74 protein-coding genes, 1 tRNA gene, 2 pseudogenes and 1 riboswitch (2 of these 78 cut by a window edge) are annotated in these 115,343 nt (G+C 60.7%); of the genes and pseudogenes, 44 read left to right on the forward strand and 33 right to left on the reverse strand.

Translation table 11 applies throughout. From position 1 onward, the window contains the following. Nucleotides 1-237, reverse strand: the 5' portion of a protein-coding gene (locus IPJ76_15210; protein ID QQR85938.1) for a DMT family protein. It extends 132 nt beyond the left edge of the window; 237 of the gene's 369 nt are visible here — the first part of the coding sequence; the start codon lies at nucleotides 235-237; its stop codon lies off the left edge, out of view. A gap of 98 nt (nucleotides 238-335) precedes the next feature. On the opposite strand from IPJ76_15210, the gene IPJ76_15215 reads away from it, so the two are divergent. Next, nucleotides 336-683 carry a hypothetical protein gene (locus tag IPJ76_15215; protein QQR85939.1) on the forward strand — a complete coding sequence of 116 codons (348 nt, stop codon included), beginning with the start codon at nucleotides 336-338 and terminating at the stop codon, nucleotides 681-683. Here the strand turns inward: IPJ76_15215 and IPJ76_15220 are convergent. Further along, nucleotides 680-1,270: a transferase hexapeptide repeat family protein gene (locus tag IPJ76_15220; GenBank protein QQR85940.1), complete on the reverse strand. Its 591-nt coding sequence runs from the start codon at nucleotides 1,268-1,270 to the stop codon at nucleotides 680-682. The genes IPJ76_15215 and IPJ76_15220 overlap by 4 nt on opposite strands. 165 nt (nucleotides 1,271-1,435) lie before the next feature. On the opposite strand from IPJ76_15220, the gene IPJ76_15225 reads away from it, so the two are divergent. From IPJ76_15225 to lon, 4 genes are all read left to right on the forward strand, one after another. Further along, nucleotides 1,436-2,083, forward strand: a complete 648-nt coding sequence (locus IPJ76_15225; GenBank protein ID QQR85941.1) for a DUF47 domain-containing protein — start codon at nucleotides 1,436-1,438, stop codon at nucleotides 2,081-2,083. Nucleotides 2,084-2,087: 4 nt separating this feature from the next. Beyond that, nucleotides 2,088-3,491, forward strand: coding sequence for an inorganic phosphate transporter (locus IPJ76_15230; GenBank protein ID QQR85942.1), 1,404 nt, complete (start codon nucleotides 2,088-2,090; stop codon nucleotides 3,489-3,491). A gap of 104 nt (nucleotides 3,492-3,595) precedes the next feature. Next, on the forward strand, nucleotides 3,596-4,798 hold the full coding sequence (locus tag IPJ76_15235; protein ID QQR85943.1) for a glucose-1-phosphate thymidylyltransferase: 1,203 nt from the start codon (nucleotides 3,596-3,598) through the stop codon (nucleotides 4,796-4,798). A 156-nt stretch (nucleotides 4,799-4,954) separates the two neighbouring features. Next, entirely contained in the window at nucleotides 4,955-7,393 is a 2,439-nt protein-coding gene (gene lon, locus IPJ76_15240; GenBank protein QQR88478.1) for an endopeptidase La, read from the forward strand. Nucleotides 7,394-7,453: 60 nt separating this feature from the next. On the opposite strand, the gene IPJ76_15245 is transcribed toward lon, so the two are convergent. From IPJ76_15245 to IPJ76_15255, 3 genes are all read right to left on the reverse strand, one after another. Beyond that, nucleotides 7,454-8,875 (reverse strand): T9SS type A sorting domain-containing protein, encoded by a 1,422-nt coding sequence (locus IPJ76_15245; protein ID QQR85944.1) that lies wholly within the window; start codon nucleotides 8,873-8,875, stop codon nucleotides 7,454-7,456. Nucleotides 8,876-9,767: 892 nt separating this feature from the next. Further along, nucleotides 9,768-10,979 (reverse strand): porin, encoded by a 1,212-nt coding sequence (locus IPJ76_15250; GenBank protein QQR85945.1) that lies wholly within the window; start codon nucleotides 10,977-10,979, stop codon nucleotides 9,768-9,770. 107 nt (nucleotides 10,980-11,086) lie between these two features. Continuing rightward, nucleotides 11,087-11,653: a hypothetical protein gene (locus IPJ76_15255; GenBank protein ID QQR85946.1), complete on the reverse strand. Its 567-nt coding sequence runs from the start codon at nucleotides 11,651-11,653 to the stop codon at nucleotides 11,087-11,089. Nucleotides 11,654-11,757: 104 nt separating this feature from the next. Here IPJ76_15255 and porQ point away from each other — a divergent pair, with 104 nt between their 5' ends. Beyond that, entirely contained in the window at nucleotides 11,758-12,831 is a 1,074-nt protein-coding gene (porQ, locus tag IPJ76_15260) for a type IX secretion system protein PorQ (GenBank protein QQR85947.1), read from the forward strand. 34 nt (nucleotides 12,832-12,865) lie between these two features. After that, nucleotides 12,866-13,567: a (d)CMP kinase gene (locus IPJ76_15265; protein QQR85948.1), complete on the forward strand. Its 702-nt coding sequence runs from the start codon at nucleotides 12,866-12,868 to the stop codon at nucleotides 13,565-13,567. Between the two features lie 27 nt (nucleotides 13,568-13,594). Here the strand turns inward: IPJ76_15265 and IPJ76_15270 are convergent, their stop codons facing one another. From IPJ76_15270 to IPJ76_15280, 3 genes are read right to left on the reverse strand one after another with little or no spacing between them, the layout of a single operon-like run. Next, on the reverse strand, nucleotides 13,595-13,954 hold the full coding sequence (locus tag IPJ76_15270) for a protein tyrosine phosphatase (GenBank protein ID QQR85949.1): 360 nt from the start codon (nucleotides 13,952-13,954) through the stop codon (nucleotides 13,595-13,597). After that, nucleotides 13,947-14,261 (reverse strand): hypothetical protein, encoded by a 315-nt coding sequence (locus IPJ76_15275; GenBank protein ID QQR85950.1) that lies wholly within the window; start codon nucleotides 14,259-14,261, stop codon nucleotides 13,947-13,949. Before IPJ76_15275 ends, IPJ76_15270 begins: the two co-directional genes overlap by 8 nt. A 9-nt stretch (nucleotides 14,262-14,270) precedes the next feature. Further along, entirely contained in the window at nucleotides 14,271-15,497 is a 1,227-nt protein-coding gene (locus tag IPJ76_15280; protein ID QQR85951.1) for a 4-hydroxy-3-methylbut-2-enyl diphosphate reductase, read from the reverse strand. Between the two features lie 357 nt (nucleotides 15,498-15,854). On the opposite strand from IPJ76_15280, the gene rpsA reads away from it, so the two are divergent. Continuing rightward, the gene (gene rpsA / locus IPJ76_15285) at nucleotides 15,855-17,759 is read left to right on the forward strand and encodes a 30S ribosomal protein S1 (GenBank protein QQR88479.1); all 1,905 of its coding nucleotides are present in this window, start codon (nucleotides 15,855-15,857) and stop codon (nucleotides 17,757-17,759) included. Between the two features lie 64 nt (nucleotides 17,760-17,823). Here rpsA and IPJ76_15290 read toward each other — a convergent pair whose 3' ends face one another. The 3 genes from IPJ76_15290 to IPJ76_15300 form a co-directional block, all read right to left on the reverse strand. Then, nucleotides 17,824-19,596, reverse strand: coding sequence for a M1 family metallopeptidase (locus tag IPJ76_15290; GenBank protein ID QQR85952.1), 1,773 nt, complete (start codon nucleotides 19,594-19,596; stop codon nucleotides 17,824-17,826). A 54-nt stretch (nucleotides 19,597-19,650) separates the two neighbouring features. Continuing rightward, nucleotides 19,651-20,058 (reverse strand): hypothetical protein, encoded by a 408-nt coding sequence (locus IPJ76_15295; protein ID QQR85953.1) that lies wholly within the window; start codon nucleotides 20,056-20,058, stop codon nucleotides 19,651-19,653. A 179-nt stretch (nucleotides 20,059-20,237) separates the two neighbouring features. Next, complete coding sequence (locus IPJ76_15300) at nucleotides 20,238-22,511, reverse strand: beta-N-acetylhexosaminidase (GenBank protein ID QQR85954.1); 2,274 nt, start codon at nucleotides 22,509-22,511, stop codon at nucleotides 20,238-20,240. Between the two features lie 114 nt (nucleotides 22,512-22,625). On the opposite strand from IPJ76_15300, the gene IPJ76_15305 reads away from it, so the two are divergent. From IPJ76_15305 to IPJ76_15315, 3 genes are all read left to right on the forward strand, one after another. Then, nucleotides 22,626-23,192, forward strand: a complete 567-nt coding sequence (locus IPJ76_15305; protein QQR85955.1) for a 30S ribosomal protein S16 — start codon at nucleotides 22,626-22,628, stop codon at nucleotides 23,190-23,192. 249 nt (nucleotides 23,193-23,441) lie between these two features. Then, nucleotides 23,442-23,975: a 16S rRNA processing protein RimM gene (rimM, locus tag IPJ76_15310; protein QQR85956.1), complete on the forward strand. Its 534-nt coding sequence runs from the start codon at nucleotides 23,442-23,444 to the stop codon at nucleotides 23,973-23,975. Nucleotides 23,976-23,979: 4 nt separating this feature from the next. After that, nucleotides 23,980-24,684, forward strand: coding sequence for a methyltransferase (locus IPJ76_15315; GenBank protein ID QQR85957.1), 705 nt, complete (start codon nucleotides 23,980-23,982; stop codon nucleotides 24,682-24,684). Between the two features lie 107 nt (nucleotides 24,685-24,791). Here the strand turns inward: IPJ76_15315 and IPJ76_15320 are convergent, their stop codons facing one another. Together IPJ76_15320 and IPJ76_15325 are read right to left on the reverse strand one after the other, a co-directional pair. After that, a complete protein-coding gene (locus IPJ76_15320; protein QQR85958.1) occupies nucleotides 24,792-25,826 on the reverse strand; it encodes a hypothetical protein in 1,035 nt (344 codons plus the stop codon). Next, complete coding sequence (locus tag IPJ76_15325) at nucleotides 25,823-27,094, reverse strand: hypothetical protein (protein ID QQR85959.1); 1,272 nt, start codon at nucleotides 27,092-27,094, stop codon at nucleotides 25,823-25,825. Before IPJ76_15325 ends, IPJ76_15320 begins: the two co-directional genes overlap by 4 nt. A 688-nt stretch (nucleotides 27,095-27,782) precedes the next feature. Here IPJ76_15325 and IPJ76_15330 point away from each other — a divergent pair. Beyond that, entirely contained in the window at nucleotides 27,783-28,436 is a 654-nt protein-coding gene (locus IPJ76_15330; protein ID QQR85960.1) for a hypothetical protein, read from the forward strand. Nucleotides 28,437-29,099: 663 nt separating this feature from the next. Here IPJ76_15330 and IPJ76_15335 read toward each other — a convergent pair. Next, entirely contained in the window at nucleotides 29,100-30,428 is a 1,329-nt protein-coding gene (locus IPJ76_15335) for a saccharopine dehydrogenase NADP-binding domain-containing protein (GenBank protein ID QQR85961.1), read from the reverse strand. Nucleotides 30,429-30,545: 117 nt separating this feature from the next. Between IPJ76_15335 and IPJ76_15340 the strand changes: the two genes are divergently transcribed. The 7 genes from IPJ76_15340 to IPJ76_15370 all read left to right on the forward strand — a co-directional run bounded on the left by IPJ76_15340 (nucleotide 30,546) and on the right by IPJ76_15370 (nucleotide 40,995). Further along, on the forward strand, nucleotides 30,546-31,790 hold the full coding sequence (locus IPJ76_15340) for an MFS transporter (GenBank protein ID QQR85962.1): 1,245 nt from the start codon (nucleotides 30,546-30,548) through the stop codon (nucleotides 31,788-31,790). 128 nt (nucleotides 31,791-31,918) lie between these two features. Then, nucleotides 31,919-32,935: a DUF4476 domain-containing protein gene (locus tag IPJ76_15345; protein QQR85963.1), complete on the forward strand. Its 1,017-nt coding sequence runs from the start codon at nucleotides 31,919-31,921 to the stop codon at nucleotides 32,933-32,935. Between the two features lie 11 nt (nucleotides 32,936-32,946). After that, nucleotides 32,947-34,332, forward strand: a complete 1,386-nt coding sequence (locus tag IPJ76_15350) for a hypothetical protein (protein ID QQR85964.1) — start codon at nucleotides 32,947-32,949, stop codon at nucleotides 34,330-34,332. Continuing rightward, complete coding sequence (locus IPJ76_15355) at nucleotides 34,332-35,714, forward strand: LPP20 family lipoprotein (protein QQR85965.1); 1,383 nt, start codon at nucleotides 34,332-34,334, stop codon at nucleotides 35,712-35,714. The genes IPJ76_15350 and IPJ76_15355 overlap by 1 nt, the downstream gene beginning before the upstream one ends. A gap of 75 nt (nucleotides 35,715-35,789) precedes the next feature. Further along, a complete protein-coding gene (locus tag IPJ76_15360; GenBank protein ID QQR85966.1) occupies nucleotides 35,790-36,389 on the forward strand; it encodes a hypothetical protein in 600 nt (199 codons plus the stop codon). Between the two features lie 115 nt (nucleotides 36,390-36,504). Then, nucleotides 36,505-39,207 carry an aminotransferase class I/II-fold pyridoxal phosphate-dependent enzyme gene (locus IPJ76_15365; GenBank protein QQR85967.1) on the forward strand — a complete coding sequence of 901 codons (2,703 nt, stop codon included), beginning with the start codon at nucleotides 36,505-36,507 and terminating at the stop codon, nucleotides 39,205-39,207. A 69-nt stretch (nucleotides 39,208-39,276) separates the two neighbouring features. Further along, on the forward strand, nucleotides 39,277-40,995 hold the full coding sequence (locus IPJ76_15370) for a biotin carboxylase (protein QQR85968.1): 1,719 nt from the start codon (nucleotides 39,277-39,279) through the stop codon (nucleotides 40,993-40,995). A gap of 74 nt (nucleotides 40,996-41,069) precedes the next feature. On the opposite strand, the gene IPJ76_15375 is transcribed toward IPJ76_15370, so the two are convergent. After that, complete coding sequence (locus tag IPJ76_15375; GenBank protein QQR85969.1) at nucleotides 41,070-41,510, reverse strand: hypothetical protein; 441 nt, start codon at nucleotides 41,508-41,510, stop codon at nucleotides 41,070-41,072. 103 nt (nucleotides 41,511-41,613) lie between these two features. On the opposite strand from IPJ76_15375, the gene IPJ76_15380 reads away from it, so the two are divergent. From IPJ76_15380 to IPJ76_15390, 3 genes are all read left to right on the forward strand, one after another. Continuing rightward, nucleotides 41,614-42,600 carry a hypothetical protein gene (locus tag IPJ76_15380; GenBank protein QQR85970.1) on the forward strand — a complete coding sequence of 329 codons (987 nt, stop codon included), beginning with the start codon at nucleotides 41,614-41,616 and terminating at the stop codon, nucleotides 42,598-42,600. A 79-nt stretch (nucleotides 42,601-42,679) separates the two neighbouring features. Continuing rightward, nucleotides 42,680-44,122: an aldehyde dehydrogenase family protein gene (locus IPJ76_15385; GenBank protein ID QQR85971.1), complete on the forward strand. Its 1,443-nt coding sequence runs from the start codon at nucleotides 42,680-42,682 to the stop codon at nucleotides 44,120-44,122. Nucleotides 44,123-44,208: 86 nt separating this feature from the next. Next, nucleotides 44,209-44,856 (forward strand): outer membrane beta-barrel protein, encoded by a 648-nt coding sequence (locus IPJ76_15390; GenBank protein ID QQR85972.1) that lies wholly within the window; start codon nucleotides 44,209-44,211, stop codon nucleotides 44,854-44,856. 5 nt (nucleotides 44,857-44,861) lie between these two features. On the opposite strand, the gene IPJ76_15395 is transcribed toward IPJ76_15390, so the two are convergent. Continuing rightward, on the reverse strand, nucleotides 44,862-45,713 hold the full coding sequence (locus IPJ76_15395; GenBank protein QQR85973.1) for a GNAT family N-acetyltransferase: 852 nt from the start codon (nucleotides 45,711-45,713) through the stop codon (nucleotides 44,862-44,864). A gap of 60 nt (nucleotides 45,714-45,773) precedes the next feature. Then, a riboswitch (cobalamin riboswitch) is annotated at nucleotides 45,774-45,967 on the forward strand. A gap of 104 nt (nucleotides 45,968-46,071) precedes the next feature. On the opposite strand from IPJ76_15395, the gene IPJ76_15400 reads away from it, so the two are divergent. Beyond that, on the forward strand, nucleotides 46,072-47,343 hold the full coding sequence (locus IPJ76_15400; GenBank protein QQR85974.1) for a hypothetical protein: 1,272 nt from the start codon (nucleotides 46,072-46,074) through the stop codon (nucleotides 47,341-47,343). Nucleotides 47,344-47,394: 51 nt separating this feature from the next. After that, nucleotides 47,395-47,466, forward strand: a tRNA-Thr gene (locus tag IPJ76_15405). Nucleotides 47,467-47,501: 35 nt separating this feature from the next. Here the strand turns inward: IPJ76_15405 and IPJ76_15410 are convergent. After that, nucleotides 47,502-48,656, reverse strand: a complete 1,155-nt coding sequence (locus IPJ76_15410; GenBank protein ID QQR85975.1) for an FAD-binding oxidoreductase — start codon at nucleotides 48,654-48,656, stop codon at nucleotides 47,502-47,504. Nucleotides 48,657-48,722: 66 nt separating this feature from the next. Here IPJ76_15410 and IPJ76_15415 point away from each other — a divergent pair, with 66 nt between their 5' ends. Together IPJ76_15415 and IPJ76_15420 are read left to right on the forward strand one after the other, a co-directional pair. Beyond that, nucleotides 48,723-52,619 carry a hypothetical protein gene (locus IPJ76_15415; protein ID QQR85976.1) on the forward strand — a complete coding sequence of 1,299 codons (3,897 nt, stop codon included), beginning with the start codon at nucleotides 48,723-48,725 and terminating at the stop codon, nucleotides 52,617-52,619. Between the two features lie 101 nt (nucleotides 52,620-52,720). After that, a complete protein-coding gene (locus tag IPJ76_15420) occupies nucleotides 52,721-53,155 on the forward strand; it encodes a hypothetical protein (GenBank protein QQR85977.1) in 435 nt (144 codons plus the stop codon). A gap of 85 nt (nucleotides 53,156-53,240) precedes the next feature. On the opposite strand, the gene IPJ76_15425 is transcribed toward IPJ76_15420, so the two are convergent. Next, on the reverse strand, nucleotides 53,241-54,752 hold the full coding sequence (locus IPJ76_15425; protein QQR85978.1) for a DUF5106 domain-containing protein: 1,512 nt from the start codon (nucleotides 54,750-54,752) through the stop codon (nucleotides 53,241-53,243). A 151-nt stretch (nucleotides 54,753-54,903) separates the two neighbouring features. Between IPJ76_15425 and IPJ76_15430 the strand changes: the two genes are divergently transcribed. Beyond that, nucleotides 54,904-55,281, forward strand: a complete 378-nt coding sequence (locus IPJ76_15430) for a hypothetical protein (protein ID QQR85979.1) — start codon at nucleotides 54,904-54,906, stop codon at nucleotides 55,279-55,281. A 51-nt stretch (nucleotides 55,282-55,332) separates the two neighbouring features. On the opposite strand, the gene IPJ76_15435 is transcribed toward IPJ76_15430, so the two are convergent. Then, nucleotides 55,333-56,931, reverse strand: a complete 1,599-nt coding sequence (locus IPJ76_15435) for a peptide chain release factor 3 (protein ID QQR85980.1) — start codon at nucleotides 56,929-56,931, stop codon at nucleotides 55,333-55,335. A 138-nt stretch (nucleotides 56,932-57,069) separates the two neighbouring features. Between IPJ76_15435 and IPJ76_15440 the strand changes: the two genes are divergently transcribed. Next, nucleotides 57,070-58,713 carry a PQQ-dependent sugar dehydrogenase gene (locus IPJ76_15440; GenBank protein ID QQR85981.1) on the forward strand — a complete coding sequence of 548 codons (1,644 nt, stop codon included), beginning with the start codon at nucleotides 57,070-57,072 and terminating at the stop codon, nucleotides 58,711-58,713. A gap of 65 nt (nucleotides 58,714-58,778) precedes the next feature. On the opposite strand, the gene IPJ76_15445 is transcribed toward IPJ76_15440, so the two are convergent. From IPJ76_15445 to IPJ76_15455, 3 genes are all read right to left on the reverse strand, one after another. Further along, the gene (locus IPJ76_15445; GenBank protein ID QQR85982.1) at nucleotides 58,779-68,534 is read right to left on the reverse strand and encodes a T9SS type A sorting domain-containing protein; all 9,756 of its coding nucleotides are present in this window, start codon (nucleotides 68,532-68,534) and stop codon (nucleotides 58,779-58,781) included. Between the two features lie 254 nt (nucleotides 68,535-68,788). After that, nucleotides 68,789-69,634 (reverse strand): AraC family transcriptional regulator, encoded by an 846-nt coding sequence (locus IPJ76_15450; GenBank protein QQR85983.1) that lies wholly within the window; start codon nucleotides 69,632-69,634, stop codon nucleotides 68,789-68,791. A 116-nt stretch (nucleotides 69,635-69,750) separates the two neighbouring features. After that, nucleotides 69,751-72,828: a lamin tail domain-containing protein gene (locus tag IPJ76_15455; protein ID QQR85984.1), complete on the reverse strand. Its 3,078-nt coding sequence runs from the start codon at nucleotides 72,826-72,828 to the stop codon at nucleotides 69,751-69,753. 138 nt (nucleotides 72,829-72,966) lie between these two features. Between IPJ76_15455 and IPJ76_15460 the strand changes: the two genes are divergently transcribed. Both IPJ76_15460 and IPJ76_15465 read left to right on the forward strand, forming a co-directional pair. Then, nucleotides 72,967-74,973 carry a hypothetical protein gene (locus IPJ76_15460; GenBank protein ID QQR85985.1) on the forward strand — a complete coding sequence of 669 codons (2,007 nt, stop codon included), beginning with the start codon at nucleotides 72,967-72,969 and terminating at the stop codon, nucleotides 74,971-74,973. A 793-nt stretch (nucleotides 74,974-75,766) separates the two neighbouring features. After that, nucleotides 75,767-76,231, forward strand: coding sequence for a heme-binding domain-containing protein (locus IPJ76_15465; protein ID QQR85986.1), 465 nt, complete (start codon nucleotides 75,767-75,769; stop codon nucleotides 76,229-76,231). An 11-nt stretch (nucleotides 76,232-76,242) separates the two neighbouring features. Here IPJ76_15465 and IPJ76_15470 read toward each other — a convergent pair whose 3' ends face one another. Then, the gene (locus IPJ76_15470; protein ID QQR85987.1) at nucleotides 76,243-76,527 is read right to left on the reverse strand and encodes a YggU family protein; all 285 of its coding nucleotides are present in this window, start codon (nucleotides 76,525-76,527) and stop codon (nucleotides 76,243-76,245) included. A gap of 66 nt (nucleotides 76,528-76,593) precedes the next feature. On the opposite strand from IPJ76_15470, the gene IPJ76_15475 reads away from it, so the two are divergent. Beyond that, nucleotides 76,594-77,286, forward strand: coding sequence for a hypothetical protein (locus tag IPJ76_15475; GenBank protein QQR85988.1), 693 nt, complete (start codon nucleotides 76,594-76,596; stop codon nucleotides 77,284-77,286). On the opposite strand, the gene IPJ76_15480 is transcribed toward IPJ76_15475, so the two are convergent. Beyond that, complete coding sequence (locus IPJ76_15480) at nucleotides 77,274-79,676, reverse strand: heavy metal translocating P-type ATPase (GenBank protein ID QQR85989.1); 2,403 nt, start codon at nucleotides 79,674-79,676, stop codon at nucleotides 77,274-77,276. The genes IPJ76_15475 and IPJ76_15480 overlap by 13 nt on opposite strands. Before the next feature lie 115 nt (nucleotides 79,677-79,791). Between IPJ76_15480 and IPJ76_15485 the strand changes: the two genes are divergently transcribed. Beyond that, the gene (locus IPJ76_15485) at nucleotides 79,792-80,994 is read left to right on the forward strand and encodes a YHYH protein (protein ID QQR85990.1); all 1,203 of its coding nucleotides are present in this window, start codon (nucleotides 79,792-79,794) and stop codon (nucleotides 80,992-80,994) included. A 21-nt stretch (nucleotides 80,995-81,015) separates the two neighbouring features. Here IPJ76_15485 and IPJ76_15490 read toward each other — a convergent pair whose 3' ends face one another. The 7 genes and pseudogenes from IPJ76_15490 to IPJ76_15520 form a co-directional block, all read right to left on the reverse strand. Next, nucleotides 81,016-81,420, reverse strand: a complete 405-nt coding sequence (locus tag IPJ76_15490; GenBank protein ID QQR85991.1) for a thiol-disulfide oxidoreductase DCC family protein — start codon at nucleotides 81,418-81,420, stop codon at nucleotides 81,016-81,018. 12 nt (nucleotides 81,421-81,432) lie between these two features. Beyond that, a complete protein-coding gene (locus IPJ76_15495) occupies nucleotides 81,433-83,211 on the reverse strand; it encodes a hypothetical protein (GenBank protein QQR85992.1) in 1,779 nt (592 codons plus the stop codon). 44 nt (nucleotides 83,212-83,255) lie between these two features. Continuing rightward, nucleotides 83,256-84,410 carry a glycosyltransferase family 4 protein gene (locus IPJ76_15500; protein ID QQR85993.1) on the reverse strand — a complete coding sequence of 385 codons (1,155 nt, stop codon included), beginning with the start codon at nucleotides 84,408-84,410 and terminating at the stop codon, nucleotides 83,256-83,258. 34 nt (nucleotides 84,411-84,444) lie between these two features. After that, nucleotides 84,445-85,494: an agmatinase family protein gene (locus IPJ76_15505; GenBank protein ID QQR85994.1), complete on the reverse strand. Its 1,050-nt coding sequence runs from the start codon at nucleotides 85,492-85,494 to the stop codon at nucleotides 84,445-84,447. A 186-nt stretch (nucleotides 85,495-85,680) separates the two neighbouring features. Then, nucleotides 85,681-87,932: pseudogene (locus IPJ76_15510) on the reverse strand (cation:proton antiporter). A 142-nt stretch (nucleotides 87,933-88,074) separates the two neighbouring features. Beyond that, nucleotides 88,075-89,916: a PspC domain-containing protein gene (locus IPJ76_15515; GenBank protein ID QQR85995.1), complete on the reverse strand. Its 1,842-nt coding sequence runs from the start codon at nucleotides 89,914-89,916 to the stop codon at nucleotides 88,075-88,077. 10 nt (nucleotides 89,917-89,926) lie between these two features. After that, nucleotides 89,927-90,262, reverse strand: a complete 336-nt coding sequence (locus IPJ76_15520; GenBank protein QQR85996.1) for a PadR family transcriptional regulator — start codon at nucleotides 90,260-90,262, stop codon at nucleotides 89,927-89,929. Nucleotides 90,263-90,424: 162 nt separating this feature from the next. Here IPJ76_15520 and IPJ76_15525 point away from each other — a divergent pair, with 162 nt between their 5' ends. The 5 genes and pseudogenes from IPJ76_15525 (at nucleotide 90,425) to IPJ76_15545 (ending at nucleotide 95,971) form a co-directional block, all read left to right on the forward strand. Further along, nucleotides 90,425-92,179 (forward strand): glycosyltransferase family 39 protein, encoded by a 1,755-nt coding sequence (locus tag IPJ76_15525; protein ID QQR85997.1) that lies wholly within the window; start codon nucleotides 90,425-90,427, stop codon nucleotides 92,177-92,179. Between the two features lie 54 nt (nucleotides 92,180-92,233). Then, nucleotides 92,234-93,928, forward strand: coding sequence for an energy-dependent translational throttle protein EttA (ettA, locus tag IPJ76_15530; GenBank protein ID QQR85998.1), 1,695 nt, complete (start codon nucleotides 92,234-92,236; stop codon nucleotides 93,926-93,928). Between the two features lie 19 nt (nucleotides 93,929-93,947). Beyond that, entirely contained in the window at nucleotides 93,948-95,111 is a 1,164-nt protein-coding gene (locus tag IPJ76_15535) for an AAA family ATPase (GenBank protein QQR85999.1), read from the forward strand. A 5-nt stretch (nucleotides 95,112-95,116) separates the two neighbouring features. After that, nucleotides 95,117-95,710: a hypothetical protein gene (locus IPJ76_15540; GenBank protein ID QQR86000.1), complete on the forward strand. Its 594-nt coding sequence runs from the start codon at nucleotides 95,117-95,119 to the stop codon at nucleotides 95,708-95,710. A gap of 9 nt (nucleotides 95,711-95,719) precedes the next feature. Continuing rightward, nucleotides 95,720-95,971, forward strand: a pseudogene (locus IPJ76_15545) (energy-dependent translational throttle protein EttA). Nucleotides 95,972-95,974: 3 nt separating this feature from the next. Here the strand turns inward: IPJ76_15545 and IPJ76_15550 are convergent. Next, a complete protein-coding gene (locus tag IPJ76_15550) occupies nucleotides 95,975-96,418 on the reverse strand; it encodes a KTSC domain-containing protein (GenBank protein ID QQR86001.1) in 444 nt (147 codons plus the stop codon). A 128-nt stretch (nucleotides 96,419-96,546) separates the two neighbouring features. Here IPJ76_15550 and IPJ76_15555 point away from each other — a divergent pair, with 128 nt between their 5' ends. The 6 genes from IPJ76_15555 (at nucleotide 96,547) to IPJ76_15580 (ending at nucleotide 113,703) form a co-directional block, all read left to right on the forward strand. Next, a complete protein-coding gene (locus IPJ76_15555) occupies nucleotides 96,547-99,645 on the forward strand; it encodes a histidine kinase (protein QQR86002.1) in 3,099 nt (1,032 codons plus the stop codon). Beyond that, nucleotides 99,635-100,390: a response regulator transcription factor gene (locus tag IPJ76_15560; protein ID QQR86003.1), complete on the forward strand. Its 756-nt coding sequence runs from the start codon at nucleotides 99,635-99,637 to the stop codon at nucleotides 100,388-100,390. The genes IPJ76_15555 and IPJ76_15560 overlap by 11 nt, the downstream gene beginning before the upstream one ends. 94 nt (nucleotides 100,391-100,484) lie before the next feature. After that, nucleotides 100,485-102,626 (forward strand): hypothetical protein, encoded by a 2,142-nt coding sequence (locus IPJ76_15565; GenBank protein ID QQR86004.1) that lies wholly within the window; start codon nucleotides 100,485-100,487, stop codon nucleotides 102,624-102,626. 124 nt (nucleotides 102,627-102,750) lie between these two features. Then, nucleotides 102,751-104,496, forward strand: coding sequence for a hypothetical protein (locus tag IPJ76_15570; GenBank protein ID QQR86005.1), 1,746 nt, complete (start codon nucleotides 102,751-102,753; stop codon nucleotides 104,494-104,496). After that, nucleotides 104,493-111,578 (forward strand): hypothetical protein, encoded by a 7,086-nt coding sequence (locus tag IPJ76_15575; protein ID QQR86006.1) that lies wholly within the window; start codon nucleotides 104,493-104,495, stop codon nucleotides 111,576-111,578. Before IPJ76_15570 ends, IPJ76_15575 begins: the two co-directional genes overlap by 4 nt. Beyond that, the gene (locus IPJ76_15580) at nucleotides 111,535-113,703 is read left to right on the forward strand and encodes a hypothetical protein (protein QQR86007.1); all 2,169 of its coding nucleotides are present in this window, start codon (nucleotides 111,535-111,537) and stop codon (nucleotides 113,701-113,703) included. The genes IPJ76_15575 and IPJ76_15580 overlap by 44 nt, the downstream gene beginning before the upstream one ends. 191 nt (nucleotides 113,704-113,894) lie before the next feature. Here IPJ76_15580 and IPJ76_15585 read toward each other — a convergent pair whose 3' ends face one another. Next, nucleotides 113,895-114,377 carry an acyl-CoA thioesterase gene (locus tag IPJ76_15585; GenBank protein ID QQR86008.1) on the reverse strand — a complete coding sequence of 161 codons (483 nt, stop codon included), beginning with the start codon at nucleotides 114,375-114,377 and terminating at the stop codon, nucleotides 113,895-113,897. Between the two features lie 54 nt (nucleotides 114,378-114,431). Between IPJ76_15585 and IPJ76_15590 the strand changes: the two genes are divergently transcribed. Beyond that, nucleotides 114,432-115,343, forward strand: partial view of a histidine--tRNA ligase gene (locus IPJ76_15590; protein ID QQR86009.1) — the 5' portion only. It continues 495 nt past the right edge of the window; only the first 912 of its 1,407 coding nucleotides appear in the window; it begins with the start codon at nucleotides 114,432-114,434; the stop codon falls past the right edge of the window.

The following is a 115,343-nucleotide window of genomic DNA, read 5'->3' on the forward strand; positions in this document are numbered from 1 at the left end:
CACCACCTTCAACTGGACCAGCGTGAACGGGCCGCCATGTTCGGCGTGACCGAGCCGGTTGGCGGGCACTTGCAGGCAGTACTCGAAGAACGCCAAACCCCAACTGATGAGGATGATGCTGAACAAACCCAGTTGTTTGGCCCAATGCCACTCCCGGAACTTGAGATGACCGTACCAGGCGAGTGTCATGAACACGTTGCTGGCCACGAGCAGTAGAATGGTGAGGAGACCGCGCATGGGATGACGCGCGAATGTGGGTTTCGTATCCGCGCTCTGATCGTCCGTTGCCTGTGTTCCATGCACTGTTGACTGTGGAAGGCCGCTACTTTCCCGCCATGTTCGAGCATCGCAGCAAGCCGCTCTTGAGCCGGAAACGTTTCATCCAGCGGCAGGTGAAGTACGCGTTGTTCGCCGTGGGCTTCATCGGCGTCTCGTTGGGGATCGGTGTATGGGGCTACATGTTTTTCGGGGGCTTCGATGCAGTGGATGCCCTATTGAACGCCAGCATGATCCTGGCGGGCATGGGCCCCATGGGCGAGCTGCCGGACGATGCGGCCAAGCTCTTCGCATCCTTCTATGCGCTCTATAGCGGAATTGCGTTGCTGACCACGGTAGGTGTAGTGCTGGCACCCCTTGTGCACCGGCTGTTGCACTCCCTGCACGTGGAGCAGGACGAGGACTAGCGGGTCTCCTTCCAGGTCTTGTATGTCGCTGACAGGTCTGGCTGGTCGGAGGGAACCTCGCGCAAGGGCTCAACCGCCTTGAGCGTGGCGTGCAATTGTGCAGGCAGTTGTTGGTAGAGCTTGGTGCCCTCCGTTTTCCAAGCGAGCATTTCATTGCTCACGTCCTTGACGGCCTTCGCCGGGTTGCCCACGATCACTTTACGGGGCTCCCAAACGCTGTCGGCCTGCAGGAATGCCAGTGCACCCACGATGCACTCATCGCCCAGCACCACGTTGTCCATGAGCACCGCGTTCATGCCCACGAGGCAGTTGCGGCCAACTGTGGCACCGTGAACGATCGCGCCGTGGCCGATATGGGCGCCTTCCATGAGCGTCACCGTTACGCCCGGGAACATGTGCACAGTGCAGTTCTCCTGAACGTTGCATCCGTTCTCCACTACGATGGCTCCCCAGTCGCCGCGTAAGGCTGCACCGGGGCCGATGTACACATGCGCACCGATCGTCACATGGCCTGTAACGGCAGCTTGAGGGTGCACGAAAGCGGTGGGATGGACCACGGGAACAATACCATTGAACGAGTAGATCATGACGCTTGCGTGAAGGGCAAGGTTAGTCCGCAACGCGGCCAGAGGGAAGCCCGTGCGCACGATAAGGGATCGGGAACCCAATGTTAAGTCATTGTTACCAACCTATGGCGGGCCAAGCAGGATAAGGGCTCCGGATAGCTTCGCGGCCACAAAAAATCCGTCCCCATGATCGGCTCGTTCTTCAAGATGTTCAAACCGAAGGACCGCATCTTCTTCTACCACTTCGAGGCGAGCGCGGCGAACGTGCTGAAGATGAGCGAGGACCTTATGGCCATCATGAACACCGGCCCTGGTGCCCAGCGGGATGCCATCCTGGAGCGCTTGCAGCAGGCGGAGCATGCCAACGATGATCTGACGCACACCATTTTCACCGATCTGGCACGCAACTTCATCACACCCATCGATCGGGAGGACATCCACACGCTGGCCTCGGCCCTGGACGATATTGCCGACTACATCCTTGCCAGCGGCAAGAACCTTGAACTGTATGACGTCGGGGAGGTGGACGACACCATCGTTGAGCTGGCCCGCTTGGTGAACGAAGGTTCGCGCATTGTGCAAATGGCGGTTCGCGAACTGCGCAACATGCACAAGATCGACACCATGGCCAGTGAGTTCGTGGTGAAGATCAACAGCATGGAGAACGAGGCGGACAAGGTGTTCGACCGCGGCATACAACGCCTGTTCAAGGAGGAGAAGGACCCCATCCGCCTGATGAAGTACCGCCTCATGTACCGCGATCTGGAGCTGGCCACGGACAAATGCGAGGATGTGGCCAACGTCATCGAGTCCATCATGCTGAAGTACGCCTGATCCGATGACCCTGCTCATCGTCATCATCATCCTGGCGTTGGTGTTCGATTACATCAACGGCTTCCACGATGCGGCCAATTCCATCGCTACCGTGGTGAGCACCAAGGTGCTGTCGCCGTTCCAAGCGGTGCTTTGGGCGGCAGCGTTCAACTTCATCGCCTTCTTCATCTTCAAGGACCATGCGGTGGCGAACACCATCAGCAAGACGGTGATGAAGGACTTCATCACGCTGCCCGTGATCCTGAGCGGCCTGGTGGCGGCCATCACCTGGAACCTCCTCACATGGTGGTACGGCATCCCGAGCAGCAGCAGCCATACGCTCATCGGCGGGTTCGCCGGTGCTGCCATCGCGCATGCGTTCGTCACCGTCGGTTCCTTCGAACTGGGCGATGTGGTGGAGAAAACGAAGATCTCGCAAACCCTTCTGTTCATCTTCTTGGCGCCCTTGGTGGGCATGGTCATCAGCATGTTCATCACACTGGTCACCATCATGCGCAACACTTGGGCGCGCATCGGGGTCATCATCCTGGTCTCCGTGGCCACGTTCGTGCTCTTCAACAATCTGGAGCAGAGAAAGCTGAAGGAGAACGTGACCAAGCATTGGAAGTTGGAGGACAAGAAGAAGGCCGCGAGCGAAGACCCCACCAAACAAGCCGAGGTGGACGCGGTGCTGGCCAAGGTGGAGGCGAGCAAGCCTTATCTGGCGCGGTTCGACGAGCTCGGTGCTGCGGGCGTGGCTGAACTTGTGGTCGCGAACGTGGACCCCAAGGCCGATGCGGCGAAACTGACGAAGGACATCGGCAAAGCCGACAACAGCATCATCCAGTGGAGCCTGATGGGCTGCTCGTTGATCTTCATCCTTGCCTATCTCTACGTGGAGAAGGTGAAGAGCCCCACGGCGCACAGCATGGCCAACATGTTCAAGAAGCTGCAGTTGCTCAGCAGCGCGGCGTTCAGCATCGGCCATGGTGGCAACGATGCGCAGAAGGTGATGGGCATCATCTGTGCCGCCATGATAGCGGGCGGTCAGCTTGATGACATCAAGAACATGCCCAATTGGATCCCGTTGGCATGTTACACCGCGATCGGTCTCGGCACGCTGAGCGGTGGCTGGAAGATCGTGAAGACCATGGGCACCCGTATCACCAAGGTGACCCCGCTGGAAGGCGTGTGCGCGGAGACCTCTGGTGCCATGACCTTGTACTTGACCGAACAGATGGGCATTCCCGTCAGTACCACGCACACCATCACAGGCAGCATCATCGGCGTAGGGGCCACCAAGCGGTTGAGCGCCGTGCGCTGGGGTGTAACGTTCCAGTTGCTGTGGGCGTGGATCCTCACCATACCCGTGAGCGCGTTGCTGGCAGGACTGGTCTATTGGATCTGCCGGATGGTGGGCCTGGCGTAAGCCGGAAACGAGGGAGCGGGAAGAATGTGGGGGCCAAGGGCACCGAACGGCGCTCCCATTTCCACATTTGCGGTGCCCGGCGTTCCCCGGCCCAGATCACGCTCATGTCCATCCTGCTTTCCGACGCTGGCCTGCACCGCCATCTCCTGCCGCTCACCCACACTCGACCGTTAGGCGCATTGCGCCCAGGTATCCTCACCACCGCCGATGCCTGGTGGCGCATGACCGAATTGCCCGTCGGTTTCCGCACGGAGCACTACCTCAGCGCCAAGTACACCGATGTGCACGGTGATGTGGTGCGTGAGGTTCACGGCGGATTGTTGCCGACCCCGGATGTGGTGGGTGCCTTGCTGGACCTGGAACCGGGCCAGGCACTCGTACATGCCGGGAAGCTGCTGGCGATCTGCGAAGCGGGGAGGGGCCGCAGCAGTGCCTTGGACTGGACGACCATCCCTGCGTTCCCCAAGCCCGTTGAATTCGCCGGTGAGGCGATCGTCATTGAACGCCCGTGGCACATCTTCCAGCATTGTGGCCGAGCGATCCTCAACGACTTCGTATTGCTCACCGACGGAAGACGGAGCGGACGCCTCAGTGCGCAGAACACCGTGATCGGCGACGCATCGTTGATCTTCCTGGAGGAAGGCGCGCAATGTGAAGCGGCCATCCTGAACACAACGGCAGGCCCCATCTACATCGGCAAGGGCGCTGAGATCATGGAAGGCTGCATGGTGCGCGGGCCGTTCGCCCTGGGCGATGGTGCGCAGTTGAAGATGGGGGCCAAGGTCTACGGCCCTTCCTCCTTCGGCCCGGAATGCCGTGTGGGCGGTGAGGTGAACAACAGCGTGTTGCTCGGATACAGCAACAAGGGCCACGATGGCTTCCTGGGCAACAGCGTCCTGGGCGAGTGGTGCAACCTGGGCGCCGACACCAACAACAGCAACCTGAAGAACACCTATGGCGAGGTGGCCGCGTGGAGCTACGCTGACGAAGCCAACGTGATGACGGGCCTGCAGTTCTGCGGCCTCATCATGGGCGATCACAGCAAGAGCGGCATCAATACCATGTTCAACACCGGCACCGTCGTGGGTGTGTGCGCGAACGTGTTCGGGGGTGGTTTTCCGCCCAAGCACATCCCCAGCTTTGCTTGGGGCGGATCGGAGGGAATGATCGAACACTCCGTTGCCAAGGCGTTGGATACCGCCGGGCGTGTGATGGCCCGACGGCACAAAGAACTCAGCATGCAGGAAGCCGCCATCCTCGGGCATGTGCACAAGGAGACGGAGCGCTACCGGAAGCGGTCGGCTTGACCTGTCGATAACTCAACGGCGCATTTCCTTGCTGGGCTGCCGATCTTTCCGGCGTATTCCCGGCGGCATGAACGTTGGAACCACCTGCGCTCCGCGCGGTTTTTCCGGCTTTCGGCCGTTCGCGCTGCCAACCTGACACCACCCATGCAAGACCGCATGCCACAAGAGCCCCGCCTGTTCGCAGGCGACGACATAGAGAGCGAGACCGAACTCATTCCCCTCATTACCGCCGAGGATGAGGAGCAGATGAACGCAGAGTCCACTCCGCCTGAACTGCCCATACTCCCTTTGCGCAACACCGTGCTCTTTCCCGGCGTGGTTATTCCCATTACGGTAGGTCGCGATCGCAGCATCCGTCTCATCCAGGACGTTTACCGCGGAACGAAGACCTTGGGCGTGGTCAGCCAGAAGGACCCGCAGATCGAAGACCCTCGTCCCGAGGACCTCAACAAAGTAGGCACCATCGCGACCATCATCCGCATGTTGCGCATGCCCGATGGCAGCACCACTGCGATCATCCAAGGCAAGAAGCGCTTCGAGATCCTTGAGATGGCCAAGACCGAGCCCTTCTTCACGGCAAAGGTGAAGGAGTTCACGGAGCTTCGGCCAGAGAAGAACGACAAGGAGTTCGGCGCCTTGGTCAGTTCGCTAAAGGACCTGGCGATCAACATCATCAAGGCCAGTCCGAACATTCCCACGGAGGCCGGGTTCGCGCTGAAGAACATCGATAGCCCCAGCTTCCTGGTGAACTTCATCAGCAGCAACATGAACGCCGAGGTGGCCGAGAAGCAGCGCATGCTGGAGGTGGCCGATCTGCGCGAACGTGCCAAAATGCTCTTGGCCCACCTGACCAAGGAGCTGCAGTTGCTGGAGATGAAGAACGAGATCCAGAGCAAGGTGCGCACCGAGGTGGACAAGCAGCAACGCGAGTACTTCCTGCACCAGCAGATGAAGACCATCCAGGACGAACTGGGCGGCAACCCCATCGAGCAGGAGATCGAGGAGATGCGCGCGAGGGCCGCGAAGAAGAGATGGGAGAGGAAAGTAGGGGAGACTTTCGACAAGGAACTGACCAAGTTGCAGCGGATGAACCCGGCCGGCGCGGAGTTCAGTGTTCAGTACAACTACGTGCAGTTGCTGTTGGAGCTGCCGTGGGGCGAATACTCACAGGACCACTTCGACCTCAAGAACGCGCAGAAGATCCTTGATCGCGATCACTTCGGCCTGGACAAGGTGAAGGAGCGCATCATCGAGCATCTCGCCGTGCTGAAGCTCAAGGGCGACATGAAGGCACCCATCATCTGCCTATATGGCCCTCCAGGGGTTGGTAAGACGAGCCTTGGCAAGAGCATGGCCGAAGCGCTCGGGCGGAAGTACGTGCGCATGAGCCTCGGTGGTCTGCACGACGAAGCCGAGATCCGTGGCCACCGCAAGACCTACATCGGGGCCATGCCGGGCCGTCTCATCCAAAGTTTGAAGAAGGCCGGCACCAGTAATCCGCTCTTCGTACTGGACGAGATCGACAAGGTGGGCCGCGACCACCACGGCGATCCTGCCAGCGCACTGCTCGAAGTGCTCGACCCGGAACAGAACAATCACTTCCACGACAACTTCGTGGAGATCGACTACGACCTGAGCCGCGTGATGTTCGTGGCCACCGCCAACAGCCTCAGCACCATCCACCCGGCCCTGCGCGACCGCATGGAGATCATCGAGGTGAACGGCTACACACAGGAGGAGAAGATCGAGATCGCCAAGCGGCACCTCATCCCGAAGCAGCTCAAGGAAACGGCCGTGAAGGCGAAGCAGATCAAGTTCGGCGCTGGTCTGTTGGAAGCCATCATCGAGGAATACACCGACGAAAGCGGGGTACGTACGCTGGACAAGCGCATAGCCAAGCTCGTGCGCTACCGCGCCAAGCAGATCGCCCTGCGCGAGAAGCACGACGTCACCATCCAGAAGGATGAACTGGTGAAAGTCTTCGGCCCCAGCCACGCTCGCGACAAGTATCAAGGCAACGACGTGGCCGGGGTGGTCACCGGCCTGGCTTGGACGCCCACCGGTGGCGACATCCTCTTCCTGGAAACCAGCATCACCAAGGGCGAAGGCAAGCTCACCCTCACCGGTAGCCTAGGTGATGTGATGAAGGAAAGCGCCATGCTCGCGCTGGAATACCTGAAGGCGCACAGCAGCATCGTCGGTTTGGATGCCGAGGTCTTCAAACGCTGGAACGTCCACTTGCACGTTCCTGAGGGCGCCACACCGAAGGACGGTCCGTCAGCGGGCATCGCCATGCTCACGAGCATTGCCAGTGCGTTCACGCAACAGAAGGTGCGCAAGTTCGTGGCCATGACGGGCGAGATCACTCTGCGTGGGAAGGTGCTACCCGTAGGCGGCATCAAGGAGAAGATCCTTGCGGCAAAACGTGCGGGCATCAAGGAGATCATCCTCAGCGCCGACAACCGCAAGGACATTGAGGACATCGACACGCGCTACACCAAGGGCATGCGCTTCACTTACGTCACCGAGATGATCGAAGTGGTTAAGCACGCGTTGCTCAAAGAGAAGGTGGAGCACGCGTTGCAGGTGGCTTGAACGTGTGCCCCCTAACCAGAAAGCCCCGGACTGCCGGGGCTTTCTGGTTTCAATGAAGACCTACTGGCGCACTAGGCGCTCACTCCAGAGCCGCAGCCCATCGCTGTACGCGGAAAGCACGTACATGCCAGAGGTGAGTGTACTGATATCCAATGTGCCGCGCTGGTCTGCGAAGCCACCTTTCATCAGGACTTCCCGTCCGGCTGCGTCATGGATCCGCCACGCATCAGGTCGCGCGGGCCCGTCTACGGAAACCGTTATGACGCCTGTGGTTGGGTTGGGGTAGGTGTTGAACAGCGTAGCCGCAGCCCCCTCAGAGATCGCAACGTCCGGAGGCAGCGCAGGCCACCAAAGTGATGGCATCATTTGAACGCCGTAGCCCGGGAATGGAGGGACGCCCACGTAAACCGCATCCTTCGCAAATCCACAACTACTTCCGGCCAAATTCGGCTGGGCGATCACAGATGCGAACGCACTATCGGGGTTCGTCGACGGCAAGCGTGAATGGGAGAGTATGGTGCCCGCCGGCGAGAGTTGCATATGCGAGCCGTACGATATCGTCCCACCTGTATCCACGGCGATCGTATCGACTGAAAGGGCAATAGTAGCACTATCATAGGGTGCCAATTCCAACTGCACAAGCGCCGGGTCCCCGAACCAGGGATTGTTCAGTTGAACGTACAAGAGTTCACCGTTAGGGGAAAATTCAAACGACTGGATTTCTTGCGTGAAGAGCACATCCACTGGATCGTCCAAGGTGCCCGAAGAACGGTTGCATCTGAACAGTCGAATCGACGTTTCGCTGGACCTGAATGTCACGAACGTTGCATTGCGGTCGGTCTTGCCCCATGACCAATTCGGCATCCATGGGTAGGCCGTTTGGGAATAGTGCGCCGTGTATGGGAAAGGAGTAGACCCCGCAACGATACGGAACCCGAGGATCTCGCTTGTTCCAGGCAAGGAGGCAAGCAGCCATGTCGTATCCGCCGAAAATCCTGAGAAGGCAGTGACCCCTTGCACATTGGTTGCCATGAGAACTCCTTTATTGGCGGTAACGTCCCCGAACCCTGAACTCAGGGACATGTCCACTTCCGTGTACCGCAGTTCCCCTCCATTGCTTGTGGCAGTGAGCGTCACTAGTAAGTGAACGTGCGCAGAGACCGTGACGATGAGCGATTGGATGGCTGTGCCGAGCGGAGCGATGTTGTGCCCATTCGGCATAGTATCTCCCAGGCTATTGATGACATGCTGGCCATCGCATCGGAGAAGTAGATCGCCGTTCAGGGGATCGGACAAAGCGGAGTGTTGATAGGAACCTCCCAGAAATCCGGACGGCAGAGCTTGAGGGGTCCCTCCGGAAAAATTGAGCTGGTAAGCGACGTCAAGGTACCAATTGTCCCAGCGGTGATCAGGCCATTGCTGGCTTTGGACCAGGGGCGCCAAGAGGACCGTTTGGGCCAAGGCCAGGAATGTTCGTCTCATGGCCGATCAGCAAGGTGTTGGACCTACCTTGATCCCGAAACCAGCGCCACAGGCCATGTTCGGAAGTGGACCTGCACCATAGCACACACCACAGGCCGTACCGGAATAGGAACCTGGGCAAGCGAATGTGATGCCAGCACAAAGCACTACCGAGTTGATGCTTACGGCTGCCGCAGGAAGTGTGTAGGTGCCGTTGCCCGGCGGAACAGAGTATGGGACTGATGAGAAACCTCCTCCAGTGCTATACCAGACCACAACATTGAGCGTCGCACCGGATGTGTTCCCGTACCCGAAGATCGGCGGCGGCATGTCGGGCGCAGATGTGAAGGAGGAGGACAACACGGATGATAACAGTGCGATCGCGGCTATTGCGCACGCGAAAATGGACCGACTTGCATTTCCGAAGTTGTGCTTTCGGGCCTTCCTCAGCGTAGCGGACGCTTGGTCGTTTGGTCGTTTGGTCGTTTGGTCGTTTCCATGATGAGGTGGTTTTGGGCGCCGGTGAATTCCGGCCTCGTGAAGATGGCACGATTTCGAGGCAGAGTGCTGCCCGAGTTCATCGTTTGCGGTGGAAGTCGAGCGGAGGCGTGAAGCGCGCTTAGTGGCACGCCTTTGAAGGCCGCGAGCACCGACGACCGTGTTCATCCTCAGCGCCGACAACCGCAAGCGCTTGCGTCCCGGTCTTTCGGGAGACATCGAGGACATCGACGCACGTTACACCAAGGGCATGCGCTTTTACGTACGTCACCGAGATGATCGAAGTGGTGAAGCACGCACTGCTGAAGGAGAAAGTGGAGCACGCGCTGCAGGTGGCGTGAGGACAGGGGGACATGCGTTCATGGGGCCATGTGTCCATGTGACCATGGGTCCATATGGAAGATCCCGGAACTGATCAGAAGTTGAGCTGCGCCTGTAACCGCAGGAACTGTCCCTTTTGCTTGTTGTCCTGCTTGGCGAAGTCTTCGTACCGGCGATCGCCGATGTAGTACTCGCAGACGAGTTCGAAGTTTTTGATCGGCTGCCATTCAATGCCGAATTCGATGTCGTTCACGAAGTAGCTGCGGGCGTCGAGTTCATGCTTCTTGCCGCCCTCGTAAACCTGGTAACGCACGAAGGGGAATATGATCTGCTTGCCGATCTGCACCCGGTACGTGGCCGTCGCGAAACCGCCGCTCAGATCACGTGTCTCGATGCTATCTGAAACTGTGTTGAACTCCGGCCCACGGCCCACATTGTATTCGGCCAGTAGGCCGAACGGTTTGGGTGCGAGGTTCAGGCTCCCCACGAAACGGGTGTCCTCGTACACGAAGCCATCGCTGCCCTTCACGTTGGCGCTGCGCTGGTCGCTGCCCACCAAGTAGTTGCCGGTATAACCCGCTGCGGCCACCTCCAGGATCTGGCTCTTGATGGCGAACGGCCACGTGAGGCGTGCCACGAAGTGCGGCTCCTCATCGGCTTCGCTGCGGTTGGCGGTTTGCCCATTGTAGGCCCCGACGGCGAAGACGCCGTAGTCGCCGCTGCCCTTCAAGCCATCGGCTACCAGCATCCGGTAGCGCTCACGGATCCTCTTTGGCGCCCACATGAAGAAGACGCCAAGATCGCGCTCGTTGCTGTGCGCGCTGTTGGTGGCATCCGCACGGTCGAGCGGTAGGCGGTTCTGGCTGCTCTGCAGGTTCTCGAAGCCGAAGGGGACCTTGCTTTGGCCCAGGCGGAACCTGAATTCGTTGTCGGCATCCATACCGAGATCCATGTACCAATCGCGCAGTTGGGTAATGTTATTGGTGGTGCCTGCGGCGCTGGCGAAGTCCGGCTGCAGGTAGATGAAGACCTGCTTGTGAACGTACCCTTGGAATATGATGCGGGCCCGCCGGATGAAGAAGCCACCGCCTTCACCAATGCTCTTGTCGCACTGTTCGCACTTGAACTTCTCGTTCGTTTCAAGCAAGCGGTTGTACCGGATCTGGCCGTAGCCGCGGATGCCGAAGCTCTCGTACCAAGGCTTCTTGGTCGGCGTTCTTGCCTTGGTGGTGTCCGACTGCCCCAAGGACAGCAGTGGGACCAGGAATACCAGAAGTGCGCAGCGGCGGGTAGCGCTCAGTTTCATGTGCCGTCGTGTTAAGGCGGCGCAAGAGTATCCTTAGCTCAACGTTAGCCTAATGTTCAGAAAATGAAGGCTGTGTTAGATCCATGTTACCCGATGGCCGTGGATCTTCATCGGCACGGTGCCAGCAATGCACTAGTGCAAAGCCGCTTGGATCTACCCATGTCAGCCACCCAGCGCTCAACGTTCGATGTGACAACGGGCGGTGGCGCTTGTTGGAAGTCCCGGACTTGCCAAGCCTGCACATCGGTAAGCCCGGTGAAGGCCTCACCATAGGCAGCGATGCCTGCGCGCGCGCTGTCCTCAGGGCAAATGGCGATCATCAGTGCATACAGTTGCTGGCTGTAGGTCAGTGCCTCGGATGCCAAGCCGCCTTCCTCAAAAGGCCCTTGCGCTTTTTCCTCGCTCACCGCAGGACCGGTCAAGGCTTCATCCAGTGCGAAAAGGCGTTCACTGGCACGCTCATACAGCACGTTCACGCTGTCGGACAGTAAGCGGCCTTCCGCGCAAGCCATTTGTTGGAGGTAGGCGTACTTCTGCTCCAGCATGTCCTTCGAAGCCGTAAGCGAATCCTCCAGGGAATTGTTCACGCGCTGGAACTCTTCAATGGGGCCATTGCAAGCGGAGAGGAAGAGGCCGCACACGAGCAAAGGGACGAGCAGGTCGGGTTTCCTCATATCGCTGCCAAAGTACCGGCCGAGGGTCTCCGCCCCGGGCAATACCGCGCCGATATCTTCGTTGCCCAGCAGCCAACCCTAGGCATGCACCCCGCAAGACCCTGATGCGAATCCTCATCTCAGCCACTTTCTCCTTGGCCGCGCTCACTGGCATCGCCCAGTTGGGCGGCCAGTCATCGTTCGCCGTGTTGGACATTCCGAGCAGCGCCCGTGTGGCAGCGCTGGGCGGCAACAACATCGCTGTGCAGGATGCCGATGTGAACCTCGGGTTCTATAACCCCGCGCTGCTGAACAAGGAGATGGAGCGGCAATTCGCGCTCAGCTACCTGCGCTGGTTCAACAAGGCCGACATCAACATCGGCTACTTCGGTTATGCCCACCACTTCGATAGCTTGAAGACCACCGTGAGCGGCAACTTCCAGTTCGTGGACTACGGCAAGTTCCGCCGCACGGACGATACCGGTACCGACCTGGGCGAGTTCACCGCTGGTGAGTACGCCGTACAGATCGGCGCGGCGCGGCCCATCGACAGCCTGTTCACCGTAGGCGTGAACGCGAAGGTGCTCTTCAGCCAATTGGAAGAATACACCAGCACAGCAGTAGCCATGGATGTCGGCGGCGTTTACCACAAGCCCGGTGGTCTGCTCACCATTGCGGCCATGCTGCGCAACATCGGCTACCAGACCAGCACCTTCACTGACGAACGCGAGGACATGCCGTTCCAAGTGCAGTTGGGGACCACCTACAAGTTCCGCCATGCACCGTTCCGTCTGGGCCTCATGCTCGAGAACCTCCAGAAGTGGGACCTCACGTACGACGACCCCAATGCCCGCGTGAACATCGACCCGACAACGGGCGAGGTCATCGAGGAGAAGGTGACCTTCATGGACAAGGCCTTGTTGCATGTGGTCGGCAACGTGGAGGTGATGCTCGGCAAGAACTTCCACCTGCGCTTCGGCTACAATTATCGCCGTAGGCAGGAACTGAAGGTGGAGGACAAGCCGGGCATCGCGGGCATCAGCTTCGGGGCGGGCATCCGCGTGGCGAAGATCCACGTGAGCTACGGCTACGCGCAGTACAACCTGGCGGGCGCCAGCAATAGCTTCACGGTAGCCGTTCGCCTCAACGATTTCCGTCGCCAGCCGGTTGCCATGCCCACGGTGGTGCCTGCGGGCTGATCCCGGAATACCTTGGCCGCGCTACCCCCAGCGCGTGCGCCGCATCACTATCGCCATCGACGGCTTTTCCTCCTGCGGGAAGAGTACCCTGGCCAAGCAGTTGGCGCACCACCTGCATTACACCTACATCGACAGCGGGGCCATGTACCGCGCAGTGGCGCTGTACGTCATCGAGAACGGGCTGGTGACCGAAGGTCAGCTGAATTCAACGGCTCTTTTGCGGGTGCTGAAACACATCCACATCGGCTTCAAGCACGATGATGGCACGCAGCGCAGCGAGACCTGGTTGGACGGCCGCAACGTGGAGCACCGCATCCGTGAAATGGACGTGAGCCACCATGTGACATTGGTGAGCCCCGTGCCCGAGGTGCGCGCCAAGCTGGTGCAGTTGCAGCAGCACATGGGGCAGGGCGGGGGCGTGGTGATGGACGGACGCGACATCGGCTCCGTGGTCTTCCCGCAGGCCGAGGTGAAGTTCTTCATGACCGCCAGCCCGGAGGTGAGGGCCCAGCGGCGCTACTTGGAACTGAAGGGACGCGGTGCCACCGTAACGCTGGAGGACGTGCTGGAGAACATCGCCCGTCGCGATCTGGACGATACCACCCGCGCCGCCGATCCGCTCATCCAGGCCCCGGACGCCATCGTCATCGACAACAGCGACCTCACCTCCGAAGAGCAGTTCGACATTGCACTAGGCCGTGTAGTGAAGGTGATCGGTGTGGTGACGGAAGCGTAGCAAGCTTCAAGTGTCAAGGCTCAAGTGTCAAGCTCCAAGAAGCCCGCGCCGGAGAACATCCTCGAACTTGTCCTTCAGGATGGCGACCAACTCCGGTTGCATGAAGTCATAGATGTCCTCGATGCAGAGGCAGACGATCGGTTTCTTCTCATACCATTCAGGGAAGCGATCGCGGATGGTGTTCCGGTGGCGCTTCTCCATGACAACAACGGCATCGGCCCACTCGAGATGCCATTCTTCGAGGACCACCGTGGCAGTGCGGTCCGTACCGGCGGAGTCCACATCGAAGCGCGGGTCGTTCTCGTAGATCTTGTGCGCGGTCGCCGACCGCAACCGGTTCACGGTGCAGACGAAGAGGATTCTCCTTTTTTCGGGACGCTCACTCATCGCCCGCGCGGAGGTGGCCACAAGCTGCACAGACCTTAGCGGCTGGTGTGCGGTAAGGCTTCCCGCATGAGCTGCAAAGCGGTCCATGCATCGAAAGCGCGTGATGCATTATCGCATTGGGCTCTGTTTCTGCGAAGCCGGTCAGGGCGTTGTAGTAGTCCAGCAGTGGTTTGGCACGCGCTTCACGGGAAAAGTCCGGGCCGGTCGGTTTGAACATGAGCCCATATAATCTTTTTGCTTCCGCGAATTCGGTGTCATCCAGCATGGGTACGACCATCTTGCAACGCCAACAGTAGAGTTCCTTCATGTTGAATGGTCAGGCGGTGCAAAAACCTGAAATGGTCTCCAAAGGGTCGCGCACCCCCTCCACAAACCCCACCCCCTTCAGCATCACCCGGTCCAACAACGTATCCGGGCAGCTAGCGCCGCTGGTGAGGATGATCGTCAGCGGTCGTTTGGCAGGTAGCCAATTCGCGGTGCGTTCCAGTTTCTGCTCGGGATAGTTGAAGTGTTCGATCTCGTCGGCGCTCAGGATCTCCTTCTCGCCGTTGATGAAGTACGTCGGGAACTTGTGCTCCAACAGTTCCACCAAGTGACTGGTGTTGCTGCTGTTGTAGCCGCCCACCACCAAGGCCAGGTCGGCCTCTTGCTTCAGCAGTTCGTTGGTGGCGTCCTGGTTGTCGTTGGTGGCGTAGCAGAGGGTATCGCGCGTGTCGGCGAAGTGGTTCTTCAGGTCGGCTTCACCGTGTTTCTTCGCCATCACTTGTTTCAGGTGGTCGGCGATCGCCTGCGTTTCCGTGGCGAGCATGGTGGTCTGGTTCACCACGCCGATGCGCGCGAGGTCTTTCGCCGGGTCGAAACCGGGCGTGCACTTCTTCCCGAAACGCTCCGCGAAGTGCGTTGCTGGCAGTTCACCGAGGATGATGCGACCCAGTTCTTCGGCCTCGGCCATGTCCTTCACGATCACCGCTGGCGCCCCGGCGGCCGTATGGCTGAAGGTGGCGCGCGTCTCCTCGTGGCTGGCCTTGCCGTGGATCACCACGGAATAGTCCTGGGTGCCGAGCTGGGCACTGCGTTTCCACACCTTCTCCACGAAGGGGCAGGTGGTGTTGTGCTTCAATGGGTCGATGCCGATGGCGCGCAGCCGGGCCTCCGTTTCCAACGTGGTGCCGAACGCCGGAATGATGACGATGTCCTCCGCCGTCAGTTCGTTCCAGTCCATCAGCATCTGACCGTGGGTGTCTTGGATGAAGCGCAGGCCGTGGCTTTCGAGATCGGCGTTCACCTCCGGGTTGTGGATCATCTGGCTCAGCAGGAAGATCCGTTTGCCTGGGTTTTCTTCAAGCGCCTTGTAGCTGATCTCGATGGCGTTCTCCACCCCGTAACAGAACCCGAAATGCCTTGCGAACACAAACCGCACAGGGCCCAGGTCGAGGACGGTAGGGCTGAGGTCTTTCTTCTTGGGGTCTTGGGCCTTGCGCCACGCCTTCAACCGGCCGATGAGGTTGCTGCGGTAGTGGGTGGGGATGGTGAAGGAGCGCATCGGTGGGCGAAAGTAGAGAGCCATAGTACCATACCACTTGTGCCCATGTGTTCATGTGGCCATGGGTCCATGGGGTGCAAGCCGCTCTGGCTGTCCACTTCCGCTTGTTGTGCCGTGCAATTCAGTGCGCATCCGTGTTCGGGCTTCTTCGACCCCGGAAGTCGAGCCTCCATGGGCACATGCACACATGGCCACATGAACACATGCTTCCCCCCGGCTACATTCGCGCTCCCTTTTCGGGAAGGTCCGTGCAGTGGCACCCCGGGCCCAACATCCAAAACCCTCTCTGGCGTGCCGCCCTGGCCAGGGATACAAGTGAAGTGAGCCCCTATGGCTACTGAACAGAAAGAGGCGACGATGGCGCCGCGCAGCAGCGCATCCATCAACGACGGCAAGATCTCCTTTGCCGAACCACCCGCGGATTTCGATTGGAACAGCCTCGGCGACGATAACGTCGGTGGCGTTGCGCGCGAGACCCTGGAGAAGAGCTACGAGGAAAGCCTCAGCAGCATCGCCGAGAAGAGCGTGCTGGAAGGCACCGTGGTGGCCGTGGGCAAGAAGGAAGTGGTGATCAACATCGGCTACAAGAGCGAAGGTGTTGTACCCGTGAGCGAGTTCCGCTACAAGCCCGACCTCGCCATTGGTGACAAGGTTGAGGTGTACATCGAGAAGCAGGAGGACAAGGGCGGCCAGATGGTCATCAGCCACAAGACGGCGCGTGTGCACCGTGCCTGGGGCCGCGTGAACGATGCCCTGATGAAGGACGAGATCATCACCGGTTTCGTGAAGTGCCGCACCAAGGGTGGTCTCATCGTGGACGTGTTCGGTCTCGAAGCGTTCCTGCCCGGCAGCCAGATCGACGTGAAGCCGATCCGCGACTACGACCAGTTCGTGGGCAAGAACATGGAGTTCAAGGTGGTGAAGATCAACCAGGAGTTCAAGAACGTGGTGGTCTCGCACAAGGCGCTCATCGAAGCCGAACTGGAAGCCCAGAAGAAGCAGATCATCGGTGGCCTGGAGAAGGGCCAGGTGCTCGAGGGCACCGTCAAGAACATCACCACCTACGGTGTGTTCGTGGACCTCGGTGGCGTGGACGGACTGGTGCACATCACGGACCTCAGCTGGGGCCGCGTGAACCATCCGGAGGAGATCGTGAAGCTCGACGACAAGATCAATGTCGTTATCCTGGAGTTCGACGACGAGCGCAAGCGTATCGCCCTCGGCATGAAGCAACTGCAGCCCCACCCGTGGGATGCGCTGAGCGCCGAGATGAACGTGGGCGACAAGGTGAAGGGCAAGGTGATGGTGATCACCGACTACGGCGCGTTCGTGGAAGTGAAGCCGGGCGTGGAAGGCCTGCTGCACGTGAGCGAGATGAGCTGGAGCCAGCACCTGCGCAGCCCGAAGGACTTCCTGAAGGAACAGCAGGAGATCGATTGCGTGATCCTGAACATCGACCGCGACGCGCGCAAGATGAGCCTGGGCATGAAGCAGCTCACGGCCGACCCTTGGTCGGACATCGAGTTCAAGTACCCTGTGGGCAGCCGCCACCAGGCCAAGGCCCGCAGCCTCACCCACTTCGGCATCTTCGCCGAGCTGGAGGATGGCGTGGACGGCCTCATCCACATCAGCGACCTCAGCTGGACCAAGCGCATCAAGCACCCGAGCGAGTTCTGCGCCGTGGGCGACACCATCGAAGTGCAGGTGCTGGAAGTGGACAAGGAGAACCGCCGCTTGAGCCTCGGCCACAAGCAGGTGGAGGAGAACCCCTGGGAGGTGTTCGCCAACGTCTTCACACCGCTCAGCACGCATGAAGGCACCATCATCGGCCGCGCTGGCCAGAACTACGTGGTGGCACTGCCCTACGGCGTTGAAGGCATGGTTAGCGCCAAGAACCTGCGCAAAGAGGACGGCAGCAAGGCCGCCTTGGAGGACAAGCTGCCCTTCGTGGTGCTCGAGTTCAACGCAGAGGCACGCCGCATCGTGCTCAGCCACACACGCACCTTCGAGGTCGGCGACGACAGCGAAGTGGCAGCCGCAACCAGCGCACCGCGCCGCGGCCGCAAGGCCGGTGCCGATGGCGATACCGGTGGCGGACAGAGCCCGAGCGTGAAGAGCGTTAACGACAAAGTGGAGAAGAGCACCCTCGGTGATCTCAGCGTCCTCAGCGCCCTGAAGAGCAAGATGGAAGCCGGCGAGTCGGCTGCCAAGGACAAGAAGAGCAAGAAGAAGGAAGAAGAGGAAGGCGCCAGCGAAGAGTAAGCGCTGCTCTCAAGGAACAAGGCTGCGGCCCTTCCGGAAGGAGGGGCCGCGGTCGTTCTGGAGCTCAGAAGTACGGAGTTGGGCGGTTGTTCACTTTCACCTTGCCCGATGGTATCGAACTGCCCGCAGCCTTGTCCGCCTTCCTCGCGGTCGCGTACCAGTTCGCATCCACCTCAACTTTCGCTTTCTTGCCCTTGGTGGTGTACAGCTTGATCCACTCCGTACTCACCGTTCCGTAGCCGCGTTCGCCGTTGATGATCAATCCAACGGGCATGGTGAAGCCCTCAACACAGTTCGTCCAGCGGACCCAGAGTTCCTTCTTCTTCACGCCGTACTCCAGCACCGGCACTTGCGTGGTACGCAGGTACTGATCGAAGATGCTCTTGTTGAGCAATGCGCGCGTGTCCTCGTTGTAGTTGATGATGAAGTCCTCCACCGCAGCGCTGGTGGCCGGCACGAAGCGGAAGCGCTGGTGCATGGCGCGCATCATCGCTTTGAACACGCTGTCGCCGGTGACCTGGCGCACCATGTGCACCAGCGCGGCACCCTTGTAGTACATGTCACCGCTGCCTTCCTGGTTCACGCCGTACGGTCCAATGATGGGCCTGTCGTTGGCGATGTTCTTCCGCACCCCGGCGGCGTAGGCGTTCGCGGCGTCCTTGCCCAGCAGGCACTCCGTGAAGACCACTTCGCTGTACATGGTGAAGCCCTCGTGCACCCACATGTCGGCGATGTCGGCCGTGGTGATGTTGTTGCCGAACCACTCGTGGCCGCTCTCGTGGATGATGATGTAGTCCCACTTCAGCCCGTGGCCGGTGCCGCTCAGGTCCCTGCCGAGGTAGCCATTCAGGTATTGGTTTCCGTAGGCCACCGCGCTCTGGTGCTCCATGCCGAGGTGAGGCGATTCCACCAGTTTGTAGCCGTCCTGGTAGAACGGGTAAGGGCCGAACCAGTCCTCGAAACAGGTCAGCATGGGCTTCACTTGTTTGAACTGTTCGCGGGCTTTCCTTTCATTGTAGGCCAGCACCCAGTAGTCGCAGTCGAGCTTGCCGTTCAACCCGTCGTACGTCTCATCGAAGTGCGCATACTTGCCGATGTACGGCACGAGGTTGTAGAGGTTGATCGGGCTCGTTACCACCCAATGCCAAGTGCTGGTGCCGTTGTTGTGCTTGGATGTGCTTTGTAGGCGCCCATTGCCCACTGCTTGCAAACCGTCGGGCACGGTGATGTGCAGCATGGCTCCTGCATCGGGCTCGTCGCTTTGGTGGTCTTTGCACGGGTACCACACGCTGGCGCCCAGACCCTGGCACGCCACGCTCATCCACGGGTTCCCTTCTGCGTCCGTTTTCCAGATCCAGCCGCCGTCCCAAGGCGGGTTTTTCGCGGCACGCGGGGTTCCGTGGTAGTAGATGGTGATGGATGACAGATCGCCGCTCTTCATGGTGTCAGGAAGATCCACCCAGACCACATTGCCCTCGCGTGCCACGTTGGCGATGCGCTTCTCGCTGATCAGGAACGCGCCGTCGCGGAAGACATCCACACTCGTGGTGATGCTGTCCACTACCAAGGGTTGTTGCAGGTCGATCTGCATGCGGTTCCCCGTGGCCAGGGCCGCGAACGATATGATGGTGGTACCGCGGATGGATTTGCTCTTGAAGTCGGGTGCAACGCTCACATCGTAGTGCGTAGCGTTCCACCATGCACGGCCAGGGCCGATGCTCCCGCGAAGCGTATCGGCCTTCGTGAACACCGTGCTGCCATCGCCGAGTTGGGCGTTGGCGCTTAGGAAGGCGGCTATCGCCGCCGCGGTAGCAGCGTACCTGATGGTGGAAGTCATGCTGGAAATGTAGGCGCCTGCCTAAAGGGTGCGCTCGAGGCCACTACGAACGGTTCAAGGCTTGGCGGGCGCTGCTGGGATCGGGGCCACAGGCTTGGGTTCCACGGCCGAAGGCATCGGTTGCGGGATCTCTTGCACCATTGTTCCATCAGCATTGCGCACCTGCACACCGAGCTTGCGTTGCGCGTATTTGTGCACCAGCACGCGCTGGTTGTTCATGGCCTCGGCCGAATCCGTGAAGAGCAGGAGGTCGTGGTCGGCCACATGCTTGAAGCTGCCGTACTCCTTCATCACGCGTTCCATGATCTGTTCGGTGGTGAAGCGCTCGCTCGTCACGAACACGTCGGTCATCTGCACCGTGGGGCCGTTGCGCCAGTTGCCGATCGCATAGGCGTAGATGGGCTTCTGGGCGAGCGCGGCCGTCGCCATCAGCAGCAGGAGGGAGGCGAGGAGGGTTCTCATGGTAAAGCGGCTACGCAAATGTCATGCTTGGATCAGTTATTCAACCCGATTCCTTCCTACTGGATCGCTTCGTCGCAGAGCTTCCTCGCGATGACGTACGTGCGATCGGCCCTGGTGGCGGGTCGCACCCACGTCATCGCGAGCGCCTTCATAGGCGCGAAGCGATCCAGTCAACTTGTCTACCGCACTTCGATCTCGTCCAGGAACAACCACGCCGGATTTCCTGCCCCGGCCATGCCCGCCGGTATGCGCACCGTGTTCTTCACCTCGAAGCGCACGGCCGCCGCCCCGACTTCCTTCAGGTCGATACCGAGGTGCACGTTGCCTTGGGCGTCCTTTTCAGGTTTCACCGTGCCTTGCACCGCGAACGTCTTTCCGTCCAAGCTCGTGCTGATGACGACCTGCTCGGGCAGATGGATCCACGATGAGTGCTCCTCCAAGGCGCCGATGCCCACATGTGTGAGCATCTTGCCCAAGGACAAGTGGACCGTAATGGTGACGTCGCTGCGCCAGCCGAGCCACTCGTAGTTCACGCGGCGTTCACCCGCATGGATGCCGTCCACCAAGGTCAACGGGCCGCCATCGTCGTAGCGCTCGTTCGGCAACGGATTGCAGGTGATCGCCTGTGCAGTTGCCCAGTTGAAGTCGAAGCGCTTGCGCGCAATTGGGCCAGTGCTGCCGTTGTTCATGGTGAAGCCCTGCACTTCGCAATCCGCATCGATGGTGAGCGGCTGGCTGTAGCGCCCCAAGCGGCCTTGCTCCGAGTACGGAGGTCGTGTTATGGTGTACATAAGGTCGAGGCCGAGGGGGGAGGAGAGGCCCACTGTCAAACGTCCTGGTTCATTGCCGCGGACGATGGTCGTTTCCACTTGGTAAATGCTCTTGCTCGCGTTCACGCCCATGGCCTCCAAACGCGGGAACTCTTGCAACAAGCGGGCTATGAAATCCTTCTCGTTGCGTTTCTCCTTCGGGCTCCACAACACTTCCGCCAAAGCCAGCATGCGCGGCACGGCCATGTACTCCACATGCTCCGGTGTGTTGATGTACTCCGTCCAAACGTTGCCTTGGGCGCCGAGGATGTACTGTCCTTCTTCCGCCGTCAGTTCGCTTGGAATGGGCTCGAAGCTGTACACCTTCTGCACGGTCGTGTGACCGCCGATGGCCAGCGGCTCTTGGGCCGGGTCGCCTTGGTAATGGTCGAAGTAGCAGTGCGAGCCAGGGGTCATCACCACATTGTGTTTCTGCTTGGCTGCTGCAATGCCGCCTTCGGTGCCGCGCCAGCTCATCACGGCTGCGTTCGGCGCCAGACCGCCTTCCAGGATCTCGTCCCAGCCGATGATCTTACGGCCGCTCGCGTTCACGAACTTCTCCATGCGCTGGATGAAATGGCTCTGCAGCTCGTGTTCGTCTTTCAGCCCGTTCGCCTTCATGCGCTCCTGGCATTTCGTGCAGGTCTTCCAGCGTTCCTTGGGGCATTCATCGCCGCCGATGTGGATGTACTGGCCCGGGAACAGCGTCATCACTTCCGTGAGCACGTTCTCCAGCATCGCGAAAACGCTGTCGTTGCCGGCGCAGAACACATCGTCGAACACGCCCCAGCCCCGTTCCACGTCGAATGGTCCACCCGTACAGCTCAACTCAGGGTATGCCGCCAACGCCGCCATGGCATGCCCCGGCATCTCTATTTCCGGTACCACGGTGATGTGCCGCTTCGCTGCGTAGGCCACAATATCCTTCACTTCCTCTTGCGTGTAGAAGCCGCCGTAGTGCAGTGTGTCGTACTGCCGGTCGCGGTAGTGGCCCACCATGCTGCCGTTGCGCCAAGCGCCTACTTCGGTGAGCCTCGGGTAGCGCTTGATCTCGATGCGCCAGCCTTGGTCATCGGTCAGGTGCCAGTGGAAGGTGTTCATCTTGTAGCGGGCGAGCAGGTCGATGTACTTCTTGATGAAGTCGGCCGGCATGAAATGCCTGCACACGTCGAGGTGCATGCCCCGCCACCCAAAGCGCGGTTGGTCGCTGATCATGGCACACGGCACGGCCGGGCTGGCGGTGCCGGGTGGGGGCAGGAGTTGCAAGAACGTTTGTATGCCGCGGAACACGCCGGCTTCATCCGTTCCGTAAAGGCCGGCGCCCTCGGGCACGATGGTCAGTTCGTAGCCCTCCGGCTTCAAGCCCTTGTTCGGGGCGAGGCCAAGGGCGACCACCTTGCCCATGCCCCGGTGCACCTGCTCGATATCCGCATCAATGCCCACAGATCGCAGTCCCGCTTGCAGGAACTCAGCCTCGTCCCGGAGCTCCAGCTTGTAGATGGCGATGGTGGTGCCGGTGAGATCGAAACGCCCTTGGGTCCATTCCAGTCGTTCGGGCTGGGGGATAAGGGGGGGATCGACCTGGCCGAGCGCCATGCTCGAGCAGGCGAGGCCAAGGATGCAGGAAAGCGTGTGGTGCTTCATGGGCGCGACTTCCGGGCGGGGTAAAGATGGCCAAGCAAGCTTGGGGCCGCCTGTTTGTCCGATCCGGCTACATTCGCAGCCCATTTCGGTAAAACAACCAACAACAACCGCGACATGCCAACTCGCATCCGCCTTCAGAGAAAAGGCAAAAAAGGCCAGCCTTACTACCACATCGTAGTGGCTGATCAGCGCGCTCCGCGCGACGGTAAGTACATCGAACGGATCGGTGCTTACGACCCCAACCAGAACCCTGCGTTCATCGAGATCAACAGCGAGAAAGCGCTGGATTGGATGCAGAAGGGTGCCCAGCCCACAGACACCTGCCGGGCCATCCTCAGCTACCGTGGCCTGGTGTACAAGAACCACCTGATGAACGGTGTGAAGAAGGGTGCTTTCGATGCCACCGAGGCCGAGCGCCGCTTCGATAGCTGGATGAACGAGAAGACCGCCAAGATCGAGGGCAAGAAGAGCAAGCTGAGCCAGATGGCCCAAGCGGAGATGAACACCCGCGTGGCCGACGAGACCAAGAAGGCCAAGGCCATGGCAGAGAAGCTCAGCGCGAAGCTGGCTGAAGCCACGGCTGCCGCTGAGGCTGCTGCCGCTCCCGCTGTCGAAGCGGCTGCTGAAGCTGCAACCGACGCTCCTGCCGACGCTGCTCCTGAGGCTCCGGCCGCTGAGTAAGCGATCAATGCAACCGCTCGAAGCCCTGTCCACGGACGGGGCTTCGTCTTTTCTGCCGGTCCGCGTTTGCAACGCGGACCAACGGGGATTGCGTCTGTAAGGCACGTAGGGTACCTCATCACTTTGGATGAGGGAGGGCACTTGTGCACGGGCCACTACATTCACCGCACCTGCCGGTCTGCGTTTGCAACGCGGACCTATGGGAAGTGCGTCTGTGACGCGCACGAAGACAACGCCACCGCCACTCCAATGATGGACCTCGACAGCCTGCACCACTTGGGCCGCTTGGGCAAACCATGGGGCCACCAAGGTGAGCTCACCGTGCACTTGGAATCGGTGGAGCCGGAGGATATCCAGCACGCCGGTGCCCTGTTCGTGGACATCGAGGGGCAGAAGGTGCCGTTCTTCTTCAGCAAGCTGCACGACAAAGGCCGCGAGCTGCTCATCAAGTTCGATGATATCGAGGACCCGCAAGCCGCCGCGTTGCTCGTGGGCCGCGACATCTATGCGCCACCCGGCCACCTGGCCGATGGCAGCGATGAGAGCTGGGATCCCGAGGAGTTCATCGGGTGCATCGTCATGGACGATGTGCACGGCGAACTGGGCGAGGTGACCGGATTGGAAGGTTCGGATGGCAACCCGGTCCTGGTGGTGCTCAAGGGCGAGCACGAGATCCTCATCCCGGTGAACGACGACATCATCGTGGGGCTTGATCCCGAGGAGAACATCATCCAGGTGCGGACCCCGCCGGGATTGGTGGAGTTGTACCGGGGCGAGAGCTAGGGGTATGGAGCCTTTCCGCTTCAAGCAGTTCAGTGTACTTCACCATCGTAGCACCATCAAGGTGGGTACGGATGCTGTGCTGTTGGGTGCGTGGGCGGATGTGACGAGCGCTACACGCATTTTGGACATTGGGACCGGTTGCGGAGTATTGACCCTCATTGCAGCCCAACGAAGCCCGACCGGGCAAGTGCACGGCGTTGAGATCGATGATGCCTCGGCGGAAGAGGCGGCGGAGAACGCGGCTGCCAGCCCATGGTCAAACCGCATCCGCATCCATCGCATGGATGTGCGGAAGCTGAGGACCTCTGAACGCTTCGATCATATCATCAGCAACCCGCCGTTCTACGCGGGCGAAGAACCGAGCCCTGATGCGCGCAAGAGCGTGGCCAAGCACGGCGCTGGTCTGAAGCTGGGCGAACTGATCCGTTCCATCGCCGACCTTTTGGCCGATGATGGAAGAGCCTCGCTCATCGTTCCGATGAACCGGAGCGAGGAACTGATCGACCTGGCAGCAGCAGCTCGGCTTGCGTTGCGACGACGCACGGTTGTCCGGTACGTGGCGCAACGACCTGCCAAACGCGCGTTGCTCGAGTTCCGGAGAGACGCGGGACCTGTCGAGGAGCATGAACTCCTTGTGGAGCACACCGGCACCAAGGACTTCACGCCGCAGTACCGGGCGATGGTAAGCGACCTGCTGCTGAACTTCTAGTGGGCTCATCCCGCTTCCCGCTCATCGAACAAGATGCCGTGAGCAGACCATATCGTGTTGCGGGACTCCGCGACGATAGAGGTTGGTTCCGAGAACATGCCTGTAGATCAAGGCCTCGCCGAACCAGTCTCGTACACGAACCTTCCGCTAACTCCACGTAACTGTGCGATCCAATTCTGATATACCTCAAAAGGCACCTCGCGGTAATCTGCTCTTATCAGGATCTCTAAGGTAGCCTCCAATTGAGACCTGATGGTCGTATTGTAGCCTTGGTCGTTGATGCTCAAGTCCAGCGCACGAGATAGAGCATCGACCTTCAGCAGCAGTGCATGCACGCTTATTGGATGTGCACTCAGAGCCGCATTGCAGCATCTGAGCGTAAAGTCGATCTGAGGAGAGGATGTGCGACGTTGATAGCCCTGCGCCAGGTCAGTGAGACAAAGCGCCAAGGTCTGCCGAAGACCCAGTGTATCCATGTACAACCCACTACGAACGGCGTCCGTGCTCACATAGCCGGTGGCCATGATCCAGGCGTCATCGGGGAACTGTCCGCTGGTCAACTCGATGTTGTACCAGCCATGCACACGGCTGTACTGTTTCACGTAAATGTGGTTTGGCACAACGGCGAGGTAAGCCTGCGTGCCAAGCCGCTTGCAGATCATGGCGTAGAGGAGCGGAAGGCTATGGCACTGCCCGCTACCGGTGGCCAACAGCTTGGTGACGAACGTGCTTTCCCAATGTTGTGCGCCGAAAAAATCGACCGTGTCGTAGGTGAACGGAAGGCCGATCGGGACACCTGGTGCGAGGAACGTCGTGTCGGTGAGCACATGGAACGTAGCGCGGTTCAGAGCGAAGGGAATGGAATCACTTTCGGTGTACTCGGACGAAGGATTGGCGAACGACCAAGCACGCGCCAAGGCCGCCAAGTCATCGATAGCACTGACGAACATGGAGCTGTCCAGTGCACCATCGAGATACGCGTTCTCCACGGTAAACACTGCGCGCTCAAGTTCTGCGGCCTCCTGCCCGGAGAGCATTCCGATCAGGACATCGAAAGCGCGGGCGTAAGCAGAGTCAGGTTGTGCTTGAACGAACCCGCCCGTGCAGAGCAGTATGATCAACTGCAGGAGTGCGCCTTTCATCGCTGGATGTTCCCGGGCGCAATGGGCTGCCCCAAGCCTTCCACTGCGCGGCGCTCCCTTTCCCGCTCCAGTGAACGCAGCCATTCAGCATAGGCTTCCGGAGGCATTTCGGAGTAACCCAGAAGACGTACCATTTCATCAGCCTTCTCGAAAGCATCAATCGGGCGGGCTATTTCAGGATCAGCATCCCACTTCTCTTTCGGCGGGTTGCCAGCGTTGCAGAGCGCCAAGCGCGCTTGCCTGATCCTCAGGTTGCGTAACTGAAGCCACGCATGGATATCAGTGGGGAACGCACGCAAAGTCGTGGTCAGACAGCGCTCGGCGAAATCCTCGTTCACCCCGAAGTGTTGCTCGTAACTCTGCAACAACTCGGTCAACAGGTGGGCTACAGCACGCCGTGTCCCGACCGTGTCCAAATAACTGTGGTTCTTCACCGCAATGCTGCTCACATATCCCGTACGCATGAGCCATTGGTCACTGGTGATCGCGCCAACTGTAGTCTCGAAGTTCTCGAACTGCGCTGAGCCGGTCGGATACTTCACGTAGCTGTGATTTGGGCTGAAGGCCCAGAACGCTTCGATGCCCAAGCGCTCAGCAAGAAGAAGGTAGAACAAGGGCATGGAGCGGCATTGGCCTTCACCGGTCAAGAGCAGTTTGCTGACGAGGAGCTTTGTGGGGTCTGCTTCGCCCCAGAAGTCGTCAAGGTCGTAGCGAAATCGGGGGTAGGCCTTGCCTGTGATCGGGTCACGCAATGAATCTGAGAACAACGCCTGGATACCTTGGTGAAGGTGGAGAGGATCTTCCACGTCGCCGCCCTGACGTCGAACGTTCGCTTTCACGGACACAGTCCATCGCTCCAGCATTCCATTGAACTGCTCTTGCGTGACGACGCCTCTGACCACAGGCGCCTCCATCGCGAAAACAGCTTCACGCAAGCTCATTGGCTCCGTGCCGCCGAGCATACGCTCTAAGCGATCGGCAGAACCCAGAAAATCACTCTGTAGGGTTGAGTCGCTGCTGCCCGGAACCGCGAATCCCAGCTTCTCCCGACAGCTGCTCCACAGCACTTTCACCACCGGCCTCGGTTCTGTTGCATTCAGCAACTCCGTATAGAGGGAATTCTTCAGCTCACGTATCCGCAGGTGCTGTTGGAATTCCAGTGCGGTTTTCTGCCTGATCTCCTCCTGGGTTGGCGGAGGGTGCAAACCATGGCGATCGGCAGCATTGCTCTCAACTTGGTTGATCACATCTTGGGCCGTGGCACCCATCGGATAGTTGGGGCGTGCGACTCCTTGACCTGGCCATGTAGATGGCGAAATCGGCGCAGAAGGTGAGTGCTGGATGTACGGGCTGGTGCCCGGATTTTGGGCTCGGGTGCAGCAGCCAAGAGCCGCAGGCACGAGGAACACCAATGCTCGGACGCAGCCCACGGGATGAAGGTAGGTTTCTGACGGAGCACTTCAACTGAAGTCCCCTGACCTGCCAGGGTCGGTTGATATCTCGATGAGGAGGGACAGGGTCAGAAACATACTTTCGGGCTGTTCACGCTTTTAGCTGCTACACCATGATTGCAATCAGAATGTTGGTGGTGTTGATGTCATCGCTCGTGGCCATGGCTTCTGATGCCCAGAGTGTGGGGGCCGCAACTCACGAGCGACGGGTTGTTACGCTCACGAACGGACTGTACCCCGAGTTTTTCGGGAACGATACACTTAGGAAAGTAGGTCGGGTGTGGTTCAACTCGGTTAGCGGGAAGATTGCGTCGATTGAAGGAGCGGAGGTGGGTAGCCCGCTTCTGCGGAAAGGCAATGACGATGAGGTTGGTAACACAGCGGGCACCATTTCTGACTTTCGTGCGAACATGCGGGGACTGGGCAGGGAAGATGGCTCAGTCTAGACCCGTTGGCGTACAAGTTTTCTTCAATTTCCCCATACGCGGCGCTCGGCAATAACCCGTTGATCATCGTTGATAGAGATGGCAAGGAGATTAGGCTTGTCGAGGCGGTGAAGTTTGACGAGCACGGTAACTTGGTTTACAAATGGGGTCAAGTCTCTCAGAAAATGGAACAAGTCCTGGCGGATATCATGAAGACTCCTGAGGGCGTTGCGTATTTGAGCAAATTCGCGAAGGCAGGACAGATCATTGGTGGTCATCTGTTCGAGCAGAATGGGGAGTTTCATGACCAACAGTTTGTTTTTGTAGACGTATCATTACGTGAGCGTGACTTGGGTGACAGAAGCAACGTTCCATATTTTGTCGAGGGTTTCTACGATAGCCGCGTATCCGAGGGAAGGGTTCAAGCCTTCGTTCAGGTCATGACCTTTATGCATGGCGACAAGTATGATGCAGGTGAAACCACGGCACACGAGGCTTTCTTGCATGGCTATCAAGCCGAGAACGAAATGAGAGCCTTTAAGCGGGGAGGTAAGGCCGCTTTTGATGCAGAGAGGGCCAAGGATCCTGAGGGCCATAAGGATCACAAAGCGTTGGCCAGCAAAGACGCCAAGCATCCGGGTTACAGGCTCTATAACGCTATTCGGAATGCCTTGAAGAAGGTTGACAAGAACTACGAACCTGCCTTCGAAAAGGGAGGTGAAAAGAAGCAGTGATGGGCCGAACCCGACTGTCCTTTGTTTCGTGCTGGCTATTCATGATGTTCTCGTGCATCGGGGGACCGGAGATTTCAAGTCGTTCCGGTCAGTATACGCTTCGCCTTGTTTCGACAAGCGACACGACCGATCACCAAGCTTCCCTTCTGGTTGATACAGCCGATGTGGGCAGTATCACCATCACAGTAACTGGAGCCCTTGCCAGGAACGGTCGCAGGCAGCGCACCATTCTGTACCGCCAACGGGATGCCCTCTTCGAGCGTAAGTACTTTGCAGACGATACATCACCCATGTCAGACTCGCTTGACCTTTTGGTCTTAGCCATGCATGACACAGCGTATACATATCTCTTCGATGGGCAACGCTATATGCCATTGGTTCCGTTCGGCTCGGAGGACTATCGTTTGACCATTGCTCCCGTTGGCAATCTTCGTTGGCAGTCGAAGCGATGCAATGTTCACGACACAACTTACTGTACATCGTTGGTCTTCGATCAGCGCTTTCGGTTGTACGCGGCTGAATTCCTATTCGGCGATCGTCGATACCTCTTTGAATACTGAACTGGGTTGCATCCGGTTTGAATCGCCTGAAGTACGATCCTGCGTTTCCGTTGCCAGATAAATACCGCTGAGTGCAGAACGTCGCTTGGTAGCACCTTCAAGTTTACCGCTCATCGAACACGAGGCCGTGCCCAGTGAGCTCATCGAGGATGGGATCGTACAGTTCAGCGGCGAGCGGCATCAATACACCGCGCTGCTTCACTTGGCCGTTGAGCACCAGCTTGGCGGCAATGGCCACGGGCAGGCCAACCGTTCGAGCCATGGCCGTGTAGGTCTGGTCTGCGCCGATCGCCGTCAACGACGCGTGCAGTTCGTGCTTCTTTCCACCCGCGGTGTACACGAAGCGGTGCCACATCACCACCAGGTCTTTGTCGTTGGGCTCCAGTTTCCAGCGTTGCTCGAGCAGGTGTTGAAGCAAACCGGCCGGTGAAAGTCCGGTCTTGCCGATCGGCTCTTCGGTGAACAGCCCTGCCTCAGTGAGCTTCTGCATAACTGCGCCGTTGGGCTCCAGGTTCAAGTAGTACGCGAGGTTCAAGCGGGTGTCACGGCCTGCGCTCGGCGGCAGGAAGGATTCCGTGTATTGCCGCCAGGTTGCACCGCTGGGCAGTTCCATAACGAAGCTGTCGTCGGTGCAGCCGAGCTGGATCAATGCATCCCATGCGATGCAGAAACCTGCCTTGCGGAGCGTGCCGCGCTTGAGCGTGGGGATCCCATCAAGGCCATAGTGCGATCTGTACTTGAGCGAATCGCGGTTCGCGTAGCCGTCGAACATGCCGAAGCCGGGCACTTTCACCTGCACCGTGCGTTGGAACAAGCGGTGGTAAGGGATGTACTTCGTTACACCTTGGTCGATGTACTTGGCGGATCCACCTTGTCCGGCCAGTATCACGTTGCGCGGGTTCCAGCTGAACTTGTAGCCCCATAGGTTGGTGTCGCTCTCGGGTGCAACCAGCCCGCCGCAATAGCTCTCGAACGCTTCAATGGTGCCGCCTTCGCGCTTGATGCGATCAATGATGCGCATGGCGCTCATGTGGTCGATGCCGGGGTCCAGGCCGAGTTCGTTCAACAGGACAAGCCCGGCAGCTTTGGCCTCAGCATCCAGTGGCCACATGGCATCGGGCACGTAGCTCGGTGTGAGCACGTGCTTTTTCCGGTGGATGCAGTCCTTTACCACATCAATGTGCATGTAGGCCGGCAGCATGCTGATCACCAGGTCGTGCTTGGCGATCTCGGCGGAGCGGGCTTCCGCATTCGTCGCATCCAAGGCCAAGGCGCTTGCTGCGTTCCCTGCGCCTTCCAGCAAAGCGGCGGCCTGCTTCACCTCCCGGTCCGCGACGACAATGCGCCATTGCTGCTCCTGCGCGTGTTCGACGAGGTACTTGATGAGCGATGAGGCCGAGCGACCTGCACCAAGTATGAGGATGGAGCGCATGGATGGAATTTTCGGATGCGGAAATGGGCGGCAAAGATGCCCGATGTGAGCCCGCCGCCCAACTGCCCCTGCGTTTCACCGATCCGTTGTTGCGAGCTACCGCCTTTCTTCGCCCACATGGACCGCAAGGTTTGGTTGCTCATCATCGTGGCCTCGCTCGGCTACTTCGTGGACATCTACGATCTGGTGCTGTTCAACGTGGTGAAGAAGGAAAGCCTGGAGGCCATTGGCTTGGTGGGCGAGGCGTTGAACGAATACGACACTTGGCTGTTCGGTTGCCAGATGGGCGGCATGCTTGTCGGCGGCTTGCTCTGGGGCATCCTTGGGGACAAGCGTGGCCGGGTGCAGGTGCTCTTCGGCTCCATCCTGCTGTACTCGTTGGCCAACGTTTTCAATGCGTTCGTCATCGACACATTCTGGTACTCAGTGTGCCGTGTATTGGCCGGTATCGGATTGGCAGGTGAACTGGGTGCGGGGATCACGCTGGTGGTGGAGAGCATGCCGCGCACGAAACGCGGCTGGGGCACTATGATCATCGTCACGTTCGGAGCGCTGGGCGCCGTGGTGGCCGGTCTGGTAGGCAACAGCGGCGCGGCCATGGCCAGTGCCGTCGGTCTGGATGTGCAAGGCTGGCAGATGGCCTACCTCGTGGGCGGGGCGCTGGGTTTGGTTCTGTTGGTGCTGCGGGCCGGGGCCTTCGAGAGCGGGATGTTCAAGCAGACCAAGGAGCGCGCCGACGTCGTGAAGGGCAACTTCCTTGCGCTTTTCCGGTCGAAGGCCAGCACACTGAAGTATTTGGCATCCATTGCGATCGGGCTGCCGGTGTGGTATGTGATCGGTGTGCTGATCAACAAGAGCCACTTGCTGGCACCGGAACTCGGGGTGGTGGGCGAGGTGAAGGTGGCCCAGAGCGTGATGTGGAGCTACATCGGCCTCAGCATAGGCGACCTGTTGAGCGGCTTGCTCAGCCAGTTGTTGCGCAGCCGTCGTAAAGTGATCTTCCTCTATATGGCCTTCCTGTCCGCAATGGTGCTGGTCTTCCTGTTCGACCGAGGTGTTGACCTGCCCTGGTTCTACATCATGTGCATGGTCCTCGGCATCAGCACAGGGTTCTGGGCGCTGTTCGTCACGGTGGCATCCGAGCAGTTCGGCACCAACTTGCGCAGCACCGTCACCAACACGGCACCCAACTTCGTCCGCGGGGCCGTTATCCCCATCACCTACGCTTTCGATGCGCTGCGCACAAGCTGGAGCGGTGTGATGGCGGCGCTGGTCGTTGGCGTGGTGTGCATCGGTCTTTCGCTGTGGGCTACTTGGTACGTGGAAGAGACCTTCCACAAGGACCTGGACCACGTGGAGTGAACGGATCGTTAATGGCCTTTCCGAAGGTCTGCCGTGCTCGTGCATGGCACACCGGTTGCCTTCCGGGTGCTGTTGTCATCCCGAGCGCAGTCGAGGGATACTTTCGCCCACCTTATCGATCACATCCCATGAAACGTTGGTCCTCGCTCATCGCAGCATCCGCCTTCTCGTTCTCAGCGCTCTTCGCCCAAACCAGCGACCTGGTCTTCTTCACTGATGACGGCACTGGCTTCGTCCTGGTGGTCGATGGCGACAAGAAGAACGCCGAGCCTGCCAGCCGCGTGCTGGCCACCGGCCTGCGCAACGAAACGCCCATGGTCATCATCAGCTTCGAGAACGGCAGCATCCCCGACCTGCGGAAGTCCGGCTATTTCCCGCTGGGCAAGGAGTACACCATCATGATCACCACCAACAAGAAAGGGGAGAAGGTATTGCGCATGACCGGCGAAGCAGCCTTGGGCACTGCTGCCAAGACCCAACCCGCTCAGTTGGTACCAGGCAACTTCGTGGACGATGCTGCAGTACCTGCCAGCACCACCACGACCACCTTCGGCACAAGCACGGGCGGGGTTCAAACCACGCAAACCACCACCGTGGAAGAAACCACCACCGGCAATGGTGAGAACGTGAACATGAGCGTCGGGTTCGGCGGCATCGGGTTCGACATGAACGTGAACGTGCAGGATGGCACGGGCAACACCAGTACGACCACGACGACCACTACCACGACGACCACGACAACCCAACCGACCACGACGGCGGTGGTGCAACCCAAGCCCGTTCCGGCCCCGGTTACTGTTCCTCTCCCTGAACCCGTGTACAGCATGCCCGGCTACACCGGTGCGGTGGGCTGCCTTTGGCCCATGAACGACAGCGAGTTCGCCAACATGAAGAACAGCATTACGAGCAAGACCTTCGAAGACAGCAAGATGACCTTGGCAAAGCAGATGCTGAAGGACCGTTGCATGACCGTGAGCCAAGTCAAGGGCTTCATGGGCCTCTTCACCTTCGAGGACAGCAAGCTCGACTTCGCCAAGTTCGCTTATGACCACACCTTCGACGTCGGCAACTACTACCAGGTGAACGACCAATTCACGTTCGAGACCACCATCGACGAGCTGAACCAGTACCTGGAAAGCAAGTGAACCCGTTCGCCATGAAGCGCTCCCTGAACATACTCGCGCTCCTTGTTGGCGTTGCGTTCCTCCTCGTAGCGTGCAACGGCTCGAAGGGGCTCTCCAAAAAGGCCGCTCAGTTGGAGGCCGGTGGGCTGTACACCGAGGCCGCGGATCTGTACCTGCAGGCGGCGCAGCGCAGCAGCAAGAACGTCGATGCCAAGATCGGCCTGAAGAAAACCGGCCAGCAATTGCTCAACGACAAACTGAGCGCGTTCTGGAAGTCGGTGAACGTGGAGGACAAGAAGGCCGAAACGGTTAACGCCTACTTGGCCGCCAAGGCTTATGCCGACCAAGTGGGCCGAGCTGGGGTACAGCTCGAGATACCTGAGCACTACACGACCGATTTCAACAAGGTGAAGGAGGCACATGTGCTGGAGCTCTATGAGAAAGGCCAAGCGCTAATGGAGAAGCAGGAATACGCGAACGCGGAGAAGATCTTCCAGCGGATCGGTGAGTTGGAGCCCGGGTACAAGGATGCTGGCAGCTTGCAAGCAGTGGCTTACCTGGAGCCGTTGTACAAGGGGGCCAAGGCCGAGTTGGAAGCAGGCCACTACCGCAAGGCCTACGATGGTTTTGGCAAGGTGATCGCCAAGGATGCTGGCTACAAGGACGCATCGGCCTTGCGCAAAGAAGCCGTCGAGAAGGGCCGCTACACCATCGCCGTGCTGCCCTTCAGTGGCGACAAAAAGCACAAGGCGATGAACGACAAGCTCGTCGCCTACGCGACCACTGCCCTCACAGAGGTGAACGACCCTTTCCTGCGGGTGGTGGACCGCGAGAACCTGCAGCGCATCCTCGATGAGCAGCGCCTCGGCTTGAGCGGCGTGGTGGACGAACAGACTGCTGTGCAAGTGGGCAACCTCATGGGTGCCAAGGCCGTGCTCATGGGCACGCTCATCGACTACCGCGAAGAGCCCGGTGCCCTACGCACCAGCACCAAGAACGGTTTCGAGAGTTATCGGATGCGGCAGCTGAACAAGGAAACCAACGAATACCAGGTGGTGGTGAAGTACCGCCCCGTGCAGTACAAGGAGCACTTGCAGGAGAACAAGGTCATCCTGTCGTTCAGCTACAAACTGGTTTCACTGGAGACCGGCGAGGTGCTCTTCAGCAAAGTGGTGGACGCCAACAAGAGCGATCGGACCTACTATGCCTCCTACGATGGCGCGAAGGAGAACTTGATGCCGGCTGCGGCCAACAACACTGTCGATCCCAGCGATGCCGCACGGCGCAACCTGCAGCAACTCCTGAACGCCCCGCGCGAGATGAAGCCCGTGGCCACGTTGGCCAGCGACGCCCTGCGCGACGGCACGAGCAACATGGCGTCTTCCATCCGCTCGCAGGTGGCGAGCATCCAATTGTGATGCGCGCGTTCCCTGTACTACTGGTGATCTCCCTGGGTGCGCTCAGCGCTTGCAAGGACAAGCAAGTCGTCGTGCAGCAACCCGTGGAAACGCCAAGGCCCGATTGGGTGCTCCAGCGACCTGCTGGTACTTTCGACTACATCGGCATCGGCACGTCGCCCAAGAGCCGGCCTGACTGGCAGGAGGCTGCCAAGAAGAATGCGCTCAACGACCTGGCCAGCGAGATCAGCGTCACCATCGAGGGCAATTCGTTGCTCTACACCTTGGACCGGAAGACCTCTTTCGACGAGACCTACACGAGCAGCATCCGCAGCACCACGCGCGAGCAACTCGAGGGCTACGAGCTTGTCGGCACGTGGGAGAACGCCAACGAATACTGGACCTACTACCGGCTCGACAAGTCGAAACACGCTGCCATCAAGGCAGAGAAGAAGCGGCAGGCATTGGCGCAAGCGGCCGACTTCCACCAGCGCTCCCTCAGCAGCCAAGCCGCCGGCGACCTGAAGACCGCCTTCGATCTCGATATCCGGGGCCTGCTCGCCATGCGCGAATACTGGGGCGAAAGCGATGTGGCTGAAGTGAACGGCAAGCCGATGCCGTTGGCCAATACCATCTTCAGCGACCTGCAACAGTTGACGAGCAACGCGCGCTTCAGCATACTACCGGAGCGCTGCGAGCTGACCTTTGACAAGGACTTCCGGCGCGAGCTGCTCATCAGCACAGTGCTGGAGCGCAGCGGTTCCAGCACCGCCCTCGCGCAACTGCCGGTAAGCATTACCTATCCCGGTGCCAACGGCAAGGTCACCGAGAAAAAGAACACCGACGCCGAAGGCCGCACGCAGACCACGGTGCAGCGCGTGCAGTTGGATGCTGCAACACCGGAAGTGCTGGTCACCCTCGATATGGATGCCCTCGTCAGCAAGGACCTGGACCAAGCCTTCGTGAAGCCGTTGCTTGCTAGTCTGACCATCCCGGAAAAGCGCGCCGTCATTGAAGTGCGCATGCCGCGCGTGTTCATGCAGGCTGCTGAGAAGAACCTCAACACGCCCATCACCGATGGGGGGTCGGCCTTGGTGCTGAAGGAAGAACTGACCAAGCGCGGATTCCGCTTCGTTGATCGGGAGAGCGAATCGGACATGGTCCTGCAACTCGGTGCCAACACCCGCGAGGGCGGCACGGCCAACGGGTTCTTCACCACCTACCTCGACATCACCGTCGCCTTCCGCGAGCGGCGCAGCGGCGATGTGGTGTACGAGGGCGGCAAGCAGAGCATCAAAGGCGTGCAGCTCGACTATCCACGCGCTGGCATGGACGCCTACAAGAAGGCGGCGCAGGATGTCCGGAAGGAGATCGTGCCCGCCCTGCTTGAAGCGCTGCTCTAGGATTTCATCACGACAACACACTTTGGCACACCTTTGGCCTTCCGCAACACGACGAACAATCCAAACGTCCCATTCATGAGAACCTCTTCCACCTCCCGCACCCTGACAGTTCTTTTTTCGGCCCTGCTGCTGTCCGGCGCGATGATGTCTTGCAAGAGCAAGAAGAAAGCCGCCGAAGCTGAGGCCAAGGTCCCGCCTTCCGGTGAAACCGAGGTAAAGGTGATGTGCAGTGGATCGGAGTACTTCACCAACAATGAGTTCTTCCGTGCCAATGCCGTAGGTGAGAGCATGGACCAGATGACCTCGAAGAGCAAGGCCATGACCGCAGCCAAAGGGCAGCTCGCCAGCGATATCAACAGCAACATCAAGCGCGTCATCGACCAGTACGTGAACAGCCGCGAACTCAACAACCGCGAGGAAGTGAGCGAGCGTTTCGAGGGCCTGACCCGCGAAGTGGTTGACCAGAAACTGAGCGGCGTGCGCACCATCTGCGAGAAGCAGGTGACCGTGAACGCGAACGGCAACTACAAGACCTATATCGCCATCGAACTGAGCGCACAGGAACTCCTGGCCGCCTACAACGAGCGCCTCAGCAACGACGAGCGCCTCCGCGTGGACTACGACTACGAGAAGTTCAAGGAGACCTTCGAGAAGGAGATGGAGAAGATGAAATAGTGGAACGGTCCGGACCGCGATCAAGGAAGCCCTGCCAACCGGCGGGGCTTCTTCTTTTCCGTGCGCGCTCGATGCGGGCGGGCTTCTATCTTCCCCACGTCCTTAGCGTTCATCCATGTCCAACGGCTCTGAAACCCGACCCCACTACAACGCCGCCCGCCTTCGCTCCCACACATGGGACCAGTTGAAGCTCTCTGCCCAGGCCCTGGATGAAGGCAGGGGCAATGCGGAGGAGGTCTCAGGTCTGCTGGCTGATCTGCTCACCATTGAGTTGTACTGGGCCTATCCCGGTCGCTCCACCGTGGAGCGCTTGCAACAGATGCTTCGCGGTCGCGAGCACCACACTCTCACGCAGAGCGTGAACCATGTTGTACGGAACCTGAGCAGTGGTGCTTTCCGAAGCGACCCCGTGGTGCTGGCCGATCCATTCGCACCGCCGCACGTGCTGCTGGAAGGCGAAAAGGAAGCCGCGCACCTCAACTACTTCGAAACGCTGTTCGTCGATGAGCTGAGCGAGGTGGAGGAGGCGGCGTTGAAAGTGAAGCTGCACCAGTGCCGCGACCGACAAGACAACTTCATTTACGCCCCCGTGGTGGTGCGCACCGTGCAGGATGCGCTGGTGGCCTTGCTCTTCAACCACAACATCCAAGCGGTCGTGGTACGCTACGGGGTGCCGTTCAAGAGCGAGCACCATAAGGGCATCCTGCGCGAATACACACGCGCGATCGATGACCTGGACTTGAGCGACCGTGGGCAGGCCAACATGGGCCCGCTGCTCGCGCGCATCATGAAGTGGTTCCGCCCGGAGGTGGACCGCTACTATGTGACGGATACACCGATCACCGGACTGAAGGACAGCACGCTGAAGAACTTCCGCCGCATCTTCTACCGCACGGAGGACCTGAACGAGCTGCACATGACGATCCTGCGCGGCATCCAGGAGAAGTACGACACGCCGTTCTTCACCGCGCTCAAGGAATACAGCAAACGTCCAATGGGCGTCTTCCACGCCATGCCGATCTCGCGCGGCAACAGCGTCTTCAAAAGCCGCTGGATACAAGACTTCGGGGAGTTCTACGGGCGCAATCTCTTCCTGGCGGAAACCAGTGCCACGACCGGAGGACTGGATTCGTTGCTGCAGCCAACCGGCCCTCTGAAGAAGGCGCAGGAACTCGCCTCGCGCGCGTTCGGTTCGCAGCACACGTTCTTCGCGACGAACGGAACGAGCACAACGAACAAGATCGTCGTGCAGGCGCTGGTGGAGCCGGGTGACATCGTGCTCATCGACCGCGACTGCCACAAGAGCCACCACTACGGCATGGTGCTCAGTGGGGCCTACCCGGTTTACCTGCACAGCTACCCGCTGCCCAAGTACAGCATGTACGGCGCGGTGCCGCTGGAGCACATCCGCGAACAACTGCTTGCCTTGCGGAAAGGCGGCCGCTTGGACCGCGCCAAGATGCTGCTGCTCACCAACGCCACGTTCGATGGGGTGGTGTACAATGTGGAGCGCGTGATGGAGCAAGTGCTGGCCATCAAACCGGACATCGTGTTCCTGTGGGACGAAGCGTGGTGGGCGTTCGCCGGGTTCAGCTACATCCTGCGCCAGCGAACTGCGATGCACGTCGCACAGAAGCTCGCCCGCAAGTACCGCACACCCGAGTACAAGGAGCAGTACGACGCGCACATCAAGGGGTTGAAGAAAGGGGAGGAGCCGCGCATGCCCGATCCCGCCAAGGTGCGCATCCGTGTGTACGCCACCCAGAGCACGCACAAGACACTGACCTCCTTCCGTCAGGGCAGTATGATCCACATCTGGGACGAGGACTTCAAGAAGAAGAGCGAAGCATCGTTCCACGAGGCATACATGACGCACACCAGCACCAGTGCCAACTACCAGATCCTCGCCAGCATGGATGTCGGTCGTCGGCAAGTGGAGTTCGAGGGCTACGAGTTGGTGGAGAAGGCCATCGAACTGGGCTTGTTGCTGCGACGTACGATCCGCGAGAACGAGCGCCTGAAGAAGTGGTTCGACATCATCACCATCAGCGACTTGGTACCGAGCGAATTCCGGCCAAGTGGCGTTGAGGGCTACTACCGCAAGGACCGCGGCTGGAACGACATCGAACGCGCCTGGGCTGAGGATGAGTTCGCGGTGGATCCCACCAAGATCAACCTCTATACAGGGCACACCGGCATAGACGGCGACACGTTCAAGAACCGCTACCTGATGGACAAGCACGCCATCCAGGTGAACAAGACCAGTCGCAACAGCGTGCTGTTCATGACCAATATCGGCACCACGCGCGGCTCGCTCGCCTACCTGACGCGTGTGTTGCTGCAGATCGCCGAAGAACTCGAAGAACGCAACGCCGGTTGGGACCACGCGGAACGTCGGATCCACCTGAGCCGCATCCGTGCGCTCACCGATCCCAAGCTGGTTCCACCATTGCCCGACTTCTCCAGTTTCCACCGCAGCTTCCAAGGCATACCCGGCGTGCCCGGTGGTGACTTGCGCAGCGCGTACTTCCTGGCCTACAACGAGGACCGCTGCGTGCATGTGAAACTGCACGACGCCCTCACCATGATGGAGGTCGGCCAGGAACTTGTTTCGGCCAGCTTCGTCATTCCATACCCACCGGGCTTTCCCGTGCTGGTGCCGGGGCAGGTCATCAACCAAGAGATCATCAATTTCCTGCTGGCCATCGACGTCAAGGAGATCCATGGTTATCGCCCGGAGCTCGGCTTGCGTGTATTCACCGACGCCGCGTTGGGCAGGCAGAAGACGGCCACTGCTATGGGCGGAAGGAAACGCTGAGGCCCTTTCGCATCCCCGGTTTACTTTGCTCGCAACCTGTCCCGGCAAAGCGGGACTACACCAGCTGCCATGGCCAAGAAGAAGTCCGCACCCCGCAAGAGCGTAAAGCTGTCTGCCCGCAAGCCGACCAGGAAAGTTGCCGCAAAGCGTAAGACCACCGCAACGAAGAAGGTTGCCAAGGATCCGGTCCGCAAGGCTGCTACCAAGCCTGTTGTGAAGGCTGCAAAGAAGAATGCCCGGAAGAAGGCGCCCGCTACCCTTCGACAGGCTCAGGGTGACAGAAGGCCGAAGTCAGCGAACTTGTTGAAAGGCACCAGCGACATCCGCCGCTTCTTCCACCGGAACGAGACGCCGATCTACTTCATCAGCGCCACCAACTTCAACCTGCTGGGTGCCGACGAGTGGATCAAGGGCTTCAAGTTCATCACCTACATCGATTGCTTCGATGGGCTGCACCCCAACCTGATGAGCCCGAAGACCGAGGAACCGCACGAGGAATTCCAGAGCATCGAGGACATCAACAACTACCTGCTCACCCACAGCGAGGTGCGCGACTACATAGAGCAACGCAAGCCTTCGACGGGCTCAAGCCGGCAGTACCCGAACGGGAAGGCGCTCTTCCTGATGTTCGATGAGAAGACGGAGGCACTGGCGAAGAAGGCCGGACTCGAGGTGATCTTCCCGCCCGCCAAACTGCGGAGCTGGCTGGACAACAAGGTGAACACGAACCGCGTGGCTGAGAAGGCCGGTGTGCCGTGTGTGCCCAACGTGCTGAGCCCAGTGCGCCATTACGAACACCTGCTCGCAGTCGCGCAGAAAAGCAGGCTCGGCACCGACCTTGTAGTGCAAACGCCCTACGGCGACAGCGGCCACACCACGTTCTTCATCAAGACCAAAGCGGACTACGACAAGTACGCGAAGGAGATCGAAGCGGAGAAAGAGTGCAAGATCATGAAGCGCATCAACTGTCGCGGTGCGGCCATGGAAGCATGCGTCACACGGCACGGCACCATCGTAGCGCCGCTGATGACGGAGCTCGTCGGCTTCAAGGAACTCACACCCTACAAGGGCGGCTGGTGCGGCAACGAGATCTTCGCCACCACCTTCACGGACAAGATCCGCGCGAAGGCGCGCCGCTACGCGAAGAAGTTCGGCGACCAGCTGCTGAAGGAAGGCTACAAGGGCTACTTCGAACTGGACTACCTCATCGATCAGGACAACGGTGAGATCTATCTCGGCGAACTGAACCCACGCGTGACCGGTGCCAGCTCCATCACCAACCATGCGGTCTTCGCGCTGAGCGACATGCCGCTGCACCTCTTCCACACGCTCGAATGGATGAACGTCCCGTACGAGTTGAACGTGAACGTGCTGAACCGACGGTGGGCGAAAGAGGAGAACATCGATACGTGGGGCCAGATGGTGATCAAGCACACACAGGACGACATCCGTCGAGTGACCGAAGCCCCGCGTAGCGGCATCTGGCGGATGCGTTACGATGGCAGCATCTACTTCTGGCGCATGGACACGCACCGCCGCTATGTGGAGAAGGACAACGAGGCCTTTTTCCTCCGCATCACGCGCGTAGGCGATTGGCTCTACGAAGGCGCCGACATCGGCATCCTGGTGATGCGCGGCCGCATGATGACCGACGACTTCCAGCTCACCGAGCGCAGCAAGAAGTGGCTCGCGGCGATCCGCGCGGAGTACAAGAGCGTGGTACCCGGCTCACAGGGCAGCAACGGCCATGAGCACATGCTGGAGATAGGGGGTTTCAAAATGATGTAATGGCGGGACGAGGTTCACGCCTTGCTTTGCCGTTTTGTGTCCTTGCCGCTATGGCGTACAATGGTTGCTACCTCTTAGGTGATGATGCGCATGAAGAAGTACGCCTTACGAAGGGGTTCTACATGAATTGGTTCATTGATCCGGTTGATCGGCACATCATCCTGAGTTCGGATGATCCAAGGAGTGGTGTCGTCGTGGTAGAGAGAACCGTGGTGGCCACTGGATTCGACAATGACTTCATAATCGCGATGCAGCACCGGTACCTTGCCGATACGATAAGCGCACGACTGTTCCTTCGCGATTCCGTTTCCGGTGATTATGAACTCATGGATCCAGCAGATTCGGTTTATCTCTGGGAAGGCGATAGCCTCTATGAACGAAACGGACGTTGGTACCACATCAGCAACGGATCGGCCATCCCGGATAGCCTTCGACCATACCGAAGCATATCTAACTACTTCGTGATAGACCTTCGGAAATTCAGGGAAGGTGATCGAGACGGTTACGAGGTTCATCAAGCCGTCGGAGAATCGGCATTCCATGCTCTCCGATCGACACTTGCAGTGCCTGAACACCTCCATTTTACCGTCATGGACTCAACCTTGCGCTGAGATGTACGTGCATTTGAAGCTTGTGAAGGAGCCCTGGCCCAGCGACCGCTGGCAGACATTTTTCGACCGTGCTTGGCCGCTGTTCAGGATCTGGTACGAGAGCGAGGGCTTGGAGAAGCGCCCCGACCTCGTGACCTGTCGCAGCCTATTGGAGCTGCACATGCCGGAGTTGATCCCGGTCTACAACAGCCTGTGCCGCATCGCCAAACACGATGATGTGGCCTGCCGTTTCCTCAGCATGTGGTGTCCACCGCCGTACATGGCCGGCTGCTCCCAGGTGGCCTGGACGAAGGGCGCACCCACGCTCATCCGCAACTACGACTTCGACCCGCGCTACTTCGATGGGCGTATGCGCTTCACGGAATATGTGAAGCCCGTGATCGGCATCCAGGACAGTGGCTGGGGTTTGCTTGACGGTATGAATGCCGATGGCCTTGCCGTTGCGCTCGCCTTCGGGGGTAGGAAGGTGAGCGGCACCGGCTTCGGAATACCCCTACTGATCCGCTACGTACTGGAAACGTGCAGCACAACCGATGAGGCTTGCGAAACGCTCTCGCGCGTGCCTGTTCACATGGGCTACAACGTCACGGTGGTGGACAAGACCGGCAAGTACGCCACGGTGTACCTGAACCCGGATCGTCCGCCGCAAGTGGTGTATCAAGCAGTGGCGTGCAACCACCAACATCAAGTGGAGTGGGATGAGTACGCCGCATTCACGCACACCATCGAGCGCAAGCACTTCCTCGAGCACAGCATCGCCAGTCCGAAGCAGACACGCGCGGCGCTCATCAAGCAGTTCCTCAAACCGCCCCTATACAGCCAGCAGTACATGCGCGGCTTCGGCACGCTGTACACCGCTGCCTATGATGTGGCCAAGGGACGCGTGCAGATCATCTGGCCGGACAAGCAGGTGGAGGCGAGTTTTTCGCGATTCGAGGAACAGGAGGTGCAGGTGGTGCTGCTAAGGCCGGTGGGGAGGTACTTGGCGAAGTAGGCCTGCGGCAAAGTGCACGAGGACCCAAGGGACAGGTGGCATTCTTCGCGCTCTTTGCGTCCTTTGCGGTATGAACTCCATGGCTGTTTCCTCCGGGCTCTTCACCCCCGCCAACCTCATTAATGGCTCCTGGTCCTTCGAAGGGGACGGCACCTTCAACACGGTCGTGGACAAGTACCACGGCACAGAACTGGCGCGTATCCCGCACGCCACGGAGGCGCAGATGGAAGAAGCGATCGCTGCTGCTTTCGCAAGCCGCGACGTGCTGCGGAAGATGAGCGCTGGCGAGCGCAGCGCGAAGCTCGAGGCCTTGGCCGCTCAGATCGCGAAGCACGAGGAGGAGATCGTGAAGCTGATGGTGCAAGATGCCGGCAAGCCCGTCGGCGCTGCACGGATCGAAGTGGCGCGCAGTATCACTACGGTGCGCACGGCGGCTGCTGAGGCCTTGCGTTTCGGTGGCGAGATCACGCCCATGGACTTCGGTGCGGGTGCTGGCAAGACCGCCTTCACGAAGCGCTTCCCCGTCGGCGTCATCGCCGCGATCACCCCGTTCAACTTCCCGCTGAACCTTGTGCTGCACAAAGTGGCACCGGCCATGGCGGTCGGTTGTCCGGTTGTGCTGAAGCCTTCTCCCCAAGCACCGCTGTGTTCACTTGTGCTCGGCAAGTTCATGGAGGAGATCGGCTGGCCGAAGGATGCCTTCCATGTGTTGATGTGCGGCGTGCCCGTGGCCGAGAAACTAGTGAAGGACGAACGCGTGGCGATGCTCAGCTTCACCGGCAGCGACAAGGTGGGGTGGCACCTGAAGAACATCTGCGGCAAGAAGAAGCTCGCACTCGAGTTGGGCGGCAACGCGGCCGTGATCGTTGACGAAGGCGTGGACCTAACGGCCGTTGCCAAGACCGTGGCCATCGGCGCGAACGTGTATGCAGGGCAGACCTGCATAAGCACACAGCGCATCTATGCGGTGGCTTCGGTGTTCGCGCAATTCCGTGAACTACTGGTGAAGGAGTACGCCGCGTTGAAGGCAGGCGACCCGAACGATGCGGGCGTGACTGTCGGTCCCATCATCGACAAGGGGCATTTCGAACGTATCGGTAGCTGGGTGGATGAAGCGTTGAAAGGCGGCGCGACTTTGCTCGCAGGGGGGAAGGCAGTGGATGCCGCGCGCAACATCTACGCGCCGACACTTCTCACCGGAACCAACGGCGCCATGAAGGTTAACTGTGCCGAGGTCTTCGGGCCTGTTGCGGTGCTGGAGGAAGTGGCCGACTTCAACGAGGCCATCGCGCAGGTGAACAATAGCACCTACGGTTTGCAGGCGGGCGTCTTTACGAACTCGTTGGCGCACATGAAGCAAGCGCACGATGAACTGGAAGTGGGCGGCATCATCATTGGCAATGTGCCCGGCTTCCGTATCGACAGCATGCCCTATGGTGGCATCAAGGACAGTGGCCTGGGCCGCGAGGGCGTGAAGTACGCCATGGAGGAGATGAGCGAGCCGCGGTTACTGGTCTATTGATGAGTCCCGACTGTTGAAAATGCACCCCGTTTTCATGATGCATGGTGCTTGCGGGTGCACACCTTCGCGGTCATATGCACCCGATCATGAAACGCCACCTTAGTGCCTTGGCCCTCGTTGCGCCGCTGGCCCTGCAGCTCAACGCCCAGTCGAACGAAGCGGGAACGTTCCACATTGGCTTGGGTTGGAGCCTGGGTATCCACTCAACCAATTACGAACAAGAGTACACGGTGGCCGGTGTGATCGTTCGTGATGAGGACCAGGACGCGGCAATTACCCGCACGTTCCCCATCGATATCCAGATCGGCGTGGCCAAGCCGTTGAGCTTGGGGCTTTATGGCGAGTTCGGCCGCTACCTTGATTCAAGCGACACGCGTTCCAATCGGATCCTCATTGTCGGTTTCGCACCGCGCGTGTACATCATCAACAAGGAGAAATTCAACTGGATGATCGGCCCGGAGATCGGCATCAGCGGGCTGCAGATCGAAGACGTGGAGTTCAACAACAAGAAGTTCACCGATAGCTACGCCGGGTTGCACGTCAGACTGGCCACCGGCATCTCGTTCTATTTCGTGAAGAACTTCGGCCTGCAGTTCCAGACGCGTTATGCATACCATAACATGCAGTGGCGCGATAGGGACCCGGAGAACACGGCGTTCGACCAGCTCGACTACGAGGGCATCCTCACGACTTCCGGCATCCAGCTATCGCTTGGGGCCACGGTGAAATTCTGAGCACATCAAAGCGTATCGAAATCGATGGCCTGGAACCGCACTTGATCCGCGGGCAACGTACGACCTTGTCCCGTTAGATCCTTGAAGATCAGATTGAGCGGCGACGGGCGGAACCGCATGGGAATGTTGAAGTAGGGGCGGAGGAACCAGTTGGTGCGGCTGTCGAGGCCGATCCAAACGCGCAATGGGTTCCAGCCCGTGGCTTCGGGCAGTTCGCTGGTGAGCGTCCCGCCGTCGAGCGCGGCCAGGAAAAGGCGGGCGCCGAACTGCGTGCGGTCCGTAAGGACCAGATCCCGGCAGGTGGTCAGCGCGCTGTAGTATTTGTTCCGCGGATGGCCCAGGCGCCAGTCCACAGCCTTGGTGTGCCAGATGCGTTGGTACGCTACCGGATACTCGTTCTTGTTGGTGATGGGACCGACGCCAACCATGGCCATCAACGGAGCAACCAGTTGGAAGCCGAGCTTCTTGGTGAAGCCGTGCGTGCTGTTGGCATTGGCAACGCCGATCACGAAACCGAAACCTTCACGGGCCGCCGCTTCGTACGTCAAATTGGCCAGCTTGGTGAACAGGCCCTTTCCTTGGTGATCAGGATGGGTGGCCGTGTTCAGCGAAAGCAATCCGCGCTCTTCCTTGCCATGAACGCGAGCCACCAGTGGAATGGCCACGTAATGTGCTGCTAGCACTGCGCCGGCGAATGCATTGAAGCCAACGACATGTCCATCGGGGTTGTCGAGGTATTGCCACCGCACCACGGGTTCCGTGAAATGTGAGGCCTTCGGGAAAACGTTCCGCAGCAGCGCCGTCGCTTGCGCAATGCTCGCATCCTCGGTGCCGACGCGCTCGAAACGGTAGTCCATGGTGGCGAATGTACCCGGGTGGCCTTGCGCGGGTACATTCGCCCCGCGATCAGGTTCCAATGATGTGGATGGGAAGGCGGTGACGCGTTCGCTGAAGCCTCGGAGGATGAAAAGGGAATCCGGTGCAAAGCCGGAGCTGTTCCCGCAGCTGTAAGCCCTGTGCGCACCGCAAGAGCCACTGTCCTTCATGGACGGGAAGGCGCGGTGGGCGGGAGGGGTGAGCCAGAAGACCTGCCGGACCGCACGGAACAACGGCCCTCGGGACAAGGGCGGTGCCTAGGTACAGGCATCCTCGCGCCCCGGTGGTTTCACATCACCAACGCCGCTCGGTGAAAGCGGCAAACAAACCCCCCTCTCCATGTACCGTTCGATCCTCACTTCCGGTTTGCTCGCTGTAGCCACATGGGCCGGCGCGCAGCAGTACGTGCACCAAGTGCTGGTGCTCAGCGAAGGCTACTTCGACTTCAACACCCAAACGCAGGTGGAGCCCGTGAAGCTCTTCGCCTATGATCCGGTGCTGGGCACCACCACGGCGGTGGCCACCATCACAGGTCCGCGCTTCGGCACGCACGTGCAGGTGCACGGAGGGCACATCTATGTAGGTGCCGACAACCTGCTGTTGAAGTACGATGCCGACACCTACGCGCTCGTGGACCAGGAGACCGTGCAGGGCATTCGTCGGTTCGACTTCTGGAACGACAAGCTCATCCTTAGCCGTGGCGAAGTGGGCGGCTTGCCGCACTACCTGGAGGTGCGCGACAAGAACACGCTCGACCTCGACTACATCGTTGCACCGGCCGATGGGTTGGAGCACAGTGGTGAAGACGTGGTAGTGGTGGGCGACAAGGCCTACATCGCCGTGAACAATGGTTTCGAGTGGGGCAACGCCGTGGGTTACGTGGGCGTGCTGGACCTGGTGAACGAGAGCTACAGCGAAGTGGACCTCGGCCCTGATGGCATCAACCCGGAGAACCTCATGGTGAACGGCAATGAACTGTGGACGCTCAACAACAAGGACTTCACCGGTTCCAGCGTCAGCCGGATCAACTTGGTGAACGGCCAGCATGAGCTTACGGAGAACCTCACCTTCGGTAGCGGATGCGCGGCAAGCGAAATGGCCCAGGAGAAGATCTACTTCATGGAATACTCGGTGGGCCAGGTAGCGCGCTACGACATCAACAGCGAAGAGATCATCGATACGCTCAGCGCCACTCAAGCCATCTACGGTACGGTGAACGACGCGGTGAACAACATCCTCTACGCCACCACCACCGACTTCTTCAGCACCGGCGAGCTCTTCACTATGGACCTCTTGGGCAACATGACGAGCGTCGGTACAGTGGGCCCGAATCCGGGCAAGCTGGCGTTGGATGTTCGCGCCAGCCAAGGCTTGGCTGCGGTAAGCGGCAGCGCACTGGTTGTGGCGCCGAACCCGGCCGCGGACGTGCTTTTCGTTCAAGCTCCTCTTGCCGGTAACACGACCTTCCGCGTGCTGGACCACAGCGGACGCGAGGTGTTGAACGGCGGTGTGGCTGCAACAGGCCGTACGGCGGTGGATGTTGCTGCCTTGGCACCCGGTGCCTACGTGCTCAGCTTAGGCGGCGCCATTGCGCGCTTCCAGAAGCTTTGATGCTCTGGGGCGGCAATGTGGAATGCCCTTCTACATTTGCCGCCCCTAAAAGCCTCCTTAGCTCAGCGGTAGAGCAGCTCATTCGTAATGAGCAGGTCTTCGGTTCAAATCCGAAAGGAGGCTCAAGGAAGAAGGACCGCTTTAGGGGCGGTCCTTCTTCATTCAGCCACCAAGCGTGCCGCCTTGCGGGCCACCCGTATGCCGATGGCCACGCCCATGCCACTGAGGCCAACGGCGCATACCACCCGCTCGCTCAACCGCTCCACCAGTGGGGTCTTGCCCGTTGACCGGAAGCCCATGATGCCGGCCCAACGATGTGCCACAGTGAACGGTTGGCCAGGAAGGATGACCTCACGGAGCATGCGTTCGAGGTCTTGTTGGATCAATGGAGTACTGGAATGCTCTGCGGTTGCTTCACCGGCCATGTCCAAGTGCCGGCCTCCACCCAGCAGCACACCGCCCTCGAAGTCGCGGAAGTAGTAAAATCCCTCGTGGGCGTGGAATGTCCCTTTGAATTTCAGGCCGGGAATGGGAGAGGTGACCACCACCTGGCCACGAGCGGGAACAACGTCCAGTTCGGGAAGAAGGTCTTTGGCGTACCCGTTCGTGGCCACCACGATGCGGTCGCCTGTCCAGCTGTGCCCTGCACGGGTGCTGACCAAGACTCTGCCGCTCTGTTCTTCCAAGTCCAGCACCTCTTGGCTGAAATGGATGTCCACACCCGCTTCCGAGGCCTTCGCCAGCAAGGTTGAAACCAGCTTTCCACTGTGAACGGGCCCTTCCAATGGAGTGAAGGCCAAGTGTTCACACGTCAAGCCCAGGTCACCTATCCGCTCTGTCCGCCATTCATAGACAGTTCTCCCGAAGATGCCCCGCAACGCACTGTTGAGCCGATCGAACCCATCGGCAACACGGTTGTACAGCGGGTCGCCTTCGCCGAACAGTTCGTACCCGCCCGTGCCCTCAAAGCCGATCCGATCATCCCCCAATTCCCCGCGCAGCTCTTGAAGACCAAGCCATCGTTCCTCCACCCGCGCCAGAGCTGCTTCTTCACCCTCCTTGGCCATATCGGCCAGCAGTTCGCTGGGGCTTCCGAAGCAGGCGAACCCGGCGTTGCGCATTGTGGCGCCGTCCGGCAAGGGTCCGCGCTCCAGCACTACCACACGGTGCCGTGGATTGGCGCGTTTGTAGTGAAGCGCCGTGAACAACCCGACGATCCCAGCACCTACAATGACCACCTCGGCATGGCCACCACCGCTGCTTTGCCCGGTGGCCGGTGCACGGAAGTCACGTTCCTGCCAGATCGATCGCATGTTGTCGGCGGAAAGCTAGCCTGCCACCTGACGCCACCCCTTCCCATGGTTAACTTGCCGCTCTGAATGGACGCTCGCCGGAACGCCCGCCCTCGCCACAGCCGCTCGTTGCTGCGGTCGGCCTTTATTCTCTTGATCTCCTTCCTCGCCGCACCGCTCGTGGCCCAGGTGGACGATGTGTACATCTACGGTACGGTGAAGGACTACTCCACGGCCAAAAAGCTGGATGGGGTAACGGTCACCATCTTCAAGAACGGGCAGAAGCTGGCCGAGACGGTGACCAATGCCAGTGGCAAGTACGAGCTGAACGTGGATTTCGGGGCTGACTACAAGCTCATGTGCAGCAAGCAGGGCTATGTGGGCAAGAACATCCTGATCGATACCAGGAACGTTCCGGAGGAGGACCGTAGCGGTGGTCTCGGCATGAACATCGATTTCACCATGCTGGCCACCATACCGGACATGGACTTCAGCATTCTGGAGCAACCGTTCGGCAAGGCCAAGTTCGATGGAACAACGGGTACCATCAGCTGGGACATGGCCTACACGGAGCAAATGCGCAACGAGCAGGCCCGGTTGCTGCGCGAGTACGACGAGAAGCGCAAACGCGAAGCCGGTGCAGAGGCCGACTTCGCCAAGTTGATGACGGAAGGCACGGCGGCCATGACCTCGAAGGAATATGCCAAGGCCGTGGAGAAGTTCAACGCGGCGTTGGCCATCAAAGCCAACGATCCTGTTGCAAAAGCCAAGCTCAGTGATGCCCAGATGAAGCTGGCCGAACTGGAAGGCGACAAAAAGCGCGAGGCGGAATACGCGGCGCTCATCAAGGAGGGCGATGCCTTGTTCGTGAAGAAGGACTATGCCGGGGCAAAGACCAAGTTCGTGGCGGCCGATGCCCTGAAGGACGATCCCTACCCGCCGCAAAAGATCAAGGAGTGCGACACGCTGCTGGCCGAATTGGCCAAGAAGGCGGAAGAAGACAAGAAGGCCAAGGAGCTGGAGGAGAAGTACAAAGCCGCCATTGCCGCGGCGGACCTTGCCTTCAAAGGAGAGAAGTACGAGGACGCACGGGGCAAGTACAATGAAGCCTTGGGCGTGAAACCCGCCGAGCAGTATCCGAAAGACCAGTTGGCGGCCATCACCAAGAAACTGGATGAGCTGGCCAAGAAGGCCGAGGAAGACCGCTTGAAAGCCGAAGAGGAAAAGAAGCGCAAGGAGCTGGAAGCCAAGTACACGGCGGCCATCACGGCCGCCGACGCCGCCTTCAAAGCGGGCAACTACGATCCGGCAAAGGCGAAGTACGAGGAAGCGCTCACCTACAAAGCTGAGGAGAAGTATCCTGTGGACCAGATCGCGGCCATCGCCCAAAAGCTGAAGGAGCAAGCCGACAAGGCCGAGCAGGACCGCCTGAAGAAGGAACTCGACGACAACTACAACGCTGCCGTGAAGGCTGGCGACGCCGCTTTCGGTGCGGACAAATTCGATGAGGCGAAGGCCAAGTACAATGAAGCCTTGGGCCTGAAGAAGGATGAGAAGTACCCCAAGGACCAACTACTGGCCATTGACAAGCGCATCGCCGACCTCGCCAAGCAGGCCGATGAGGCAGAGAAGAAACGCCAGCTCGACGCGGCCTATAACGCCGCGATCGTTGCGGCTGATGGTGCTTTCGCCACCGACATGTTCGAGGAGGCCCGCGCCAAATACAACGAGGCCTTGGGCTTGAAGAAGGACGAGAAGTACCCGAAGGACCAGCTCTTGGCCATCGACAAGAAGATCGCGGACAAAGCGAAGGCCGATGAAGAGGCCAAGAAGAAGGCAGAGATCGATGCCAAGTACAACAAGCTGGTGGATGAGGGCAACGAGATGTTCCGCAATGAAGGCTATGCCGGTGCACGCGAGAAGTTCGTTGAAGCGGGCAAGGTGAAGCCGGAGGAGAAGTACCCAAGGGACCGCATCACGGAGATCGACGCGAAGCTGGCCGACCTCAAGCGCCAGGAAGAAGAGGCCAAGAAGAAGCAAGAGCTTGAAGCCAAGTACGCCGCGCTCATCCAGAAGGCCGACGGGGAGTTCGATGGAAAGAAGCTGACCGAGGCACTGAAGGATTATCAGGATGCGCTGGTGCTGAAGCCCGGTGAACAGCATCCCACCGAGCGTATTGCGGCCATCAACTCGCAGTTGGATTCCGACGCAAGAGCGAAGGCCGAAGCGGAACGGTTGGAACGTGAGAGGGCGGAGAAGGAGAAACAATACGCGGATGCCATCGCACGGGCCGACAAAGCCTTCAGTGCGGACCAACTGGACAATGCACGCACCGGCTACAATGATGCGCTCTCGGTCAAGCCCGACGAGAAACACCCGACCGATCGCATCGCTGAGATCGACCGCATCCTGAAGGAGCGTGCCGACAAGGATGCCGCAGACCGCTTGGCTGCCGAGAAGGACGCTGCCGAACGAGCACGGTTGGAGGCCGAGGAACGCGCAAAACGGGAAGGACAGGAAGCCATCGAGCGCCAATACCGCGAGGCGATCGCTGCCGCGGACCTCGCCTTCGATGGTGACAACTTCGATGTGGCGCGGGACCGTTACACGGAAGCGCTCGCGATCAAACCCGGCGAGAAGTACCCCACGGACCGCCTGCAGCTCATTGAGGACACCATGGCCCAACGGCTCAAGGACAAGTCGGAGGCAGAGCGCCTGGAGGCGGAACGGCTCCGCGCGGAAGAGGAGCGCAAGCGCCGCGAAGCGGAAGAAGCAGAAGCGGCCCGCCTAAGGGCGGAGGAGGAGCGCAATAAGCTCTTATCGGAGAAGGAACTGCAAGAGCGTTACATGGCCCTCATCACCGATGCCGACGGCAAAATGGGGGAGAAGGCTTACCAGGAAGCCCGTTCGCTTTACGCGCAGGCCCTGGACGTAAAACCGGGTGAGACCTATCCGCAAGCCAAGATCGAGCAGATCGACAAGTTGCTGGCTGAACTGGCCCGCAAGGAAGAGGAGGAGCGCCTGGCGCGCGAACGCGAGGCTGCGGCCAAACCGATCGAGAAGCCCACGAACGTGCGCGTGGACAACGCCACTGCCGAGGACGCTGAACGTTTCATGCGTGAAGCCCGTGAACGGGAGGAAGCCGAGAAACTGGAGAAGATCAAGAAGCTGAAGCGTGACGCCAGCGAGCGCGAAGCCACCGACGCCGATGAGGCCGCCGCTCGGCGCGAAGCGGGCACGGAACAGAAGCAGAACTACGAAGCCGGATCAGCACAGCTCTATTCAGGCAACGAGCAGAAGCGCATGACCTATGCGGAGATGGTGGCCGCACAGAAGGAAGCGTTGGCCGAAGCCGAGCGCCAACGGGCCGAGCGCTCCGCCACCGCGCGTGATGCAGCCTACGCCACCAAGGTGGGTACCGAGCAAGCCGCCAGCGACAAGGTGGCCGGCTGGAACGATCAGCACCGATCTCAGATCGACAACGCGGCCCACAAGGCCGAACAGTACTACGTGGCCGAGCAGGAGCGTGCGGACGCCCATGCGCAACGCCGCGAGACGGAGGTGCAGAACACCATGAACCAGCAACGCGCTGCTGCCGACCGCCAGGCCAAGGGCAACGAAATGGCCGGCAACAACCAGCAGCGCATGGACGCCGACAAGGCCCGCAACGGCTCGCAGGAGAGCGCGCGCCTGAAGGCTGCCGAGGATGCCCGCTTGGCCGCGAAGGACCAACTGAACGGCATCGAGGTGAACCAAGCCAAGGACTACCGCGACTACAACCCCACCAAGCTGGCCACCGAGTACCCGCAAGGTGTCACCGAGGAAAGTCTTACCGAAGGCAACAAGGTCATCATCCGCCGCATCGTGGTGCAAGGCAACAAGGCCGATGTGTACAGCAAGGTCATCGCCAAGTGGGGCACCAACTATTTCAAGAACGGCCAGCCCATCAGCGAGGCCATCTGGCGGAACGATACGGAGGAGTGATTTAATGCGGTTAAGCCATTGGCTATGAGACCGATCGTCACGATGAGCTATTGTCGGTCGCTTGGCTCTCTGGAACGAAGACCTGGCTTAGATCAATGCACATGACCAGTACCGTAAGAATTCTCGTTTATCCCATGCTCTGCTTTGGATCTGCTTTGGTATCCTCCTGTGAAGAGCGCGAGATGCAGGTTGACTCGAACAACTCGAATTGGATTCACCATTCGTTCGCCCCGGATTCCACAAATCACATCGTTGTTTACGATGATCAGTCTGATGCGAGGATTGAAGTTTCAGTGGTGGGCACTGCGGGGGTGAATGAACTTTTGTTGCACAAAGCTGAAGGTGGGGAGTTGAGGTATTCGTTCTACCCCAACGGACTGCTCTCTACGGTTAGCCTTTATCGAGAAGGTGGTCGAGATGGTTGGACCTACTACTACAGCTTGAAAGGTGAATTCCTTGGGCGTACCTTGTTCGAGAATGATTCTATTGTTCAGGATTTGCCTTTTGAGCAAGGGAAGCATGAACAACTCAACTGAGCGCTTCGGACGCAGTCTCACCCCACGCGGCCTGAGGTTTCGAGCGAGGTTCTTCTGTGGCAAGCCACCTACTACAGGGGGATATTCACTCCTCCGCCTTCTTCTCCTTCCTCGTCTTCTGCTCGCGCAGCCGCTTGATCAGGTCAGCGATCTGGTCGGGGTTCAGCGACTTCGCCACGAACTTCCGGTCGCGGTCCAGGATGAAGACCTTGGGCGTGGCGTATACATCGTAGGTGTCGGCGTAGTTCAGGCTCTCCAGCGTGGTGAATTTCGGGATGTATTTGTAGGGCTCCTTGCGTGCGCCTTCGTACACGTGCCACGTGAGGCCCACGTTCGTCCAGTCGAGCTTGTGCTCCACGATGAACTTCTTCCAGTTCTCCATCATGGTGCTGTCGGTGGCTTTGCACACGGCATATACGCCCACGTCCATGGCCTGTAGTTCTTCCTTCCACACCTTGTGCAGTTCGGGCACTTCCTTCTTGCAGTGGCCGCAGGAACTTTCCCAGAACACCAGCACGATGTACTCCTCGGGCATGTGGTGCAAGCTCTTCCAGTTGCCTTCGGCGGTGTCGGGCAGGATCAGGTTCTTGCTCTTGGCACCGATCACCAACGGGGCCTGCTTCTTCGCCCGCTCGCACATCTTGTCCAACTTGTCCTTGGGCATCCACGGGGCCCGGCCGGGCGTTCCGCAGTAGTACGTCTGTGCCATGTGCACGAACACCGCGTCCATGCCCATGATGTCGCTCGTCTCGGCCATGTACGTGAGGTTGTGCACCACGAATTTGAACAGCTCCTCGCTTGGACCGAGCTTGTTGATGAACTCGTCGTAGAGCTTGTTCAGTGTGTCGGGGATCTGCGGCAGGTACTTGTTGCTGAAGTAATCGTTGAACTTGTTGTGGAACACCGGCGTGCGCACGATGCGTTCATCCTTCAGGTCGGTGTCGTCCCAAAAGCGGGCGCGGTTGGCGAAGTAGGATGCCGCGCTGTCCAAGCTGCCGTCCGCTTTCAGTGGGCGCAAGGCCTCGCGTTGCGTGCTCATGCCCATGATGAGGGCCAGCAGGGTGCCGGGGGCTTTTGCCCGCACGCCGTCCTGGTAGTCGCGGATGGACTGGTCCATTCCGCGTTGTTGCGCTTTCAGAGCATCGCGCTCGGCCATGGAGGAGGCCGCGTCCATTTTCACGCGGAGCTGTTCAGCAGTTTTGCGCTGGGCGTTGAGGTACTTGATGTAATCGTTGAAGAGTTGGTTCTGCACGCTCCTCTTCACTACCAACCGGCCAAGCAGGTCCGTGGTGTCCGATTCCAGGACCACCTCTGCTTCATCTAACAGCACTTCGAAGTACTTCGGCCCGGGTACCACCACAGCATATACCCCGGACTTGTAGCCCTTGGCACGGTCGAAGACCACCCGGCCCTTGGCATCGGCCATGGCCGTGTCGGCGTAGTAGAGCTTGTTGCCGTAATAGTTGGCCAGGAACACCGTGTCCTTGGAGACGCCCTTCACGGTTACATCCAGGCGCCGTTGATCCCCATTGGGGGCTTGTGCGAACGACCCAAGAGAGAAGGCCACCACGGTGGTGGTCAGGAGGTTTCTGAGCATGCGGCCAAAGTATTTCCCTGCCAAAACGACGATCGGGGCGTTTGCAAAGTTTGTTCCGCGCCTTTCAACACCCCGACGTGTACCGGAGGCAACGCCCCCCCATGGGCACCCGTCTAGCGATCGGCATACATTCGCCTCAACCTTCAGAACCATGGCACGTACCTTCATTACCCTTGCCTTCGTCGGCATCGTCGGCTTGGTCAACGCTCAAGATGCCCAAGACCGCCAGATCAACGTTACCGAAACCCCGGCCATGGCGGCAGTGGTGGAAAAGCGCGTGGCGCTGGTGGACAAGACGGTGAGCCTGTCAACCGAACAGCGCGAAAAGGTCACGGAGGTGTACCGGAAGGTGGAGACGCAATTCGCGGCCATCAACGCGCGCTATGAAATGGCCGAGGGCATGACCGCCGCCGACAAGGAGGCCGACATGAAGCTGCACTACCAGCACTGGGATACGTGGACCAACGACCAGTTGAGCCACATCCTCACCGAGGCCCAAATGGCCAAGTGGGCTGCTGCCAACAAGTAGATCCGACCGACCCGTTCAAGAGCCCTGCACCCTGTGCGGGGCTCTTTCGTTTCAGGCATGCACGGCCGTCTTGAATTCGCTGGTGGTGTGGAACTCGATGGCCGGGTTCTCGCGGCGCTCCAGGTCAAGGATGTAGGCGCTAGGGGCCATGAACACCCGGTTGCCGTCCTTGTCGAGCACGATCTGCTGCATCTTGATCCGGCAGAAATCGTCCAAAGCGGCCTCATCACTGCTCGTCAGCCAGCAGGCCTTGTGTGCTTGTATGTGTTGGAACTCACACTTGGCGCCGTACTCGTGCTCCAACCGGTAGGCGATCACTTCGAACTGCAGTTCACCCACGCACCCCACGATCTTCTTGCTGCCGATCGGGTTCACGAAGAGCTGTGCAACCCCTTCGTCCGTGAGCTGCCGGATCCCCTTGTCGAGCTGCTTGCTGCGCATCGGGTCTTTGTTCACAAGTTCGCGGAAAAGCTCGGGCGAGAAGGAGGGGATACCGCCGAAATTGAACCGTTGTCCCGCGGTGAGCGTGTCGCCGATCTTGAAGTTGCCCGTATCGAACAAGCCGATGACATCGCCTGGCCATGCTTCTTCCACCAGTGTTTTGCTGGCAGCGAGGAAGTTGGTGGGGTTGGCGAACCGGACTTGTTTGTCCAAGCGCACGTGGTGGTAGTACGTGTTGCGCTCGAAGCGCCCGCTGCACACGCGCAGGAAGGCGATGCGGTCGCGGTGGTTGGGGTCCAGGTTCGCGTGGATCTTGAATATGAAGCCGCTGAACTTCTTGTCGGTAGGCTCCACCACACCGGAGTCGGACGGGCGTGGGCCGGGCGGTGGTGCAATGCGCACGAAGGCGTCGAGCACCTCCTTCACACCGAAGTTGTTGAACGCGCTGCCGAAGAACACCGGTGCAATGCGCGCGGCGCGGTAGTCCTCAACGCTGAAGGTGTCGTACACACCATCGATGAGTTCCACATCATGGCGGAGCGTGTTAGCCGGGTCTTCGCCGAGCTGTGCATCAAGCCCCGGGTCGCTCAGGTCATCGAAGTGCAGGCTTGCACCTTCCACCTTCGTCTTCACGCTTTCGAACAGCTTCAGGTCGCGGTCGTACAGATCGTAGACACCTTGGAAGGTGGCACCGATGCCGATGGGCCAGCTCAATGGCCGCACTTTGATGGACAGCTTGTTCTCGACCTCGTCCAGCAGGTCGTACGGGTCCCGTCCCTCCAGGTCCATCTTGTTGATGAACACGATGACCGGTGTGTTGCGCATGCGGCACACCTCCATCAGCCGCTCGGTCTGTGCTTCCACGCCCTTCACGCAGTCGATGACCAGCACCACGCTGTCCACGGCAGTGAGCGTGCGGTAGGTGTCCTCAGCAAAGTCGCGGTGGCCCGGGGTGTCCAACAGGTTGATGGACTTGCCGGCGTAGTTGAAGGTCATCACCGAGGTGCTGACGCTGATACCGCGCTGCCGTTCGATCTCCATGAAGTCGCTGGTGGCGCCCTTGCGGATCTTGTTGCTCTTTACCGCGCCGGCCGTTTGGATGGCGCCACCATAGAGCAGGAATTTCTCCGTGAGGGTGGTCTTACCGGCGTCGGGGTGGCTGATGATGGCGAACGTGCGCCGCTTTTCTATCTCTTCCGCTATGGACATGGAGCTCGGGTGGTCGTGCAGGGAAACCCGTCGGTCAGCTTTGCACGGACGGCGGGCGAAAGTAGGCCCGGGCTTCTGACCGGACCGGGAGGAGCGAATGCAATGGCCGGTACTTTCGGCGGCATCCACCCAGTAACCATGCAAGTCAAAAACGGACTCCTGACCATCGCGCTGGCAGCCTTTTACGGCGCCAGCTCCTTCGCCCAAACCCCATCACCCGAGATCGCCCTGCAGCAATGGTCGCCCAGCCTGGTCGGTTGCACGGACATTGCCCATTGCGGCGATAGTCGGCTGTTCGTCACCAAGCAGGAAGGCCGCATCCGCATCATCACGGACAGCATGACGCTGGAGCCCACCGTTTTCCTCACCATCATGGACAGCGTGAACGATGCAAGCAACGAACAGGGCTTGTTGGGCCTGGCGTTCGACCCGGACTATGCCAACAACCGGTATTTCTACGTGTACTACATCGGTGGAACAGGGCCGGGCTACACGAAGATCAGCCGCTTCCAGACCAGTCAGAACAACCCTGACAGTGCCGCGCGCAACAGCGAGCATACGATTTACATCTGGCCACAACCGGCCGGGAACCACAATGGCGGCGATCTGGCGTTCGGGCCTGATGGTTACCTCTACGCCACGCTTGGCGATGGAGGCAGCGCAGGCGATCCCTGGGGGCAGTTCGGCAACGCACAGGACCTCACTGATCCGTTGGGTGACATCATCCGATTGGATGTGAGCAACCCGGATACCACCTTCATGGTGCCCATGGACAATCCGTTCGTGAACGCAAACCCGATGGATACGCTTCCTGAGATCTGGGCAAGCGGGCTGCGCAACCCGTTCCGTTTCGGTTTCGACGCGCTCACTGGCGACCTGTGGATCGGTGATGTGGGACAGAACGCGTACGAAGAGGTTGATTTCTGGCCTGCTGGCGACAACAGTGGCCCGAACTTCGGATGGCGTTGCTACGAAGGCGACCAACCGTACAACACGGGTGGCTGCGGGCCTTTCGGCAACTACGATGCACCGGTGAGCGTGCACCCGCAGGCTGACCAAGGCTGGTGCAGTGTGATCGGTGGGCGCGTTTACCGCGGCACCCAGTACCCGCAGCTGTATGGCGAGTACATCTATACCGACTACTGCGGTGGCCAGTACTACGGCTTGAAGCCCGATGGCAACGGTGGCTGGAGCAAGCGCCAACTGGCCGAGAGCTTCTTCGGCTTCAGCAGCATAGGTGAGAACTTCCAGGGTGAACTCTTTGCCACCAACATCGGCAACGACAAGGTGTACAAGATCGTGGACCCTTGCCAGATGGACGCCCCGGTGATCACGGTGAACGGAGCCTGGCTGGAAAGCACGCCCGGTGTGAACTACTGGTGGTACCTCAATGGCAACCTGATCGGTGGTGCGAACTCGCAGAACTATGAGCCGGCCCAGAGCGGTACGTACTACGTGGTGGTGGACATGGGAGGGCAATGTTCGTTGGCCAGCGATACGGTTTCGTTCATCTACACCGGTATCGGTGTGCTGGAACATGCGCCCCTGGTGCTGGCGCCCAATCCGTCGGCGGATGCCACCACTGTATCGTTCGGAGCGATCAACGGGGTGACCTCTGTTCGGCTCATCGATGCAGCCGGCCGCATCGTCCGTGACGAACGCGCTAGCGGTGTGCAGCATGTGCTGGACCTGACCAACTTGCAGAACGGTAGTTATCAGGTTGTTGTGGTCGGAACCGGTGGAAATGAACTTGCCCGGGCATCGCTCACCGTGGCCCATTGAACTGATCCGCGCAACGAAGAAGGGCCGCCCATCGGGCGGCCCTTCTTTCTTCAAGGCCATACCGGTCACTCCACCACCAACCGTTCCACGTACCGCAAGTTGCCAGCGGTAACTGTCACGAGGTATACACCAGTGGCGATGCCCGTTGGCAGTTCGATCACTGTGCTCATCTCTTCTGCGCCACCCGTGGCGATCCGCTGGGCGATCACCTGCTTACCGAAGAGGTCCACCACATCGATCACCACATCCTTGGTATCACTGGACAGGTCCATGATCTGAAGGTTGACCCTGCCGTTGCCCACCGGGTTCGGGGAGAGCGTGAGCGATACTGCCTCGTCCATTGACGCAGCCGGCGCGTTCGGGACGTACGGCGTGCAACCCGGGTTATTGTTGGTGATGCCCACGCTGCACGTTGGCCCGTAGTTGCACCAGGTCACACCATTGTCGAAGCTGGCGCGCACCCGCACATTGTAGGTGCGCGTGCTGCAGACCAGCGGACTGGTGGCCCAATTGTTCAACGTGAGCGCCGTGGTAGCGCTGGAGATGAGCCGCACATAGGCCGACCCGGGCAGTTGGAACTCGAACTGGTAACGGTTGGCACCAGCCACGGAAGTCGCATGGATCTTGTCCGACCCGTTGACCGACTTGCCCGTTGCGCCGCAACTGAAGGTAACGCCCGGAGTTGGCACCAGTTGGCTGACGCACGCGGGCGTTTGGTTGGCTATGAACAGACGGCAAGCAGGCCCATATGCGGCATAAACGCCGTTCACCCTGCTTCGTACGCGCACGTTGAGGAGCTTACCGGTGGGCAGCGGGCTCGTAACGATGCTGTTGAGCCTGATGCTGCCGCACGCCGTCGGCCCCGATGGGGTACCGGGTTGGCCGGGGTTCGCGTGGCTCTTGAATATGGTGCGGCTGTACGGGCCGTCGGGATCGAAGAACCAATACTGGTATCCGTCATCGGTCTGGTTGCCAACGCCGTACTGCGCGCTGACGGCCGGGTTCGGGTTGGCGTAGATCACTGCATTGTTGAACACGCCGTTCAGATCGCAGCTCGTCGACTGCAGGGCATCCGTTCCCAAAGGCACGCAGAATCCGTTGAGCACGGTGCTGACGGACCCGAATGTACCATCCGTGGCGTTGTCGATGATGCGGTTGTTGCCTCCATCGCGCAGCACGTAACCGCCAGTGGTCATGCCATCGCCGAAACTGTCGTACACGAGCAGTTGGTAGCATCCGGTGGGTAGGCAGCAGTTCTCAGTGAAGTTGCCGTTGTTCCCGTATCCCGAACCACTGCACACCACTGCACCGCCGAGCACTTTGATCTCCCAGCTCGTTTGTGGACCATTGGCGTCGGTGGCAAGTGCAAGTGCCACAGGGTGGTCGCTGCAGGTACCAGCACACAGGCATGATGCGTTCAGCTGATCGTTCAAGGTCAGCGGGTCGCCATCGTCGCAGGGTGTGCCGACCTGTCCCAACACCAACGGGCAGGAGTCGTTGCAATCGGCCAAACCATCACCATCGGTATCGGTATCGGGTACGCCGCAGCCGCAGGCGCCAGGGGCCGTTTTCAACGGGTCGGTCGGGCAGCCATCGATCGCATCGCAGGCGCCGTCGCCGTCGGTGTCCGGCACGGGTGTGCTTACACACGCGCAGGTGCTGTTGTAGGCGTCACCGGTGGTACAAGGGTCGCCGTCATCGCAACTTCCCGGGCAGTGGAAGCCGAGTATGTACTCGCCGCTAATCAGGTTAGCTGGAGTTGCTGATATCGTGTTCAGACCGGTGTTCAGAACCTGGCCAGGGGGCAGAGCGCTCGTCCAGGAAAGGGACTGATTCCCCCCTCGATAGGACATTTTCAACGACGCCTCACCTGGCGATCCGTCGATCAGGCCATTCGTCGTATAGTCCCATGAAACGCTCGCTTGCGGAATCGCGAATGTGTGGCTCATGTACACACCGTAGTACTCGCTTGTATCGGCGCTGGTGAGGAAGTTGAAGTTCGTCACGTTCGGCTTCTCGTTCACGCGGTACACGTGCCCCACTGTGGCGCCCGTGATGTTGTTGACGGTGAAGCTTGTGCCTTGGATCAGGGTCACGGAGCCTCCGGTGTAGGTGTGCGCACTGATGTCGCCGATCGGCATGGGGCTGGTCTGCCAGGGCGAAGTGGGCGTCGCATTGACCACCGTCCCATTGTTGTCCTGGCCGGCGAGGTCGATCAATGTGGTGCCCGCACCTTCGTCGAAACGGTAATACGCTTGTAAATGCGCCGCCTGCGGATGCCCGCTCAGTTCCTTTTTGCACATGTGGTCGCGGATCTCCGCAACGGTCAAGGCCGTGTTCCAGATCCGCAGTTCGTCCATCCAGCCGCTCCACGTATTGATGATGCCTGCGGCGCCCGTGGCCTCTTCGCCACCGATGATCAAGGGGTTGGAAGGATCGATCTGATCCAGTGTCATGCTCGCGCTACCCGACAACAAGTGGCCGTCCAGATAGAAGTACGCTGTGTTCGCAACGGCGTCATAGACCATCGAGATATGCCGTATCCCGTTGAGGGTGAGCCCTGTGCTGCTCGTCTGTCGGGTCACCCCATTCTCGTCGGTCAATTCGATCCGGTAGGACAGGAAGCTTCCGTTCTCCTTCACCAGTCGGAACCCATCCGGCTCCGATCCACCTGCACCACCTCCCACACCGCCGTTGCCCTTCTTGGACAATAGGACCTTTTCCGGTCCACCGAACGTGTTCGGGCCGTCCTGCACCCAGAACTCCACCGTGAACGAACCGTTGCCCGGGTTGATGTCCGGTGTGTGGTCCACCACGATGTGCTGGCCAGGATTGATCATGAGCATGGCGATGCCACTTCCGGGCCGGGAAGGATAGCCCACCGGCAGACCATACGTACCCACGCAGACGCATCCGACCGAGATCGAGTCGTTCGCCGTGAGCGGCAGGCCATCATTGCAGGCGTCGCCGATCTGGCCAAAGAGCGTCGGGCAGTTGTCCACGCAATCCGCCAGCCCATCGCCGTCGGTGTCCGTATCGGGTGTGCCACAGCCGCAGGTGCCCGGTGCGATCTTCAGCGGGTCGGTCGGGCATCCGTCGTTGCAGTCGGCAGTGAGGTCACCGTCGGTGTCCGTGTCCGGAACGCCGCAACCGCATTGGCCCGGTGCGATCTTCAGCGGGTCGGTCGGGCAGCCATCGTTGCAATCGGCGGTGAGGTCGCCGTCGGTGTCCGTGTCGGGTACGCCGCAGCCACATTGGCCGGGAGCGGTCTTCAACGGATCGGCCGCGCAGCCGTCGTTGCAATCCGCCGTCAGGTCGCCATCGGTGTCCGTGTCCGGTGTGCCGCAACCGCATTGGCCTGGGGCTGTCTTCAGCGGGTCCGCCGGGCAGCCGTCCTGCGCATCGCAGGTGCCGTCACCATCACCATCGGGCAGGGGCGTGCCCACACAAGTGCAGGTGGCATCGTAAGCGTCCGGCGAGGTGCACGCGTTGAGGTCGTCGCACGGGGCGTTGGGGTATTGTGCGGCGTCTGTGTCGTTGCAGTCGGTGTTGTCCGTCACCACCCCGGGCACCTGCTCGCAAAGCTGCACGCTGGCCAGCGGATCCCCGAAGCCATCGCCATCGCTGTCGCGGTAGTACGTGACCGGTGACGGACAAAGCGTGGCCACACCGAAGTTGGCGCGCGTGGTGCCTCCGAACGTGGTGAACAGGCCGCCGAAGTAGGCGCGCACACCGTCCGTGACCACCACGTTCACGTTGTTGCTGGTGGCGCCGATGTCCCAACCGGTGGCGCCGAGCGTGGACTTGTCCAGCACCGCCGTGCGCTCACGCGCGGCCCCGCCGATGGAGGTGAAGCTGCCGCCCGTGATCAGTTTGGTGCCGCTGTGCGCCATGCCCAGTGCGGGGTTGTTGGCCAGTGCGTCGCTGGCATCCACCACGCCGGTGGTGGCGTTCAGTTTGGCGAAGCGGTTGCGCGCCTGTCCGCCGATCTGGGTGAAGGTGCCGCCCGCGTACAGGTCATTCCCGTCCACGAGCAGGGCGTTCACTGCACCGATCGCGTTGGAGGTGAAGGACGTGAGCGTTCCCGTGGTGGCGTCCACGCTGGCGATGTTGGAGCGGGGTGTCACGTTCACATCGGAGAAGGAGCCGCCCAACCACACGATGTTGCCTGAGCGCTGGATCGCCGACACCTGGGTGCCCGTTATGGTCGGTGCCCATGCCGTGGCCAGTCCGGTGGAGAGGTCGATCTGTGCGATACGGAGCCGCGGTAGCACGCCGATCGTGCTGAAGGTGCCACCCGCGTACAGCGCGCCATTGCTCAGGTGCAGCGCGTGCACCGCGCTGTTGCTGTTCGGGTTCCAGGCCGTGGCCGTACCCGTCGTTCGGTCGATGGCGGCGATGCGGTTGCGCGGCTGGCCGCCGGCCGTGGTGAAGTCACCGCCGACGTACACGTTGTTCGCATCCAGTGCGAGCGCCCGCACCGTGGTTCCCGCACCTGGGTTCCAAGCGGTGAGCGCTCCGGTGGCATCCAACGCGGCCAGGCGGGCGCGCGGTTGATTGCCGATGATGGTGAAGCTGCCACCGGCGAACACGTCCGTGCCATCGTACACCACCGTCTGCAGCGTGGCGTTCGGGTCGGGGTTCCATCCCGTGGCCAGGCCGGTGGTGCGATCGACCTCCGCGATGTTCACGCGCGGTTGACCGCCCGCCGTGGTGAACCCACCGGCCACGATCACGCTCGTGGGCGTCAGGGTCAACCGGTTCGGTGTGGCGGCACCGCCCGAAATGCCGGGATTCCACGTGGTCGCCGTGTTGGAGGCGAGGTTCAGTTCGGCCAGGCGCAGGCGGGACGCACCGCCGATCGTGGTGAAGGGACCGCACGCGTACATCGTACTTCCGGCCAGCTCGATGTCCGTGACGGTGGTGCTGGCATTGGGGTTCCAGGTGGTGATGGCTCCGGTGGTGCCGTTCACCGCGCCGATCCGGTTGCGTGTGGTGGCGGAGAGGTTGCTGAACTCGCCTGCCACGTAAAGCGTGCTTCCGTTGATCACCAGGTCGTGCACGTCGTTGTTCGCACCGGGATTGAAGCTGTTGATCGTTCCGGTGGCGACGTTCCAGGAGGCGAGCGAGTTCCGGGTATCGCCGCCGATGTTGTTGAACACCCCCGTGAGGAGTGCCTTGTTACCGAGCAGGGCGATGTCGCTCACCTCCCCGTCCGCATTGGGGTTCCATGCGTTCAACGTAAAGCTGGAGAGATCCACCGATGCCGCGCGGTTGCGTGCCGTGGCCATCAGGTTGGTGAACACCCCACCGATGAACAGGTTGGTTCCATCGGTAGCCAATGCGCGGACCACCCCGTTCGGGGCCGGGTTCCAAGCGACGATCGCACCGGTGGTCGCATCCACGGCGCCCAGGTTGTTGCGCGGCTGGCCCGCCAACGTGGTGAAGACCCCGCCGCAGTAGACGTTCGAACCTTGCTTGGTCAACGTGTACACCTCCGAGTTGGCCCCGGGGTTCCAACTGTTGGGAACGCCCGTGACGAGGTCCACCGCCGCCAGGCTGCTGCGCGATATGCCTTTGATGCTGCCGAAGAAGCCGCCCACATACAGGTGTCCTCCGTCAATGAACATCTGGTGTATGCTGTTCAAACTGCTCACACGTGGATCCCAGGCGGTGATGGCTGAGGTGGACTTGTCCACCGCCATCAATCCCGACCGGGGCTTGCCGCTGGTCAACTGGAAGTCGCCCCCGACGAACACATCGGAGCCCTGGATGGACAGCGTGCGTACCGTCGCATCCGCCCCGGGGTCCCATGCCTGAAGCGCACCCGTGGTGCCGTCCACAGCCGCCAGTCGGGTCCTCTCCGTAGCGCCTACGTTCGTGAAGGCTCCACCAAGGAACACGCTGCCCGCGGATGCGCGGACCGCGTTCACGATGCCGTTCGCGTTGGCATCCCAGGCCGTGGCCGTGCCCGTAGTGGCGTTCACTTCGGCCACACGGTTGCGCACGGCACCGCCGAAGCTCAGGAATTCGCCGCCGGCCACCACGCGTGTGCCGTTCATGGCCAGGGCATGCACGATGTTGTTCCCGTTCGGGTTCCACGCCGTACGTGTGTGGGTTGCATGGTCGAACGCCGCCGCATAGTTGCGCGTGACGGCCTTCATGTATTGGAACTGCCCGCCCACGTAGGTCCTGGTCCCATCGTAGGCCACGGTCTTCACGTGGGTGAAGCCGCCGTTCTCCGGGGAAGGATCCCATGCCGTGGCTCCCCCGGTGCTGAGGTCGATCTCCGCCAGGCGCGAACGCACGGCCCCACCGATGTTGTTGAAGTAGCCGCCCACGTAGATCGTGCTGGCGTCCTTCTTCCACAAGGCGGCCACATCGCTGTCCGCATTGGGCGACCAGCTCGTGGCGGTGCCCGTTGCGCGGTCCAAGGCGGCGATCCGGTTGCGCCCCGTGGATCCGTTCACCGTGGTGAAGGCACCGCCGGCGTACACCGTGGTCGCGTCGAAGTCGAGGGCGAGCACCGATCCGTTCATGTTCGGGTTCCATGTGGTGATGGCGCCCGTCACCGGTGCGAGTTCCGCCAAGCGGTTCCTGAAGGCCACGTTCACCAAGGTGAAGCTGCCTCCGATGAACATGTTGCCACCGGCGATGGAAATGGTGCGGAGGAAAAAGGTGTTCAGCATCGGGTTCCATGGCAGGGGTGCAGCGGTGCTCGCGTCCAGTGCTGCGGCGTGGTGGCGGACCTGACCGCCGGCCGAGGTGAACTGGCCGCCGAAATACACGACGCCCGCGTCCACCCGGATGTCGACGGCCGAGCCCGAGACGAGCGCGTTCCATCCCGTGATCTGCGCGCCGGTGGTGCGATCCCATTTGGTGATCCCGGGTCCCCCGGTCTGACCGATGAACACGCTGTTGGCGTCGTTCACGCGGATGCAAAGCGTAGTGCCGGCAAAACCGGAAGGCGCCCAGGATGTGGCCAAGGCCGTGGTCAGGCTGACCTCCCCGGCGCGGATCCTCGCCGCACCGCCCAAGCTGCCAAATTCTCCGGCCACGTAGAGGGTACCCGCACCGGATAGTTCCAGGCCGGTGACGAACGCACTCGTGCCACTGGCCATGTTGGCGTTCCAAGTGCTGGCCAGCCCCGTGGTGGCATCGAGCTGGGCCAGTTTCTGACGGGTTTGCCCACCAATGGTGCTGAAGCGGCCTCCCGCGTACACGTTCGAGCCATCGACCACCAGCGCGAGCACCATGTCGTTCGCGTTCGGGTTCCATGCCGTGGCCACACCCGTGGTCGGATCCACCGCAGCGATGCGGTTGCGCGTATTCCCACCGATGGTGGTGAATTGCCCGCCCAAGTACACCACGCCTGCACCCAAGGCCATGCTGTACACCACGCTGTTGCCGTTCGGGTTCCACGGGTGCAGCGTACCGTCCGCGTTGATGCGGGCGGCATAGTTGCGCATCACGCCGTTCACTGCGGTGAAGCCACCGCCGATGTACCAACCACCCACGCCATCGGGCATGGAGCAATGCACTTCGCTGTTGGGCATCACCACATCGGGAAGCGCGCTGCTGCTGCCCGTGGTCATCACAGCGCCATTGCGTATCGCGCGGCCCATGGCGGTGAAGGCACCGCCGGCGTACAGTGCCGTGCCATCGCCCTTGATCGCATTCACGGCACCGTCGGCGCCCACGTCATAAGCACGCAGACCGGTCGCCGGGTTCAAGGAGACGTAGTTCGGCTGGTAGTTGCCTGCCATCGTAGTGAAGGAGCCGCCGGCCACGATGTTCGTGCCGTCGGTGCCGAGCATGAGCACCGCGGCGTTCAGGTTGGGGTTCCACGCGGTGGCCGTGCCGGACGATACATCCAATGCTCCGATGTAGTTGCGGGTCTGGCCGCCGAGCTGCGTGAAGTCGCCACCGGCGTAGAGCACGCCGCCGTGCAGCAGCAGACAACGCACGATGTTGTTCGAGCCCGGGTTCCACGGATGCACGCTGCCATCGGCATTGATGCGCGCGATCCGGCTGCGCGAAGTGAAGCCGATCTGGTCGAAGCTTCCACCTACGTACCAACCGCCACTGCCGTCCGGAATGGCCGCGTAGATGGTGCTGTTGGGCTCCAGGTAGCTGAAGTCCGGCTCGCCGGTCACAGGGTCCACGGCCGTGCCGCTCGGACGGTCGAGGCCTGTGAGGGTGAACTCGCCACCGGCGAACACGTCGGTCCCGTTCCCGGTCAAGGCGCGCACGCCCGCGTTGGTCACCTGCTTCCAGCCCGGAAGGATCGCTCCGGAGGTGGCATCCAATGCCGCCAGGTTCTGCCGCGTCGTTCCACCCATGTCCAGGAAACCGCCGCCCACATACAACGTGGAGCCTTCCTTGTGCAAGGCCAGTACGGATGTGCCGGAGACGTTGTTCGCATTGAACGGCAGCACGGCTCCGGTGGTGCCGTTCACCGCTGCCACCAGGCGCCGCGGCTGTCCGCCCACCGTGGTGAACGAACCGCCCATGTACAGCGTGGACCCATCGAAGTGCAGGGCGAGCACGTTGCCGTTGCTGGTCGCGGTCCATGGGTTCAAGGTGCCATCGGCGTTGATGCGGGCCACGCCGACGCGGGTCACGCCGTTCACCTGGGTGAAGGTTCCTCCGATGAACCAACCACCGCTGCCATCCGGGGTTGACGTGTACACGGGCGAACCGGGGTTTACGTAGTTCGCGTCAGCGGCGCCGGTGGTGATGTTCAGCTTCGCTCCGTAGGGCTCTGTCGCCCCCGCGAACGAGAACCGTCCGCCCACGATCAGGTCGCTTCCGTTCACCACCAGATCGTTCACGTTGAAGCCCGGCGAGATGCTCTGACCTGCGAAGAAGGGGAGCACGGCTCCGGTGGCAGCGTCCACAGCGGCCAGGCGCCCGCGGGCCTGCCCGCCCACCGTGGTGAAGGTGCCGCCAAGGTACACGTTGCCGCCATCCACCTCGATGCTGTTGACGTCCGCGTTCACGTTCGGGTCCCAGGCGTGCAGCGTTCCGTCCGCGTTGATGCGGGCGGCCCGCAGCCGCGCCACCCCGCCCACGGTGGTGAACGTGCCACCGATGTACCAGCCACCGGCACCATCCGGCGCGGAACAGAGCACGTCGCCTCCGGCCGGCTTCACGAAGTGCCAGTCCGTGATGCTGCTGTTCTTGTCGAGCTGGCTCAGCTTGGGCCCGTCGCCGTTGGTGCGCGTGAAGTTGCCACCGGCCCAAACGGTGCTGCCGCTCTTCTCCAGGGCCCGCACGATGCCGTTGATGCCGCCCGGGAACAGATCGAGGAAGGCGCCCGTGCTGGCGTTCACCGCGAGGAGGTTGCGCTGGTTGTTCGCCGCGGTGAAGTCGCCGCCCATGTACAAGGTGTCGCCGCTGAGGAGCAGCCGCCGCACCGTGCCCGATGGTATGTCCACGTTGAACGCGGTGACGCTGCCGGTGCTTGCGAGCCGGGCCACGCGCGTGCGGGGCAGACCGCCCACCTGCGTGAAGCTGCCGCAGATGAACCAACCGCCGGTGCCATCCGGAATGCCGTTGATCACGGAGCCGTTCGGCTGCGCCCAGCTGAGGTCGGGCGTGCCCGTGACCGGGTCGAGCCAGGCCCCGAAGCGGGCGGGCGCGCCCACGGCGGTGAAGTCTCCACCGAGGTAGACCGTGCCGGATATAGAGTCCCGCACGATGGCGTTCACGGGACCATTGGGCACCCACCACTGGTCTTCAATGGTCTGGGCGTGCAACCCGTTAATGGCGATGGCCCAAAAGGCCGCAAGGGTGAGGTGACGTACAAGGAGGTGCATGGTGAGCGGCCGGATCGGGTTAGGGTTATTGTCAGCGTCGAAGCACGAGCACACGTCTCAAGCGTTCAAGTAAAAACGCGACATGCCGGGATCGATGGACCGCTGGTCCGGGTGTTCGTGCATGGCCCAAACATCATCCTTGGAAAAGGTGGGCGCAATACCCAGTTCAGGGTATTGATATTCTTCCGGATCCTTCCATGCATGATCAGCTGACGGGACGAACCACCGATCAGCGGATCAGGAATGAAGGACGTTCAGACTTGTCCCAAACTAGTGTCCACCATGGGGCGGATCATATGAGCAAAGCGCTTTGGGGCTTTGCCGAGATAAAAGGCCAGGTCCTTTAGCATGTGGCGCTCATCGTAGTACCCGCTGGCCAGAGCAGTATCCAGATCGCACTTTCCTTGCGCGCGCATCAGCGCATACGCGTGATTGAACCGCACCACTGAACAGAATTCCTTCAGCGGTAGGCCCAGTTCGGGAGGGGCCTTGCGTTGCAGCTGGCGAACCGATAGGCCGGCTTGTTCGGCCAGGGCGGATACTTCAATGTTCCCTTTCGCCGCCCGGATGGCGCGTTCGACCAGTTCCATTGGTCCAGGGCCAATCTGCAGATCATCTGTAAGCAGTTCCGACAACCAGATCGTTATCGCTTCGAACATCCGTTCCGGTGTTCCTACAGCGCGCATATTGGCGTACAGGTCATGAACGGCCATGCCCATGACCTTCATCGGAGGGACCATCTTCCCGTTGAAACTGTCCATGGGCAGCCGGAACAGACGATGGAAAGCGGATGGAAAGAAGTTGACCATCACGCACCTGACAGGCGCTTCGCTGGTGGCAATGATGCCTTGCTCAGGGGGGACATGGCCGCAGAAGCCATCGTGCCAGTCCAGTCGTTCGCCGCTACCGTCAAAGTACTGGGGCTCTCCGTCCAGGATCAACGCCAGCTTCAGGTAGCTGTCGGGCGCCAATTGCTCCGGCGGAAGAGGCGCTGGGAAATAGCCGTACGCCATGCGATGCACGAACCTGTCAAGAGGTGCAGGTGGCAAGTGTTCCTCGAACCCGATGATGAAGTCAGAGGCAGCGGGAGGGGTGGCCATGCAATGGTGGATGGGTGCGCTAAATTGATCTTGTCCGGTGAGTGCAGTTGGATTGCTCCGGCAGGAAAGAAAGAGCCCGGCTGTTCGGCCGGGCTCTTTCTTTCGGGTCGTCCCTGTTACTCCACCACCAATCGTTCCACGTACCGCGTGTCGCCAACGGTGACAGTGACCAGGTAAACACCCGTGGCCATGGTGCTGGGCAATTCGACAACGGTGCTTATCTCATCCGCACCGCCGGTGGCGATGGTATGGGTCTGCACTTGCTTGCCGAAGAGGTCCACCATATCGAATTGAACACTGGCGATCGTCGCAGGTAGTTGCGTGAGTTGCAAGGTGATCCGTCCGCTTACCACCGGGTTCGGGTACATGGTCATCTGTCCAGCTTCAACCGGGGTGATGTTCAAGCTTCCGGCAGCGAATTCAGGTGCACCCGTGCAAGGGTTCGGAGCATCGTTCGTGATCTCCACGGTGCATGCAGTGCCGTACGGGCAGAAGGTGGCGCCACCATCGAAGCTGGCCTGCACACGCACATTGTATTCCACCGTGCCGCACAACAGCGGGTTCGTCTGCCAAGCGTTCAGCGGAAGCACGTAGGTGTTCAGCGTGATGGTGCGCGTGTAGCTCTCCGCAGGGTAGCTGAACTCGAAACGGTAGCGGTTCGCTCCGGCCAAAGGTTCCGCCCAGATCTTCCCGGCATTGCCGCTGGCACCCACCACTTTGCCGGTGACACCACAACTGTAGGTGGTTCCGATGTGCAGTGGGTTGTTGTCCAGTTGCGCGGTGGGGCATGCGATGGGCGTGCTGAGCACCTTCATGCGGCAGGCCGGACCGTAGGCGCCGTAAACACCGTTCACCCGGCTGCGCACGCGCACGTTCAACAGGCGGTCGGTGGGCACGGGCAGCGTTACGATACTGCTCAACTTCAGGTGGGCACAGGCGGTGGGACCAGCAGGTCCGCCGGGACTGCCGGGGTTCGCGTGGCTCTTGTAGATGGAGCGGCTGTAGCCACCGTCCGGGTCAAGGATCAGGAACTGGTACCCGTCATCGGCTTGGTTGCCGATGCCGAACTCCGCGCTCACGGCGGGGTTCGGACTGGCCACGATCACGCTGGTGGGCGACAGGTCTTCACGGTCGCACGTTGCAATGGTGAGCTTGTCGGTACCCAGCGGCAGGCAGAACGGCTGGTTGGCTTGGCCGAGGCTGGTGTACGTGGCATCGCTGTCAATGATGCGGTTGCCGAACTGGTCGCGCAGCGTGATGGCACCAACGGGATCGGTAATGCCATCGCCGAAACCGTCGTTGAAGGCCAGGTCGTAACAGCCGTCAGGCAAGCAGCACAGTTCCACCTCGGTATTGAAGTCGAGGAAGTACGGACCGCCGCTGCACACCACGGGACCGCCACCGGCCACGCTGATGCTCCAAGTGATCTCGTTGGGGAAGTTGTCCGTGAGGATGGTAAGCTCGCACTCATTGTCGAAGCACGGTGGGGGCGGGGTGCAATCCTCGGTGATGCCGGCGAGCGTTTCATCGCAATCGCTGAACGTCTCGTGGGCGACCAGTAGATCAACAATATCGAAGTTGTTGAAGGGTCCGATCACGTGGGTGCCGGTACCAACGCCCAACGCACTCGCGCCCGTGAGGCTGTTGGTGATATCGACCGTGGCGCCGCTGCCGGTGCTGCTCACGTTCACCACGATGTTCCATGTGCTACCATCGATGCAGCTGGGGAAGGCCGTGAAGCTCGGGGGCTCGCACAGGCAGAACTGCGTTGTGCTGAAATTGCTCTCGCCGGGGCTGGTGCAGCGCAGGCTGAAGTCAGCACTGTTGTCATCCGTGTCCTGGCCATCCGGCAGACGGCTCAAGCCTTGTTGCGGATCGTTGCCGCTGTCGATGTCCACCGGGGCTGTTCCTTCCGTGGTGCTCATGCTCCCCTCGTAGCTCATCTGGTCGATGACGATGTTGCCCGTGGTGGCCAAGCGCACTCCATCAGGCGCACCGTTCTGGATCAGGTTGGTGGCCGCACCGCTTTGGAAGTCGCAGTTCGGAACAGCGCTGCCGGTGGCACAGATCACGAAATAGTCGCCAGCGGCCACCAAGGCACTGGGCAGGGTGAAGGTGGAGTAAACAGAGTTGTTGCTGCCGTTCACCAGTTCCACCTTCAATCCGAGGAGGTCGATCGCCGCGGCGCCGGTGTTCTTCAGTTCAATGAACTCCAGCGCATCCGTGCCCGACTGGTCGTAGTCGATCTCGTTGATGACCAACTGCGGCAGATCGTCATTAAGAATGCTGTGCGTGTGCTGGCTGATGCCCAGGTCCGCCGTGCCCGAGGTGACGTTGCAGTTCAGCACCACGGTCTCATTCGCTTCATAGTCAACATCACCGGTCGTGGTCAGGGCCACGTTCTGCGTGAAAGGATACGTGTCGGTGGGGGTGAAGGTGAGCACCACATCCGTGAAGGTGGTGTAGTCCACACCGTCCGTGGCCGTGCCGCTCAGGTCGTCGTTGATGGTGACCGTTACATTGGATGCTGGTGCAATGTCCATCGTAACACCGATGGAAGCGCTTCCGCCTTCCGTGGTGCTACCCGTTGGTGCGGCGAACCCGACCACGGGATCACCTCCGCCTCCTCCGCCAAAGGTCTGTCCGGTGTTCACCAGGTTGTACGTGCTGGCGATCGGTGCAAGCGTCCATGAGAAATCCGTGTAAACCGTCCCGGTGCCTTGCAGCTGCAACGAGGTCCCCACAGCGTTGCTGCCGTTCTCAATACCGAGGATATCGGTGCTGTTTTGACCGGAAGCAGCGCCGTTGGTGGCGAGGAAGCTGCCTTCGTAGCTCAGGAATTGAACAAGAGCGGGCACCGCGTTGACCAGTGCGATGCCGTCCGGTGCACCGTTCTGCAATCCGCTGATGGCGAAGAACAAAGTGCCATAGCCACCCCCAAGGTCCGGGATGGTCCCTGTGAGGTTGGCCAAGGGAGTGTAAGTGGCGCCGCCGCTTCCATTGTAAGGTTGAAGGACCCAGCCCGTGAGATCGGTACCGGCAGGTCCGGCCACCTCGACCCCTTCACCAACATCGGCTCCGGTATTGTCGTAGTGGATCTCGTTGATGAATACCGTCTGCGCGTTCAGCGCGACCGAAGCCAGCAGGAGGCCAACGGAAAGTTGGAGCCTGTTCTTCAAGCGTAATGTCGACATGTTGTTGGGTGTTGGGTCCGCGAAAAAAGGGACGTGAAAGTAGAGAGACGTGTCCGCACTGTGAAGGAATGGTTGATAACTCGTGAACGGCCACGGGAACTTGGGCTTCACTACTTTGCCCGGACCAAACCGCCCGCAATGATCCGTCCCTACGCACTGCTCCTTTCCGCGACCTGTCTGGTCTCTTCAACCGTCGGTCAGACAACCCTGTACACCGAGGACTTCGATGGTGGCAACACGTTCACGCTCAACACCAACGATGCTGGTAGCGGCATCAGCACCTGGAATACTTGGGTGGTGAACAACAGCTACAACGGTGGCAACGGGGATGTGATCTGCCTCGGGTTCCCATTCCCTTACACCATCGTGAGCACCAGCGGTCAGCCGGCCGGCATCCAACCACAGAACGGCAACTACCTGCACACGGCCAGCACCGAGGGCATCGCCGACGGCATCACCTGCTGTTCGTTCGGCGCGGCCGATGGCTTTTGCATCACCGCGGACCAGACGTTCAGCCGCATGACGAACGATGTAAGCACGGTGGGCTTCGCGAACGTGGACTTCAAGTTCTGGTGGCTCTGCTCCGGCAGCACCACGCATTACGGCCAGGTGTTCTACAGCACCAACGGTGGGGGCTCCTGGACGCTGATCAGCACGCCCATCAGCAACTACCAGGGCCAGTCGTCGTGGACGCAGCAGACCATCACACTGCCCGACTTCGGGAACCAATCCACGCTGCGGTTCGGGTTCAAGTTCGTGAACAGCATTGGCGGCTCGGCGCTCGATCCCGGCTTCGGCATCGATAACGTGGAGATCATTGGGCAGGGCGGCGTGGTGAACAGCATCACCACACAGGTCAGCAGCCTCACGCTCTGCGATGGCACAACACTTACCGTGGACTATGCCGCCACAGGTGCCTACACGCCCGGCAATGTGTTCACCGCTCAACTGAGCGATGCGTTGGGGAACTTCGCTGCGCCCGTTAACATCGGCAGCTTGGTGAGCACCGCCAGTGGAAGTATCGCGTGCTCCATCCCCAACGGGACAGTGGTCGGCGCGGGCTATCGCATCCGTGTGGTGAGCAGCACACCGCCGACCACCGGTTCGGACAACGGCACCAACATCACCATCAACAATGGCGCAAGCGCGGGTGCCGACACGCCGGTTTCCATCTGCAAGGACAGCGGCATCTACACGCTGCTCTCCTTGCTCGGTGGCAACCCCGATGCGGGAGGCACTTGGACGAACCCCAACAACCAGGTGGTCAGTGGATCGTTCGATAGTGCGGGCCAACCTGGTGGCAACTACACATACGCCATCAGCAATCCCCCGCCGTGCTCGCCTTCCATGGCCGTGCTCAGCATCACCTTGGTCGATCCGGCCAATGCAGGCGTTGGCAGCACCGAACTCATCTGCTCCACCTCGCAGCCGGTGCCCATGTTCAGCTACCTGACCGGTTCACCGGATGCCACGGGCTATTGGCTCAACCCATCGGAGCTGGTGACGGATCAACTCTTCGATCCACAGGTGGATGCACCGGGGTTGTATGCGTACGTGGTGCCTGGGATAGGTCCTTGCCCCAACGACACGGCCTTCGTTGAAGTGCAGATCGTCACGGAAGGGGATGCGGGCACCTCGGCCACGGCGGTGGTTTGTGTCAATGACCCACCGGTGGACTTGTTCAACTACCTCGGTGGCTCACCGGATGCAGGCGGCACTTGGACCGACCCCAATAACCAGCCGCACAGCAACTTCTTCGACGAGTCCATCGATGTTGAGGGTTTGTACACCTACACCGTGGATCCTGGCGCACCTTGTGTGGCGGTCTCGGCGAGCGTGGCAGTGGTCGTCGATCCATGCGGGTCGGTACTGGAGAACGGAGCGGATGCCGTGCAGTTCACGTGGCTGGGCCAACTTGCCGATGGATCGCACGTGTTCAACATTGTTGCCCGCGATTGTGCCAGTGCGCGGCTCAGCGTATTGGGCAGTGATGGCCGTTCCATCAGCGATCGCCAAGTGGTGGTAGTGCCCAACGCTGGAACGACCGTTCGTATGGAACCCGGGGCACTCGCTGCCGGTACCTACCTCATGCGGGTTGAACTGTGCTCCGGGGTTTCGGCCAGGACGTTCGTGCACGTGCGTTGATCCACCACGGTGCAAAACGCCTGTTGGTAGTTTGTTCAAAGAACGCCGTCCGTTTTTTTGGTGTTGGCTTTTGCAACGCACTACGTTCGTTGCACTGAAAGTGATGGCGGGCACAACGGGCCCGGCAGCCGGAGCAAAGGACAGGAGCGGCCTGTGACCGTAATGGAGCAGGGCCTGGTAAGAGGTAAACCCGCTGAACCACGGCGCGCATAGCGTGCCGCACTTTGCCGAGGCGATGGTGAACGGTCCCGACCTGTCGGGATGAAGCAACACCACCACCAACGGCGCCAGCGAAGGCCACGGCCCGAGCCGGTGGGAGCGGGGGCTGATCATCCGATCGGTCCCCGCTTCGTTTTTTGCGAACGGATGGGTCATGCCAAGGTGGCCATCCTGACCGAGGAGGGGGCCGAAGGATCAACGAGCCTACGCCTGACGTTGCGTTCGGCCGGAGCCTGTTGAACGGCGATACGGCCTTCCCTGGCGTGTGGGTAACGCGCAATGCTCCCGCATCCAGCACCGTGGGTGGTTATGTTACTTGTTGTGTTGGATGTCCTGTTGATCTGTGCTTAACTCACCAGGTGAGCCTCTTTATTGCGCAGCAGATATCAGCAATCCAATAGGAACTCACGGGGAGAGAGCTGTGTGTGCCCGCCTTGGAAGGGCGGCGTGTATCGTCCGGTTATCTCCGGGGGATGCCATTCCTGTCCAGGCGGCGCAGCACATCCGGGGCCAGTGATGAACCTCACCCGCGCCTTCGCCGGCAATCCGCACCTTTCCGCCACAACGGTCCGCCATGCGCAAGAAGATCCTGTTCGTCCTCTTCGGTGCGTTCATCCTAGCGCAGTTCATCCAGCCTGATCGTTCGGCCCGTCCGCTCGATCCCGCGCAGGACATGCTCACGGTAATGCAGGCGCCGCCCAACATCCAAACGCTGGTGCGCGATGCTTGCTACGATTGCCACAGCCACGCCACAACGTACCCGTGGTACGCCTACGTGACGCCGGTGAACTTCATCGTGCAGAACCATGTGGAGGAGGGCCGCGAGGAGCTCAACTTCAGCCAATGGGCCAAGGGCGGCGAGGAGGGCGATGAGTGCGCCGAACTGGTGCAGAAGAACGAGATGCCACCGGGCTACTACCGCTTCATGCACGCGCACGGTCGCCTGAGCGATGCGCAGCGCAACCAGCTGGTCAGTTGGTTCACCGCCAACATGGGTGGTGAGGGGGCAGGTGAAGAGGAGGAGCAGGAAGAGCACTGAGCCGCACGGGCTCATCCCCAGTCCTTGTCCGGGCGGTGCCTTGGTAGTTCAACGCGCACCCGTTTGCTGCGACCGGTCGCTCCGCTGAGCAGCGCAACGTTCCGCAGAGGCACACCGAAGGCCGCGGCGAGGTAGCGCAGCAGTTCGTCGTTCGCTTTTCCGTCCACGGGTGGCGCTGCCAGCTTGATCTTCAAGGCTTGCCCATGTGTGCCCACTACCTCGGTGCGTCGCGCTCCGGGCTGCACGTGCAAGGTCAGTACAAGGTGTCCGGTCTTTTCTTCCAACCAAACGGGCATGGCCGCAAGATCGTGGTCCCCCGCGATGAACGCGTTCGTCTTTCTTTGTCCGCACCGTCACGCACCATGAACAACCGACTTCTCCTTCCTGTCTTCGCCGTTCTCACCTTGTCGGTGCATTCCCAAGAGCAACCGGGCTTCATCGGACCTGGTGTTGGATTGGCTTCGCCCATGGGGAACTTCCGCAGCACTGACGCGGACAACAAGGAAGCCGGCCTGGCCACCGAAGGCGTGGCGTTCGACCTCAACTTCGGGTACCGGATGGGCAAGACGTTCGGCGTAACGGCCGTGTTCCGAGGCACGGGCAATGCCACGAGCGACAAGGCCGTGGCGAACAGCTATCCGTTGGAGCAGGGACAGGAGATCAAGGTGGAACCGGGCACATGGGTCACCGCCGGCCTCTACGTCGGCGGTCTGGCCGTAGTGCCGATGAACGAACGCTGGGCTTTCACGGCGCGGGCCACCGTTGGCTACGCGAGTGTCACATCACCCGTCCTGAAGATCGGCACCCGCGATGGTTATCTGTTCTACAAACGAGAGTCCGCCGTAACGGGTGCGCCGGCCTACATGCTCGGTGTGGGTTTGAAGGGCGATCTGGGCCAAAAGCTCTGTGTTCTTGTGAATTTGGACCTGCATGGCATGCAAGCCGATTTCGACGAAGTGAAGACGGACGATCCGGTTACCGGGCCGGGCAAAGTGTCCTACTCGCAAAGCATCTCGCTTGTGACGTTCGCAGCGGGGCTGGGCTATCGGTTCTGAGGCGTGTTACCGGTGCGGGCTGCGATACCGATGGCCAAGGTGACGAAGCCCACCACGGTTACACTGCTCAACGGCATCAGCACGGCAGCCACCAACGGCGTCAGATGGCCGCTCACGGCGAACGACACGCCCACCACGTTGTAGCACAACGAGATGAACAAGCTGGCGACAACGATCCTGCGCGCGCGTCGGGCAAGCTTCAGGAAGTAGGGGAGCCGGGCCACGGCTTCGGCGTCCATGATGGCGTCGCTGGCCGGGGTCAGGGCGGCGCTGCTTTCCGTAACGGTGATGCCCACATCGCTCTGGGCCAAGGCACCAGCATCGTTCAGCCCATCGCCCACCATGAGCACACGATGCCGCTTGGCTTGGAGTTCTCGTACGCCCTGCGCTTTGTCCGCGGGTGAGCATCGCGTGCGCACCATACTGCCCCTGAAGGCATGGCGCAGTGCAGCGTCCACTTGTGCATCGCCGGTGAAGAGCCCGATGTTCCGGGTGCGCCTCAGCTCGGTCACAGCTTCGGCGATGCCGTGGCGCGCGCGTTTGCGAATGCCGAAATGCCCTAGATGCACCGCGCCTACCGCCACATGCACATGCGCCTCGCCATCGCCACGGGGCTCTTCCTTGCCGGCGCAGAACGCTGCTGAACCGATCCGCACCGGCACACCGTCCACCTCTCCTGCAATGCCCTGCCCGGGGATCTCTTCCACGTTTTCCACAAGGTGTGTGCCCTCGGCATTGGGCATTTTCTTCCGCAGATCTTCCGCCACCACGGTGCTCAACGGGTGCGTGCTGTTGCGCGCGAGCGCCAGAACGGACGCGGACACGAAGGGGGACGGTTGCCGACCGGTCCAGTGCACATCGTGCGCTTCGCGGGCGGTAAGCGTGCCGGTCTTGTCGAACACCACCGTATCAACATGCGCCATGCGCTCCACCACTTCAGCATCTCGGAGGAAGAGCCCGCGCTTGCCCAGCAGCCGGATGGTATGCCCATACGCGAAGGGCATGCTCAGGGCCAAAGCGCACGGGCATGCAACGATGAGGACAGCCGTAACGATCGGCCACACCTGTGCGCTGTCGGCGCCCCACCAGTAGAGCCCGGCCCCCAGCGATATGAGCAGCACGGCGACCGTGAAACGCCGTGCAACACCATCGATCAGGCGCGGCATGGCCGGCTTGGGCTGCCCGCTGCTCTGCTCGGCCCACAAGCGCTTCAGCCGGCTATCGGCGAAGGTGCGCATCACTTCAAGCTCAATGGCCGCGCCGCGCTGCCTTCCACCGGCCCTGATCGTGTCGCCCACGGACTTGCGCACCGGAAGCGGTTCGCCCGTGATGAAGCTGTTGTCGATGTGCGCGGCGCCATGGCGGAGCAGGCCATCCACCGGAACGATCTCCTGGTCGCGGATGATGATCGTATCACCGGGTACCAGATCCGCCACCTTCGTGGGTTCCTCGGTTGCTCCCTTTTTACGCAGCACCACCAGCGGAAGGAAGTCCTCCAGCGTCCGGTCGAACCGCAAGGCCCGGTAGGTGTAGGCTTGGTACCAACGTCCGATAAGCAGGAAGAACAGCAGCCCGGCCAAGGAATCGAAGTAGCCCGGGCCGATGCCCATGAGGACGTCCCAGAGACTGCGGGTCCACAGCGCGACTATTCCCAGTGCTATGGGCTGGTCGATGTTCACGGTGCGTGATCGAAGGCCCGCCCAGGCACTGCGGAAAAAATCCGTGCTGAGGAAAAGCACCACGGGGAACGAGAAAAGCACCGTGAGCCATTGGAAGCCGGTTTTCAAACCCGCTTCGCCATCGGCGCCCAGGTACTCGGGGAAGCTGAACAGCATGGTGTTGCCGAACACGAACGCCGCCACGCCCAGCCTGATGTACAGCATCCGGGGGATACCGGCAGCGCGCACGTTGGAGGCCGTCAGTTGCGGCCCGTAGCCGATGCGCCGCAGCAGCTTCACCAGCCCTCCCAGCGCCAACTTCTCTTCGCGGAACGTGATGCTGATCTCCTTGTCCGCGAAGGCGACCCGTGATCGCATCACCGCGGGCTCCAGCTTGTCGAGGTTCTCCAGCAGCCAGATGCACGAACTGCAGTGCATCTGCGGCACATGCAGACGCACGCGCGTGATGCCCCCTTCACTGAATTCAACGGTCCGTTGCCGCACCTCCTCCACATCGAAGAGCTCGGAGCGCGGTTCATCCATCGTGGTGCGCTGCTTGACGCCGGGCCGTTCCCCCAGGGTGTAGTAGTCACCTAGTCCGCTTTCCTTCAGGAGGTCGTACACCACCTCGCATCCGTTGCAGCAGAAGTCGTGGCCGTCGTGCGCTCGGTGCTCTTCCGCGCAAGGATCACCGCAGTGATAACAGTTGACCGTGGTCAGCGTTCGGGCCATCGTAACGCAAAGAGCGCGCAACACCTTTCCTTCAGGACTGACGGAAGTCAGGTGCGCGGCTGTCAACGATCAAACCAACGCCCGCTGTTGCGGTCATTTGCGCCAATCCATCACCATGCGCATCCTTGCAATCGCCTTTCTTGCATCGCCCCTGATCGTAGCCGCCCAGCTGAACCCGGCCATCACGGCATGGGTGATCAATCCCGGCAATGAGACCGGTTACAACAACATCCTGAGCAATGTGATGGAGGTGGCGTACAACACCACTGACGCATACATCGGCTGTACCGGGATCCCGGGCTACAACATCGGTCCATGGACGGGAAATCCCAACACGGCCGGTGACCAGGATTGGGAGTTCAAGTTCACCCTTGCGCCACAGCAGAACTCCGGTGCCCCGGTCAATACGCCCTTGGGCCATATCGGTGTGTGGGTGAACGGTGTCACCATCTTCAATCCGCGCGATGCCATGAGCTACAACATGCAGAACATCTGGCGGCAGAACGCTTTCTACTTCGAGGGCAGCAGCTTCGATAATTGCCTGGGCCATCCGAACCAGCAGAGCGAGTACCACACGCACATCAATCCGACTTGTCTTTACGACGACTCGGACAGCACTGTGCACTCACCCATCATCGGGTATGCCTTCGACGGTTTCCCTATCTATGGTGCCTATGGCCATGCGAACACGAACGGTACGGGAAGCATCACGCGCATGCGCAGCAGCTACCGCACGCGGACGATCACCGATCGCACCACGCTCCCGGACGGTACCGTCCTCAGCGTGAACCAATACGGCCCGGCCATCAGTGCCAACTTCCCGCTCGGTGCGTACATCGAGGATTTCGAGCTTGTGCCCGGGCTCGGTGACCTGGATGAGCACAATGGGCGCTTCTGCGTTACACCGGATTACCCCAATGGGATCTACGCCTATTTCGTCACCTTGGATGCAGGCCTTCAACCGGTGTATCCCTATGTGCTCGGACCGACCTACTACGGCACAGTGCAAGCCGGCAACACCGGACCCGGGAGCGGGCACAACACCGTGCCCTCCGGCGTGCTCATCTACAACCCGTTCAGCACGGTGGAAGAGACCAGGGCCACGCAGGTGGTTCTCTGGCCCAATCCGACCAGCGGGCAATTGAAGTTGAGCGGTGTGAGCGCTGGTACGTCACTGAGGATATTGGATGTCGGAGGGATGGAGGTGATATCGGCCACCGTCGATGCGAGCTCGGTCCTCAGTTTGGGCCAACTACCTGTTGGCACCTATACCATGCTTCTGAAAGGATCGGCCCATAGAGTGGTGCTCGTCCGCTGAAACGGGCTGACGGAAAACGGATCAACCGACGAAGCGGGCCTTCAGTTCCGGCGTCGGCAGCCAGCACTCGTCCTTGCGGCCGAACCACCGGTAGCGGTTGCGCGCCACGAGGTTGTACACCGCATCGCGGATGAACCGCGGAACCACGATGAAGCCGTAGGCGAGCTTCCATGCACCGCCCAGATCGCGCGCCATGTTCAACGCCGCATCGCTGCGCATGAACGTGCGCCCGTTGCGCAGATAGATGAAGCTCGCGTATTCGTCCGTGCGCAAACTATTGGCGGCCAGTACCTCGCTGCCCACCTTGCTTTGCAACGAGGCGAAACGGAACCGCGCTTCCTTGTCGCGTTCAATGATGAACTGCACCGCTCCGTTGCACAGGTTGCAAACACCATCGAACAACAGCAGGCGGTCGGGGTGGTTCATCGCGGGGCGAAATTACCGCGCCGATGAAGCCGTGCTAACGGGCGCATCCGGGACCGGCACTATGACCCTGTCCCGGAAGGCCGGCACATCGAGCAGGTGGAACGGGTACGGCTTCACCGCGCCGATGACCTTTCCGGTGGCGGTCGCCGGGTCGTACAGGTAGAACGGCTCGTAATGGGTGACCGTGAGCCAGGGCTTGCTGTCGCCTTCGAATTTCAGTGGCTGGTGGAGCGGATGCACGTCAATGACCACTTCGCGCACTGCGGTGCCGGGGGCGGCTTGGACCATGGCGTAGCGCGCGATATCATCCATCACGGCTTGATGGTAGGCCACCACGTGGGGTTTGAGCCGGTCGCGGTGCCGCAGGGAGCGGATGGCATCCACGTTCTTCAGGAAGTGGATGTACCCGAACCACGCAATGTCGCTGTTCAACGCACGATCTTCATCGAACATGGATACCAGTTGCTCGGTTCCGTCAACGTGCACCACCCGCGCCTGGAAAGCGGCGCGCTCGAAGAGGTGGTGATAGTCGAAGAGTTCCAGCAGCCACACCCATTCCCAGAGCTTGTAGGGCCGAAGCAATGCCAGGCCTTCGTAGGTGTCAGCGATGCGATCTTCCACATGCGTTGGAATGCGCACCGGTCGGGCATGCACCTCGAATTGCTGGTATCCGTAGAGCGGAGGCCATGTCTTGAAGCGATCGTACTTGCTCAAGGAGGTGCCCACGAACCCGAGGATCGTCCACCACGCGATGAGCACCGCGTAGCCAGGCAAGTGCTGATCGGTGATAGCGGGTTGCAGCGTTGCGGTACCGTCCAATGGTTTCTTGCGCCACTTGAGCCACCACCGCGCAAGTGGCGGGCATATGCCGGACCAAGCCGGTACGAAGGCGAGCACCATGGGCCCTCCAACAAGCCCGATCCCCCACATGGGCCAAGCCAGGAACACCCCAAGGCCCACGACGCACAGCAACGCAAACGCACGGGTCCGTCGCCAGAGGAGCAGCGGGAAGGCGATGATCTCCACCACGATGGTGGCCCAGTTGCAGAAGAGCACCAGCGGCCAGTTGTCCAGCAATGGGCGCAAATGCTTGGGGCAGAAGAACGGGATGTTGAGCGAATAGTAGAAGCCGGTGCCGTGCAACCACACGGGATCGAACAGCTTGAACACGCCTGCGCCGGCCGTGATGAACGCAATGGCCATGGCCGACAGGAGCAAGGGCCAGCCCGCGCTCGGCGTCTCCGCGCTCCGATCGCCGCGCCACAGCGCCGGGCTGACGAACATGGCGAAGAAGTTGAGCGGCTGTTTGATGAACAGTTCAAGCGAATGCGGCATGAGCAATCCGCCCACCGCGAAAAGGATGACCCATGAAGCGCGGATCCACTTGCCAAGCATCAGGGTCACCAGCGCGCCCATGTACACGGCGTTGAGCGCGTAGGCGAGCGGTTTGCTTTCCGGTATGCCCAGCATCGGGAAATTGCTGGGCTCCATTCCGAGGTCCACGGCCCACAGGTGCTGGGCTGCAGTGTACAGGCAGAGGATCGCATAGGCTACGCGTGTCGCTGGCAGGAATCGCGCATCCACCGGTACGGTCAGGAAGGACCGCAAACGGTTCTGTGTACTGCGGAGAACCAGCACAATGGCACCGACCAACCCTGCCCAGAAGCATGCGTCAGCCAATTTGTGCCAGCCGACGCGCGCAAGCAGAACATCGGCCAGGAACAGAGCGGAAAGCACTAAGAGCCAACGCAACGTCATTCGCTTGGAGCGGGTAGTGCCGTTCGTGCTCATGCCGCGCAAGATCGGTCAAGCGCGGGGCACTGGAGTGATGTGCGTCAGGAAGTCGGCCCCGTCGGCTGAAGAAGGCCAATGTCGTTGAGCAGCCGGTCCACGTAGTTGGTCCATGTGAAGGGGTTCACGGTTTCGTGGGCCGCCCTTGCTGAAGCCCGCCATTCCGCCGGGTTCTCGAGCAGGTTGTTGATGGCTCCGGACAGTTCGGCATCCTCTTCCGTTCGGAGAAGGATGCCAACACCCGGCTCCTTTCCGAACGTGCTGGTGAACTCCGGATAGGCGCTCACTATGACCGGCATGTGCATGTGCATGGCCTCGCAACTGGCGCTGAAGCTCCCCCACAGTGGCATGGGATTGATGAAGAGGCAGCAGCGTTCAAGCAACCCGGTGTACCGCGCGGCATCTTCCGGGTCCGACTTATCGAGGTAACCGTGCACCGTGGCCCACGACGGGATGGCGCGCAGCAATTCGTGGCGCGGGATGCCCACGGCGTGCAGTTGGATCGGCAAGGCACGCGAGGCGTTCATGGTCTCCAGCACATCCAGCAGCTTCAGCAACCCGGGCTTGTACTTGCTACCACCGATGAAGAGCACCTCCGGCCGCGATAGGTCGCGGTGCAGCAGTCGCTGGGCGTCCGGTGCAGCGATGTCAGTGTTCACCACGTTGCCGTAATAGCGCACGCGGTCGCCGTGCTGTGCTTTCAATTCCTCTGCCTGCTCAGGAAAGAGCGAAACGAGCAACGCCGCGCCACCGATGTGCTTCCGCTCGCGCGCGATGGTGCGCTCTTCCATGGCATTCGGACCGCGCTTCTCGAAGTAGCGCAGGTGCCGCTCGAAGGTCATGTCGCAGAACTGCACGTAAGGCCTGCGTTGCCTGTTGCGGCCGAAGGAGAACGTTGTGAAGATGGGCAGCGCTTTCGGGTGTGCTCGTAGCACGCGCTCGATGCGGCGCTGCGTGAGCCATGCATTGAAGCTGCTGCGGAAGAAGTAGTGCCGGGTGCGCGTGATGCCCGTTTTGCGCAGGGCCCCGATGAGCGCGTCGTAGGCCACCTGCATCGGACGATTGGGCGCGAGGTCCGCCCGGTGCAGCACATGGCCTTTCTCCTCCAGGGTCTTGCTCAGGAAGTAGGGGACATTGCTCCAAGTACTGGCCTTGGCCGGATCGCCGATGGCGAAGACGATGAATTCGCGCGCGTTCATTTCCACGTTCCCACCACCTCTATACGCACGGAACTCAGCGTGCGTTGGCCAGCACCCCGCAAAGATGCCAAAGCAGCCGGGCTCCAACGTTCGCGTCCCATTCGTCCTTGGGGCCGGGCGAAACCTCCACCAGGTCGAAACCGATGATACGCTTGCCGCTGCGCGCGAGTTGCGAAAGGAGATAGGTGGCCTCCTCGAACGCTAGGCCGCCGGGTACGGGAGTCCCGGTGTGAGGGCAAAGGGTCGGGTCGAGCCCATCGATGTCGAAGCTGATGTGCACCAGGTCCGGCAGATCGGCGATGATGCGATCGCATTGCTTTTTCCACGTCGCACCTTCGAACTGCTTCTTGCGGATGTCGGCGCTGCGGTGCACGCTCACACGGCCTTTTTGTGCCTTCACCACGTCGTTCTCCTGCGCGCAGAGATCGCGGATGCCCACCTGCACGATCTTCTTCAGCGGGGCCAGGTCCAATGCGTTGTACATGATGCTGGCATGGCTGAAGGTGAACCCTTCGTAGGCCTTGCGCAGGTCCATGTGCGCATCGATGTGCAGGATGCCGAATCGCTTGTGCCGCTTGGCCAGGGCGCGGAAGAAACCGAGCGGTGTGCTGTGATCGCCGCCGACCAGCCCTACGAGCTTGCCTTCATCGAGCCATTGCCCGGTGCGCGCTTCCACCCATTCGTTCATCACGGCGCATTCGGCGTTGATGAGCTTCTGCGCCTTCGCGGCTTTCGCTTCCTCGTGCTTGCTGCCGCCTTCCACCAGCAGGTCGATGATCTTCTTCGCTTGCTTCTTCAACGCAGCGCTCTGATCGCGCAAGGCCTTGGGCTCCTCGTCCATGGCAATGCCGCGTTTCCACAGGTCGGGGAACTCAGGATGATGAAGGTCCACCTGGAAGCTCGCATCGAAAATGGCGGCAGGCCCACGGCTCGTTCCACCGCCGTAGCTGGTGGTCACTTCCCACGGCACGGGCACCAGCACAATGTCCGCTTCATCCGTGGTGAAGGGCAGTCCGTACAGTTGTGCGTTGGCATCGCCCGGGCTGTTCGGGTCGAAGGACTTGATCTTGGAAGCCTTTGACATGTGCTCATGGGACCATGTGCTCATGTGCCCATGGTCGGGTGCGAAGATGCGGTGAGGCTTGCGTAGGGAAGTGGATCTTGATCAAGTCACAAGGGGGGCAGGTCGGCATGGGCGCTTGCTCACGACCGGAATGCGAGCGCGCTGCGCAGGAACCCCATGCCTCCATGAGCACATGGTCACATGATATCACGCCTTCATAACAAGGGTGCTCGGGATGTTCTCCAGCCAGCGGCTCTGGCTTTCCACCAACTTCTTCCAGCTATCGAAGCCAACGAGCGTTAGGTCGTGTTCTAGGAGCAACTCCCGGGGGAAGCTGTTGCGGCGGTCGAGCAGGAGTTGGCCTACTTGCGCCGATTGCATGGTGCGCACGGTGGAGAGCAGTTCAGGGCTCTGCTCAAAGATGCCGGCAACATCCACCAAAGTCACGGTGACCCCGCTGTTGTGCATCAACTTCTGGACGTAGGGGAGGAGGTAGCTGTCGCTGCTGCTGAAGAGCGGAACGAAGACGCGGTGGATCTCTTTCAGGCCCTTGTCCAGGTAAATTCCGGTGGGCAGGCGCAGCTCGCGCAACAGCACACGCACGCGATCGTCGAACACGGCCTGCTCGAAGAGGTTCTCCTTGCCGGTGATGGTGTCGATGAGGCGCTCAGGGTCGATGATGCGGCGGCCGATGCCCACCAGCCGCCCGAGCAACGTGCCCTCGTAGATGCTGCGGCCCACGCCCACGATGGCGAGGTCGAAGTGGCCGCCGTTGGCAAAATCCACCAGTTCCTTGTCGATGTCCTGCGACGGTTTGAAGACCGTTTCCACCGCAACGGCCATGGCGCGCTGTTCAGCGCGGATCTGTGCAAAGCTCTCCCGCTCGCGCTCGGCCATGTTGAACTGGTTCACCTGCGCGCTGGGTGCCAGGTGGAGCGCCGTGATCTGTGCCTTGTCGTTGCGTTGTACGAAGGCATTGGCCACGCGCACCATCTGCCGCCCACGCAACGGATCGCCGAACGGCACGAGCACCTTGAACTTGCGTTCCTCCGCGGCCACCGCTTCCGGTGATCGCTTCCTTTCCGGCATCAGTTTGGAGATCAGCGTGAGGCTCGGTCCGGTCATCACCGTGGTGACCAATGCCATGATCACCATCATGGCGAAGATCTCCGCGCTGAGCACCCCCAGGTCGAAGCCGATGTTGAGCACCACGAGTTCCATGAGACCGCGCGTGTTCATCAGGGCGCCGAGCATCAGGCTGTCGCGCCATGAATTGCCGAGCAACCTGGCCGGTACAGCAGCACCAACGAATTTGCCGAGCACAGCTACACCGACGATGACCGCGGTCCACTTCCACAAGCCGGGGTCGTTGAGCAGGCCGATCTGCGTGCGCAACCCGGTGAACACGAAGAACAGTGGCAGCAGCAGCACGAGCGCCACGTCCTCCACTTTGTCGATGAAGATGTTCCGGAAGCGGATGTTGCTCGGCATCACCAGACCGGCCAGGAACGCACCGAAGAGCGCATGGATGCCGATGACTTCCGCCGCGTAGGCGCTCAGCAACAGGATGACGAAGAAGAGCGCGACGACCGGTTTGCTCAGGCTCTCGCGGTCGGCATAGATCTCACCGAGCTTCTTCAGGAACGGTCGCACCAGGGTGAGCATCAGCGTCACGTACACCGCGGCAAGGGCGATCGTCCACAACGAACTGATGATGCTGCCGGCCTTGGTTATGGCGATGACTGCTGCGAGCAGGCACCACGCGGTGATATCATCGATGGCGGCCGTGGTGATCGTGGTATTGCCCAGCGATGTGCGGCTCAGCCCGCGTTCCTGCACGATCCTGGCCAGTACCGGAAAAGCCGCGATGCTCATGGCCACACCCATGAACAGGGCGAACGGCAGATAAGGAATGGTATGCGGCACGAACTTGCCGTAGAGCAGGTAGCTAAGTCCGACACCAAGCGTGAAAGCGAAAACGATGCTGCCATGGCTGATGAGCAGCGCTTGGCGCGCACCACTTTCAGGTCGAGTTCCATGCCTACAACGAACATGAACAAGATGAGCCCGATCTGCGAAAGGAACTTGAGATTGTTCAGTGACTCAGCCGGGAACAGGAAGGCTGAGTATTCAGGGAAGTAGCTCGCCAGGAAGGAAGGCCCCAGGAAGATGCCGGCCGCGATCTCACCCACAACGCTGGGCAAACCGATCTTCCGGCACATGAAGCTGAAGATGCGCGCGGTAATGATGATGGTGAGGATCTGCAGAAGCAGCTTCGCCAACGGATGCGTGAGGTTCTCGCGGTAGATCTCCTTGAAGTGCGCCCATTGATCAGTGGTCTGATCCACCATACGCGCCATCGCAGGCCCGGTCTCGTGCGACCGTCCCAGTTCCACAATGCTGTACACCGCCGTGGCTCCCAGCGCGATGAACAGGAAGTAGATCAACCAGTTGCGCATGGGTAGTGCGCGGGCAAGATAGCCGCGTGGTCTTGCGTCTTCGTGAAGTGCCCGCCGGACGGTGAAAAGAAAGCGCCCCGGTGTTACCGGAGCGCTCTTGCCCGCCGTTACCCCTTGTTGCGCGGGCGGGCGATCGCCACCGTTACCTCGGGAACGGTAGGACGCTCAGGATATCGGGCATGCGGATGGCCAGTGCTGATGCTTCCTCGGGAACGGATGCCATGGCACATTGGGGCGCTGCATTTTTTTTCGGGGCCGGTTTGCGGAACACGATGGCAGCGGTCTGCTTGGCGCGCAACGAGTCGGCCTCCTGTTTCAGGCGCTCATCGCGCAGTTTGCGGTCCTCTTCGTAGTCGCGCTCGTTCTCGTCCTCTTCGGTGGGAGCGTTCAGGTCGAGCAGTCCCTTGCTGGTCATGGTCCAAGTGCGGTTGATCATGTTGCCGTCCCAGATGTTGTGCACGTTGTCCACATCGTGGATCACGTGCTGTGCGCCTTCCATGAAATGCACCGACGCGCCGTAGGGAACTTGCAGCGTGAAGTCGAGGTCCTGCCCGCGCCATTTGTCCGTGGCAGGGAAGGAGAGGAGGGAACTCAGGAAGATCGTATCACCTTGCTGGTGTAAGGCATGCTCGATATGGCTGGCGCGGGCTGCTGCTTCCTTTGCGCCGATGCCACGGGCTTGTCGCACTATGATCAGGTGGAAGAGACTGTCCGGGCTTCGCTCCACGTCGCAATCGGCCCAACCACCGTGCACCATGCCGTTGGCCAAGGACAGGCCATCGTGCTCCCAGTGCAGGTCGCCGTCGTCGAAGGTGACGTTGTATTGCCACTCGGCGGTGTCGCCCGGCATCACGCCCAAGTGGATGGTGCGGCCGGTGGGTTGTTGGATGGTAGCCTCAGTGCGGTTGCGTGCACTTTGACGGAAGTCGTGGGCAAGGCCGACACCCAGCGTGATGGTGGCGATCAGCGACGCCACCCACACCAAGGTCAAGGTCCATCCCAACCACCGGGGTGCGCGAGTGTCCATCAACAAATGGAAGCCGGCGATGAGCAGACCGATGACGGGGATGGCCAAAACCAGTAGCCCGCAGATCACCAGCCAGAGCGCGTGGCCATGGCTGTCGAACAGGAGACCTCCAAGGTCCATTGACCCCATGTTCCCACTGCCCCACGCCCCGGTCCAGCCCGCCACACTTACACCGACAGCCCCGCTGATGAGGGACATCAACATCACCACGGAAGCAACGATGAGCGCGATACCGATGACCTTGCCCAGAACGTTGCCCACGCTTCGACCCGTGCGCCGTGCCGCATGGGCTGCCTCGTGGCCCCAAGCCTTGGCTTTGGGTTCCCATTGTTTTCCAAGGTCCTGAGCCTCGTTGGCCATCTGCTCGGCGCCACGCTTGAAACGCTCCCCGCCTTCCTCGAACACGCGCTTGATGTTGTCCACGTTCACTGCTTCACCGCGCATCTGCAGGCGGTCAGCGGCGCTATCGGCCTTCGGCACCAGGATCCACATCAGGATGTACACGAGGAAGAGCGTGCCCATGAAGGGAATGCACAGCACGAGGAAACCGATACGTGCCCAAAGCGCTTCCATCCCGATGTAGGCGGCCAGGCCGCTCAACACACCACCCACCCATTTGTCGTCAGGGTCGCGGAACAAGCGTTTGGCGGTGCGCGTGGGGTCATTGCCTGACGGGCCGGCGCCTGCACCGTCTTCCTCCCCGGCATAATCCTCGGGTTGGCCCATCACGCCGATCACATGGTCCACGTCAGTGATGCTCACCACATTGCGGCCTTCCAGGCGCTGATGGAACAACTCGGCGATGCGCGCCTCGATGTCGGCCATGATCTCCTCGCGGCCGTCGGTGCCGGTGAACTTGGCGCGTATGCTGTCCAGGTAGCGGCCCAGCTTCAGGAAGGCGTCTTCCTCGATGTGGAACACGGTGCCACTGATGTTGGCGGTCACTGTCTTTTTCATAGCGCTTGGTTCAGGGGTTCTTGCGGCTGGTGGTCTTCTTCACGGCTTGTGCGAGCTCGTCCCAGGTGTCGTCGAGCTCCTTCAGGAATTTCTGGCCCACGGTGGTGAGCTTGTAGTACTTGCGGGGCGGCCCGCTCCGGCTTTCCTCCCAGCGGTAGGTGAGGTAGCCCGCGTTCTTCAGTCGGGTGAGCAGGGGGTACAGCGTGCCTTCCACCACGATGAGCTTCGCGTCCTTGAGGCTCTCGATGATGTCCGGCGGGTAGGCCTCGCCTTTTGCCAAGGTGCTGAGGATGCAGTACTCCAGCACGCCTTTCCGCATCTGCGCTTTGGTGTTCTCTACGTTCATGGGGCGGCTTGTGTGCTTGGTCCGGTACTGGATGACGCAAACATATATGCTTAGGTTGGTACTATGCAACACATAGTACTATGAAATGATGAGCGGTTGCTGCGCCATGGCGGATGGTCCTAAGGAGCATCCCTCTACATTGCGCACAGTGCCCTGCCCCGCATGCTCATCGCCGGTGCATCCATATTCCTGCTGCTCGTCGCGGCATTGGCCTTAAGGGCCTCGCAACGGTCTTTCGCCGAGGTGCGTGGTTGGCGTGGCGGTATTGCTCATGAAGGTGAGACGGGGCATTGCACGCCCGCCCTGGACCGATCGGCTGTTCGTGGCGAGGGCTGGGCGGCCTGGGTGGCCGGGCTCCTGAGCGCTGGTGACTTGTTCGGCCGCAGGCTTCCGGCCCGAAGACTGAAGGAGCAAGGCACCGCGTGGGATGTGTTCGTGCGGGATGCGCGCGGATCGTTGCGCCATTCCCGACGCTTCGGTTCCGGCGACCAGCGCTATTGGGTGTACGGGCTCATCGCTTTCGGCGCGCTACTGCGCGTGCTGCAGATGGGCGCGCCGGTCATCCATGACGAGGCGTTCACGTACACCGGCTTCGCCTCGCGCCCGTTCGGCGAAGTTCTCAGCGACTACAGCTCACCGAACAACCACATGCTGCACACCTTGTTGGTCAAGGTCAGCACGTCCGTGTTCGGGGTGGGCACATGGCAGTTGCGTTTGCCCGCGCTGCTGGCCGGCATTGCCGTTCTGCCGTTGTTCTACCTCTTTGCGCGGGCCATGTTCAACCGCTACATCGCCTTGGTCGGCCTGGCGTTGTTGGCCGGAAGCGGGGGCCTCATCGAATACAGCGCTCTGGGCCGGGGCTATAGCCTTGGCTGGGTGTTCTTCCTCTGCGGGCTATTGGCCGGGCGCCACTTCGCGAAGACGAACAACACGGTGAGCGCGGTAGCGGTGGGTGTATCATGCGCCTTGGGCATGTGGACCGTGCCCACCAGCATGTACTGGGCGGCCACGGTTTACGTGTGGTTGGTGCTCTACCTCGGCGGTAAGTACTCATCGTCGTTGCAGCAGCGCATAGCGAAGCTTCTGCTGTCCGTGTCCGTTTTCGTGGTGCTGGCACTGCTGTTCTATTCACCCGTGCTCATCGTGCATGGGCTTCCTTACTTGATGAGCCATCCGGAGCTTGGCGAAACCAGTTGGGACAAGTTCGTTGCACACCACCAGGACAGCAGTTTCGACCTGTGGATCTACATCGTTGACACCTCTCGTGCCTGGATCGCTTTTGCCGGATATGCCGGCATCATGTACGCGGCGTACATCACGTCCAAGTACCGCAAACTGTTCGCCGCCATGCTCATCGCATGCGTTCCGTTGGTTCTGGTACAGATGAACGTGGCACCACCGAGCACCTGGAACTGGATGGTCATCATCTTCCATCTGAGCAGTGCCATTGCATTGTTCTACCTTCTGAAGTTCATCCAGAACAAGTTCGCGCCGTCGTTCAACAAGCGGTTCCGCACGCGTGCCACTGCTGTGGTCCTGGCATTGGGGACCGGAGCGCTCAGTACGTACCTGTTGCCGCGTGCCGTGGGGTTGCCCCGGTATCCGGAAGCCGACTTGGCTGCAGAGCAGTTGGCCGGGCTCTTACGACCGGGGGATGTGGTGCTCGCTGAGCATCCTTGGGAGGCCGTTACCCAATTCGAGGCCATGGCGCACGGTATCCAACGCGCCCACTTCCATCTGCCCGGGCACCCGGTGCCAGGGCCCGGGACCCGCGTTTATCTTTTGGTGAGCCCGGCCAGTGGGCAAACCACTGCAACGGTCCTGGAGTACCATTCGCTCGCTTCAGGGGCCTTCTCGCCCCCGGTGAAGCTGAAGGACTGGACGCGGCTGGAGATCCACGCCGCAGTGGCGCGGTAGCGTACAACCTGCGCGCTTTACCGCGACATTCGCGGCCCCAAACCAGCAAGCGCCATGGCAGAAGAAGGCCGCCAGATCATTTTCAATATGGTGAAGGTGGGCAAGACGCTCCCTTCCGGAAAGAAGATCCTCAACGACATCTACCTCGGCTTCTACTACGGCGCCAAGATCGGCATCCTCGGTCTCAACGGCAGTGGTAAGAGCACCTTGATGCGCATCATCGCGGGCAAGGAGAAGAGCTACGAAGGCGATGTGCACCTGAGCCCCGGCTATACCATCGGCCATCTTGAACAGGAGCCCGAACTGGACGAGACCAAGACCGTGCTCGACATCGTGAAGGAAGGGGTGAAGCCCATCACCGATCTGCTGGCCGAGTACGAAGAGGTGAACAACAAGTTCAGCGATGAGGAGATCATGAGCGATCCCGACAAGATGGACAAGCTCATTGCCCGCCAAGCCGCGTTGCAGGACAAGATCGAAGCGGCCGACGCATGGAACATCGACCAGAAGCTGGAGGTGGCCATGGACGCCCTGCGTACGCCCGACGGTGATACGCCCATCAAGGTGCTCAGCGGTGGTGAGCGCCGCCGCGTGGCACTGTGCCGTTTGCTTTTGCAGCAGCCGGACATCCTGCTACTTGACGAACCGACCAACCACTTGGACGCCGAGAGCGTGGCGTGGTTGGAGCTCCACCTGCAGCAGTACAAGGGCACCATCATCGCCATCACCCACGATCGTTACTTCCTCGATAATGTCGCTGGTTGGATCCTGGAACTGGACCGCGGAGAGGGTATCCCGTACAAGGGCAACTACACCAACTGGCTGGAGCAGAAGACCGCTCGACTCGCACAGGAAGAGAAGAACGAGAGCAAGCGCCAACGCGTGCTGAAGCAGGAACTGGAATGGGTGCGGAGCAATGCCAGCGCACGCCGCACCAAGAGCAAGGCCCGCCTCGCCAACTACGAGAAGATGCAGAGCGCGAGCACGAAGGAGAAGGAGGCCAAGCTGGAGATCTTCATCCCGAACGGACAACGTCTTGGTGACAAGGTCATCGAGTTCAAGGGCGTGAGCAAGAGCTTCGGTGACCGCCTACTGTTCGAGAACCTCAACTTCACGCTGCCGCCGGCGGGCATCGTGGGCATCATCGGCCCGAACGGCGCTGGTAAGACCACGCTCTTCCGTCTCATCACCGGCGAAGAGAAACCCGACAGTGGCACCGTTACCATCGGCGACACCGTGCAACTGAGCTACGTGGACCAGAGCCACAAGGACCTGCTGCCTGAGAAGACCGTTTGGGAAGTGATCAGCTACGGCCACGAGCAGATGCTGGTGGGCGGCATGAACGTGAGCAGCCGGGCCTATCTGGCGCGCTTCAACTTCAGCGGCAACGACCAGAACAAGAAAGTGGGGATCCTCTCAGGGGGTGAACGCAACCGTCTGCACTTGGCCATGACCTTGAAGAGCGGCAGCAACGTGCTCTTGCTGGACGAACCGACCAACGACCTGGACGTGAACACGCTGCGCGCCCTGGAGGAAGGCATCCAGGACTACAGTGGCTGCGCGGTCATCATCAGCCACGACCGCTGGTTCCTCGACCGTCTGTGCACCCACATCCTCGCCTTCGAGGGCGATAGCAATGTGTACTGGTTCGAGGGCAACTTCCAGGAGTACGAGGAGAACCGCAAGAAGCGCCTGGGCGGCGACATCGTGCCGCACCGCATCAAGTACAGGAAGTTGGTGAGGGGGTGAGGATGTCGATCTTTGGACCATGATCATCACCCGGCTCAAACTCAAGAATTGGCGCAACTTCAAACACGTGGACGTCAGCCTGAGGGAGCGCGTTTACGTGGTGGGGCCCAATGCGTCGGGGAAGTCAAACCTGTTGGATGTCGTGCGTTTTCTGCGCGATGTAGCAAAGCCGAATGGGGGCGGTTTGCAGAAGGCCGTGGCGGATCGTGATGGGTTGAAACGTTTGCGATGCCTGAACGCTCGCAAAGACCCCGAGGTACTCATCGAAGTTGAACTCGCTGAGACCGCGGGCCAGGCTGCTGAATGGCGCTATACGCTCGGCATCAAGAGCGAGGGCACGGGACTGCAGCGCCCTATCGTTTCACAGGAGAAGGTCGAGCGCATCGGTGCATCCGGCCAGCCCTTGCTCGCGCGACCGAACAAAGCAGATCAACGTGATGCCGAGTTGTTGACCGAGACACACCTTGAACAGGTAGGAGCGAACAAGGAGTTCCGGTTCCTTGCGGAATTCTTCAGCGGAGTCACTTATCTGCATTTGGTGCCGCAACTGCTGAAGTTCGGCAGTAAGATCTCGGGTTCGCTCATGGAAGGGGATCCTTTTGGACAGGGCTTCCTTCTCAAGGTGGCGAAAGCAAGCCCTAAGGTTCAGAAGTCAAGGCTCAAGAAGATCGAAACCGCGCTACGGGCATGTGTGCCTAACATGCGAGAACTGACCTTTGAGAAGGATCCCATTTCAGGGGCCCCTCACTTGGTCGCCTTGTTCGAGCATTGGCGTCCTGGCGCCGGTTGGCAGCGGGAGAATGAGTTCAGTGACGGTACGTTGCGCCTACTGGGTATCATGTGGAGTCTGCTGGATGGCGATGGGTTGTTGCTTCTTGAAGAACCCGAGCTTTCGCTCAACGAGAGCATAGTCGAGCGGATCCATCGGCTAATTGTTCAGATGCAGCGCCAGGCAAAACACTCACGCCAGGTCTTTATTACCACTCATAGCGAGGCGCTCCTGTCCGATGAGGCGCTTGACATTCGTGAAGTTCTTCGACTGGAGCCAACCGAGGATGGTACGGTGGTGCACGAGGCCGATGAGACTGATACGAAGTTGGTGATGTCTGGATATACTGTGGCTGAGGCGTTGTTGCCTCGCATTAAGCCGAGGAAGTTGGATCAATTGTCCCTGTTCGAGTAGTGCTGATGAGCCGCGAGGTTGTACTCGTTTGTGAGGACGCCCTTGGGATGGCGGTGCTGCGGCGTTTGATAAGTCACGCTCGTCCGCAGCTCGTTGTCCGGTTGCCTATTGTTACTGGCTCGAACACAACGCTCTTTACCAACCTTCCCAAGTACGTCAGGGCAAGTCAACAAGGAGTAGCGCACATTGTGCTAACGGACTTGGATAGGAATGACTGCGCTCCTAGTTTGATCGAACGATTGGCAGTGCCTTCGATACCAGGGCAAATGATCTTCCGGGTTGCTGTCCGTGAGGTTGAATCCTGGCTGCTCGCTGATCGCAGCGGAATGGCAGGCATGATCGGATTGCCAGTGGCGAAGCTACCCATGGAACCGGATCTCATCGAGGATCCCAAGCAGTACCTGTTGAATCTTGTTCGCAAGTGCAAAAAGACCAGGTTGAAGCGCGACGTTCTACCAGAGCTTGGATCAAGTGCGTCCAAAGGAGTATTCTACAATGACAGGTTCGGATCGTTCGCGCGAACCGAATGGAACGTGGACGCAGCGGCGAAACATTCGCAGAGCTTGAACAGAACGCTGCTCCGGTTGGGTACCTTCTGAGCTATTGCCAACGACCTGGACGTGAACACGCTGCGGGCGCTGGAGGAAGGCATCCAGGACTACAGCGGCTGCGCGGTCATCATCAGCCACGACCGCTGGTTCCTCGACCGTCTGTGCACCCACATCCTCGCCTTCGAGGGCGATAGCAATGTGTACTGGTTCGAGGGCAACTTCCAGGAGTACGAGGAGAACCGCAAGAAGCGCCTGGGCGGCGACATCGTGCCGCACCGCATCAAGTACAGGAAGTTGGTGAGGGGGTAGGGCTCACTCCACCGCCTTCGCCCCGCTCGCTTTCCGCTGCGGGTACTCGCCAATGACATTGCGCTTCAGGAAGCGCACGGTGCCGTCGGTCGTGCGGAACTTGTTGTACACCTTGGGCGGCACGCCGAAGAACTCGTACTCGCTGCCGTCGCCGAAGAAGATGGTGAGCACCTGGTTCTTGTACTGCCAGTTGGCGATCATGCTCGTGAGCGTCTTCTCGAAATCCTCCGTGTTCTTGGCATGCGTCTCCGGGTGGATGCTCTCCAGGAACTTGTACGCCTCGATGACCTGCTGACTGGTCGCCTCGGCCTGCGCTTTTTCGGCCTCGTCCTGGAAGCGGTCGGGGTGGTGCTTCTTCATCAACCCTTTGTAGAGGGTGTTGAGGTCTTTCAGCGTGGCGTTGGCCGGTGCGTCGAGCAACTTGCGGCTATCGGTGATACGTTTCATTGCGAAGGGGCGGAAAAAGGCGCGCGAAGATGCACCGGAGCCCGGGATGAGCCAGCTACCCTGCCAACCGTGCAAGCCGCTCGATCGCACAGGGTGCCTTCCGCACGGATCGCCCACCTTCGGCGATCATGCGCGCGTTGTGCTTCGTAGTGGCCATTTCCAGCCTGGCAGGTGCGCGCGCGCAGTACTTCACCAACCACACCGATGAGGACGGCCTGATCGGGGCCCGCGTGCGGTGTACCACCCAGGACGGCAATGGTTACCTGTGGGTGGCCACGTTCGATGGACTGTCGCGCTTCGATGGCGGCTCGTTCAGGAACTTCTCTTCGGCCGATAGCGCCTATGGTGATGTGCCCCAGGGCATGATCGACGATGTGGTCGCCGATGCAGCTGGTGATCTGTGGATCATCTCCCAATACGGTGGTCTTTGCCGCTACGATCACCGCCGTGCGCGATTCGAGGCCTGGGGCCGCATGGCGGGCGAACAAGACCCGGATGTTTTCCAACTGGCGCATGGCTTGGCGCCGGTGGCTGCTGACAGCGTGTTCGCTTGGAGCGTTGAGAGCGGGCTGGTGGTGTTCCATCCCGTTTCGCGGCGGCGCACCACCATCGGGTTCCCGGAGGGCACTGGCCTCGGGACCGGTGGGCGATGGATCAAGCGGGATCCGGCAAGGCCACGGCTGCTGTGGATCGCCAACAAAAGAGGGTTGTACACCTGGGACATGGCCCAGGAGCGCTTCGAAACACATCTGTTGGGTGAAGCGGGATCGGTGTCGGAACAGGAAGGCTGGAGCGTGGATGCCTTGCACTTCGCGAAGGACGGTTCATTGCAGGTGGGCGTTAGGAACAAGGGGCTGATGCGCTACGACCCGGGGACGCGGCAATGGGACCCGCAGGTGTTCGAACCCAACGTGGATGCTGCCCGCGACCGGAATTCGGTCTTTGCCTTGGCGGACCTGCCGGAAGGCTTGTGCATGGGGACGGCCCATGGTCTCGTTCTGCTCGACGAAGCCGGTCGCGTGGTGCAGCGCATTGCCCACGAAAAGGGCAATGCACACAGTTTGCTTCCAGGCAGGATCCTCGATCTTTTCGTTGCGCGCGAAGGAACGCTCTGGGTAAGCTCGCCCGGAGGGCTTTCGCAGTGGTCACCGCGCCAGAACATCTTCCGTGCTTGTGCGTTCGAAACAGCGCGCGAAGAGGGTGCCGTGCCGCTGGTCACCGGGGTTGCCGCGCATTCCGGAGGCTGGTTGCTGGGTACACGCAATGCCGGCATTCTTCGGTTGGACCCGGAAAAAGGCCTTCTGACCGAGCACCCGGTCACGACACGCCTGGGAGGAAAAGCCATTGTTGCGCTCTTCCGTTCGAACGTGCACGGTCTGTTGTGCTGGACCGATGAGGGCCTGAACCGCCTTGATGGTGATGCACTGCGACCAGTGCCCATGGTCGCTTGGCCGCAAGGGGCGAGCGAAGTGGGCTTGAGCGTGATGGAAGACGCCGCTGGCAGGATCTACACATCGGGAGTCGAGAAGGGGATCCGTCGTACGGACCTTCTTCTGGGCACGAGCACAACGCTACCGTTCGACGCCCCCGGTGGTCACGGCCGGGCCGATGATCTGGTGAAAGGAATGACCGTTGATGCGCAGGGGCGCGTGTGGCTGGCTTACTTCAACAAGGGTCTCAAGGTCATTTTTCCCGATGGCGCCGAGCGTGACTTCCGCAAAGAGGACCACCCATGGATGGGGCATGCCCTGATCTGGGACCTGGAGGTCGACAAGCAGAACAGGTTGTGGATGGTGACCAAGAACGATGGCGTACAATGGGTGCACGTTGATCGGTTGCTTGCGGAGAAAGACCTGATGTTGCATGGTTCAAGGGAGATACCGTCGGTAAGTGCCAACCTCTTCATGTACAACGACCGGCAGTTGTGGGTGTCGGGTACAATGGGCCTTGCAGCACTGGACCTGCATGACATGTCCGTTCGGCGGTTCGGACGGGCCGACGGTCTGGAAACGGACCCCTTCTTCAGCTCCGCCTTCCACCAGTTGAACGACGGTCAAGTGCTGATCACCGTGAACCAGCGGATGCCGTTGCTCGTGCACCCCGACAGTATTTCGGGGGGCGATGTGACCCCTTCTGTCGTGATCGAGCGGGCCATCGTCAACGGTCGCGAGCTGAGTGCATGGAAGCCCGGGACAACAGATGGCGGCATCGACCTCTCGTACGACAAGAACCACCTCACCATCCACTTCACCACCATCGCCTTCACGCATCGCGACCGCATAGCGCTGGAATACATGCTGGAGGGCAGCGCCGACCCGCCTGTGCGAACCGGACCGGAAGGCATGGCCACGTTCGCCGGTCTCGCCCCGGGCAACTACCGCATGGTGGTGCGCAGGGCTGGCGATACGAGCGGTGCCGTGCTCGCATCGTTGCCCGTGAAGGTGCGTCCTGCGGTGTGGCAGACCTGGTGGTTCAGGGCGGGTGCAGCCCTGGTGGTGGTGGCCCTGGGGTTCATGTTCTACCGCAGGCGCATGCGGCAGGTGCGCGAGCAGGCCCGGCTGCGCATCGAGTTCCAACGCAAGCTCGCCGAAGTGGAAATGAGCGCACTGCGGGCGCAGATGAACCCGCACTTCCTCTTCAACAGCCTCAACAGCATCAACCGCTACATCGTGAAGAACGAGCCGAAGCTCGCCAGCGAGTACCTCACCAAGTTCTCGCGGCTCATGCGGCTGGTGCTCAACAACAGCAAGCAGCAAGTGGTGCCCTTGCAGGATGAACTGGACGCGCTGAACCTGTACATCGAACTGGAATCGCTCCGCTTCAACAACCGCTTCGAACTGGACAGCAGGGTGGAACTGGACACGGATGCCAGCACCGTGATGGTGCCGCCCATGCTGCTGCAGCCCTACGTGGAGAACGCCATCTGGCACGGGCTCATGCACAAAAAGGAAGGCGTGCCGAAACTGAAGCTGCACGTGCTCAAACGCAACGGACAACTCCGTTTCGAAGTGGAGGACAACGGGGTGGGCCGTGAACAGAGCGCCTTGTTGCGGAGCAAACGCGCCACTGATCAGCCCAGCCACGGCACGCGCATCACCCGCGAACGTCTTGAGCTGGTGGAACGCATGCACGGCCTTAAGACCGAGGTGCACTACACCGACCTGAAGGACCTCGGCCATCGGGCCGCAGGCACCCGCGTAACGATCACCATCACCAATGAAGAATGAACCGCTCACCGCAGTGCTCGTCGACGATGAGGAGCACTGTACCGATACCCTCAGCTGGCTGATCAACGAGTACTGCCCCGATGTGCGCGTGCTGCAGGTCTTCAACGACCCCGCCGCTGCGCTCAAGTACTTGCAGCACGAGGCTCCGGACCTGCTGTTCCTTGACATCGAAATGCCGGTGCTCAACGGGTTCGACCTGCTGAAAGCACTGGGCCCGTTGCGCAGCGGCCTCGTGTTCACCACGGCTTACGATGAGTTCGCCATCAAGGCCATCAAGCACCACGCGCTGGATTATCTCCTGAAGCCGGTGGACAAGGACGAGCTGCGCCGGTCGGTGGCCTCGGCCCATGCGCGCGCGGCGGACAATGCGCTGATGGACCGTGTGGGGTCGTTGTTGCAGCGCATGGCCCCGCCACCGGCCCAAGCGCGCATTGCAGTGCCTACGCGTGAAGGTTTGGAGATGCTGGAGGTGGACCGCATCCTCTATGCGAAGGCCGACGACAACTACACCGAACTGCATCTGGAAGGACAACGGAAGCTGGTGGTGAGCCGAACGTTGAAGGACATCGAGCAGGACCTGCCCAGCGACCGGTTCATGCGCATACACCTGTCTTATTCCGTGGCGCTGCCGCGGATACAGCGCTATGTACGCGGGACGGGCGGTTACGTGGTGCTGAGCAATGGCGAGCAACTGCCCGTGAGCCGCAGCAACAAGGACGAGTTGTTGCGGCGCTTGGGGTCGTAGCGATGCCACCGGCTCGATCCGCACCGCAGGCTGCTCATTGCCATGGGATCAACCCATGCATGGGTAGCACTTTCGGGGCAACAAAGCACCCACCATGCAACGGTCCGTGATCCTGTTCCACGCTGTCCTCCTTTTCGCCACCATCTGCCAAGCCCAGCGCACGCCCAGCCTGCAGCGCGGCGGTGGTCCCACTACCGGCAACTTCTACTGCGTTCCGGATTTCTTTACGGGCCCGGCCGATGGCGATTGGGTGGACGGGGTGCAACTGGGCACCATCCTCACCACGGCCACTGGTGATAGTCTCGGTCTTGAGCACAACGACTACTTCTTCTCCGGCAGCGCCACCACAACACGCCTGGCGCCAGGCACCAGCTACGACATCAGCATTACCAGTGGCGCGTTTGCCGAGGACTTTCTGCTGGCCTGGATCGACTTCGACCGCAACAACGTGTTCAATACGGATGAACTGATCGGGCAGGGCCAGACGCAGGTGCCGTTCGAAACGCTGACCTTCAACTTCACTGTTCCGTTCGATGCACTGCCCGGCTACACCGGCCTGCGCGTGATGTGCACGTTCAGCCTGCCGAGCACACCCGATCCCTGTGCCGTGGGCTACAACTGGGGCGAGACAGAGGATTACGCGGTGCTCATCGACAATGGCGGCCCGTGCATTCCGCTCACTTCGTTCGGCACCACCGACGGCGACTTCCTCAGCCTGGTATCGCTGGCGGGCATAAGCGATGCCACCGGTTCAGCCGGGAAGCTGCCGTATTCCTTGCCCACCCGGGCCGCCCATTTGGACGCAGGCATGAACTACAACCTGAACCTCGTGACCGGCGACTACAGCGATGATCGCGTGGCCGTTTGGGTGGATTGGAACAAGAACGGCACGTTCGACGACCCGAGCGAGTACATCGGCGGTTTCCTGGCCACCAGTTCATTCTTCCAAGGGCAGGTGCCCATCAACGTGCCAGCGGACACGTGGGGATGGATCCCCATGCGCGTGATCATCGCCGATGAACTGGTCATCACCCCGTGCGGCGACATCTCCTACGGTGAAACGCGCGACTACATGCTCGTCATCAACCATCCCTTGCTGCCCTGCCTGACCTACAACTTCGGTGGCGCGCCCACCAACTACGGCATCAACTCCGTGGACATCGCAGGCAATGGTGTGGGACCCTATTCCGGCTTCCCCAACCACTATATCACCGGCACATACCCTCCATTGTCCGTGCAGCCCGGTCAGTCGATGCCCATCACCGTGGGTGGTGGCGACCTTCCCATAGGCCGCTACCAGGTCTGGTTCGACGCGAACGCCGATCTCGACTACGATGATGCTGGTGAGAGCGTCGGTTCACAAAGCACCACCACGCCGGGCCAACTGCTGTCGTTCCCGTTCACGCTGCCGGCCAACCTTTCAGCGGGAGGGCATTATGTGCGCATCGCAGCGTTCGGCCCCCAGGTACCCACGCAGCTGCCGTGCACGGACCCCACGGCCGGGCAGGTGTACGACATCATGGTGACCGTGGACCCGCAAGGCGGTGCCTGCATCCCCGCCATGTCCGATTGGACACTTTACGGCGACTACGTGGACGGTGTGCAGATCGGCGATATCAACAACACCTCCAGTGGTGCTCTGTTCGGGCCGCCGTACACTGACTTCACGTCGTTGTCCACCGACCTGGTGCTTGGCTACATCCACACGGTGTTCATCACCGCCGGGGAGTACGACGATGACGTTTTCGGTGCGTGGATCGATTACAACGGAGACGGCGACTGGTCGGACCCGGATGAGTTCCTCGGCTCGGCGGCAAACACGCAGTCGTTCGAAGTGATGCCCATCATCTTCACTGTTCCCATGGGCTTGCCGCTCGGACCGCGCACCATGCGCATCCGCTGCCAGTACGATACGCAGCCCGATCCGTGCGCCAATGGCGACTACGGCGAGACCGAGGACTATACGGTGGTGCTGAACAGCAGCACGGGAGTGGGAGAGGAGGCCGCAGCAGAAGTCCAGGTGATCGTTGCCGACCATCTGGTGCAGGTGTCCGTACCGAGCGCTTTGCTGGGGACCAGCTACGCTGTGCTGGACGCTACCGGACGTCAAGTGCGGGCCGGCTCGTTCAGCGACACGCGCACCATCATGGATCTGAACAATTGCATATCAGGGGCCTACGTGCTGCTGACCAATACGCCGCAAGGACCGGTCACCGAACGGTTCGTTCTGCGTTGACCCGAATCGAGGCAACGACGAAGGCGGGCGTGAGCCCGCCTTCGTCGTTCGTCAACCTCTCGATCGGGATGTCGATCCGCTCGATCGTGCTCTGCCGGCCGCAACGCGCGCGCGACTTTGGCCGATGATGCTGAGGATCCGGCTTGGACGCATGGCGAGGCGCACAGCACTGCTGTGCTGCGCTGTTGCTTCTGCTCCTGTGGCAGAGGGACAGGACCTGGAGCAGGTGGGCAAGAAGGGAGGAGTGTCGCTCACGGGCGGGCTAAGTGCCTACACGGCGCTCTACACCACCGACCTGAAAGACGAACGCTTCGCGCCGTTCTCGTGGGGAATCAACGCCCGTATGAACCTGAGCATCTACGGGTTGCAGCTTCCGTTCAGCTTCGTTTTCAGCGAGAAGGAGCGCGACTTCCGGCAGCCGTTCAACCAGTTCGGCATCAGCCCGCGCTACAAGTGGTTCACCGCGCACATCGGGCACCGCAGCATGCAGTTCAGCGAGCTGACCATGAGCGGCCAACGGTTCCTGGGCGGCGGCATCGAACTAACCCCGGGTAAGTTCCGGTGCTCGGCCATGTACGGGCAGCTGCGGCGCGAAGTGTTCGCCGATACCACCACGGCGGTGCTGGAAGAACCCGCCTTCAAGCGCATGGGCATGGCGGCCAAACTCGGCGTGGGTACACAGGCCACCCACGTGGACCTGGTGCTCTTCAGCGCGAAGGACGAGTACAATGAAGTGGCCCTTGCACGCGGCAGCTACGGCGGCGTGCAGCCCGAGGAGAACGTGGTTCTAGGCCTCGGTGCCGCAGTGCAACTGACCAAGAGCCTGCAGTGGCAATTGGACGCCGCGGGCAGCCTGCACAATGTGGGCGTAGCACCGCTAACGCGCGACGGAGCGCAGGGCGACATCGCCAACAACTACGACAGCTTCCTGTTCAACCTGGACACAAGGTCGCGCCGCGGAAGTGCGGTGAAGACCGGCTTGAGCTTCAATGTGCGCGGCACCACCTTCAGCCTGAACTACGACCGCATCGACCCGTTGTTCATGACGCTGGGCAACTACTTCTTCATGCGCGACGTGGAGAACTACCGCGCATCGTTCGGCACCGGTCTCTTCAAGCAGAAGTTGCGCTTCACCGTGTCGCTCGGCTTGCAGACGAACAACCTGGCGCAGTCGCTCGCGGCGCGCACACGGCGCACGATCGGCAGCGCAAGCCTCAGCTTCAACAGTGGGAAGGTGGTCACCACGTCGCTCAACTACAGCAACTTCGAAGCGAACATGCGCAGCGCCTACGAGGCGGCGGGCACCGACACCATCGAACTCCGACAGGTCTCGGACAACATCACGCTGAACAACAACCTGCGCTTCCGGAACACGGACCGGGGTACCACGCGCAGTATGGATGTGGCTGTGGGCTACCAAGGCTTCACCAACGACGGGTACCCGTCACAAGGCACCAGCCGCACCGTCACATGGACCGGAAGCGTCGGCTACCGCGCACAGTTGAAGCAACGCTCCTTCGGTTGGGGCGTGCGCCTCACCACCAGCGTGTTCGAGAATGCAGGCCTTGGGCGCACCAAGTACGGTGCATCCCTCAACGCGCGGAAAGGCTTCAACAAGGACCGCACAGGGGTGAACGGCCGTCTGGCCTTCTTCCTGAACCGCGGTGAGCAGTACGGTGGAAGCACTTCGCTGATCGTCAATGCCGGTCTGGACCAGAAGGTGGGCCGCATCCACACGTTCGGGCTCATGTTCAACTACAACGGGCGCAGCACGAACGAGACGTTCGAGAACAGCCAATACCAGCTGCGCGCGCAGCTCACCTATTCCATGGACCTGAGATCCCGCAAACGCGAAAGCACGAAGCCATGAACCGATCCATCACCACGCTCCAAGGCCATGTTGTGCGCTGCATCGCATCGATCTTTCTGCTCTTTGCCGGTGGTGCGGCATTGGCCCAGCCGATGACGGTGACCACCACGGTGCCGTTGCCGCCACCGCTCACATGGGCCGAGCTGCAGGATGCCGCCGCCGGTGCGACCATCACCATCAACTCCACGCTGCCCAACAATGTGCAGGCCGGTGCTTACGTCGTGCTGCGCTGCCAGGAACGTGGTATCCGCATCAGCAGCAACACCGACTTCACGCCTGCGCAGTGCATCACGGTCGAACCGGGCACAACAGTGCTCACGGTGGAAGAGATCGCCACGCAATTCGAGGGAACCGGAGCGTTCACGGAGAGCGACTTCACCTTCGAAGGGATCAGCTTCAGCGAGATCGAACTGGAGCAGATGCTCCCCGAAGGCTATTGGGAGATCTGCGTGCAGCTCCTCGATTGCACCACCGGGGATCCGTTGAGTGCGCCGATCCCCTCGGGCTGTTCCGGATGGCTGATCGCGCATCCGGCACCGCCGATGTTCACCAACATCTGCGGCACCACGTTCACGCTGCCCGATGGACTGCTCAACATCGCCTGGGTGTACATGCCGCCGCCAGGCATCACGTCCGACATCCGGTACCGCTTGGAGATCGTTCGCATCGACCCCATTGATGGCCGGGAAGGCGACGCCAATGATGCCATGCTCAGCGCCACGGTGCCTGACCTGTTCACGCAGTTCTACGATGAGCAAGTGGCCAACATCGAGATACCGGATGAACTGATGTTGGATGCCGGCTACCGCTATGCGGTCCGCGTCACTGCCGAGCGTGACGATCCGTTCTACGTCGACCCTGTTCTATCGCGAAGCGAGGTATGCTCGTTCCTGTACGCCCCGGAAGGTGTGAGCGGCAATGGTGTGCTGCGACCGGTCTGGCCGCAGAGCAACGACTGGATCCCCTTCGATTTCGTGAACGTGGTGACGCACTTCGAGCCCTTCAACAACGGCTACACGCGCTTCACTTACAACACTACCATGCGCGAGATCGGTGGTGCTTCGCTTCCGGACTATTCCCGCACGCTGAACTGGCCCGATGGTCCGCCCGGTTCGCAGAGCCTTGTCTCGTTCAGCGACATCACCGCCTACGAATCGCAGTTCCTGTCGGTGTTCCATCCGAACGGAGGTATCCCGGACAACAGCTTCCAGCGTGGCCATCGCTATCAATGGCGCGTCAACGGCGATTTCTCGGTTGGTGGTAGTTCTACGGTGCACGGGGACAGCGGCGAAGAACCCTTCGGCATCGGCATGGGGCCCTCGCAGCCGCAGGAACCGGCCGAAGGTGCGATCGTTCCCGCTGGCAACGTGACGCTGCGCTGGGTGACCGCTGTGCCGCCAACGCAGCCGCTTCCACCTTTTGCAGTAGTACAGGCCACCGGCAGTGGCGGCACGACCTTCATCGACGGCTGGCACAAAGAGCACTGGCAGGTGGAGGTAAGCCGTCAGTCGGACTTTTCCACCACTGCCTTCACCACGCACGGTTCGCTCACCGGCCAAACGTGGACGATCAACACGGCCATCGCCGCGCAGGAAGCCTTCGTGAACGACATGTACAAGGAGCTTAGCGCCACGCCCAACTTCACGGAAGAGGGCACCTACTACTGGCGCCTGCATTGGAAGACCAACCCCGACGACATCACCAGTGCCAACTACAACACCAGCGAGGTGTTCACCTTCTGTGTGGGCCGCTGCGATACCACCACCACTGACAGCACCACAACGCCGGTGGACGAACCGCCGCCCGGCGATTGCGTGAGCGTGTGCCTGGCTGATGCCATCACGAACACCACGGCGGTCGGCGGCCTCGACGTGGGCGACATCGTGCGTGTGGGCAAGTTCAACATGACGGTGCTCACCGTGAGCGGTAGCACCACCTTCAATGGCACCGGCAAGATCCCTGTCCGGTTCCTCAACGACGTGAACATCATGGTGGAGTTCAGCGGCCTGCAATGGAACGGCGACGGCCGTATGCTGAAGGGCCGCGTTGAAGCGCGCCACGATTGGAACCCGCCTTCGCTCACCACCATCACCAGCGGGATCACGGAGATACCCAACATGAGCGAAGCCGATGTGGAAACCATGAACGGCCTCATCCAGGACGGTGCCCGACTGGTCAGCATGTTCAACAGCGGAAGCGAGATCGGCATGCCCATCGGCATCGATCGCGAGATCGGCGACCGGCAGGTGACCCTCGGCATCATCAACATGCGTTTCGATTCGTTGAGCGCGAGTCTGGACATGGTGGCGGGCATCGATGTGATGGAGATCCACACCATGCTGTCGTTCGGCATCGGCGATCTGTGTTTCACACCGGACGGTCTGGGTGATGCCGGGCGCGCCTACCTGCCCAACGACGTGCTGGTAACCGGCGACCTGGACACCGAGTTCCGCTTCCGTGGCGGGGCGAGCACTGATGTCTCCAACATCACCTATGTTGATTGGGATTGCCACGGCTTCCAGTGCTTGCAGGTGGCGTGCGCGGTGGAGTTCGACCGTGGTACCGTGCTGCCCGAAGGCGATCATGACGAAGCGGGCACCGACAAGGTGGAGGCGCGGTTCAAGTTCAGTGTATGCCGCGAGGCCGTCCATGGCGGAGCCGTCAACGAGTGGAACGTGATGGCCGCTTTCACGATGGATCCTTTCGAAGTGCCCGGTGCCGAGGATTGGGTCTTCACGGTGGAAGAAGCCTGGCTCGACTGGAGCACTGTTGCCAATCCGGAGGGGATCGACTTCCCGGAGGATTACGACCACCCTGCCATGCTCGAAGGCGCAACGCATGAGCTCTGGAAGGGCTTTTACATGAAGCGGCTTGCCATGAGGACCCCAGAGGTTTGGGGCGATGGCACGGGCGCACCGGTGGGCGCCTCGCTGAACAACTTCATGATCGATGACCAGGCGGAACTCTCGTTCAATTTTGCTCTAGTGAACCTGGTGGCCGTGAACCAGGGCCGCATCGACAGCTGGGCGTTCAGCGTGGACAGCGTGTACATGGACATGCTGCAGAACAACTTCCAGCGCGCAGGGTTGAAAGGCCGCATAGGATTGCCGATCAATGGTGAGCACGACTTCGTGAAGTATGCGGCCATCCTCGGCTACGACGCCGATAGCAGCGAGTTCGCTTTCACACTGGAGGCACAGTTGGAGGACACGCTCACTGCGCCGCTATGGATCGCGGAGATGGAACTGGAACCCAACAGCTACATCCGCGCAACGCTCAGCGAGAACAGCAAGGTGCGGGCGGAGCTGAACGGCAGCATCAGCATCAGCACGGCGCTGAGCAGCGAGCTGGGCATCGACCTCGGCAGCATTCCCAGCATCCGTATGCCCGGCATGCGCTTCGAGGACCTGGTGCTCGACAGCGAGGACGGCATCAGTTGTGGCAACTGCGCCTTCGCCTACGCCAGTCCGCAGAAGGAAGTGGGCGGCTTCCCGCTCAGCATCCGCAACCTCGCCTTGGAGTTCGACGATCCCACGCACCCGGCGCTGGTGGTGGAACCCATGGTGAGCCTCAGCGGTGGTGAGGGCGAAGGCAGTTTCGCGGCGAGCGTTGCGCTCAAGTTCGTCACGGAACTGGAACTGGGCGCCAATGGTGTGGAGCGCTTCGACTTCCGTGATGTGCTCTTCACCGGCATGCACCTCGATGTGGACGTGAGCGCCATGCGTCTCGTGGGTGACCTGCGCATCACGAAGACCGCGACGAAAGAAGAAGTGAAGGGTGCTCTTACCGTGGGCTTCCCCATGGGCATCCGTGGCGACCTGCAGGCCATCTTCGGAACGATCAAGAACAACACGAGCGTCCCCATCAACAGCAGTGCACAGCACTACAGCTACTGGATGGTGGACGGCATGCTCTACTTCAACCCGGGCCTGATGATCATGACCGGTGTAGGCATCTACGGTTTCGGCGGCGGCGCCTACCACCACATGCGCTTCATCGATGGTTCGTTGCCTACCAACGAACGGTTGCAAAGCATGGCGCCAGCAACGCCACCCGGCGAGATACCCCCGGCCAACACCAATGCCGGTGATGATCCGCCCGACAACTTCACCAGCGGACTCACGGCCGATGCCAGCGATGTTGGCAGTGGCCCTGCGCCGAGCGGCGGCCGGTATGAGGAGGATTTCAACACCTTCCTCGGTATCCGCTTGGGCTTGGTCTTCGGCACCTATCCCAACCCCAAGGGCTGCAACATGGACCTGACCCTGCGTGCGGAGTTCGCACGGACGGGTGGTCTGAGTTCGTTCATCGTGCGTGGCGACATCTACGGCCTGGTCGATATTCCCGAACGTGACGAGGCGCGCATCACCGGCACCATCCTCTTCAGCTACGCCAACCGCGAAGGCAACGAGGTGATACACGCGAACCTGGCCGTGATGCTCGACTTCGTGGTAGCACGCGGTGCCGGTGCGGGCAATAAGCTGGTGGATGCCAATTTCCACACGGAAAGCCAGAGCGGCAAGTGGTACTTCATCATGGGCACGCCGGACAATCCCGGAGGCATCGTTATCGGCCCACCCGGTGGCGCGCCCATCCTGAGCATCACCAACTACATCATGACGGGCAACGACAGCATCCCCTTCGAGTTGCCCGATCCACCGGCCCGCATCATGGAGATCCTCGGCCTCAACGATCCGTCGCGTGGGCTAGGCACCGAAGCGGAAACGGCCGCAGCGATCGGCGGCGAACGCGACATGGGACCGTTGGAGAACGGTGCGGGCTTCGCCTTCGGTGCTGGCTTCTCGTTGGACATGGACATCAATCTGGCCGTGCTCTACGCCCAGTTCGGTATGTGCATCGGCTTCGATCTGCTCTTGAGCGAGATCCCCGAGAGCATGGTGTGCGCCGAGACAGGTCGCCGTCCCGGTGACAACGGCTGGTATGCACAAGGGCAGTTCTACGCGGGCTTGTGGGGCGAACTGGGCGTGCAGCTCGATCTGCTTTTCATGCGGTTCCGCGCACCGATCCTTAGCATGAGCGCGGCCATGTTGCTGCGCGGCAACTTCCCCAACCCGAGCGGTTTCCGGGGCGATGCGGCAGTGCATTTCAGCGTGCTGAACGGCGCCATCACCGGCGATGCCAGTTTCCATGTGGAGGATGGCCAGCAATGCACGCTCATGGCGGCCGGGGACCCGCTGGCAGACTTCCAGTTCATCAAGGACCTCGGGCCGAAGGGCAACAACGTGAGCATCTTCGACATGCCAACGGCGAGCTACAATTTGCCGGTACTGGAGGTGCTTGAAGTACCGAAATTGATCAGGCCCGATGGCACTGTGGAGCTTTACCGCTTCCATCCGTACGTGAGCACCTTCACGCTCCACGAAGTGAACGGCAATGTGAACGTGCCGGGCAGCAACCGCTTCCAGGATGATCGTGGAACCAGCAGCTACCTGAGCCGCACCGATGTGTTGAAGGCGCACACCGACTACCGCGCGCGCGTCGAGGTGAAGGTGCGCGAGGAATACGCGCCGTACCAGTTGCGCGATTTCATTCCCAACGGATCAACGAGCGTGTGGCGCGAAGAGCGCTCGCAGAACTTCCGCACCGGCGCGGCGCCGGACAACATCCCGGAGAGCAATGTTGACTATACCTACCCGGTGAACCGCCAGCGCTATTTCCTGCAACAGGAGTCGAACAACAAAGGGCGCGTGCGGCTCACGCTGGGCATGCCGTACTTGTTCGCACCGACGGTGGAGGGCCGCTCGTACACCTATATCGCCAAGTTCATACCGCTCGGTGGCGGCCCTTCGCAGGAAACGCCTATCACGTACAGCGGTGGCATCGATATTCCGCTCACCGCGCCTACGCTCGACCCGCAGCGCATCTACGTTGTGCAGTTGCTGCGGAGACAGGTCGCGACTGCCGGTGGTGCGCCCATGATCGGTGGAGGCATCGCCGGCGCTGCGGGCGTTGGTGGGGTTGCTGCCGTCGGCGCGGCTTACGCGGCGCAGATCAGCGCCCCGCTTTCGCAGTCCTTCATTGCGGCCAACGGCGATGTGACGCAGCTCAACCTCACGGGCGGCAACGTCACGCGGGCCACCTCGCTCGCCGCCAACGACCACTTGCTCTACACGTTCCGGTTCCGCACGAGCAAGTTCAATACGCTGGTGGAGAAGTTCGCTGCGTTGGACCTGGACGGCCGCACACCGGCGCGCTACGACGACTGGCGCAACGCCGATGCGCGCGGTGCGGCGGAAGAGTACTTCGATGAGGCCGACATCCATGGTGTGTGGAAGAGCGGACTGCAGAAGCTCGCGCCCTTGGTGCGCTTCGCACCGGATTGGAACGACAGCTACTTCCGCTACATCGAGGATGCCATGTACGATCAGTTCGGGCAGTACCGCGCGCAACGCACGTACACCTTCCCCGGGAACACGGTGAGCCTGCCCGCATTCCCCACGGCGCATTGGCTGCTGTGGCACAGCAGGCCCGAGCCCGTGGTGAGCTACAATGGCGTGGTAGTAGGCCCGATCACCAACAACGAGAGCGAGATCGCGGCGTCCCCTGAACCGGTGCTCGATGTGAATATCGCAGGAATGGCTGCGGGGGCCATCGGTTCGCTTCCCGGTGGCGGTTTGCTCGGTGGATTGACCGGCGCTTTCGTCGGAACAGGGGCCGGGTCATCCACGAGCCCATGGCACAGCTTCGGGTTCCTGTACCGCGCTGGCAAGTACGCTTCGGAAGACCAGAGCACGATCCGTCTTGCGGCCATGAACGCGCTGAACACTGCCGGCTCCAGCGGCAACAACCTGAACAACTTGTTGCAACTGCACGGTCCGCAGTTGAACCGCAACAACATGCGGCACAACGCCTACCAGTACTACACGGCCATGCACCTGCTGCACACGGGCAACCTGCCAACACCAACGCAGGAATTCCCGATCTACTACAACGCCACATACCACATCAAGATGCACTTCCGCTCGCCCATCCCCGCGTCGCGGAACACCACCTCGATCAAACCCTTCACCCTGCACTATGAGGAGCCTCCTGTTTACAACGACGGCACTGTGCTGTACTAGCCTGGTCGCCCAATCGCAGCTCTCGTCGGCCGACTCGCTGGCGTTGCTGCGTGAGGATTCGATCTACCGCGCCGAGCGTGGCAAGTTCTATGCGCACATCGTGGTGAAGGCCCACTACGACGGCAAGGTGGTGCGCCTGCGCTGGGCGCCCGACGCCCCCGGCGGATGGCTCAATGCCAATCAGCTCGGTTATGTGGTGGAACGCGCCGATCTGGGAGCTGTGAACGATACCACTACCCGCGAGGCGAACGCATTCGTCAGCATCACGCCTTCCCGGCTCACACCGCTGGGCCAGCAAGGCTGGAAGGACCTGCACACGCGCATGCCGGATGATCTGTACGTGATGGTGGCGGGCGAGATGATCCACACGGCGCTGCTCCCGGCCAACATGGGTTTCGGGAAGGACATCCAGGCGGCCAGTGCACGATTGAAGGAGCGCTATGGTTTCGCACTGCTTGCTGCTGACCTGTCGTGGCCTGCTGCGCAAGCGAGCGGGCTGGCTTACACCGACGAGAACGTGGTGCCCGGCCATCAATACCTCTATCGGGTGAAGGTGGCCACAACGAACGCGGCGTATCCCATCGGTGATGGTGCGGTGGCCGTGAGCACCGAAAAGGCCGAGGTCATCAAGCAGCCCATCATCACGCGCGTGAACGAACAAGACAGCTTGATGATGGTGAGCTGGCCGCGCGCTGCGCACGAAGCGTACTTCACGGCCTACGATGTGGAGCGCAGTGCGGACGGCGGTGGAACTTGGAAGAAGGTGAACCCCCAGCCCTTCGTGAGCTTCACCAACCCCGACCTGCCCAGCACCCAGGACGCGATCGTGTACACCGATACCGTTGATGCGTCGAAGCGCGCCTACAGCTACCGCATCATCGGGCTTACGGCGTTCGGTACGCGCAGCGCACCGAGCAAGTCCGTGCAGGCCGCGTGGCGTGATCGCACGCCGCCGCCTTCACCCACCAATGTGCGCGCAACCGAGAAGAAAGGGGCCATCGAGATCACATGGGACTACCCGGCAGGCGTGAAGGACCTCAAGGGTTTCCACGTTTCGCGTGGGACCAGCGTGGCCAGCGATGACAAGTCGCTCAACGAACAACTCTTGCCGCCGAACGCGCGCAGCTTCACGGACAAGTCGCCCGAAACGCTCAAGCACAACTACTACCTCGTCATCGCGGTGGATACGGCCAACAACCCCGGCCTGAGCATGAGCGCCATGGGCAGCGTGGTGGATACCGTTCCCCCTGTGCGCCCAACAGGCTTGGAGGGAAGCGTGGACACCAACGGCGTAGTGACGTTGAAGTGGCGCTTGGGCAAGGAGCCTGACCTGTACGGTTACCACGTCTTCTGGCAGAACCAGCGCGACCACGTGGAGAGCCGCCTCACCGGAACCGCCGTGCGCGACACGGTGTACACCGACACCATCAGCATGCGCACCCTCACCGAGAAGGTGTACTACAAAGTGATGGCCGTTGACCTGAACCGCAATGGCAGTCCGCACAGCGAACTCATCGAACTGAAGCGTCCGGACCGCCGACCACCTACCGAGCCGGTCTTCAAGGACTATCGCGTGAGCGACGAAGGCATCTGGCTCCGTTGGGCACCCAGCAGCAGCGACGACGTAGTGAGGCATTGCCTTTTACGTCGGGCCGTGGGTGAAGCCAAATGGGACACCATCGCGCGCGCGCCCATCACGGAGAAGAAATTCGAGCACATGGACAAGGACGGCGGCAAACCCGCCTACTACGAGTATGCCGTGGTGGCTTTCGACGATGCCGGATGGAGCACCTTCAGCCAGCAGCGGCCCAAGCTGCGGTTGAACACGAAGGAGAAGTTGCCCAAGGTGGAAATGTTGGAAGCAGAAGCGTTCGCTGACAAGAAGTACGTGCAGCTCAGCTGGGACTATGCACCGCGCGAAGGCGTGAAGTTCATCATCTACAAAAGCACCAACGGCGGCAAGTGGCAGCAGTTCGAATTGTTGCCCGGCACGGCACGCGGGCATAAGGACCGTTTGGCAAAACCGGGGCAGGAGATCGGCTACTTCATTCAAGTGGTGACCACCGGTGGTCGCGACAGCGACTATTCACCAAAGGCAAGGGTGAAGATGCCGGCCCAGAAATGAGGCACCGGACCCGTACACAACGCCGCAACGTTGGGAGCCCGGAAGACAACGATCCACGCCCGACCCGCGTAGTATTGGTGCGAAGCCGCAAGGGGACAGTCGGCCTCGGCAAGTGAAGCAGTCCCGGTGACGTGCCGGGACGGTTCTGGTCGGCGGGCCGCTCCTTCCAAGAGGGGGCGGCCCGTTGTTTTTCAGCCTTTCAAAGCTGCGAGGCGTTCCTCGAAACGCTGCTCCGTCACGGGCGCGTGCACGCGGTTGAACAAGGCGATGTAGTCCGCGCTGTGCTCCACGGAGGCGTTCTTCCGGATGTCGTAGTGCACGAAACCCATCCAGCAGAACGCCTTCAGCTCTTTGCCGTCAGCGCTCCACATGCGCATCTCCACCTGCACATGCTTGCGGCCGTGCGCGATGAGCTGCGTTTCCACCAGCACCTTCTCCATGAGGAAGGCCGGGCGCAGGTAGGCGATCTGGCTGGTGCTCACCACCCAGCTCAAGCCGGTTTCGCGTGCCACACGGTAAATGTCCAGCCCGTAGTGGTCCAGCAGATGGTCCTCGCGGGCGTTGAGGAAGTAGTCCACGTAACGGCCGTTGTTCAAGTGGTTGAACGGGTCGCAGTCCTGGAACCGGACCGTAATGATGCTGCTGGGCGTGGGGGAGAAGTCGGGACTGGTCATGGGGCGAAGATGCTCACGACGGCTGGCATGGCCCCGGCTACTTTCGCGGCCGCAATGGCAAACAAGCCTTCAACGCCCAAGGGCACACGCGATTTCGGACCGCAGGAGATGCTGCGGCGCAAGTACATCTTCAGCATCATCGAGAAGGTCTTCCAGAAGTACGGTTTCCTGCCGCTGGAAACCCCCGCCATGGAGAACCTGGAGACCCTCACCGGCAAGTACGGCGAGGAGGGAGATCGGTTGATCTTCAAGATCCTGAACAGCGGCGATGCGTGGAAGGAGGTATCGCCGGAGGTGAAAGAGAAGCTGGCGCAAGGGGAGGATGTGCATCCGGGAAAGTTGGCAACACAGCTCAGCGAGAAAGCCCTCCGCTACGACCTTACGGTTCCGTTCGCGCGCTATGTGGTGCAGCACCAAAGCGAATTGGCCTTCCCCTTCAAGCGTTATCAGATCCAAACCGTGTGGCGCGCCGACCGCCCTCAGAAGGGCCGCTACCGCGAGTTCTACCAGTGCGATGCCGATATGATCGGCAGCAAGAGCCTGCTGAACGAGGTGGACCTGTTGCTGATCATTTCAGAGGTGTTCTTCCTCCTCGGACTCAATGTCGAAGTGAAGGTCAACAATCGCAAGGTGCTTTCCGGCCTGGCGGAGTTGTTCGGTGTCAAGGATCGCCTTGTTGAATTCGTTGTCTGTTTGGACAAGTACGACAAGGGGGGGGCGCCAACTGTGATGGCTGAACTTGCGAGAAAGGACTTTACAGCGTCGGTCATGGATCGAACGATGGTTTTCCTTGAAGCCATGGAGAAGGGTGGGATTGACTCGCGCTTGAGTCTGAGGAAGCAATTCGCTGATGCTTCAGTTGATGTGGGTTTGCTTGGCTTGGATGAGGTGGATGCAATGATGAACGGGCTAACTCATGGGCTGAACGCCGGAAGGACTATGCCTTTTGCCTTTACCCATGACCTT

The sequence above is a fragment of the Flavobacteriales bacterium genome, assembly GCA_016699575.1.
GTDB lineage: Bacteria > Bacteroidota > Bacteroidia > Flavobacteriales_F > PHOS-HE28 > PHOS-HE28.

Coding starts and splice junctions, on each gene's coding strand:
- IPJ76_15290 (QQR85952.1), bottom strand. CDS start 19,596: ATGACTTCCACCATCAGGTACGCTGCTACCGCGGCGGCGATAGCCGCC.
- IPJ76_15245 (QQR85944.1), bottom strand. CDS start 8,875: ATGAGACGAACATTCCTGGCCTTGGCCCAAACGGTCCTCTTGGCGCCC.
- IPJ76_15435 (QQR85980.1), bottom strand. CDS start 56,931: ATGTCCATAGCGGAAGAGATAGAAAAGCGGCGCACGTTCGCCATCATC.
- IPJ76_15360 (QQR85966.1), top strand. CDS start 35,790: ATGAGAACCTCTTCCACCTCCCGCACCCTGACAGTTCTTTTTTCGGCC.
- IPJ76_15250 (QQR85945.1), bottom strand. CDS start 10,979: ATGAAACTGAGCGCTACCCGCCGCTGCGCACTTCTGGTATTCCTGGTC.
- IPJ76_15295 (QQR85953.1), bottom strand. CDS start 20,058: ATGAGAACCCTCCTCGCCTCCCTCCTGCTGCTGATGGCGACGGCCGCG.
- IPJ76_15225 (QQR85941.1), top strand. CDS start 1,436: ATGATCGGCTCGTTCTTCAAGATGTTCAAACCGAAGGACCGCATCTTC.
- IPJ76_15385 (QQR85971.1), top strand. CDS start 42,680: ATGGCTGTTTCCTCCGGGCTCTTCACCCCCGCCAACCTCATTAATGGC.
- IPJ76_15480 (QQR85989.1), bottom strand. CDS start 79,676: ATGGCCCGAACGCTGACCACGGTCAACTGTTATCACTGCGGTGATCCT.
- IPJ76_15325 (QQR85959.1), bottom strand. CDS start 27,094: ATGGGTGCCACGGCCCAAGATGTGATCAACCAAGTTGAGAGCAATGCT.
- IPJ76_15470 (QQR85987.1), bottom strand. CDS start 76,527: ATGCCCGTTTGGTTGGAAGAAAAGACCGGACACCTTGTACTGACCTTG.
- IPJ76_15320 (QQR85958.1), bottom strand. CDS start 25,826: ATGAAAGGCGCACTCCTGCAGTTGATCATACTGCTCTGCACGGGCGGG.
- IPJ76_15270 (QQR85949.1), bottom strand. CDS start 13,954: ATGAGTGAGCGTCCCGAAAAAAGGAGAATCCTCTTCGTCTGCACCGTG.
- IPJ76_15460 (QQR85985.1), top strand. CDS start 72,967: ATGATCCGTCCCTACGCACTGCTCCTTTCCGCGACCTGTCTGGTCTCT.
- IPJ76_15505 (QQR85994.1), bottom strand. CDS start 85,494: ATGTCAAAGGCTTCCAAGATCAAGTCCTTCGACCCGAACAGCCCGGGC.
- IPJ76_15550 (QQR86001.1), bottom strand. CDS start 96,418: ATGAAACGTATCACCGATAGCCGCAAGTTGCTCGACGCACCGGCCAAC.
- IPJ76_15300 (QQR85954.1), bottom strand. CDS start 22,511: ATGAAGCACCACACGCTTTCCTGCATCCTTGGCCTCGCCTGCTCGAGC.
- IPJ76_15560 (QQR86003.1), top strand. CDS start 99,635: ATGAAGAATGAACCGCTCACCGCAGTGCTCGTCGACGATGAGGAGCAC.
- rimM (QQR85956.1), top strand. CDS start 23,442: ATGATGGACCTCGACAGCCTGCACCACTTGGGCCGCTTGGGCAAACCA.
- IPJ76_15525 (QQR85997.1), top strand. CDS start 90,425: ATGCTCATCGCCGGTGCATCCATATTCCTGCTGCTCGTCGCGGCATTG.
- porQ (QQR85947.1), top strand. CDS start 11,758: ATGCGAATCCTCATCTCAGCCACTTTCTCCTTGGCCGCGCTCACTGGC.
- IPJ76_15450 (QQR85983.1), bottom strand. CDS start 69,634: ATGGCCACCCCTCCCGCTGCCTCTGACTTCATCATCGGGTTCGAGGAA.
- IPJ76_15410 (QQR85975.1), bottom strand. CDS start 48,656: ATGCGATCGATCTGGCAGGAACGTGACTTCCGTGCACCGGCCACCGGG.
- IPJ76_15345 (QQR85963.1), top strand. CDS start 31,919: ATGAAACGTTGGTCCTCGCTCATCGCAGCATCCGCCTTCTCGTTCTCA.
- IPJ76_15390 (QQR85972.1), top strand. CDS start 44,209: ATGAAACGCCACCTTAGTGCCTTGGCCCTCGTTGCGCCGCTGGCCCTG.
- IPJ76_15585 (QQR86008.1), bottom strand. CDS start 114,377: ATGACCAGTCCCGACTTCTCCCCCACGCCCAGCAGCATCATTACGGTC.
- IPJ76_15375 (QQR85969.1), bottom strand. CDS start 41,510: ATGAACCTCGTAACCGTCTCGATCACCTTCCCTGAATTTCCGAAGGTC.
- IPJ76_15535 (QQR85999.1), top strand. CDS start 93,948: ATGATCATCACCCGGCTCAAACTCAAGAATTGGCGCAACTTCAAACAC.
- IPJ76_15305 (QQR85955.1), top strand. CDS start 22,626: ATGCCAACTCGCATCCGCCTTCAGAGAAAAGGCAAAAAAGGCCAGCCT.
- IPJ76_15255 (QQR85946.1), bottom strand. CDS start 11,653: ATGAGGAAACCCGACCTGCTCGTCCCTTTGCTCGTGTGCGGCCTCTTC.
- IPJ76_15220 (QQR85940.1), bottom strand. CDS start 1,270: ATGATCTACTCGTTCAATGGTATTGTTCCCGTGGTCCATCCCACCGCT.
- IPJ76_15235 (QQR85943.1), top strand. CDS start 3,596: ATGTCCATCCTGCTTTCCGACGCTGGCCTGCACCGCCATCTCCTGCCG.
- IPJ76_15490 (QQR85991.1), bottom strand. CDS start 81,420: ATGAACCACCCCGACCGCCTGCTGTTGTTCGATGGTGTTTGCAACCTG.
- IPJ76_15475 (QQR85988.1), top strand. CDS start 76,594: ATGAACAACCGACTTCTCCTTCCTGTCTTCGCCGTTCTCACCTTGTCG.
- IPJ76_15335 (QQR85961.1), bottom strand. CDS start 30,428: ATGCGCTCCATCCTCATACTTGGTGCAGGTCGCTCGGCCTCATCGCTC.
- lon (QQR88478.1), top strand. CDS start 4,955: ATGCCACAAGAGCCCCGCCTGTTCGCAGGCGACGACATAGAGAGCGAG.
- IPJ76_15420 (QQR85977.1), top strand. CDS start 52,721: ATGACCAGTACCGTAAGAATTCTCGTTTATCCCATGCTCTGCTTTGGA.
- IPJ76_15425 (QQR85978.1), bottom strand. CDS start 54,752: ATGCTCAGAAACCTCCTGACCACCACCGTGGTGGCCTTCTCTCTTGGG.
- IPJ76_15440 (QQR85981.1), top strand. CDS start 57,070: ATGCAAGTCAAAAACGGACTCCTGACCATCGCGCTGGCAGCCTTTTAC.
- IPJ76_15570 (QQR86005.1), top strand. CDS start 102,751: ATGATGCTGAGGATCCGGCTTGGACGCATGGCGAGGCGCACAGCACTG.
- rpsA (QQR88479.1), top strand. CDS start 15,855: ATGGCGCCGCGCAGCAGCGCATCCATCAACGACGGCAAGATCTCCTTT.
- IPJ76_15555 (QQR86002.1), top strand. CDS start 96,547: ATGCGCGCGTTGTGCTTCGTAGTGGCCATTTCCAGCCTGGCAGGTGCG.
- IPJ76_15455 (QQR85984.1), bottom strand. CDS start 72,828: ATGTCGACATTACGCTTGAAGAACAGGCTCCAACTTTCCGTTGGCCTC.
- IPJ76_15430 (QQR85979.1), top strand. CDS start 54,904: ATGGCACGTACCTTCATTACCCTTGCCTTCGTCGGCATCGTCGGCTTG.
- IPJ76_15415 (QQR85976.1), top strand. CDS start 48,723: ATGGACGCTCGCCGGAACGCCCGCCCTCGCCACAGCCGCTCGTTGCTG.
- IPJ76_15370 (QQR85968.1), top strand. CDS start 39,277: ATGGCCAAGAAGAAGTCCGCACCCCGCAAGAGCGTAAAGCTGTCTGCC.
- IPJ76_15540 (QQR86000.1), top strand. CDS start 95,117: ATGAGCCGCGAGGTTGTACTCGTTTGTGAGGACGCCCTTGGGATGGCG.
- IPJ76_15485 (QQR85990.1), top strand. CDS start 79,792: ATGCGCATCCTTGCAATCGCCTTTCTTGCATCGCCCCTGATCGTAGCC.
- IPJ76_15400 (QQR85974.1), top strand. CDS start 46,072: ATGTACCGTTCGATCCTCACTTCCGGTTTGCTCGCTGTAGCCACATGG.
- IPJ76_15215 (QQR85939.1), top strand. CDS start 336: ATGTTCGAGCATCGCAGCAAGCCGCTCTTGAGCCGGAAACGTTTCATC.
- IPJ76_15395 (QQR85973.1), bottom strand. CDS start 45,713: ATGGACTACCGTTTCGAGCGCGTCGGCACCGAGGATGCGAGCATTGCG.
- IPJ76_15500 (QQR85993.1), bottom strand. CDS start 84,410: ATGAACGCGCGCGAATTCATCGTCTTCGCCATCGGCGATCCGGCCAAG.
- IPJ76_15355 (QQR85965.1), top strand. CDS start 34,332: ATGCGCGCGTTCCCTGTACTACTGGTGATCTCCCTGGGTGCGCTCAGC.
- ettA (QQR85998.1), top strand. CDS start 92,234: ATGGCAGAAGAAGGCCGCCAGATCATTTTCAATATGGTGAAGGTGGGC.
- IPJ76_15365 (QQR85967.1), top strand. CDS start 36,505: ATGTCCAACGGCTCTGAAACCCGACCCCACTACAACGCCGCCCGCCTT.
- IPJ76_15565 (QQR86004.1), top strand. CDS start 100,485: ATGCAACGGTCCGTGATCCTGTTCCACGCTGTCCTCCTTTTCGCCACC.
- IPJ76_15350 (QQR85964.1), top strand. CDS start 32,947: ATGAAGCGCTCCCTGAACATACTCGCGCTCCTTGTTGGCGTTGCGTTC.
- IPJ76_15495 (QQR85992.1), bottom strand. CDS start 83,211: ATGAGCACGAACGGCACTACCCGCTCCAAGCGAATGACGTTGCGTTGG.
- IPJ76_15275 (QQR85950.1), bottom strand. CDS start 14,261: ATGAAGGAACTCTACTGTTGGCGTTGCAAGATGGTCGTACCCATGCTG.
- IPJ76_15340 (QQR85962.1), top strand. CDS start 30,546: ATGGACCGCAAGGTTTGGTTGCTCATCATCGTGGCCTCGCTCGGCTAC.
- IPJ76_15315 (QQR85957.1), top strand. CDS start 23,980: ATGGAGCCTTTCCGCTTCAAGCAGTTCAGTGTACTTCACCATCGTAGC.
- IPJ76_15520 (QQR85996.1), bottom strand. CDS start 90,262: ATGAACGTAGAGAACACCAAAGCGCAGATGCGGAAAGGCGTGCTGGAG.
- IPJ76_15445 (QQR85982.1), bottom strand. CDS start 68,534: ATGCACCTCCTTGTACGTCACCTCACCCTTGCGGCCTTTTGGGCCATC.
- IPJ76_15230 (QQR85942.1), top strand. CDS start 2,088: ATGACCCTGCTCATCGTCATCATCATCCTGGCGTTGGTGTTCGATTAC.
- IPJ76_15580 (QQR86007.1), top strand. CDS start 111,535: ATGAGGAGCCTCCTGTTTACAACGACGGCACTGTGCTGTACTAGCCTG.
- IPJ76_15515 (QQR85995.1), bottom strand. CDS start 89,916: ATGAAAAAGACAGTGACCGCCAACATCAGTGGCACCGTGTTCCACATC.
- IPJ76_15575 (QQR86006.1), top strand. CDS start 104,493: ATGAACCGATCCATCACCACGCTCCAAGGCCATGTTGTGCGCTGCATC.
- IPJ76_15465 (QQR85986.1), top strand. CDS start 75,767: ATGCGCAAGAAGATCCTGTTCGTCCTCTTCGGTGCGTTCATCCTAGCG.
- IPJ76_15280 (QQR85951.1), bottom strand. CDS start 15,497: ATGCGCTCCTTCACCATCCCCACCCACTACCGCAGCAACCTCATCGGC.